The following is a 114,291-nucleotide window of genomic DNA, read 5'->3' on the forward strand; positions in this document are numbered from 1 at the left end:
CCAGCAAAGCCGACTTCCAGCACCAACTGCAAGCGCCACTTGTGGCAGTGCCTGTTCACTGATGTGCTGCGCCAGTGCCGCTTGCAGTTGGTGCTGGAAGTCGGCTTTGCTGGCTGCGGTGAAGAACGCCATCTGTGGTACTCCGCTTAAGCTTGTTATTGATGGAAAGCGTCGCGTGCAACACCCCTTTCGGGGCTTGTGTCGCCCTGTTCCTGATTCTCGGGCAGAGGAAACAGGGGGACAGGTGGGTGAAGCTGGACGGGACACTCAGGTCACATTCACCTTCCATTGAATGGGCATCTGCAAAACCGACGGTCGGGGCTGCCGACAATGGCTTTACGGGTGCTCATCCGTTGCGCAGCTTAATGGGTGCGACAATGTGTCTGCTTGCGGTGCTGCGACATATTCGGTCATTGGCACGTAAACAAAGGATTTGGCACCGGTAAACACTAGCAGTCATGGCGCAAAACGGCGGCTCGAATGCCCGTTTTTACGGTACATGCGTGCCAGAAATGACCATTGACCTGTGTCGCGTTCACGACACATCCTCTGACACTCTCACATGCAGAAATTCCCGAGGGCTGGCAGAATCGCGCCCAATTGCGACCAACACGCCCTTCAAGGCAGGAATTCCCCCATGCAAATGACCACCGCCCTACTGATCGTCAACCCGTGCGACGACGAAGAAGACAACATGGCCATGCTCTGCTGCCACAGCGACAAGGGCGAGATGTTTCTGATGAGCCGCTACCCGGACGAGGATGAGCTGGAGATCACCCTGGATGGCGAGCCTTCGACGCTGGATGGCGTGAAAGTCACCCTGTCCAAGACCCTGTTGAAAATCGAGATCGCGGCGGCGGATGCCGATGCGTTGAATGGCGATGACGTCCTGGAGATCACTTTCAATCCGGATATGGTTGATCTGGATGAGGTTGAGCAAACCCTGAAGAATATTCTGGATGGCACCGGGACCTATATCAGCCAGATTTGATATCGGCTGGACTGGCCTCATCGCTGGCAAGCCAGCTCCCACAGAGTCGATGTGTTGCATAAATCGCATTCGCACCGCTGATACCTGTGGGAGCTGGCTTGCCAGCGATGGGGCGAAATTTGATGTCGTCTGGATTGCCCCCTTCGCGAGCAGGCTCGCTCCCACATTGATGGGTGTACACCGCTCAAATGTGGGAGCGAGCCTGCTCGCGAAGAGGCCCGAAAGAACACTGCACCTTTCTCCGGCTACAAAATTCCAACAAATCCCCCGGTCATTTCCCGCACTTTGCGCAAAATGCCGTTAGTCGCCACCCCCCTCGATGGATTAAAGTAACGCCCCCAGCCCCGGCGTTATCCGAACGCCTGCGGCCACCCTTTCCAGGAACAGTCACCGATGGAACATCGTGAAGCGCTGCTGGCGCTGCGAACCTTTCTTTCAACGCAGATTCTCGGCCAGGAAAAACTCATCGAGCGTTTGCTCATCGCCCTGCTCGCCGACGGCCACATGCTGGTCGAGGGCGCTCCGGGTCTGGCCAAGACCAAAGCGATCAAAGAACTCGCCGAGGGCATCGAAGCCCAGTTCCATCGCATCCAGTTCACCCCGGACCTGCTGCCGGCCGACATCACCGGCACCGAGATCTATCGCCCGGAAACCGGCAGTTTCGTGTTCCAGCAAGGGCCGATCTTCCACAACCTGGTATTGGCAGACGAAATCAACCGTGCCCCGGCCAAGGTGCAATCGGCGCTGCTCGAAGCCATGGCCGAACGTCAGGTCAGCGTCGGGCGCAGCACCTACGAGCTGTCGCCACTGTTTCTGGTGATGGCCACGCAGAACCCGATCGAGCAGGAAGGCACCTACCCGCTGCCGGAAGCCCAGCTCGACCGTTTCCTCATGCACGTCAAGATCGGCTTCCCCGACGCCGCCGTCGAACGCCGGATCCTGCAGCAGGCCCGTGGCGAAGCGCTGAATGGCGAAACCAAACCGGAACGCCGGGTCAGCCAGCAGGCGATCTTCGCCGCGCGCAAGGAAATCCTCGGTCTGTACATGGCCGACGCCGTGGAGGAATACCTGGTGCAACTGGTCATGGCCACGCGCACCCCGGCCAAATTCGATCCGGAAATGGCCGAGTGGATCGCCTATGGCGCCAGCCCGCGCGGCTCGATCGCCCTCGACCGTTGCGCCCGCGCTCACGCGTGGCTCGCCGGGCGCGATTTCGTCAGCCCCGAAGACATTCAGGCGGTGCTGTTCGACGTGTTGCGTCACCGCATCATTCTGTCGTTTGAAGCCGAAGCCGCCGGCATCGATCAGGATCGGGTGGTGCAGCGGATTCTCGACGTCGTAGCCGTCGCTTGACCCCCATGAACGCCCCCCTGCCGTCCGAACCGGGCATCCGCATCAGCCTCACCGACCTGATCGAGATGCGTCACCGTGTGCGCGAAGTGCAGCTGTTTTCCACGCCGAGTCAGCGCAGCCCGCTGATCGGTTTGCATCACTCGAAATTCCGTGGTCGTGGCGTCGACTTCGATCAGGTGCGGGTCTATCAGGCCGGCGACGACGTGCGCACCATCGACTGGCGCGTCACCGCGCGTACCCAGGAGCCGCACACCAAGCTGTTCCATGAAGAACGCGAGCGACCGATTTTCATCATGGTCGAGCAAAGCACCCGGCTGTTCTTCGGCTCCGGGCTGATGTTCAAGTCGGTGCTCGCGGCGCAGGCAGCAGCGCTGATCGGCTGGGCGGCGCTCGGGCACAACGACCGGGTCGGCGGGCTGGTGTTCGGCGACAACGAGCATTACGAAATCAAACCGCGCCGCAGCAAGCAGAGCCTGCTGCAACTGCTCAACCGCCTGGTCAAGGTCAATCAGTCGCTGCACAGCGAACGCGAGCCGGACCGCGATGCCCTCGGCGTGGCGCTGCGCCGGGCGCGTGAAGTGTTGCGCCCGGGCAGTCTGGTGATCGTGATCTGCGACGAGCGCGCGCTGTCCGACAGCGCCGAACAGCAACTGAGCCTGCTGTCGCGGCATTGCGATCTGCTGATGCTGCCGCTGTCCGATCCATTGGATCACGCCCTGCCCGCCGCCGGGCTGTTGAGGTTCGCCGAAAGAGGCGCACAACTGGAACTCGACACGCTGAATTTCGAGCTGCGCCAGACCTATCGCGCTCAGGCCGAAGCACGCATCGCCCGCTGGGAATTGCTCGCGCAAAAACTGCGGGTGCTGCTGATGCCGCTGAGCACGCAAAGCGAGATGGTCGAGCAGATGCGTGAATTCCTCAATCCGCAGCGCCCGGGGAGCAGTCGATGAACGGCCTCGAGCAACTGCAACCGTTGATTTCCCCGCCGCCGATCGACTTCTGGCCGCCAGCGCCCGGCTGGTGGCTGCTGTTGTTATTGCTGCCGCTGCTCGGTTTCGCCGTGTGGCGTTTGCGCCGGTTCATCCCGATCAAGAAACGCCCGATCGTGCGCGCCGAACAACCACTCGATCCAGTGCGCATCGCCGCGCTGGCCGAACTGGCGCAGATGCCCAAACCCTACGACGGCGCACCGGCCGGTGCCTGGCTGCAGCAGCTCAACGGTCTGCTCAAACGCCTGTGCCGCAACCATTATCCCTACAGCCAGAGCCACACACTCAACGGGCGCAAATGGCTGGCGTTTCTCGACAACCGCTGCCCGGCCGCCGGCCTGACGCGCTGGATGGTGCTGGTCGAAGGCGCCTACAAGCCCGAATGCAAACTCGACGACAAAGCCATCGCCGGCCTGACCCAAGCCGTCGACACCTGGATTCGCAAGCATGTTTGAGTTCGCCTGGCCGTGGATTTTCGTGCTGCTGCCGCTGCCGTGGCTGATGCGTCTGGTACTGCCGGTGGCCGACAGCGGCGAGCCGGCGTTGCGCGTGAGTTTCCTCTCCGACCTAGAAGGTCTGGCGCGACGACGGGCCCGGGCCAACCTGCCGGCGTGGCGCCAGCAAGCGCCGTTCCTGTTGTTGTGGCTGTTGCTGCTGAGCGCCGCCGCTCGCCCGCAGTGGCTCGGCGAACCGTTGCCGATTGCCGCCAGCGGCCGCGATCTGCTGGTGGCGGTGGACGTGTCCGGTTCGATGGATTTCCCCGACATGCAGTGGCAGGACGAAGACGTCAGCCGCTTGTCGCTGGTCCAGCATCTGCTCGGGGATTTCCTTGAAAGTCGTGATGGCGACCGGGTCGGTCTGATCCTGTTCGGCAGTCAGGCCTATCTGCAGGCACCGCTGACGTTTGACCGCCACACCGTGCGCGTCTGGCTCGATGAGGCGCGCATCGGCATCGCCGGGAAAAACACCGCCATCGGCGATGCAATCGGTCTCGCGCTGAAACGCCTGCGCATGCGTCCGGCGCAAAGCCGAGTGCTGATTCTGGTCACCGACGGCGCCAACAACGGCGGCGAAATCGATCCGCTGACGGCGGCGAAACTGGCCGCCAGCGAAGGGGTGAAAATCTATCCGATCGGCATCGGTGCCGACCCGGAAGACAGTGGCAGCACCGGTCTGCTCGGAGTCAATCCGAGCCTGGACCTCGACGAACCGGCCCTCAAAGCCATCGCCAACGCCACCGGCGGTCAGTACTTCCGCGCCCGCGACGGCAAAGAGCTGCAAGCGATCAGGGACACCCTCGATCAACTCGAACCGGTGACCCAGCAACCGACCCAGGCGCGCCCGGCGCACGCCTTGTATCAGTGGCCACTGGCGTTGGCGCTGGTGCTGAGCCTGTTGCTGGTCGCCCGCGAATTGTGGCCGGACAATCCGTTGCAACGCCTGTTCACCAAGGAGCTGTATCTGCAAAGTCCGTTGCCTGACTGGCGCGAGCGTCTGAAACGCCTGCGTCTGCGGAGGCGCCGATGATCGCGCTCTGGCCGCACTGGTTCCGCCCCTGGTGGCTGCTGCTTCTGCCGCTGCTGGGCTGGCTGATCTGGCAACTCTGGCACCGGCAGAAACGCGCCGGACGCTGGCAGATGATTCTGCCGCCGGCGTTCCACGCGACGCTGCTCAGCGGTGGCAACGGGCGCGACAGCAAGCTGCCGTGGGTCGCCCTTGGCGTGGCGTGGCTGCTGACCATCATCGCCCTGCTCGGACCGAGCTGGGAGCGTGTCGAACAGACCAGCCAGAAACCTGCCGACCCGCTGGTTGTCGTTCTGGAGCTGACCCCGGAAATGCTCGCCACCGACTCGCCGCCAACGCGACTGGAGCAGGCCCGGCGCAAGCTGTTCGACCTGTTGCAGGCACGCAGCGATGCGCAGACCGCGATCGTCGTCTACGCCGGCAGCGCGCACACGCTGGTGCCGCTGTCGGATGACTTGGCGACCAGCCACAATCTGCTCGACGCGCTCAAGCCGTCGCTGATGCCGGAAAGCGGTCATCGCGCTGATCTCGGCGTGAGCAAAGCATTGGCCTTGCTCAAGCAAGGCGCGCTCGGTCAGGGACGGATTCTGCTGATCGGCTCCTCGCTGAGCGAGGAAGAACGCCAAGGCATTCGCCACGCCCTCGGCCGGCAATCGGCACAACTACTGATGCTCGGCATCGGCACCGCTGAAGGCGCGCCGATCGCTCAGGAAGACGGCAGTTTCCTCAAGGACGAACAAGGCGCGATCCGCGTGCCGCAACTCGACAGTCCGAGCCTTGGCGCGTTCCTCGCCAGCGTCGGCGGCGAATACCACAGCGCGCGTCTGGACGAATCCGATTTGCGCGCCCTCGGCCTGCTCGATGGCCCGCGCAGCCTGCGCAACGACGGCCAGACCGTGCGCCTCGACACCTGGGCCGATCAGGGCTACTGGCTGCTGTTGCCACTGTTGCTGCTGGCGGCCTGCGCCGGGCGACGTGGCTGGTTGTTCTGTCTGCCATTGCTGTTTTGTCTGCCCCAGCCGAGCTACGCTTTCGACTTCGAAGACCTGTGGCTGCGTCCCGACCAACAGGGCCTGCACCTGCTCAAGCAAAAGCGCCCGGCTGAGGCCGCCGAACACTTCGAAGATCACCAGTGGCAAGGGCTGGCGTTGTACGAGGCCGGCGATTACAGTGGCGCCGCTCAGCGTTTTGCCGAAGGCAGCGATGCCCGCGCCCACTACAATCGGGGCAACGCGCTGGCGAAAAGTGGCGAACTGGAAGCGGCCATCGACGCCTACGAACAAGCGTTGGAACTGCAACCGGACTTGCGCCCGGCGCTGACCAACAAGGCGCTGGTGGAAACCCTGCTCAAGCAGAAGAACACCCCGCCCCCGTCCGAGCCGCAGCCGCAACCGCAAACAGCGCAGCCGAACGTGCCCGGCGATGAACCACCGCCGGCGACCGCGCCGCCACCGGCGGTTAAAAGTGAAACCCCGAGCGAGGCGCAGCCCGGCGAGTCGGCCAACGAACCGCCAGCGACCAGGCCACCGCAGCCGGGGCCCAACGAAGTACCGGGCAACCCGCCGGAGGAAGCTGCGAATAATCAACCGCCGCTGCAGCCCGCCGAGGACAACCTCGAAGGCGAACAGCGTCAGGCACTGGAACAATGGCTGGGCAAGATTCCGGACAATCCGGGCGAATTGCTGCGACGCAAATTCTGGTACGAACAGCAGCAACATCAGGATCAGGAAAAAACTCGATGACCCGCTTCACCGCTCTCTTGCTGCCCCTGCTGCTCTGCACGGCCACCGCCCACGCGGCCGAGCTGACGGCCAGCGTGGATCGCAGTCGCCTGAACTCCGGCGAGACGGTCGAACTCACCCTCGAAACCGACGATGTCACGCAATTCGGCAAGCCCGACCTGACGCCGCTGGAGTCAGCCTTCGAGGTGCGCGGCACGCGCCAGGTCAACCAGTTGAACACCCTCAATGGCGATAACCGCGCTACCACGCGCTGGATCATCACCCTGCTGCCGAAAGAGAACGGCAGCGTGGTCATCCCGCCGCTGCAACTGGGCGACGTGCAGAGCCAGCCGATCACCGTGCAAGTGGTCGAGAGCGACACCCGCGAAGAGAAAAACAACCTGGATCCGGTGTTCATCGAGGCCAGCCTCGACCAGCCTGGCGTTTACGTGCAGGCCCAGGCGATCCTGACCCTGCGTATTTACCACTCGGTGTCGCTGTACGACGACAGCAGCCTGACCCCGCTGCAAATCGCCGACGCGCGTATCGAGCAACTGGGCGATACGCGCACCTACGAAAAAGACATCAACGGCGTGCGCCATGGCGTGATCGAGATGCGCTATGCGATCTACCCGCAGCACAGCGGCTTGCTGACCATCGCCCCGCAGACGTTCAGTGCCACGCTGGTCGACGCCAATCCGGCCCAGGACGCGACTGCGCAAGGCCCGAAACCGGGCAAGCTGCTGCGCGTCAGTTCTTCCGAGATTCCACTGACAGTCAAACCGAAACCGCTGGCCTACCCGGCCGATGTGCCGTGGCTGCCGGCGCGCAGCCTGAGCCTGAGCGAAAGCTGGAACCCGGAGCCGGATCACCTTCAGGTCGGCGATTCCCTGACGCGCAGCCTGACCCTGAAAGCCGAAGGCCTGGCCAGTTCGCAATTGCCGCCCCTGCCCGGCACCGAGGCCAATGGCCTGCGCCGCTACCCCGACCAGCCGGTGTTGAGCAACCAGAGCGGCGAGCGCGGCCTGATCGGCAGCCGCGAAGAACGCGAAGCGCTGGTGCCCAGCCGCAGCGGTGCGATCGAATTGCCAAGCGTTGAGGTGATCTGGTGGAACACCTTCGAAGATCATCTGGAACACACCAGCCTGCCGGCGCACACCCTGCAAGTGGCGAACAACCCGAGCCTGCAGGTCGACACCCCGGCCGGCAATCTGCAACCGAGTGTCGTCGATAACGATGTGCTGTGGTGGTGGAAACTCAGCACCCTGATCCTCGCCTGCACCACCCTGCTCGGCTTCGGCCTGTGGTGGCGCGCACGCTGGCAACCGGCGGTGCACCGCGCCGCGCAAACCGGGCCAAGCCCGCGCACCTTGCTGGACGACATCAAACGGGCGTGCCAGGCGAATGATCCGCAAGCGACCCGGCAGGCGCTGGATGCGTGGGCGCGGCAGCAGCCGGAGACTTTGGCGGATATGGCGGCGCGCTTCGTACCGCTTTCCGACGCCCTCGATGGCCTCAACGGCGCGCTGTACAGCGAGACCGGGCAGCACTGGCAGGGTGAGGATTTGTGGCGGGCAATCCGTACGATTCCGGCGGCTGAGCGGGTGCAGGATCCGGTGGGTGATAGCGGGTTGCCGCCGCTTTATCCGAAGTAAAAGCAAAAGATCGCAGCCTGCGGCAGCTCCTACAGGGTAGACAAACGCTCACTCTGTAGGAGCTGCCGCAGGCTGCGATCTTTTGATTTTTCAAGCCTTTGGGCAAGCCCTCCCATTTGCCAGTAAACTCCCCCCTCTTTAGCCGCCCATCATTTTCCTGCGGCCATCACCTATTTCTGTAGCGGAGTCCACCTTGCGTCTGTTCCACACCTCCGACTGGCACCTTGGGCAAAACCTGCACGGCCAGGAGCGCGATTTCGAGCATGCGTGCTTTCTCGAATGGCTGCTGCGCCAACTGCAACTGGCGCAGCCGGATGTGCTGCTGATTGCCGGTGACATCTTCGACACGGTCAATCCGCCGGTCAAAGCTCAGGAACGCCTTTACGACTTCATCGTCAGCGCCCACGAGCAGCAGCCGTTGCTGACCATCGTGATGATCGCCGGCAACCACGACTCCGGCTCGCGCATCGAACTGCCGGCGCCGCTGATGCGTCGCTTGCGCACCCATGCGCTGGGCCGGGTGCTGTGGCTGGATGACGGCCAGCTCGACGCCGAACGTCTGCTGCTGCCACTGCCGAATGCACAGGGTGAAATCGCCGCGTGGTGCCTGGCGCTGCCGTTCCTGCGTCCGGCAGAGGTGACGGGTGCGCATCTGGGCGACGACTATCTGCGCGGTATCGGTCAGGTGCATGAATGGCTGATCGAAGCGGCGAATGCCAAGCGCCAACCGGGTCAGGCGCTGGTCGCCATCAGCCACGCGCACATGGCCGGCGGTTCGGTGTCGGAAGATTCCGAGCGCAGCCTGATCATCGGTAACGCCGAAGCGCTGCCCGCCAGCCTGTTCGGGCCGAGCATCAGCTACGTCGCCCTCGGCCATTTGCACAAGCCGCAGAAGGTCAACGGTGAAGAACGCATTCGCTACAGCGGCTCGCCGATTCCGCTGTCGTTCTCGGAAATCGGTTATCAGCACCAGATTCTCGACGTCACCCTCGACGGCGAAACCCTGGTCAGCGTCGAACCGAAACTGATTCCAAGGTCGGTCAACCTGCAACGCATCGGCCCGGCGCCGCTGGCGGACATCCTCCTGCAACTGGCCGACCTGCCGAATATTGATCTGCTTGCTGAAACCCAGCGCCAGCCATGGCTGGAGGTGCGCGTGACCCTCGACGAGCCACAGCCGGATCTGCGCCATCAAGTGGAAAACGCCCTGCAAGGCAAGGCCGTGCGCCTGGTGCGGATCGCCGCCGAATACGCCGGCAATCGCGGTGCTGACGGTGCCGAAGAAGGCAGCGCATTGATCGAACTCGATCAACTCACCCCGCAGGAATTGTTCAGCCGCGCTTGGCTGGACAACTACGGCAACGAGGTCGATGAGCAGACGCTCAAGGACTTCGCCGAACTGCTGCAGGACGTACAGATGGAGGGCGAGCAGCCATGAAGATTCTCGCCATTCGCTTGAAGAACCTCGCTTCGCTGGCGGGGCCGTTCGAGATTGATTTCACCGCCGAGCCGCTGGCCAGTGCCGGCCTGTTCGCGATCACCGGGCCGACCGGCGCGGGTAAAAGTACCTTGCTCGATGCGTTGTGCCTGGCGCTGTTCGGCGCGGTGCCGCGCCTGAACAACACCGGGCGCGACGCCAAGGTGCCGGACGCTGACGGTGAAATCGCCACCGGCGACCCGCGCACGCTGCTGCGCCGCGGCACCGGTGAAGGGTATGCCGAAGTGGATTTTGTCGGCGTCGACGGCCGCCGTTATCGCGCGCGCTGGGAAGCCAACCGCGCCCGCGAAAAGGCCGGTGGCAAGTTGCAGGCCAGTCGCCAGAGCCTGCGCGACATCGATCAGGATCAACTGCTCGCCAGTCAGAAAGGCGAATACAAGACCCAACTCGAAGCCGCACTGGGCCTGAACTTCGAACAGTTCACCCGCGCCGTGCTGCTGGCCCAGAGCGAGTTCAGTGCGTTTCTCAAAGCCGACGACAACGACCGCAGCGAACTGCTGGAAAAACTCACCGACACCGCGCTCTACACCCGCCTCGGCCGCCGCGCCTTCGACAAGACCAAAGAGGCCCGCGAAGCGCACAAGCTGCTGCAGGACCAGGCCACCGGCGTCACCCCGCTGGCGCCCGAAGCCCGTGCCGAACTGGATGAGCGTTTCAACAGCGCCCAGCAGCAATTGAAGTTGCAGCAAGCGCAACTCAAGCAACTCGAACAACAGCACAGCTGGCTCAAGGATTTGCGCCAGTTGCAGGACGCGCAACAAGCCGCCGCCGAGCAACTGCAGAGTGCGCAGCAACAGTGGCAAGGACTGGCCGGCGAACGCTTGAAGCTGACGCGGCTGGAGCAACTGGCGCCGCAACGCCATCAGTTTGCGCGCAAGACCGAACTCGATGCGCAGCTGACGCCGCTGGCCGCACAGATCGCCGCGCACACTCGCCAGCATGGCGAGCTCAACGAGCGCCAGACGCAACTGGCGCAGGCGCTGGATGCGGCAAAACTCGCCCTCAGCGAAGCACAGCAGCGGCACAGCGAGAGCGCCCCGCTACTGCGTCAGGCCTTCGACGAGCAAAGCACCCTCGCCCGCCTCGCCAAGGACACCGCGCTCAGCGCCGAAGCCCGGCAAGCCGCCGAGCAGGCCTGCACGCAAGGCCAGAGCGCCATTCAAGCCTTGCAGGAAAAACAGGCTGAAGTTGCTGAACGCCTGCAGAAAATGGCCGCCGAGCTCGAACAAAGCGCTCATCTGGCACCGCTCAGCGATGCATGGAATGCCTATCGCGATCGCCTGCAACAGCTGATGCTGATTGGCAATCGCCTGAACAAGGGCCAGGCCGAACTGGCAACCCTCGAACAGAATGCCACGCACAGCGCCGAGGCGCTGGCCACGCAAAAACAGCAACTGGAAGTGCTGTTCAAAGAGGCCGGGGCCGAGCCGGATGCGGTCGCCGAGCAGATCGGCATCCTCGGCAATCTGTTGCAGGACAACCGCAAACAACTGCGCGCCCTCGAAGATTTGACGCGGCTCTGGGCCAGTCAGCAGGAACTGGAAAAACGCGGCGCCGAACTGCAACAGCGCCTGCTCGATGCACAGCAGGAGCGCGAGCACCTGACCCAGGACGGGGTGCAACGCAAAGCCGAACTGACTGTCGCCGAACAAACCCTCAACGTCACCCGCGAACTGCTCGAGCGCCAGCGTCTGGCACGCAGTGCCAGTGTCGAAGAGCTGCGCGCACAGTTGCAGGACGACCAGCCGTGCCCGGTCTGCGGCAGCAACGAGCATCCGTATCATCAGCCGGAAGCGCTGCTGCAAAGCCTCGGCCGACACGATGAATCCGAGCAGGCCAGCGCGCAGCAAGCGGTGGATCAGCTCAAGGAAAAACTCACCGACTTGCGCGCTGAAGTCGGCGGCGTGATCGCCCGGCAGAAAGAGCTGTTGCAACAGCAGGAACAATTGAGCGCCCAGCTTCAGGCCCTGGCACCGAGTCTGGAGGCACATCCGCTGGCGCCACAGTTGCTGAATCAGGACGCCGATAAACGCGACGCCTGGCTGGCCCGGCAAACTGCTCAGTTGAACCAGAGCATCACTCAGGACGAGCAACGCCAGAGCGCCCTGCTCACCCTGCAACAGGATGCGGCGCGCCTGACCCAGCAACTGCGCAACGCCGAAACCGCGCATCAGCAAGCGGCGCAGCACTTGAGCAACCAACAACGCGAACTGAGCAGCGACCGTCAGCGTCTCGACGAAGAGCTCAGTGCGTTCGCCAGCCTGCTGCCGGCCGACACCCTCGAAGCCTTGCGCATCGAGCCGGCGGCAACCTTCATGCAGCTGGATCGGCAAATCGCCGAGCGTCTGGCGCAAGTCGAGCAGCAAAAGGAAGAGTTGGCCGAACAGCAACAACGCCAGCAAACCCTGGAGAAAGAACAGGATCGCCAGCACAGCCGCGTCCAGCAGCTGCAAAGCGCCGAGCAGCAGTTCAGCACGCTGGCAGCGCAACAACAGGCCTGTCAGGCGCAACTGGCGCAACTGTTGGGCGAGCACAGCAGCGCCGAGCACTGGCAGCAGCAACTGGAGCAGGCCGTGGAGCAGGCGCGCAACGCCGAAACCAGCACCGCTTCGGAACTGCAAAACGTACGCACCCAACTTGTGCAGATCAGCGCCGAACTCAAGGCGCAGCAGGAACGCTTGCAGGCGCTGCAAAGCGAAGACGGCGAACTGACGCAGAAGATTGCCGACTGGCGCGCGCACCATCCGGAGCTGGATGACGGCGGCCTCGAAGACTTGCTGCGCGTCGATGAGGCGCAGCTCAGCGAACTGCGCCAGCGCTTGCAGCACAATGAAAAAGCCATCGAACAGGCCAAGGTGCTGCTGCAAGAACGTGACCAGCGCCTGGCCGATCATCAGGCGCAGCACAACGGCAACCTCGATGCCGAACAACTCGCCGGCGCCCTCGCCGACCTGCAACAGCAGTTCAACCTCAGCGAGCAACAGTGCGCCGAACTGCGCGCCGAACAGGCTGAAGATCAGCGCCGGCAAAACGCCAACCAAGCGCTGGCGCAGCAGATCGCCGATGCCTATGCCGAGTACCAGCGCTGGGCGCGTCTGAATGCGTTGATCGGCTCGGCCACCGGCGACACCTTCCGCAAGATCGCCCAGGCCTACAACCTCGACCTGCTGGTGCATCACGCCAACGTGCAGTTGCGCCAACTGGTCAAGCGTTATCGCCTGAAACGCGGCGGCAGCATGCTCGGCCTGCTGGTGATGGATACCGAAATGGGCGACGAATTGCGCTCGGTGCATTCGCTGTCCGGCGGTGAGACGTTCCTGGTGTCGCTGGCCCTCGCACTGGGCTTGGCGTCGATGGCGTCGAGCACGCTGAAAATCGAATCGCTGTTCATCGACGAAGGCTTCGGCAGCCTCGATCCGGAATCGCTGCAACTGGCCATGGATGCCCTCGACGGCTTGCAGGCGCAGGGGCGTAAGGTCGCGGTGATCTCGCACGTGCAGGAAATGCACGAACGGATTCCGGTGCAGATTCAGGTGCTTCGCCAAGGCAATGGCTTGAGCACGCTGGAGGTGAAATGAACACGCTGTATTCGTTCCGCCGCTGCCCTTATGCGATGCGCGCGCGGATGGCCCTGCGCTATTCGGGAGTGCCGGTGCAGATCGTCGAAGTCAGCCTCAAGGCCAAACCGGCCGAGATGCTGGCGCTCTCGCCCAAAGGCACGGTGCCGGTGCTGGATGCGCAGGGCCGGGTGATCGATGAGAGCCTGGAGATCATGCGCTGGGCGTTGGCGCAGAACGATCCGCACGATTGGCTGCTCGGCGGCGACTCACGGATTGCTGAATTGATCGAGGCCAACGATCAGGGGTTCAAGGTGCAACTGAATCGCTACAAGTACGCCGAACGCTATCCGGAGCAACCGATGGAGGTCTATCGGGCTGAGGGCGCGGTGTTTTTGCAGAGGCTGGATGAGTTGCTGACGGATCGCGATTACTTGCTGGCCGAGCACCCGTGTCTTGCAGATATCGCGTTGCTGCCGTTCGTTCGGCAGTTTGCGCATGTGGATCGGGAGTGGTTTGCGCAGACGCCTTATGTGCGGTTGCAGGCGTGGTTGCAGCGCTTCCTCGAATCGGACCTCTTCACCTCCATCATGAAGAAATAACCTTCTGTAGGAGCTGCCGCAGGCTGCGATCTTTTGATTTTGTTTTTTCAGATCAAGATCAAAAGATCGCAGCCTGCGGCAGCTCCTACAGGGAATGTGTTTCAGGCCAGCGCGTTGCACATGCCCAGTGCCATGCAATCCACTTCGAAGGGGCCGAGGAAATCGCCTTCAGCCTTGATGGGCGGATTGCCAGCCAGCAACCCCTGCGAGTTGGCACGTTCGATGTTGTGCGCAATGTTGTGGTTGGCCTCTATGGCCCGCGCCAGCGCGCCGACTGAGCCTTGGCCGAAGCCGAGTAACGCGGCGCCATTGGTCATCAATGCCAATCCGGCGATGACCCAGAGTCTGTAACCTTTCATGCGCCGCCCACTCCTGCGAGTTCAGCACGATCAACCAGCACGTCTGCGCGGTGTTCGAACTGGATGCCGGGGTGTGCGACCTGAATCGGTGCGTCGAAGCTGTGTTCAGTTTGCGCGGCGATGCTGACGAACAGCACCAGCGCCAGGTAAAGACCGATGGCCAGGTAGGCGCCGCGTTTGGCTGAGGTAAGGATTGAACTGGCCATGATGTGCTCCGTGGGCATGTTTCAGTGCCGTCAGGATCAATCAAAAAAGCCGCGCTAACCACTCAGGGTTTGCCATAGTAAACATCAGCTTGGTTGATTATTTAGCCGGTCTATCTCAGCGTTGGAAAAAACCTATCGAGCGGAGATTTTTCGATCACGCATACGTGTAGGAGCTGCCGAAGGCTGCGATCTTTTGACGTTGAAGATCAAAAGATCGCAGCCTTCGGCAGCTCCTACAGGGAGCGGTGCCAAATCGGACTTTCAGTGTTGGGCTTTGTGATCCAGCGCGGCGTAGAAGTTGGCGCTCTGTTGCAGGTATTTCTGGGTGTAGCTCTGGGTGTGGGATTTTTTGCCGCTGATTTCAGCGTTGGCACTGGCTGGCAATGCAACGGTGGCGGAGATGGCGGAAGCGGCGATAACGGAGAAGAGATTGAAGTTCATGGCGGTAACCCTCGTGTTCGGTTGGCTTGCTTGCCCGGTTGGGCCGTGGAGCAAACTTAACGCTCGAGGGTTGATCGCTTGAAATGCTTTGTAGCATTACCGGATATCAGCGCGATTAATACAAAGAGACAGGCCCCGCAAACCGGGGCCTGTGGCTTATTGTCGCACTAGAAACTTCAGGTCGCTGGGGGCGTCCATCGGCAGTTTTTGCACGGTTTTGCCAAGCAGACCGGTCTTGGCATCGCGCTCGACGACCACAATTTCGTTGCTTTTCTGGTTGGCGATCAGCAGGAATTTGCCACTTGGATCGAGGCTGAACTCACGCGGGTGATCACCTTCCACCGAACGCTTTTGCAGTTCCTTGAGCTGACCGGTTGCCGGGTCAATGCTGAACACCAGCAACTGATTGGCGGTGCCACGGTTGCTGACGTAGAGGAATTTGCCATCCGCCGAGGCATGCAGCGCCGCACCGGCCTTGTCCGAGGTCGGCTGACCGGCAGCCAGATCCACCAGTTGCGTCTGGGTCAGCACGCCGTCGTTGTAGTCGAACACCGCGACCTGCGCGCTCATTTCCATGGTCAGCCAGGCATGTTTGCCGTCAGCACTGAACAGCAGATGACGCGGGCCGCTGCCGGCCGGCAGGCTGATCGAAGCGGTTTTCGCCGGGGTCAGCGGCAGGTCCGGATTGGCCTTCGGGTCGAACTGGTAGATGAAGACCTTGTCCGCACCGAGGTCGTTAGAGAACACGTAACGGCCATCCGGCGAGGACACCGTCGAGTGCACGTGGTTCGAGGCCTGACGCTCGGGGTTGACCCGGCTCGCCGGGTGCGCACTCATCTGCACCACCGGTTTGAGCTTGCCATCGGCGCCGACCGGCAATACCGCGAGGGTGCCACCCGGATCTTCCATCACCGAATAGTTGCTGACGAACAGATGGCTGGCATCGCCGCTCAGGCTTGAGTGGGTCGGCTCGTTGCCCAGGCTCTGCACTTGATTGATCAGGGTCAGAGCGTGGGTCTTGGGGTCGATGCTGTAGCTGCTGACGCGGCCGACCGGATCTTTCTGGCCGGGGCCGTTTTCATTGACCACGAACAGATGCTTCTGGTCTTTGGACAGGGTCAGCCATGACGGGTTTTCGCTCTTCACCACTTGCAGCGGCTTGGCGGCGATCTGGCCGGTGGTGCTATCGAAATTCATTCGATAGATGCCCTGACTGGTGCCTGCGGTGTAGGAGCCGACCAGCAATTGATAGTTCTCGGCGCTGGCACTGGAAAGGCCCATCGCACCGACGCTGCCGGCCATCAGCAGCGGCCAGAATTTACGCATGTTCATCGGTTTCGTCCTCGTCGTCGCTGCCGCCGAATGCGTCGAGGCAAACCAGGCGATGCTCGCCGGAATCACCCACGATCAACCAGCTCTGCAGGTCGTTATCAAAAGTAGCCGCTGCGACCTGAGCCGGCGTGAATTCCCAATGCTTGGCCGCTCGGCCATCCATGCATTCGATGTGCAGGTTGTCGTCTTCGTCGAGGGCGAATTCGAAAGCGTGCAAGCCGTCGATTTCGACCATTGCGCAGTGTTCGAGGGCGTTGAGAAGGGTTTGGGCAGTCATGGCAAACAGTCTTTCTTAGGGGGAAAGGGCCAATGATAGCTCATGGCACCCCGATCCCCCTGTAGGAGCTGCCGAAGGCTGCGATCTTTTGATTTTGTTTTTAAGATCAAGATCAAGATCAAAAGATCGCAGCCTTCGGCAGCTCCTACAGGGTTTGTAGGTCAGAGGGCGTCGCGCGAGGGCTTGCCATCCACCAGCCGCTGAATGCGCAACGGGTTGGCATTCTTCAGTGGTTCCGGCAGCAGGCTGTCGGGGTAATTCTGGAAGCATACGGGACGCAGGAAACGATCAATCGCCAGCGTCCCCACCGAAGTGCCACGGGCATCGGACGTCGCCGGATACGGCCCGCCATGCACCATCGCATCACACACCTCGACCCCGGTCGGGTAACCATTGAGCAGGATCCGCCCGACTTTCTGCTCAAGCAACGGCGTCAGCTCCGGGAAGCGTTCGAAGTCGGCCAGCTCGCCGATAATCGTCGCCGTCAGTTGCCCATGCAGGCCCAGCAGCGCCGCACTCAGCTCGGCCTTGTCCGCGACTTCGACGATCACCGTGGTCGGGCCGAACACTTCCTCCTGCAGCACTTCATCGGAGTTGATCAACAGGCTGACATCGGCTTTGAATAACTGAGGCTGCGCCTGATTGCCCTGCTGCGGATGGCCCGCCAGATGCTCGATCCCGGAGTGCGCCAAGAGTTTCTGCAAGCCTGCGCCGTAGCTGCCGAGGGTACCGGCGTTGAGCATGGTCTGCGCCGGTTGGTCACCGATCAGCCCGGCCACTTGCTGCACAAACGCGCTGAACTGCGGCGAGCGAATACCAATGACCAAACCGGGATTGGTGCAGAACTGACCACAGCCCTGCACCACCGACGCAGTCAGGTCGCGGGCGATGGTTTCCGAACGCACGGCCAGCGCCTGCGGCAGAACGATCACCGGATTAATGCTCGACATCTCGGCGAACACCGGAATCGGCTGCGGCCGCGCCGCAGCCATGTCGCACAGTGCGCGCCCGCCCTTCAACGAACCGGTGAAGCCGACGGCCTGAATCGCCGGATGCTTGACCAGCCATTCGCCGACGCCACCGCCGTAGATCATGTTGAACACGCCTGTCGGCATCGCGGTTTTTTCCGCAGCGCGAATCAGTGCATCGGCGACCCGTTCAGCAGTTGCCATATGACCCGAGTGCGCCTTGAACACCACCGGGCAACCGGCGGCCAGCGCCGCAGCGGTATCGCCACCGGCCGTGGAAAACGCCAGCGGAAAGTTGCTCGCACCGAACACCGCCACCGGGCCGAGGCCGATGCGGTATTGCCGCAGATCCGGACGCGGCAACGGCTGGCGATCGGGCAGTGGCAGGTCGATTCGCGCGCCGTAGAAATCACCGCGCCGCAAGACCTTGGCGAACAGGCGCATCTGGCCGCTGGTACGCCCGCGCTCGCCCTGAATCCGGCCGGCGGGCAGCGCGGTTTCGCGGCAGACCACGGCCACGAAATCATCACCCAACGCATCCAGCTCATCGGCAATCGCCTCGAGAAATTGCGCGCGGCGCTCGGAACTCAGGCTGCGATAGGCCGGGTACGCGGCGGCGGCGGCTTTGGCGGCGGCATCGACTTCGGCTTCAGTCGCTTGCATGAAATCGTACGGCAGCTGTTCGCCGGTAGTTGCGTCGACGCTTTGCAGTTTGACATTGCCGGCTGCGCTGCGCTGTCCGCCAATGTAATTGTGACCGAGAATCTGAGTCATGGGAGCTCCTTAAAGGGTGCCGATGCTGTCCGGTTGAAAAGCCGCTTCCACGGGCGCGATGCCGTTGACCAGCGGTGCGCCGAATTCGGCCTGGCTGATCTCGAACCGGTCGCCCGGTTGGGTGCGGATGCCATCGGCGAACGACAGGGTCGCGGTGCCGAAAAAGTGGATGTGCACGTCGCCAGGACGCAGGAACTGGCGGTATTTGAAATGGTGGTATTCGAGGTTGGCGAGGCTGTGGCACATGTTGGCTTCGCCGCTGAGAAATTCGTTCTGCCACAGCACTTCGCCGTCGCGCAGGATGCGGCTGGTGCCGGCCAGATGCTGCGGCAATTCGCCGGTGCGCAGTTCCGGGCCGTAGCTGCAACTGCGCAGTTTCGAATGCGCCAGGTACAGGTAATTCTTGCGCTCCATGACGTGGTCGGAGAACTCGTTGCCCACCGCGAAACCGAGGCGCCAGGGTTTGCCGTCGTGGCCAATGACGTAGAGCCCGGCCATTTCCGGTTCCTCGCCGGCATCCTCGGCAAACGGCGGCAACGGGAACGCCTCGCCGGGGCGCACGACGATGCCGCCGTCGCCCTTGTAAAACCATTCCGGCTGCACGCCGGCCTGCCCCGCCGCCGGCTTGCCGCCCTCCACGCCCCATTTGAAGATGCGCATGGTGTCGGTCATTTGCGCTTCGTCGCCGGCCTGCTGGTGCATCTTGTCCCGCGCCGAGGCGCTGCCCAAGTGCGTCAGGCCGGTGCCGCTGACCAGCAGGTGCGCCGGATCGGGATGGTCCAGCGGTGGCAGGATGCGCAGGTCTTTGAGCAACTGCGCATAGTCATGACTGATGCCCAGGCCGAGGGTCTGAACTTGCTGTTCAAGGGTATTGCCGGCCTCGATCGCGGCCAGGGCCAGATCGCGTACGCTGCGGGCGTCCTGTACTTCGCGGATCAGACCGTTGTCGACCACGCCGACGCGGCGCTCGCCGTTGCTTAATTCGAATTGAACCAGATGCATATGTCCTCTCCTGTAAACCAGTCTTGAGTTCGACGCCGATCCATTGTGGGAGCGGGCTTGCTCGCGAATGCGGTGTGTCATTCAACGATGATGGTGGCTGACCCACCGCATTCGCGAGCAAGCCCGCTCCCACATGGGTTCCATGTTGTTCTGCCGATTCAGGTTCGGGTGGCGCCGCGTGCGCTGGCGGCAAACTGGTCAGCTGGCAGCACGTGTTTGCGCTCGAGCACGCGGTAGACGATTACTGTAAGAATCAAACCGAACACCATCACCCCGCTGAGGAAATACAGCCCCGAAGCCAGATTCCCGGTGTACTCCTTCAACGCGCCGATCACGAACGGCCCGATATAGCCGCCGAGGTTGCCCACCGAGTTGATCAGCGCAATCCCCGCCGCCGCACTCGCCCCAGCGAAGAACCGCCCGGGCAAGGTCCAGAACACCGCCGTGCAGGAAAACAGCGCGAACGCCACCAGGCACAGCGCTGCCAGTTGCGCCACCGGCAGTGACAGCCACGCACTCAGGAACAGACCGATCGCGCCGAGCACATAGAGCACCGCGAGGTGGCCGTAGCGATCATTCATGCGGTCAGAACTGCGCGGCACGATCAGCAGACCGACGATGCCGAAGATGTACGGCACCGCCGAGACAAAACCGGTCACCAGATCGCTGCCGCCGAACTGTTTGATCAGCGTCGGCAGCCACAGGCCGAGGCCATAAATGCTCAGGGTCACCGGCAGGTAAAACAGCGCCAGCAGCAACACGCGTTTGTCTTTGAGCGCATGCAGTGGGTTGCCGTGACGGGTCTGGCCGTATTCCTGCAAATCCTTTTTCAGTTCACCGGTCAGCCAGTCTTTCTCGGCCTGATCCATCCACTTCACGTTCTGCGGACCGTCGGGCAACCAGCGCAATACCGGCCAGGTCAGGAGGATCGCCGGGGTGCCGATGACGATAAACAGCCACTGCCAGCCGTGCAGACCGAGGATGCCGTCCATACCGAGCAAGCCGCCGGAGACCGGGCCGGTGATCATCATCGCGATCGGTTGGGAGAGGATGAACAGGCCGAGGATCTTGCCGCGATGGCGCACCGGAAACCATTGGGTGATGTAGTACAGAACACCGGGGAAGAAGCCCGCCTCCGCCGCGCCGAGCAGAAAGCGCATCACGTAGAAACTGTGCGGGCCCTGGACGAACGCCATGCCGATGGTGATCGCGCCCCAGGTGATCATGATCCGCGCAAACCAGCGCCGCGCACCGAAGCGTTCGAGCATCAGGTTGCTGGGGATTTCGAGCAGAAAGTAGCCGATGAAAAACAGCCCGGCACCGAGCCCGTAGGCTGCGTCGCCAATGCCAATGTCGGCGCCCATGTGCAGCTTGGCGAAGCCGACGGCGGAGCGATCCACGTAAGCGATCAGGTACAGCAGGATCAGGAAGGGAATCAGTTTCAGCGTGATGCGCCGGACAAGCCGCAGTTTCTGGCTCATGGGATCGGTCTCCGATTGTTGTTTTTATAGAACCTCGGGGGACGCCTCTCGCGGAAAACCGCCAGGGCCAATCCCTCCGTCGAAAACGACTATATAGTAATACTAATTACCCAACAACACTTCCAAAGCGGCGATTTTGCGCTTATGTTTAGCCATGGCTCGCAAACAATAGTCTTACAATAAGAGAACCGATCATGTCTGAGAAGAAACCCACCCTGCGCTCGGCCCAATGGTTTGGCACGGCCGACAAGAACGGCTTCATGTACCGCAGCTGGATGAAGAATCAGGGCATCGCCGACCACCAGTTTCATGGCAAGCCGATCATCGGCATCTGCAACACCTGGTCGGAACTGACCCCGTGCAACGCGCATTTCCGCCAGATTGCGGAGCACGTCAAACGCGGGGTGATCGAGGCTGGCGGCTTTCCGGTGGAATTCCCAGTGTTCTCCAATGGCGAGTCGAACCTGCGCCCGACCGCCATGCTCACCCGCAACCTGGCGAGCATGGACGTTGAAGAAGCGATTCGCGGCAACCCGATTGACGGCGTGGTGCTGCTGACCGGTTGCGACAAGACCACTCCGGCGCTGCTGATGGGTGCGGCCAGTTGCGATGTGCCGGCGATTGTTGTCACCGGCGGGCCGATGCTCAACGGCAAGCACAAGGGCAAGGACATCGGCTCCGGCACGGTGGTCTGGCAGCTCAGCGAACAGGTCAAGGCCGGCACTATCACCATTGACGACTTCCTCGCGGCCGAGGGCGGCATGTCACGCTCGGCGGGCACCTGCAACACCATGGGCACCGCGTCGACCATGGCTTGCATGGCCGAAGCACTGGGCACGTCGTTGCCGCACAACGCGGCAATTCCGGCAGTCGATGCGCGGCGTTACGTGTTAGCGCACATGTCCGGCATGCGCGCGGTGGAGATGGTGCGCGAAGACTTGCGACTGTCGAAGATTCTGACCAAGGAAGCCTTTGAAAACGCCATTCGGGTCAACGCGGCCATTGGCGGTTCGACCAACGCAGTGATTCACCTGAAAGCCATCGCCGGTCGCATCGGCGTCGAACTGGATCTGGACGACTGGACGCGCATCGGGCGCGGCATGCCGACCATCGTCGATCTGCAACCGTCCGGACGTTTCCTGATGGAAGAGTTTTACTACGCCGGGGGCTTGCCGGCGGTGCTGCGGCGTCTCGGCGAGGCCAATCTGATCCCCAATCCGAATGCCCTGACCGTGAATGGCAAGACGCTGAGCGAGAACGTCAAAGACGCGCCGATCTATGGCGAGGACGAGGTGATCCGCACCCTCGACAATCCGATCCGCGCCGACGGCGGTATCTGCGTGTTGCGCGGTAATCTGGCGCCGCTGGGTGCCGTGCTCAAACCGTCCGCCGCCACGCCGGAATTAATGCAGCATCGCGGTCGTGCGGTGGTGTTCGAGAACTTCGATATGTACAAGGCGCGGATCAACGATCCGGAACTGGATGTCGATAAAGATTCGATTCTGGTGATGAAGAATTGCGGGCCGAAGGGTTATCCGGGCATGGCCGAGGTCGGCAACATGGGTTTGCCGGCCAAACTTCTGGCGCAGGGCGTGACGGATATGGTGCGTATCTCCGACGCGCGGATGAGCGGCACCGCGTACGGCACGGTGGTGTTGCACGTCGCCCCGGAAGCGGCGGCCGGCGGCCCATTGGCGGCGGTGCAGGAAGGCGACTGGATCGAGCTGGACTGCGCCAGCGGGCGTTTGCATCTGGACATTCCGGATGCCGAACTGGCGGCGCGCATGGCCGATCTGCAGCCACCGCAGCAGCTACTGGTCGGTGGCTATCGTCAGTTGTACATCGACCATGTGCTGCAGGCGGATCAGGGCTGTGACTTTGATTTCCTGGTCGGCTGCCGAGGTGCTGAAGTCCCGCGCCACTCCCATTAACAGCAAAAGATCGTCCGCACGCGGCCCGAACCTGCGGCAGCTCCAACCTTGGAATGCATTCCCATTGTGGGAGCGGGCTTGCTCGCGAAGAGGGAGTGTCAGTGCCATATTTTTGGCTGACACTCCGCTTTCGCGAGCAAGCCCGCTCCCACATTTGGCTACTGTGTCTGCCTCAATACAGTGTCGTGCCTGCTATGATGCGCGGCATCTCCATCGCTCAGGATCGCGCCGTTCCCCATGGATTACCGCAAACCTTCCGACCGCAAAAGCATGCACTCGCGCATTGTCCAGGAACTGGGCATGCAGATCGTCTCCGGACGTTTTTTGCCCGACGACAAACTGCCCGCCGAAGCGCTGTTGTGCGAGGAATACGCGGTCAGCCGCCCGGTGTTGCGTGAAGCCACGCGAGTGCTGGTGGCCAAGGGACTGGTGTACTCCAAACCGCGTGTCGGCACGGTGGTCAAGGCCCGGCGCGAATGGCACATGCTCGATCCGGATGTGCTGCACTGGCTGATGCAAAGCAGCCCGCAGAATGAGTTCTTCAATGTGCTGACCAGCGTGCGCAGCATCATCGAACCGGCCGCTGCCGCCCTCGCCGCCCAGCACGCGACCGAGGCCGACATTGCCGCCATCGGCGAAGCCTATCAACGCATGGAAGCCGCACCGACCCCGGAAGCCTTGCTGCAACCGGACCTCGACTTTCACAGCCGCATCGCCGACGCGACCCATAACGATCTGTTGGCGAACCTGTGCAACATGCTCTCGGTGGCGATTGCCGAGGCGTTGAAGCATTCCAATCAGCGGCCGAACCTGCATGAGCTGGCGTTGCCGAGGCACAAGGCGATTCTTACGGCGATTGAGAACCGTGATGCCCTCGGCGCCCGCCATGCGACGCTGGTGCAGTTGGATGATGCGCGCAGTGCTCTAAGTGTCGTGCTTGGCACAGAACTCACCTGACACACCCAAAATCCCCTGTGGGAGCGGGCTTGCTCGCGAATGCGGAGTGTCAGCAAAGCATGTTATGACTGGCACACCGCTTTCGCGAGCAAGCCCGCTCCCACATTTTGAATGGTGTGATGTTCACTGGATAAAAAAAGCCGCAACCTTAAGGTTGCGGCTTTGTCGTTTCTGGCATCCGGATCAGTGCGCAAACAGCGAGTTGCCCTTCTGCCCCGCCATTTTCTCCGGTTTGATCAGGAATTTCGCCAGCGCCGGCAACAGCCACAGCGCACCGAACATGTTCCACAGCAGCATGAAGGTCAGCATCAGGCCCATGTCGGCCTGGAACTTGATCGCCGAGAAGATCCAGGTGCACACACCGATGGCCAGGCACAGACCAGTGAACAGCACCGCTTTACCGGTGGATTTCAGGGTTTGGTAATAGGCTTCCTGCAACGGCAGACCCGCGCGCAGGAAACTCTCCAGACGGCTGTAGATGTAGATCCCGTAGTCCACGCCAATCCCCACGCCCAGCGCCACCACCGGCAGGGTCGCGACCTTGACGCCGATACCCATGAACGCCATCAGCGCGTTGCCGAGCACCGAGGTCAGCACCAGCGGCAGGACGATGCACAGGGTCGCCGCCCATGAACGGAAGGTGATCATGCACATCACCGCGACGCAGATGTACACCAGAATCAGGATGGTCAGCTCGGCCTGTTTGATCACCTCGTTCGTGGCCGCTTCGATCCCGGCGTTACCGGCGGCGAGGATGAATTCCAGGCCGTCCTTGTTGTTGGCCTTGGCGAATTCCTGCACCGCATGCACTGCACGGTCGAGTGTTTCGGCCTTGTGGTCATTGAGGAAGATCAACACCGGCGCCAGCGAACAGCTGTTGTTGTACAAGCCATCGGCACGGGCAATCGAGTTGTTCAGCACGTCCGGGTTGCGCGACAGGGTTTCCCATTTCAGGTTGCCCTCGTTCATGCCCTTGATCATCTGCTTGGACACGGTCACCAGCGAGATCGCCGACTGCACGCCCTCGGTGTTCTGCATCTTCCACATCAGCTCGTCGATCGGCGCCATCGCTTCGTAGCGCGAGCAGCCTTCGGTGGCCGTCTTGACCATCACCACCAGCACATCGGAACTGGTGGAGTAGTTGTTGATGATGAAGTTGTTGTCCTTGTTGTAGCGCGAGTCCGGGCGCAGCTCCGGCGCACCCTGGTCGAGGTCGCCGATTTTCAGGTTCTGGCTGTACCAGAGGCCGCCACCGAAGGCGATCAGCGCCAAAGCGATGGAGATCGGTGCGACTTTCGGGCTGGCGAAGTTCGACAGGAAGCGCCAGAACGGATGTTCGCGATTCGCGTCCTTTTTGCTCTTGGCAATCGCGCGCTTGCTGATGCCGACATAGGAAATCGCCACCGGCAGCAGGATCAGGTTGGTGAACACGATCACCGCCACGCCGATGGACGCGCCGATCGCCAGCTCGCGGATCACCCCGATGTCGATGATCAGCAGGGTGATGAAGCCCACGGCGTCGGCGAGAATCGCGATCATCCCTGGCAGGAACAGTTGCCGGAAGGTGCGCCGCGCGGCGGTCAGGGCGTTGTCCGCCTCACTGGATTGAAGGGCGATCCCGTTGATTTTCTGCACGCCGTGGGAAATGCCGATGGCGAAGATCAGGAACGGCACCAGCATCGAATACGGATCCAGGCCGAAACCGAAGAAGTGCATCAGCCCGAGTTGCCAGACCACCGCCACCAGCGTGGTGCTCAATACCGCCACGGTGCTGCGCAGGCAGTTGGTGAACCACAGCAGCAGGATCAGGGTGATGACGAAAGCGATGCCGAAGAACATCACCACCATCACCAGCCCGTCGATCAGGTCACCGACCTTTTTCGCGAAGCCGACGATGTGGATCTTGACGTTGGGGTTCTGCGCTTCGAACTTGTTGCGGATCTTGTCTTCGAGTTCATGGGAGAACTGGCGATAGTCCAGCGCGAGTAGCTTGCCCTGATCCTGCGGGTCCGGGTAGGACTCCAGCAGCGGGATGTCGACGATGCTCGATTTGAAATCGTTGGCCACCAGGCGCCCGACCTGCCCCGACTTGAGGACGTTGTTGCGCAGCATGTCGAGGCTGTCCGGCGAGCCGTCGTAGCTTTGCGGAATCACTTCACCGCCGGCAAAGCCCTCTTCGGTCACTTCGGTCCAGCGTACGCTCGGACTCCACAGCGACTTGAGGCCGGAACGGTCGACGCCGGAGATGTAGAACACCTCATCGTTGATCTGCCGCAGGGTCTCCATGTACTCCTTGGAGAAGATGTCGCCGTCCTTGGCTTCCACCGAAATGCGCACGGTGTTGCCCAGGTTCGCCAGATCGTTGCGGTGCTCCATCATCTTCTCGATGAATGGATGCTTGAGCGGGATCATTTTTTCGAAACTGGTGGACGGCCGGATCAGCGTGGCCTGCCAGAACAGGAAGACACTGACCACCAGGCAGATCAGGATCACGGCCGGGCGGTTGTTGAAAATCAGACGTTCGAGGAACGTCGCTTTGTCCTGATGATGAGTGCTCAAGGAAGTCATAGCCCCGCCTTCTTATTATTGATCTCGGCGCCGTTCGGCTGCGTGGTATGCACGCCGCCCTGCCCGGTCAGAATCAGGTTGCCGTCGCCGGCCGCTGTCACCGAGGACAGCGAGATGCGGTCCGGGCGGTTGAACACGCTGAAGGTTTCGCCGTTGTCGCTGCTGCTGATCACCGAGCCGCCGTTGCCGACGATCACGATCGAGCCGTCGGCGAGCAACGTCGCGCCGGACAGACCGAACTCCAGCGCACCGCGCGCGGCCTTGAGTTCGACCTGCTGCCAGGTGCTGCCGAAGTCGCTGGAGCGATAGAGGTTGCCGCGCAGGCCATAAGCCAACAGGGTTTGCGCCTGCGCGGTGCCGATCACGCCGAACAGCGAGCCTTGATACGGGCCTTGGAGTTTTTCCCAGGTCTGGCCCCAGTCCGGGGAGCGGAACATGCTGCCTTGCTCTCCGACGACGAACAGCCCGGCGTCCTTGACCGCCGCGATGGCGTTGAGGTGGAACTGGTCCTGGTTGTCGAGGCGGTCGCTGACGTCTTGCCAGTGCTTGCCGCCGTCGGTGGTTTCCAGCAGCGCACCGTAGGCGCCGACCGCAACGCCGTGGTTGACGTCCTGGAACCAGACGTCGAGCAGCGGCGCTTCGCGCTTGAGGTCTTCGAACTGTTTGTTCCAGGTCAGGCCGCCGTCTTCGCTGGCGAGGATCTGCGCGTCGTGGCCGACCGCCCAGCCGTGTTTGTCATCGACGAAATACACCGCCGTCAGCAGTTGCCGGCTTGGCACCTTGGCCTGGGTCCAGGTCTTGCCCTGGTCGTCGGAATAGAGAATGTGCCCGCGATCACCGACCGCCACCAGACGCTGGCCGGCGTGGACGACATCGAGCATCAGGCTTTTTGCGGCTTTGGCCGATTCGGTGGAATACACCCCGTCGGCTGGCGCTTCGGCGGCCAGCACGGGTGCCGACAAGACAGCACAGCCCAGCAGGGTGAGTGCTGTGGCCAGCAACGCGGTGTTGCGAAACGCCGGCGGGCGGCAACGACTCATAGACCTTCCCCTATTTATTATTGTTAGGCCATCGGGCCTTAGGGCGCCGCAAGGGTGCTCGGGGTGACTGACAGGTCACAAGCATAGCCGTGAAACCCGCAGTCCAGAGCGCCTTGGGAAGCTGGCTCATCCTATCGGGCTTTGGAAACGTCTGACAATCGGCGCCACGTTATCTTTTGTTAACCGGATGGGCCCGACACAAACCCCTGTAGGAGCTGCGGCACGCTGCGATCTTTTGATCTGGGTCTTTAAAAACAAGATCAAAAGATCGCAGCGTGCCGCAGCTCCTACATCGATATCGCGTAATGGCAGATTGATGGGCTGGCGGATGAATACACCGCCATTCGCCGGATGGATGCGGCAAATCTTGCGTGGGGGACTTGCACGATCGGTATTATGGTATACCATCAGACGCACAGACACTCTCAATCCCCTACGGAGCAGCTCATGAGTTTCGAAATTCGCAAGATCGTCAGCTATGTCGAAGAAACCTTCATCGAAGGCGGCAAGGCGACTGACAAGCCAGTGACCATGGTCGGCCTGGCCGTGTTGATAAAGAACCCGTGGGTCGGCAACGGCTTCGTCGAGGATCTGAAACCGCAGATCCGCGCCAACTGCTCCGAGCTCGGCGCAATGATGGTCGAGCGTCTGGTGGGCATCATCGGCGGCGCCGAGAAGATCGAGGCGTACGGCAAAGCGGCAGTGGTCGGCGCCGACGGCGAGATCGAACACGCCTCGGCGGTGATCCACACCCTGCGTTTCGGCAACCACTACCGCGAAGCGGTCAAGGCCAAGAGCTATCTGAGCTTCACCAACAAGCGCGGCGGCCCCGGCACTTCGATTCAGATCCCGATGATGCACAAGGACGACGAAGGCCTGCGTTCGCACTACATCACTCTGGAAATGCAGATCGAAGACGCTCCGCGTGCCGACGAAATCGTCGTCGTGCTCGGCTGCGCCGACGGTGGTCGCCTGCACCCGCGCATCGGCAACCGCTACATCGATCTGGAAGAACTGGCCGCCGAAAAAGCCCAGTAATCACAATAAAAAGGCATTGCAGGAGCGCTCCATGATTCGGCTCACCGCTGAACTCACCCCGGCTGGCACCAGTTACCTGGCGACCGGCCAAGGCCAGCCCGTGGTCTTGATCCACGGCGTGGGCCTGAACAAAGAAATGTGGGGCGGCCAGATCGTTGGCCTGTCTGCCCAATACCGGGTGATCGCCTACGACATGCTCGGCCACGGCGCCAGTCCGCGCCCGGCCAGCGGCACCAGCCTGCTCGGTTATGCCGATCAGTTGCTCGAGCTGCTCGATCACCTGAATCTGCCCCAGGCAGCGGTGATCGGTTTCTCCATGGGCGGCCTGGTGGCGCGGGCGTTTGCCCTGCACTACCCGGAGCGCCTGAAAAGCCTGGTGGTACTGAACAGCGTGTTCAACCGCAGCGAAGAACAACGCGCCGGGGTCATCGCCCGCACCGCGCAGGCGGCCGAACACGGGCCAGATGCTAACGCCGAAGCGGCGCTGTCACGCTGGTTCAGCCGCGAGTATCAGGCGGCCAACCCGGCGCAGATCGCGGCCATCCGTCAGACCCTGGCCGGCAATGACCCGCAGGGTTACCTGACCACCTACGAATTGTTCGCCACCCAGGACATGTACCGCGCCGACGACCTCGGCAGCATTCAGGCGCCGACGCTGATCGCCACCGGCGAACTCGACCCTGGGTCCACCCCGGAAATGGCCGAGCAACTGGCCCGGCGCATTCCCGGTGCGAAGATTGCGGTGCTGCCCGAGCAACGGCATATGATGCCGGTAGAGTCGCCGCGGCTGGTCAACCAGACGCTGCTGGAATTTCTCGAATTCGCACACTCCCGACAAAATCAAATAAAGGGGATCGTTGCATGACACTCGCACGCTTCCAGATGTGCATCGGCGGAGAATGGGTCGACGCCCTCTCCGGCAAGACCTTCGAAAGCCTCAACCCGGCCAGCGCGCAAGCCTGGGCCGAACTGCCCGACGCCGATGAAGCCGATGTCGAACGCGCCGTGCAAGCCGCACAAACGGCATTCGACAGCCCGGCCTGGCGCGGCCTCACCGCCACCGCTCGCGGCAAGCTGCTGCGGCGTCTCGGTGACCTGATCGCGGAAAACAAGGAACAACTGGCCCAGCTGGAAAGCCGCGACAACGGCAAACTGATCCGCGAAACCCGTGGTCAGGTCGGCTATCTGCCGGAGTTCTTCCACTACACCGCAGGCCTGGCCGACAAGCTCGAAGGCGGCACCCTGCCGCTGGACAAGCCCGACCTGTTTGCCTACACCGTGCACGAAGCGATGGGTGTGGTCGCCGCGATCATTCCGTGGAACAGCCCGCTGTACCTGACCGCGATCAAACTGGCGCCGGCCCTCGCCGCCGGCAACACCATCGTGATCAAGCCGTCCGAGCACGCTTCGGCGACCATCCTTGAGCTGGCGCGACTGGCCCTCGAAGCCGGAATTCCGCCGGGCGTGGTCAACGTCGTCACCGGTTACGGCCCGAGCACCGGCGCCGCCCTCACCCGCCATCCGCTGATCCGCAAGATCGCCTTTACCGGCGGCGCGGCCACGGCCCGGCATGTGGTGCGCAGCAGCGCCGAGAACTTCGCCAAGCTGTCGCTGGAACTGGGCGGCAAGTCGCCAAACATCATCTTCGCCGACGCCGATCTGGACAGCGCGATCAACGGCGCGATTGCCGGGATCTATGCGGCCTCGGGCCAGAGCTGCGTGTCCGGCTCACGTTTGTTGGTGCAGGACGAAATCTACGACGAGTTCGTCAACCGACTGGTGGAACGCGCTCAGCGCATCCGCATCGGCAACCCGCAGGAAGACCACAGCGAAATGGGCCCGATGGCCACTGCGCAACAACTGGCGGTGGTCGAAGGTCTGGTGGCCGACGCCATCGCTGAAGGCGCGCGGTTGCGTACCGGTGGCAAGCGTCCGGCGGATCTGGGTGACGGCTGGTTCTACGAGCCGACGCTGTTCGAGTGCGACCGCAACTCGATGAAGATCATGCAGGAAGAAGTCTTCGGCCCTGTGGCTTCGGTGATTCGCTTCAAAGATGAAGCTGAGGCACTGGCGATCGCCAACGACTCGCAGTTCGGCCTCGCCGCCGGCATCTGGACCCGTGATCTGGGCCGCGCCCATCGCCTGGCGCGCGACGTGCGCTCGGGGATCATCTGGGTCAACACCTACCGCGCAGTGTCGGCAATGGCGCCGATCGGCGGCTTCAAGAACAGTGGCTATGGACGCGAAAGCGGCATCGACTCGGTGCTGGCCTACACCGAACTGAAAACGGTGTGGATCAATCTCTCTCAGGCTCCGATGCCTGATCCGTTTGTGATGCGCTAGGAGTCCTGCGACATGATCGAACCCGGCATTTACAAAGACGTCATGAGCTCGTTTCCGTCCGGAGTCACGGTGGTCACCACCCTCGACCCGGAGGGCGCCATCGTCGGCATCACAGCCAGCGCTTTCAGCGCGCTGTCGATTGATCCGGCGCTGGTGCTGTTCTGCCCCAACTACGCCTCCGACACCTACCCGGTGCTGCGCGACAGCAAGAAATTCGCGATCCATTTGCTGTCCGCCGACCAGACCGCCGAGGCCTACGCCTTCGCGGGTAAGGGCAAGGACAAGGCCAAAGACATCCAGTGGCATTTGAGCGAACTGGGTAACCCGATCCTCGCCAAGGCCACGGCGATCATCGAGTGCGAGTTGTGGCGTGAATACGACGGTGGTGATCACGCGATCATTGTCGGCGCGGTGAAGAACCTGATCCTGCCTGAACAGCCGGTGACGCCGATGATTTATCACAAGGGCAAGCTCGGGCCGTTGCCTACCCTGGCCTGATTAACACAACCAAATCCCAATGTGGGAGCGGGCTTGCTCGCGAATGCGGTGGATCATTCAACATTGATGTCGACTGACACGACGCATTCGCGAGCAAGCCCGCTCCCACAAGGAGAACCAGGGTGACAGGAGGAATGATGAGTAACGAAAAGTACGAAAAAGGCCTGAAGATCCGCACCCAGGTCCTGGGCGAAGCCTACGTGCAGCGCTCCATAGAGAACGCCGACGACTTCACTCGTCCGCTGCAGGAAATGGTCACCGAATATTGCTGGGGCCATGTCTGGGGGCGTGAGGGTTTGTCGCTCAAGGAGCGCAGCATGATCAACCTGGCGATGATCTCGGCGCTCAACCGCCCGCATGAACTCAAGCTGCATGTGCGCGGCGCCTTGCGTAACGGCCTGAGTCGTGAGCAAATACGCGAAATTCTGCTTCAGGTCGGTATTTATTGCGGCGTCCCGGCAGCCGTGGACAGCTTCCGGCTCGCCCGTGAGGCCTTCGCCGAAGCCGACGCCGAGGCCTCCAGTTAACCCTTCGGCTGTTTAGATGCCCGTCTGGCATGGACAGCCAACTTAAAGAGCGGACCCCATGAAACGCCAGCCACTCGACGACAGCTTCAAGGTCAATCGCAACCCCGTTACCCTGCGCGAAATCGTGCTGGATAAACTGCGTAGCGCGATCATGAATTTTCAGCTCATGCCCGGCGATCGTCTGGTCGAGCGCGATCTGTGCGATCGCCTCGGTGTCAGCCGTACATCGGTGCGCGAAGCCTTGCGTCACCTGGAGTCCGAAGGTCTGGTCGAGTTCGCCGATGCCAAAGGCCCGCGCGTTGCGATCATCACCCTCGCCGATGCGGTCGACATCTATGAGCTGCGCTGCGTGCTCGAAGGCCTGATCGTCCAGCTGTTTACCCTGCGCGCCAAGGCCAAGGACATCAAGGCCCTGGAAAAAGCCCTCGACGAGAACCGCAAGGCGCTCAAGGACGGCGAACTGCAACAGGTGATCGACTCGGTGCAGGGCTTCTACGACGTGCTGCTCGAAGGCTCGGGCAACCATGTTGCGGCCACTCAGTTGCGCCAGTTGCAGGCGCGCATCAGCTATCTGCGGGCGACCTCGGTGTCCCAGGAAAACCGTCGCGGCGCGAGTAATCAGGAAATGGAGAAAATGGTCGAGGCGATCAAGAGCGGTGATGCGTTGGCGGCGCATCAGGCCTGTGTCGATCACGTGCGCGCGGCGGCCGCCGTGGCCCTCGATTACCTCAAGCGCAAACAGGAAGAGACCGGCGCCACGCCGAACATCACCCTGCCGATCGCGCTGAAAGAACCGCGCATAGGTCAGTGACATGTTCAGCCCGAGCTTTTGCCCGAAATGCGGTGGACCTGACCTCGGTCAGCAGGTGCCGCCGGGCGATACGCACGAGCGCCTGATGTGCCGCGGCTGCGGCTACATCCACTACGTCAATCCGAAGATCATCGCCGGCTGCATCATCGAGCAGGACGGCAAGTACCTCTTGTGCCAACGGGCGATCCCGCCGCGTCCGGGCACCTGGACGCTGCCGGCCGGCTTCATGGAAAGCGGCGAAACCACCGAGCAGGCGGCGCTGCGTGAAGTCTGGGAAGAAAGCGGCGTGCGGGCGGAAATCGTCTCGCCGTATTCGATTTTCAGCGTGCCGAAGATCAGCGAGGTGTACATCATCTTCCGCGCCCTCGCGCTGGAGATCACCGGCCAGTTCGGCCCCGAGACCCTGGACTACAAGTTCTTCGCCCCCGAGGACATTCCGTGGGACAAGATCTATTACCCGGCGATCCGGCAGATTCTCGAGCGCTATATCGAGGAGCGTCAGGCCGGGGTGTATGGGATCTATATGGGCAATGATGACAGCGGGAAAATCCACTTCATCCGCTGATCACCACCTCCCACCGTGTGGGAGCGGGCTTGCTCGCGAATGCGGTCAATCATTCGACATGTCTATCGACTGACACGACGCCTTCGCGAGCAAGCCCGCTCCCACAGGGGATTTGGGGTGTTGCTTAAAGTGGAGCAATGCCCTCGACTATGACGATCTCCGCCCGCGCCCATTCCTCGCGATAACTTTTCGCCTCCTGATACGCCGCCGAGTGGTAGCACGCCAGCGCCTGCTCGTAGCTCTCGAACTCGATCACCACGCTACGCTGAGGCGTAGCCCTGCCCTCCAGCGCCTCGCTGCGTCCGCCCCGGGCCAGAAACTTTGCGCCGAACGCGGCGAAGGCCGCCGGTGCGCGCTGGGTGTATTGGCTGTAGTGCTCGGCATCGTCGATATCCACATGGGCAATCCAGTACGCCTTCATAGTGACCTCTTTGTTGATTTTGTATTATGGTATACCAATATTATTTGCAACCAACCCTGAGAGTCCAGCATGGCCTTCAACAGCATCGAAGAAATCCTCGAAGATTATCGCCTCGGCAAAATGGTTCTGCTGGTCGATGACGAAGATCGGGAAAACGAAGGCGACCTGCTGCTGGCCGCCGACTGCTGCACACCCGAGGCGATCAGCTTCATGGCCCGTGAAGCGCGCGGGTTGATTTGCCTGACGCTGACCGACGAACACTGCCAACGCCTGGGCCTTGAGCAAATGGTGCCGAGCAATGGCAGCGTGTTCAGCACCGCGTTCACCGTGTCGATTGAAGCCGCGGTCGGCGTCACAACCGGCATTTCTGCGGCTGACCGTGCGCGCACAGTCGCGGCCGCCGTAGCAAAAGACGCCCGCGCCGAAGATCTGGTTCAGCCCGGACACATCTTCCCGCTGCGCGCCAAAGAAGGTGGCGTGCTGACCCGCGCCGGCCACACCGAGGCCGGTTGCGACCTCGCCCGCCTCGCCGGTTTCACCCCGGCCTCGGTGATTGTCGAGGTGATGAACGATGACGGCACCATGGCCCGGCGTCCGGATCTGGAAGTGTTTGCGCGCAAACACGGGATCAGGATCGGCACCATCGCCGACCTGATCCACTATCGCCTGAGCACCGAGCACACCGTCGAACGCATCGGCGAGCGCGAGCTGCCGACGGTGCATGGCACGTTCCGCCTGATCACCTTTGAAGACCGCATCGAGGGCGGTGTGCACATGGCGATGGTCATGGGCGATCTGCGCCGCGAGGAGCCGACGCTGGTGCGCGTGCATGTGATCGATCCGCTGCGTGATCTGGTCGGCGCCGATTACAGCGGGCCGAGCAACTGGACGCTGTGGGCGGCGCTGCAACGGGTCGCGGCTGAAGGTCATGGCGTCGTGGTGGTGCTGGCCAACCATGAATCGTCCCAGGCATTGCTTGAGCGCGTACCGCAATTGACCCAGCCGCCGCGACAGTTCAGTCGTTCGCAATCGCGGATTTACTCCGAGGTCGGTACCGGGGCGCAGATTCTGCAGAATCTTGGGGTGGGCAAGCTGCGGCATCTGGGGCCGCCGCTCAAATATGCGGGGCTGACCGGGTATGACCTGGAGGTGGTCGAGAGCATTCCCTTCACCGAATAGCTCCCAGACACAGGTGATTTCCTGTGGCGAGGGAGCTTGCTCCCCGCTGGACTGCGCAGCAGGCCCAAGCTCTTTAGAAAAGCCAGGGTCGCTTCGCAACCCAGCGGGAGCAAGCTCCCTCGCCACGGATGTTTGTTCGCTACAGATTCTTCATGGGTCAAAAAACACATCCGCCAGATAACCGGTAAGGCAAAGTGCTTGCACAAAGTTTGGAATACCATAATATGATATTCCATAGACCGAACGACCTGAAAATCCGTCCGGCTACTGCTCCCGACAGGCGGGCAACAACGCAAGCCCGCTCAAAAACACAACAATGAGGGCGTGAAAATGGTGTTGAACAAAGCTGCAACCGCAATCCTTTTTGCGGGACTGCTGAGTGTGACCGGCCAGGCTGCAATGGCCGCCGAAAGCGTGAACTTCGTCAGCTGGGGCGGTAGCACCCAGGATGCGCAGAAACAGGCCTGGGCCGATCCGTTCAGCAAGGCCAGTGGCATCACCGTGGTGCAGGACGGCCCGACCGACTACGGCAAACTCAAAGCCATGGTCGAAAGCGGCAACGTGCAGTGGGACGTGGTCGATGTCGAAGCCGACTTCGCCCTGCGCGCCGCCGCCGAAGGCCTGCTCGAACCCCTCGATTTCAAAGTCATCCAGCGCGACAAGATCGACCCGCGTTTCGTCAGCGACTACGGTGTCGGCTCGTTCTTCTTCTCCTTCGTCCTCGGCTACAACGAAGGCAAGCTCGGCGCGGCCAAGCCGCAAGACTGGACCGCGCTGTTCGACACCAAGACCTACCCCGGCAAACGCGCCCTGTACAAATGGCCAAGCCCCGGCGTGCTCGAACTGGCGCTGCTGGCCGACGGCGTGCCGGCCGACAAGCTCTACCCGCTGGATCTGGATCGCGCCTTCAAGAAACTCGACACCATCAAGAAAGACATCGTCTGGTGGGGCGGCGGCGCGCAGTCGCAGCAACTGCTGGCCTCCGGTGAAGCAAGCATGGGCCAGTTCTGGAACGGCCGGATTCACGCCCTGCAAGAGGACGGCGCCCCCGTCGGCGTGAGCTGGAAACAGAACCTGGTCATGGCCGACATTCTGGTCATTCCAAAAGGCTCGAAAAACAAGGACGCGGCGATGAAGTTTCTGGCCAACGCCAGCAGTGCCAAAGGCCAGGCCGACTTCTCCAACCTGACCGCCTACGCCCCGGTCAACGTCGACAGTGTGGCGCGCCTGGACTCGGTGCTGGCCCCGAACCTGCCGACTGCCTACGCTAAGGATCAGATCACTCTTGATTTCGCGTACTGGGCCAAGAACGGTCAAGCCATCGCGACACGGTGGAACGAATGGCTGGTCAAATGAAAATGGCGGCCACCGCGTCCCGTCCCTCCACTGCCACCGGGAGCGCCGCGAGCGCTGCCGGTCCGGCCACAGGCAAGGCGAGTGCAATGGCGCAAGCCCCGTCCCTCAGACAACGCTGGCGCGGCGCCGGCAACCTCGTCCCGGCACTGCTGTTCCTCGGCCTGTTCTTTCTCGCGCCGTTGATTGGCCTGCTGTTGCGCGGTGTGCTGGAACCGACCCCGGGCCTTGGCAACTATGAACAACTGTTCGCCAACTCGGCGTATGCACGGGTGCTGCTCAACACCTTTTCGGTGGCCGGGCTGGTGACGATCTTCAGCCTGTTGCTGGGCTTTCCGCTGGCCTGGGCGATCACCCTGGTGCCGCGCGGCTGGGGCCGCTGGATCCTCAACATCGTGCTGCTGTCGATGTGGACCAGCCTGCTCGCCCGCACCTATTCGTGGCTGGTATTGCTGCAGGCCTCGGGGGTGATCAACAAGGCGCTGATGGCGCTGGGGATCATCGATCAGCCGCTGGAAATGGTGCACAACCTGACCGGCGTGGTGATCGGCATGAGCTACATCATGATCCCGTTCATTGTCCTGCCGTTGCAGGCAACGATGCAGGCCATCGACCCAATGATCCTGCAGGCCGGCTCGATCTGCGGCGCCAGTCCGTGGACCAACTTCTTCCGGGTGTTCCTGCCGCTGTGCCGGCCGGGCCTGGCGTCCGGCGGGTTGATGGTGTTCGTGATGTCGCTCGGTTACTACGTCACCCCGGCGCTGCTCGGCGGGGCGCAGAACATGATGCTGCCGGAGTTCATCATTCAGCAGGTGCAATCGTTCCTCAACTGGGGCCTGGCCAGTGCCGGCGCCGCGTTGCTGATCGCGATCACCCTGGTGCTGTTCTACTTCTACCTGAAGCTTCAGCCGGAATCCCCGGTTGGCGCCAGCAACGCGAGGTAAGCCGAGATGCTCCTGACTCCCAATGCCATGAGCCGGCGGATGCGTTTCGGGCTCTACGCCACCACCGGCCTGATCGGCTTGTTCCTGCTGTTGCCGATCGTGTTCATCGTCCTGCTGTCGTTCGGCTCGTCGCAGTGGCTGGTGTTCCCGCCGCCGGGCTGGACGCTGAAATGGTACGGCCAGTTCTTCTCCAACGCCGACTGGATGAACGCCGCTGCGGCCAGCCTCAAGGTCGCCGTGCTGACCACGATCTGCGCCGTGGCCCTCGGTCTGCCAACCGCGTTTGCCCTGGTACGCGGGCGTTTTCCCGGTCGGGAAATGCTCTACGGCCTGTTCACCCTGCCGATGATCGTGCCGCTGGTGATCATCGCGGTGGCGGTGTACGCGCTGTTTCTCAAGCTCGGTTACACCGGGACCATGTTTGCGTTCGTGGTCAGCCATGTGATCGTCGCGCTGCCGTTCACCATCATCTCGATCATCAACTCGCTGAAGCTGTTCGATCAGTCGATTGAAGACGCAGCGGTGATCTGCGGCGCCTCACGCCTGCAAGCGGTGTTCAAGGTGACCTTTCCGGCGATTCGTCCGGGCATGGTCGCCGGCGCCCTCTTCGCCTTTCTGGTGTCGTGGGACGAAGTGGTGCTCAGCGTGATGATGGCCAGCCCGACTCTGCAAACCCTTCCCGTGAAAATGTGGACCACTTTGCGCCAGGACCTGACCCCGGTTATCGCCGTCGCTTCGACGCTGCTGATCGGCCTGTCGGTATTGGTCATGGTGATCGCCGCCGCATTGCGCCGGCGCAACGAAATCAGCGCCTGAGCGCCCAGGAGTACGACATGAGTGCCGTGATCAAAGACGCATCCCAGCAGAACGACAAACCCCTGGTCAGCCTGCGCAATCTGAACAAGCACTACGGCGACTTTGCCGCCGTCGACAACATCTCGCTGGACATCAAGGACGGTGAGTTCCTGACCTTCCTCGGCTCCAGCGGCTCGGGCAAAAGCACCACGCTGTCGATGCTCGCCGGGTTTGAAACCCCGAGCAGCGGCGAGATCCTGGTCAACGGTCAGTCGCTGGTCAACGTGCCGCCGCACAAGCGCGACATTGGCATGGTGTTCCAGCGCTATTCGCTGTTCCCGCATCTGTCGGTGCGCGACAACATCGCCTTCCCGCTGGCGATCCGCAAACTCGCCGCCGCCGAGCGTGACAAGCGTGTCGATGCGATGTTGAAACTGGTGCAGCTCGAACAGTTCGCCCATCGCCGCCCTTCGCAACTCTCTGGCGGCCAGCAGCAACGCGTCGCCATCGCCCGGGCGCTGGTCTACGAGCCACGCATTCTGCTGATGGACGAACCGCTCGGAGCGCTGGACAAAAAACTGCGTGAAGACTTGCAGGATGAACTGCGCCAACTGCATCGGCGCCTGGGCATCACCATCGTCTACGTGACCCACGATCAGGAAGAAGCGATGCGTTTGTCGCAGCGCATTGCGATTTTCAGTCACGGCAAGATTGTTGGTCTGGGCAGCGGTTATGACCTGTATCAGAACCCGCCGAATGCATTTGTCGCGTCGTTCCTCGGCAACTCGAACTTTCTCAAGCTCAAGGCCCAAGGCAATGCGGCGGCAAGTTTCGAGGGGCAGTCGTTGTCAATTCGACTGACTGCCGGCTTGCACACCGAGCAGGATGTGCTGCTGATGGTGCGCCCGGAAAAGGCTGTGGCGTTGAGCGCTTCACAAGCGATCAGCGAACCGCTGCCGTCGGGTTGGAATGAGGTTTCAGCGAAGGTGGTGGAAGTGTTGTTTCTTGGCGAAAGCCAGACTTGCAGCGTGGTGACGTCGGGCGGGACTTCGATGACGGTGAAGGCATTGTCCGCCGCCGGCATGCCGCTCAAGGCCGGTGATCCGGTGCACGTGCGCTGGGCCACTGCAGACGCGTGCGTCTACACCGAATGGACTGAAAGCGACCTCAATAAAGCCGCCGGCTCACACTGAGAATCCGTGTAGGAGCTGCCGCAGGCTGCGATCTTTTGATTGTGCTTTTCAAGATCAAAAGATCGCAGCCTGCGGCAGCTCCTACATGACATTGCATCACTACTGTGGGAGCGGGCTTGCTCGCGAAGGCGGTGTGTCAGTCACTGTTTATGTTGAATGACACACCGCCTTCGCGAGCAAGCCCGCTCCCACAGTTTTTTTGTGGCGCTTAGCTAATCGGTGCAAACCCTTCAATCTGATCCGGCCAGGCGGTGAGGATTTCGAAACCGGTGTCGGTCACCGCGACCATATGCTCCCACTGCGCCGACAGCGAGCCGTCTTTGGTCAGCACCGTCCAGCCGTCCGGCATGTTCTTCACATGGCGCTTGCCGGCATTGAGCATCGGCTCAATGGTGAAGATCATCCCCGCCTTGAGCTTCAGGCCCTGATTGGGAAAGCCGTAATGCAGGATCTGCGGCTCATCGTGGTAGACCTTGCCGATCCCGTGGCCACAATACTCGCGGACCACGCTGAAACCTTCTTTCTCCGCCAGGCTCTGGATCGCATGGCCGATGTCGCCCAGTGTCGCGCCCGGACGCACCATGCGAATGCCCGCGCACATGGCGTCGTAGGTGGTCTTGATCAGGTGCTGCGCCTCAGGCGTCACCTCGCCGACCACGTACATGCGGCTGGTGTCGCCGAACCAGCCGTCCTTGATCACCGCGATGTCGAGGTTGACGATGTCGCCGTCCTTCAGCGGCGTGCCCGACGGGATGCCGTGGCACACCACATCGTTGACCGAGGCGCAGACGGTTTTCGGGAAGCCGTGATAACCGACGTTGGCCGGAATCGCTTTCTGCACATTGACGATGTAGTCGTTGCACAACCGATCCAGCTCATCGGTGGTCACGCCGGCCTTCACATGGGGCACCAGCATCGCCAGCACGTCGGCGGCCAGTTTGCCGGCCGCGCGGGACTGGGCGATTTCGGCGGGGGTATTGATCTTGATCTGGTTTCTCATGCGCTGACGGCTTCCTGAGTCAGTTGATGCAGATCCAGCCCGCCGTTCTGTTCGGCGCGGATCAGCAAGCGGCAAATGGCGCTGTGGTCGAGGTTGGGGTGCAGCTCGGCGAGCATGCCGATGCGCATCCAGTGCTCGGCCTGCGCGTTGATCGAGCGGCTGAGCGCATTGCTGGAGATGCGCAGGTTCTCGTGCATGTCTTCTGAAATCTTTACGATGCCCATATGTGAATCCGATACGAAGTGTATATGGATCGTATATTAGCCACCCCTCACGCCGAATTGCAAATACCCTCCGCAAACCTACCGACATAACCGTGTAGGAGCTGCCGCAGGCTGCGATCTTTTGATCTTCAAAAACAAAGTCAAAAGATCGCAGCCTGCGGCAGCTCCTACAGGGATTTGTGTTGGTTTTGGGGGATACGTGTGGAATTTCAGGCAAAAAAAAGCTGCCAAAAGAGGCAGCGAAAACTTTAAGAACACGCGATGTATTGGGGTCAGGATAGTCGCCGGATAATGACACTGTCATGACAGCCGACTATTCACTGAATCGCCCCTGCCCCGTCATCAGGATGTCATCAAGCGCGCCGCAGAATCCTCGCAAACCGTCTTGAGCCTTCGACGGATGCTTTGCAGGGATTCCCATGAAAGAAGACGCCTCGCTGTTTGCCGCCATCGACCTGGGCTCGAATGCGTTTCGCCTGATGATCGGCCAGTCGGTGCGCAGTCGAAAAGGCTTAATGATTCAGGAAGTGAAAACCCTGCGTGAACCGGTGCGGCTGGCCGAGGGCTTTGACGGCGGCGCCCTGGACGAAATGGCGCTGGATCGTGGCTGGCAGGCGCTGGCGCGGTTCGGCAAGAAACTGCGCGGGTTTGAAGCCGGCAAGGTGCGCGCTGTGGCGACCAGTGCGGTGCGCGAGGCCGATAATGCGCAGTTGTTTCTGCACAGTGCCGAACGCCATCTGGGGTTTCGCATCGACGTCATCTCCGGCCATGAAGAGGCGCGACTGGTGTATGCCGGCGTCGCCCACACCCTGCCAGGCGCTGAAGACATGCGCCTGGTGGTCGACATCGGCGGCGGTTCCACCGAGTTGATTCTCGGCCAGGGTTCGCAACCACTGCTCACCGAAAGCATCGCCATCGGCAGCGGCACACTGGGCGCACGCTATTTCCCGGACGGACGCATTGCCCCCGACGCCCTGCAAGAAGCCGAACGCGTGGCAATCCTGCAATTCGAGAAAGTCGCCCGCCGCTATCGTGCGCAAGGCTGGCAGCAGACTATTGGTTCGTCCGGTACGGCGCGGATGCTGGCGAAAGTGCTCAAGGCCAATCGCTTGAATGACTTCGGTCAGGACGGCATTACCTATGGCGGGTTGTTGCGCCTGTCGCTGTTGCTGCTGAAGGTGAAGAACGTGCAGCAGTTGAAACTCGCAGGCTTGCAGCCGCATCGTCAGAGCATTCTGCCCGGTGGACTAGTGCTGATGCTGGCGGCGTTCAAGGTGTTCGGGATTTCGCAGATGGTGCCGTCGGAACCGGGGCTGCGTCTGGGTGTGCTGCACGGTTTGATGAGCCGTCACTGACCGATCACTAATCCCATTGTGGGAGCGAGCCTGCTCGCGAAAGCGGCGTATCAGCGAAACATTACTCGACTGACACGCCGCCTTCGCGAGCAGGCTCGCTCCCACAGGGTTTTGATTTGTCTCCTCAGGCCAGTTCTTTGCGCAACTGGCGGGCTGCGGTGACCATGTGCACCAACGCCGCCTCGGTCTCCGGCCAGCCACGGGTTTTCAAGCCGCAATCGGGGTTGACCCACAACCGCTCTGCCGGAATCCGCTGCGCCGCTTTGCGCAACAGGTTGGCCATTTCCGCAGCATCGGGAACGCGAGGCGAGTGGATATCGTAGACGCCCGGGCCGATCTCATTCGGGTAATCGAAGGCCTCGAACGCCTCCAGCAGCTCCATGTCCGAACGCGAGGTTTCGATGGTGATCACGTCGGCATCCATCGCCGCGATGGACTCGATCACATCATTGAATTCGCTGTAGCACATGTGCGTGTGGATCTGGGTTTCGTCACGCACACCAGAGGCGCACAGGCGGAACGCCTCGGTCGCCCAAGCCAGATAGTGCTGCCACTGCGCTCGACGTAACGGCAGACCTTCGCGGAATGCGGCTTCGTCGATCTGCACGATCCTGATCCCGGCGGCTTCCAGATCGACCACTTCGTCACGGATCGCCAGCGCCAGCTGCCGCGCCTGCACTTCACGAGACACGTCTTCGCGGGGGAACGACCACATCAGCATGGTCACGGGGCCGGTCAGCATGCCTTTCATGACCTTGCCGGTCAGGCCCTGAGCGTAGCGGATCCACTCCACGGTCATGGCTTGCGGGCGACTCAGGTCGCCGAAGATCACCGCCGGTTTCACGCAGCGCGAACCGTAGCTCTGCACCCAGCCGAAACGGGTGAACACGTAGCCATCCAACTGCTCGGCGAAGTACTCGACCATATCGTTGCGCTCGGCTTCACCGTGCACCAGCACGTCGAGGCCCAGTTGCTCCTGGATTTGCACGGCGTGGCGGATCTCGCTGTGCATGGCTTCGGTGTATTCGGCCTTGCTCAATTTACCCTGCTTGAACGACTGACGCGCCAGCCGGATCGACGCGGTTTGCGGGAACGAACCGATAGTCGTGGTCGGGAACAGCGGCAGATCGAGGCCGGCGCGCTGTTTGGCGATGCGTTGGGTAAACGGCGACTGGCGCTGGCTGTCCTGCGCCGTAATGGCTGCGACACGGGCCTGCACCGCCGGCTTGTGGATACGTGGCGAGGCGGCGCGGCTGGCCTGTACCGAGCGGCTTTGGGTCAAGGCGCGCAATACTTTCGGCGCTTCCGGCTCGTTGACTGCCTGCGCCAGCACCGCGACTTCTTCGCACTTCTGTACGGCAAACGCCAGCCAGCTTTTCAGTTCCGCATCGAGTTTGTCTTCGCGGCCCAGATCCACCGGGCTGTGTAGCAGCGAGCACGATGGCGCGACCCACAGGCGATCACCCAGACGCTCATGCGCATGCTGCAAAGTCGCCAGCGCATGTTCCAGATCGCAGCGCCAGACGTTGCGGCCGTTGACCACACCCAGCGACAGCACTTTATAGGCCGGCAGGCGATCAAGGATGGTCGGGTACTGGTCCGGCGCACGCACCAGATCGATGTGCAAACCGTCGACCGGCAGGTTCGCCGCCAGACCGAGGTTTTCTTCCAGACCACCGAAGTAGGTGGCGAGCAGTTTCTTCAACGGATCACGCTGAATCTGGTTGTAGGCACGCTCGAAAGCGTTCTTCCATTCCTGCGGCAGATCAAGCACCAGAATCGGCTCGTCGATCTGCACCCATTCCACACCAAGGGCGGCCAGCCGCGCGAAGATCTGCCCGTACAGCGGCAGCAGGCGATCAAGCAGTTCCAGCTTGTCGAACTCGGCGCCTTTGGCCTTGCCCAGCCACAGGTACGTCAGCGGGCCGATGATCACCGGTTTGACGTGATGGCCGAGGGCGCGGGCTTCTTCGACTTCTTCGAACAACTGTTCCCAACCGAGCTGGAATTGTTGATCAACGCTGAATTCCGGGACCAGGTAGTGGTAGTTGGTGTCGAACCACTTGGTCATTTCCTGCGCGTGTGCACCGCCGCAGCAGCTGTCACTGACGCCACGGGCCATGCCGAACAAGGTCTGCAGGCTGGCCTTGCCGTCATGCGGACGGAAGCGCTCGGGGATCACCCCGAACATCAGCGAGTGGGTCAGCACCTGGTCGTACCAGGCGAAATCGCCCACCGGCAGCAACTCGATGCCAGCCTCTTTCTGCAAGTCCCAGTGGGCCTTGCGTAATTCACGACCCACTTCACGCAGGCCGGCCTCGTTCAGTTCTCCTTTCCAGAACGCCTCTTGCGCTTTTTTCAGTTCGCGATCGCGACCGATGCGCGGAAATCCGAGGGAATGGGCCAGTGCCATGACAAACAACTCCAATATCTTGTTGATGGCGGCCATTGTCGGGATCGAGCGCTAGTGAGACAAACTCATTTTAATCTTGATGATCACAAGTTTCCCTCATGATCGGATGACGGGTGTGTGTTGCATGAAAACGCGGTTTGCCCTGCAGGATATTCATCTGCAGATCAAGCTATGGTTGACGCTTACGACGCCCTTTGAATACTCAATGGCGCCTTGATGTAAACCCTCTGAAACCAAGCCTCTGCAGGCTTCGATTCTGTTCTATGGTTAGATCAAAATGGCTGTATCGGCGGCTGACTAAAGGTTGCGACAGCTCGGGTCTGAGCCTATGTTGCACGCGAGCTTTTACCCGCGAATGGAACGCGATCAACACCACTACAAGAGGTGAAGAAATGTCAAAGGATTCACGCCCTGCCGTACTTGGGCTGATCGGCAATACGCCGCTGGTACAAGTTACCCGCTTCGATACCGGCCTCTGCACACTGTTTCTCAAACTGGAATCACAAAACCCCGGCGGCTCGATCAAGGACCGCGTCGGTCTGGCGATGATCGATGCCGCTGAACGCGATGGCCGCCTGCAACCGGGTGGCACCATCGTCGAGGCCACCGCCGGCAACACCGGTCTGGGTCTGGCGCTGGTGGGCCGGGCCAAAGGCTACCGCGTGGTGCTGGTAGTCCCGGACAAAATGTCCACCGAGAAAGTCCTGCACTTGAAAGCCATGGGCGCCGAAGTGCACATCACTCGCTCGGACGTCGGCAAGGGCCACCCCGAGTATTACCAGGACGTGGCCGCACGACTGGCAAAAGACATTCCCGGCGCGTTCTTCGCCGATCAGTTCAACAACCCGGCCAACCCGCTGGCACACGAGTGCAGCACCGCGCCGGAGATCTGGGCGCAGACCGAGCATGATCTGGACGCGATCGTGGTCGGTGTCGGTTCCTCTGGCACCCTGACTGGCCTGAGTCGCTTCTTCAAACGCGTGCAACCGGATCTGGAAATGGTCCTCGCCGACCCGGTGGGTTCGGTGATGGCTCAGTACAGCCGCGACGGCACGATGCCGACCCCCGGTTCGTGGGCGGTGGAAGGCATCGGCGAGGATTTCATTCCGTCGATCACCGACCTCAGCAGCGTGCGCCACGCCTACTCGATCAGCGATGAAGAAAGCTTCGACCACGCGCGCCAGTTGCTGCGCGCCGAAGGCATTCTCGGTGGCTCGTCGACCGGTACTCTGCTCGCCGCCGCGCTGCGTTACTGCCGCGAACAGACCGAGCCGAAACGCGTGGTCAGCTTCGTCTGCGACACCGGTACGCGCTATCTGTCGAAGGTCTACAACGACCAGTGGATGACCGATCAGGGCCTGCTGCAACGCAAACGCTATGGCGACCTGCGCGATCTGATCGCCCGCCGTTTTGAAGATGGCCGTGTGATCAGCGTCGGCCCCGACGACACCCTGTTGACCGCGTTTCAGCGCATGCGCCTGGCGGACGTTTCGCAGCTGCCGGTGCTGGTTGAAGGCAAACAACTGGTCGGCGTGATCGACGAATCGGACATCCTGCTGCCCGTGCACGAAGATGCCGCACGCTTCAGCCAGTCCGTCTCCAGCGTGATGACCGACAAACTGCAAACCCTCGCCCCCGGTGCGCCCCTCTCTGAGCTGGAATCGGTGCTCAGCCGCGGCCTCGTGGCGATCATCGCCGACGCCTCGGGCTTCCACGGTCTGATCACCCGCACCGACATGCTCAACCAATTACGGAGATCCCTCGCATGAGTCAGCACGACGATAAATCCCAAGGCTTCGCGACCCGGGTGATCCACGCCGGGCAAGAGCCGGACCCGACCACCGGCGCGCTGATGCCGCCGATCTACGCCAACTCGACGTACCTGCAAGACAGCCCCGGCGTGCACAAGGGCTTTGACTACGCGCGCTCGCACAACCCGACGCGTTTTGCCCTGGAACGCTGCGTGGCGGATCTGGAAGGTGGCACCCGCGCCTTCGCTTTCGCTTCCGGGCTGGCGACGATTTCCACTGTCCTCGAACTGATCGATGCCGGATCGCACGTGATCTCCGGCAATGACCTGTACGGCGGCACGTTCCGCCTGTTCGACAAGGTCCGTCAGCGCAGTGCCGGGCACCGTTTCAGCTACGTCGATCTGACTGACCTGTCGGCGTTCGAAGCGGCGCTGCAGGACGACACCCGTCTGGTCATTGTCGAGTCCCCGACCAACCCGCTGCTGAGCCTGTCGGATCTGGCCGCGATTGCGCGCATCTGCCGCGCACGCGGGATCATCAGCGTCGCCGACAACACCTTTGCCAGCCCGTACATTCAGCGTCCGCTGGAGCTGGGTTTCGACATCGTGCTGCACTCGACCACCAAGTACCTGAACGGTCACTCCGACGTGATCGGTGGTATCGCGGTGGTTGGGCAGAACCCTGAACTGGCGGAAAAACTCGGCTTCTTGCAGAACGCGGTCGGCGCGATTTCCGGGCCGTTCGACGCATTCCTGACCCTGCGCGGAGTGAAGACTCTGGCGCTGCGCATGGAGCGTCATTGCAGCAACGCGCTGGAACTGGCCAAGTGGCTGGAGCAGCAACCGCAGGTCAAACGCGTCTACTACCCAGGCCTGCCGTCGCACCCGCAACATGAGCTGGCCAAGCGGCAGATGCATGGTTTTGGCGGGATGATCTCGGTGGATCTGAACAGTGATCTGGAGGGTGCCCGGCGCTTTCTGGAAAACGTGAAAATCTTTGCCCTGGCCGAAAGCCTCGGCGGCGTCGAAAGCCTGATCGAGCACCCGGCGATCATGACTCACGCGACCATTCCAGCTGAAACCCGCGCCAAACTGGGCATCGGCGATGGTTTGGTGCGGCTGTCGGTGGGTGTCGAAGACCTCGAAGACCTGCGCGCCGATCTGGCGCACGCACTGACGAAAATCTGATCCTGCAACAACGACAAAGCCCGCAGCAATGCGGGCTTTGGTGTTCGAGCAGGCGGCCAGTGCTGGTCTCTGGCTTACAAGGTTTATCGGGCCTCTCACAGTACAAAAGCAACCATGGAAAAAGAGTGGTGCTTTGCTGCCTCACACGGCATAAGGGCTGGATCTCAGCGCGGAGATCTTTCTAACCGTGTACCCTTCGGAACGCGCCCCACGTCCCCTTGCTATCCGCTTGCGCATCAGTCTGCGTCTTCGCCTACACCTTTGAGGCTAGCAAAAGCCATCGAATGATGGGTGAGTGTTTTTAGACTGATTTCCTTCAAGCGCCCCTGCGCAAGGAAGTTAACCGACTATCACTTCTTCCCTCGGCCAGCCATGCCCCGCATTTGACGATCTATACTTTTCAGTTCGCTATCGCGGTTTCATGCAATACGTCGACACCCGTGCGCGTTACCGTGCGCCCGTGCCAATCGCCAATCTGGTCAACCCCGGGCCAACGGAATGCTGTGTGGCTGATGGGTCGTGGAGAAAATCATGAAACACACGCTTTTGTCAGGCGCCCTCCTTGCGGTCGCGGCGACCGTGATGTTGCCAACGGCTTGGGCTGCGCAGCCGCAGGCGGTGGCTTCGGACGGTTCCAATCATGTGGGGGCTGCTGCGGTGGCGTCTGATGGTTCGGATCATGTCGGCGCTGGCGCAGTGGCCTCCGATGGTTCCGATCATGTCGGCGCTGGTGCAGTGGCTTCCGATGGCTCCGATCATGTCGGCGCTGGCGCAGTGGCTTCCGACGGCTCCGATCATGTTGGCGCTGGTGCAGTGGCTTCCGATGGTTCCGATCATGTCGGCGCTGGTGCAGTGGCTTCCGATGGTTCCGATCATGTCGGCGCTGCTGCAGTGGCTTCCGATGGTTCTGATCATGTCGGCGCGGGTGCAGTGGCTTCCGACGGCTCCGATCATGTTGGCGCTGGTGCAGTAGCCTCGGACGGATCTGATCACGTTGGCGCTGGCGCGGTAGCTTCCGATGGTTCCGACCACGTCGGCGCCAATACTCTCGCTTCCGACGGCACCGACAAGGTCGGCGCCAATCGTTATGCCTACTCGCGCGTCGGCGTCGGCTCTGATCGCGTCGCTTCGGCGCTGATGACCGGCAGCTATTCCGACCAGTTCAACACCCCTCAATAATCCACACGAGGCGACCCATTCGGGTCGCCTCATCCGGCACGGCACTAGCACATTTGTGCTAATCGACCGCCACGCCACCCGGCGTTATATTCCCTCGCACCCCCCGATGCTCCCCCTGCACTGCGCGGGACCGTTGTGCCTGGAAATCAGAACAACACCAAGGAAGAAACACCATGAAACTGCATTCCAACCTCTGCAAAGTGGCCATCGTCAGCGCTCTGCTGCTTGGCGCCAGCGGTTGCCAGACCGCCAAACCCACCGAAGCCAGCATGAAAGAACGCGCCCAGACGGTCATCGGCAAGCCGGTGTCGAAAATCGACAACATCCGCAGCGACAGCACCCTCACCTACTACACCGCGTACACCCCGGCCGGCGAATACAACTGCGAGTTGCCCAGCGGCGCGATTATCGCGGTGGCGAGCATGGGCATCATGACCCCGCCGCTGTCGTGCCTGCCCAAAGGCGCCTCGCCGATTCCGTTCCAGTAATCCCTCATCCCCGGTAAAGGACTACGTTCCATCATGAAAACCCTGATCGCAACTCTCACCCTCACCGCCCTGGCCCTGAGCGGCTGCGCCACGCCCAAACAGTGGGAAGCCACCGGTGGCAGCAAGAACGACGGCGTCGTCCAGGTCTCCTACGAATTGGGTCAGTTTGAAAGCGGCCAGAGCAACGCCGCGCAAGGCCTGACTGTCGCGATGGAGCGCTGCAAGACCTGGGGCTACAAGAACGCCGAAGTGACCGGTTCGGAGAAGAACATCTGCCGCACCATGGGCCAGTTCAACTGCCTGCAAACCACCATCACTCAGGACTACCTCTGCAAGCGTTGAAATCAGACCTGCGCGACCGGCTCGGTTTGCCGGTCGCGCAGGCTGCGCAAGGTCGCGCGCAGCTCAGCCGGGCGTACCGGTTTGGACAGGATGGCAATTTGGCGGTCGTGCAAGGCCGCCTGTATTTTCTCGATGTCATGCCCGCTGATGATCATCGCCGGCACCGCAAAACCACGCTGGCGCCGCACCTCGTCAATGCACTCGAGGCCCGTGGAATGCGGACCCAGATCGTAATCGGCGACGATGATGTCGCAATCGGTAACCAGACCCTGTCCGCTCAACTCGCCCTGCACCACGCAGCCCCAGCGTTCGAGCAGCGCCGAGGTTGCCAGCAAGACGTTGCGATCATCCTCCACCAGACACACCTTCAGCCCGGTCAACAGACCGACCTGCCGCACATCGTCACGGTTGACCGGCAACTGCGGCGCCACGGCCGATGGCAAGCCGTACAACGTGACCGCCGTGCCACGCCCGAGCTGCGAGCGCAACGCGACATCGACGCCGATCAACTGCCCCAGACGCTTGACGATCGACAGCCCGAGGCCGACGCCTTCCACGTCCTTGTCGCGCACCTGACGCACCCGATAAAACTCCTCGAACACTTTCGGCAGATGCTCCTCGGCAATGCCGTTGCCACGGTCATAAATCACGATGGCCAGCCCGGCGCCGCGTCTGCGCACGCCGATCAGCACCGGGCGTTGCGCGCCGTACTTGAAGCAGTTGGAAAGCACGTTCTGCACCAGGGTCGCGAGCAACGCCGGATCGCTCTGCACCCAGTGCTGGCAGGGACGCAGACGCAACTCCACGCCCGCCCAGCGCGCCGCCTCGGCGTTCTGGCGGATCAGGTCGGCCAGCCACTCGCCGAGATTGAACACCTGCAACCTCGGCAGGATGCGCCCGTTGTCGAGGGTGTAGAGGTCGAGAATCGAACGGAACAACTGCGAGACGTTGAGCAGCGAACGGTCGATGTTGTCGACCAGTTGCCGCTCCTGCTCGCCCAGCCGCGACTCGCGCAGGCACGCCGTGAACAGACCAATGGAGTGAATCGGCTGGCGCAGATCATGGCTGGCCTGGGCGAGAAACCGCGACTTTTCCAGATTGGCCGCGACCGCCTCTTCGGAGGCCTTGCGCGTGCGCTCCAGCAGCAAATGCGCGTAGAACGGAATCACCGTGCTGGTGAGCATCAACATCAGCACCATATACGGTTGCGCCTGCCACACCGGCGTCAACCGATAAACCGCCAGCAACGCCAGCAGCGCCAACCCGGTGGCAATCGCCAGGTAGCGCGAGCCATAGCGCATGCCATTACCGAGGTTGACCCAGATGATCACTGCGTACAGCGGCAACGCCGCTTCACCGCCGAGCACCAGGCCGAAACAGGTGCCGGTGTAATCGTGGACCATGGCGAAAATCCGCCGCGCCGGATAATGCCCCGGCCAGCGCGCAATGGCCTGGCGCAAGACAATCGACGCCAGCAGAAACAGCGAGATGTAGACCACCACCGGCAAATAGGTATCGAAGCGCTGACCCGGCAGGACACCGAGCACGCAGATATACACCATGGCAATGCTGGCGATGATGATCCGCAGATTGGCCTGATCCAGCTCGGTGTTTTTTTCGAACTTCATGGGCAACGTCCTTGTGCGACAGTCGTCAGATTCAGCAGCGGTCGGCAGGCAATCTGCGTTTGCGGTGCTAAGGTGCATGCCGTAAACCACGCTGATCCAGGGAGGGTCACGCCATGCCATGCCGCATCATCATAGCCGACGATCACCCGTTGTTTCGCGAAGCCATGCGGCGCACCGTGCAGCGCCTGCTGCCCGAGGCGACTCTCGAGGAGGCCGGCGATCTCGCCGCCGTGCTGGCCTTGCTGCCCGACGGCAGCGAGCCGGACACACTGATTCTCGACCTGCGCTTCCCCGGCCTGACCTGCATCAGTCAACTCGCCGAGCTGCGCCGAAAACTGCCGCGCACCACGCTGATTGTGGTGTCGATGGTCGACGACGAGGCGTTGATCGGCGAAGTGATGGCGGCCGGCATCGACGGTTTTATCGGCAAGAACATCGCCCCGGATGAGATCGGCCAGGCGATTCTGGCGATCCGCGAAGGCGAAGTACTGGTCAGGTTCGCCCCTTCCGGGCTGTTGCCGCTGGAGATCGGCACCGTCCTCACCCCGCGTCAGCAGGACGTGCTGCGGCTGATCGCCCAAGGCAAGACCAACAAGGAAATCGCCCGGGAACTGGATATCTCGCCGTTCACCGTGCGCATCCATGTGTCGTCGTTGTTGCGCACGCTCAATGTGCCGTCACGGGCAGCCGCGGCGGTGAAGTATTCGGGGGGCAGTGGCGCAATTTAAATGAACCCTGCGCGCTTGGGCTCACCTAACTGAAAGACCATCAGGAGGTAGCCCATGCAAATTGAACCCGTCTGGATCGTACTCGCCGTTGTACTTGTGATCATCGAATTGTGGGCGATCAACCGCGTGCGCAAGAGCGCAGGCAAAGGCAGCAACAAAGGCGTATGGATTATCGCCATCGTGTTCCTGCCGTTGTTTGGCCTGATTGCCTGGGCACTGGCCGGGCCGAAACACGTTACTCAGGATTGACACAACAAAATCCCCTGTAGGAGCTGCCGCAGGCTGCGATCTTTTGATCTTGAACGTCAAAAGATCGCAGCCTGCGGCAGCTCCTACAGGGAATGCGGTGATTATGGATCAACTTGCGCCATCAACTCCGGCACCGACTCCGGACGCTTCGCGTAACGCTGCGCCAACACCGCACAGACCATCAACTGAATCTGATGGAACAGCATCAGCGGCAGAATCAACACGCCAATGGTGCTGCCGGCAAACAACACCTGCGCCATCGGCACGCCGGTGGCCAGACTCTTCTTCGAACCGCAGAACAGAATGGTGATGCGGTCTTCCTGGCTGAAGCCGAACGCCTTGCCCAGCAAGGTCGACGCCAACAGCACCAATGCCAGCAGAATGCAGCAGACCACCACCAGCCCCAGCAGATCGACCAGCGGAATCTGATGCCAGATGCCCTCGTTGACCGCCTCGCTGAACGCACCGTACACCACCAGCAGAATCGAACCCTGATCGACAAACTTCAGCCAGTTCTTGTTGCGCCCGACCCAAGCGCCGATCCAGCGCCGAGCGATCTGCCCGGCAATGAACGGCAGCAGCAATTGCACGCTGATCTTCAGAATCGCATCGAGGGTCGAGCCGCCGTCACCGTGCACGTTCAGCAGCAGCGTGACCAGCAACGGCGTGAGGAAAATCCCGAACAGGCTCGACGCCGCCGCACTGCAGATCGCTGCCGGAATATTGCCTCGGGCCAGCGAGGTAAAGGCAATCGCCGATTGCACGGTGGCGGGCAACGCGCAGAGGTAGAGCATGCCCATGTACAGCTTGTCGCCGATCAGCGGGGACAGCAGCGGTTTCAATGCCAGGCCGAGAATCGGAAACAGCACAAAGGTCAGACCGAACACCAACAGGTGCAGGCGCCAATGGCCGGCACCGGCGATGATCGATTCACGCGAGAGTTTGGCGCCGTGGAGGAAGAACAGCAGCGCGATGGCGATGTTGGTCAGCCAGCCGAACCCCACCGCGACCTGCCCGCTGGCCGGCAGGAAACTGGCCAGCAGCACGACGCCGATCAGGGTCAGGGTGAAGTTGTCGGGCAGGAATCTTGGGCGGGTCATGGGTTTGTTCTTCCGGGGTTGCCAGTTCGTGAATGCGACTCTAACGTGAGCAGAAATTACCGACTAACGCCGAAGAGCCAGTAGATGCCGCCTAAAGGACATGAAAAAAGCTTCCGGCGCAGCATTCCCGGGCTGCCCAGCCTGCCACGTCCGCTGTATGGGCGCACCGAATCGCTGCCCAATCGTGCGCTGACACGGCGTCACAGTCATCCGTGGGTGCAATTGTCATACGCGATTCAGGGCGTGCTTGAAGTGCAGACCAGCGCCGGGCGCTTCGTCGCGCCGCCGGAGCGCGCGGTGTGGATTCCGGCGGGCGTGCCGCACCGTGTGTTCAGCTCGCCGCACACCGAAATGCGCAGTTTGTACATCGATTGCAGCGTGGCCGGCTGGGCGCTTGAGCGCTGTCATGTGTTGGGCGTCAGCGACCTGTTGCGCGAGCTGATTCGCGCATTCAGTCTGGTCCCGGTGGAATACGACGAGAACGGTGCGCATGGCCGCCTGGCCCAGGTGATCCTCGATCAACTGGCCGATGCACCGCAGATCGACCTGATGCTGCCGCTGCCGCAAGACAGCCGTCTGCGCCAGATCTATCAAAGCCTGGAGCAACATCCGGAACAGCAGACCACACTGCAGCACTGGAGCGAAAAATTCGGCGTGACCGAAAAAACCCTCAGCCGCCTGTTTTTACGCGACACCGGCCTGACCTTCCGCGCCTGGCGTCAGCGCTTGCGTCTGCTGGGCGCGCTGACCCCGCTGGAACGCGGCGAACGCGTCACCGACGTGGCTCTGGCTTGCGGTTATGACTCGACCTCGGCGTTCATCGCGGCCTTTCGGCAACAGTTCGGCGAGACACCGGGGGAATTTTTTCGCTGAGTTTTGTCGATATTTATCGAATTAGCACATGCCATTCGGCAAAGTTCAGGGTAGAGTTTCGTCCATACGCAATTCTCTGCACGTTTCGACCATAACCATAATGACCCACCCCTTTAGCGAACCTGTCGGCGGTAACAGCATGATCGAAGTCACTGAAGTCTCCATTGCTCAATTACGCGCGGCGCTCGAAGCCGGCCAGACCACCGCGGTTGAACTGGTGCAGGCCTATCTGGCCCGGATCGACGCCTACGACGGCCCGAACACCGCCACTGCACTGAACGCCGTGGTGGTGCGCAATCCCGATGCACTGGCCGAAGCCCAGGCGTCCGATGCGCGCCGGGCCCGGGGCGAAACTCTCGGCCCGCTCGACGGTATCCCTTACACCGCCAAGGACAGCTATCTGGTCAAGGGGCTGACCGCCGCTTCCGGCAGCCCGGCGTTTGCCGAGCTGGTGGCGCATCGCGACGCCTTCACCATCGAACGTCTGCGCGGCGCCGGAGCGATCTGCCTGGGCAAGACCAACATGCCGCCGATGGCCAATGGCGGCATGCAGCGCGGCGTCTATGGCCGTGCCGAGAGCCCGTACAACGCGGCCTACCTGACCGCGCCGTTTGCCTCCGGCTCGTCCAACGGTGCCGGCACCGCTACCGCCGCGAGTTTCTCGGCGTTCGGTCTGGCTGAGGAAACCTGGTCGAGTGGTCGCGGCCCGGCGTCGAACAACGGTTTGTGCGCCTACACGCCGTCACGCGGGGTGATCTCGGTGCGCGGCAACTGGCCGCTGACGCCAACCATGGACGTGGTGGTGCCGTACGCCCGAACCATGGCCGACCTGCTCGAAGTGCTCGACGTGGTGGTCGCGGAAGACCCTGACACCCGTGGCGATCTGTGGCGCCTGCAGCCGTGGGTGCCGATCCCGAGCGTCGCTTCGGTACGCCCGGCCTCCTACGCCGAGCTGGCGGTGAAGTCCGATGCACTGGCCGGCAAGCGCCTCGGCGTGCCGAAGATGTACATCAACGCCGACCCTGAAGCCGGCACCAGCGAAGCACCGGGCATCGGCGGCCCGACCGGGCAGCGCATCAACACCCGCGCTTCGGTGATCTACCTGTGGAAACAGGCCCGCGCCGCCCTGGAAGCGGCCGGTGCTGAAGTCATTGAAGTGGATTTTCCGCTGGTTTCCAACTGCGAAGGCGATCGTCCGGGCGCACCGACCGTGTTCAATCGCGGCATCGTCTCCAAGGAATTTTTGCACCACGAACTGTGGGATCTGTCGGCCTGGGCGTTCGACGATTTCCTGCGCGCCAACGGCGATCCGAAGCTCAATCGCCTGGCCGATGTCGACGGGCCGAAAATCTTCCCGCACGACCCGGGCACCCTGCCCAACCGTGAAGGCGATCTGGCCGCCGGCATGGACGAATACGTGCGCATGGCCCAACGCGGGATCACCCCGTGGGAGCAGATTCCGACCCTGCCGGACGGCCTGCGCGGTCTGGAAAAGACCCGCAAGCTCGATCTGGAAGACTGGATGGATACGCTGCAACTTGACGCGGTGTTGTTCCCGACCAACGCCGATGTCGGCCCGGCTGATGCCGATATCAATCCGGAATCGGCGGACATCGCCTGGAGCAACGGCATCTGGGTCGCCAACGGCAACCTGGCGATCCGTCACCTCGGCGTTCCGACTGTCACCGTGCCGATGGGGATCATGGCCGACATCGGCATGCCGGTCGGCCTGACCTTCGCCGGTCGCGCTTACGATGACTCGAACCTGTTGCGTCTGGCCTCGGCGTTCGAGGCGACCGGTTCGAAACGTCAGGTGCCGCCGCGTACTCCGGCGCTGACTGCCGGCAAGTAAGCGAACATGGACGGGATTGGGGCCGTACAAGCTCTCAATTCCCGTCTCAGCTGCTCCCCCTCCCTGATCGCGACACTTCGTTTTTCCCGAACTGTCTCTCAGAAATAAGCGATTTTTCTTACAACCAAATTCGCCGCTAGCATGGCCCTGCCTGACCCTAAGTCAATAAAAGCCAGGGAGCCAAGCCATGCCAACCACCAACATCAACATCGGCGAACCGTGGATGTGGGGCGCGTTCATCGTCTTCGTCCTCGCCATGCTTGCCCTGGACCTGTTCGTCTTCGGCGGACGCAAGGCACACCGCGTTTCCGTGCGGGAAGCGTCCTGTTGGGTGATCGCCTGGTGCGCACTGGCCATGGCCTTCGCCGGGTTACTCTGGTGGTATCTGAATGGCGAGTTCGGCGCTGAGATTGCCCAACGCAAGACTCTGGAATTCCTCACCGGGTATCTGATCGAGCAATCGCTGTCGATCGACAACATGTTCGTCTTCGTGATGATCTTCAGCTATTTCGCCGTGCCGCCGGAGTTGCAACGCCGGGTGCTGCTGTACGGCGTACTCGGGGCCATCGTGATGCGCGCGGCGATGATCTTTGCCGGGGTGTGGCTGGTGTCGCAGTTCGAGTGGCTGCTGTATGCCTTCGGGGTGTTCCTGATCATCACCGGGATCAAGATGCTGATGTTCGCCGAGCAACAACCTGATCTCGACAAAAACCCGCTGCTGCGCTGGGTGCGCGGGCACATGCGGATCACTCAGGGCTTTCATGGCGAGCGCTTTTTCGTGCTGCAGAATGGCATACGCTGGGCCACGCCGATGTTTCTGGTACTGGTGCTGATCGAGGCCAGCGACCTGATGTTCGCGGTCGACAGCATCCCGGCGATCTTCGCCGTCACTACCGATCCGTTCATTGTCTTCACCTCGAACATCTTCGCGATCATGGGCCTGCGGGCGCTGTACTTCCTGCTGGCAGACATGGCCGACCGCTTTCATTTGCTCAAGTACGGACTGGCGATCGTGCTGGTATTCATCGGCGGCAAGATGACGCTGATGCCATGGTTTCACATGCCAGTGGAATGGTCGCTGGCGGTGGTGGGCGGGGTGATTCTGGGGTCGATAGTGTTGAGTCTGATCGTCACCCGCAAGGAAGACCAAACTCAATCCCTATAGGAACTGCCGCAGGCTGCGATCTTTTGACATTGCTTCTGAAAAACAAGATCAAAAGATCGCAGCCTGCGGCAGCTCCTACATGTGTGTGGTTATTTGTCGGATTTGATGCTGGTCCACACCCGGGTGCGTACGCGTTCGAGTTTTGGCGGAAGTGGCTGGACGACGTAGAGGGTTTTCAGGGCTTCAGGCGTTGGCGTCAGGTTCGGGTTGTCGGTGATTTCTTTGTTGATCAGCGCCTTCGAATCCTTGTTCGCGTTCGGGTAGCCGAGGAAGTCGCTGATCGGCGCAATGACTTTCGGATCAAGCAGAGTGTTGAGGAATTCATGAGCCTCTTCGACGTTTTTCGCGCTCTTCGGAATCGCGAAGGTGTCGAACCAGATCGGCGCGCCCTCCTTCGGCAAGCGCCAGTCGACCACCACACCATTGCCCGCCTCTTTCGCCCGGTTGCCGAACTGGTAGAAGCTGCCGGAGTAACCGATGGCCACGCAGATGTCGCCATTGGCGATGTCGGTCATGTACTTGGCCGAGTTGAAGTAGGTCACGTACGGGCGAACCTTCAGCATCAGGTCCTTGGCCTTTTCATAGTCGGCGGGGTTCTGGCTGTTCGGGTCGAGGCCGAGGTAATGCAGGGCCAGCGGCAGGATTTCCGAAGGTGAATCGAGCATCGCCACGCCGCAGGATTTGAGTTTTTCCATGTTTTCCGGTTTGAACACCAGATCCCAGCTGTCGACCGGCGCGTTTTCGCCCAATGCAGCCTTGACCTTGGCCGGGTTGAAACCGATGAGCACGGTACCGACCATGTAAGGCACGCCGTATTGGTTGCCAGGGTCGTTCTTGTCCAGCAGTTTGAGCAGTTCCGGATCCTGATGGCTCCAGTTCGGCAGTTTCGACTTGTCGAGTTTCTGGAACACACCGGCCTTGATCTGGGTGTCGATGAACTGGTTCGACGGCACTACCAGGTCGTAACCGGAGTTGCCGGTCAGCAGCTTGGCCTCAAGGGATTCATTGGTGTCGAAGGTGTCCCAGGTCACTTTGATGCCGGTCTTCGCGGCGAAATCCTTGGGCACCGACGGCAGGATGTAATCCGCCCAGTTGTAGACCCGCAGCTCGCGCTGTTCGGCGTGCACCGCACTGGCCAGCAGCGTCAGCCCACACACGGTGGCACCCAGAATGCGTTTCATCGTGACCATGGTTGTTTCCCCAGAATGCGACGTGAGATCGGTGGTTTTTATGTTCTGTACACGGCAGCGGCTGCAAAGTTAGCCAAGGGCAAGGAAGGTCCAGCGTTTCGTTGTGGCTTTGATTCTTGCCGACTGCGGGGTCACGGCACAGTGGGGGATGGGCCAAAAGGGGATCGAAATGGCCAATATGAATGACCGCACGAATGCACAAGGGCTGAGTAAAAACCATTTTGTGGCGAGGGAGCTTGCTCCCGCCGGGCCGCGCAGCGGACCTCGCTCTTCGATTCAGAAAAGCAGGGGCCTGCTGCGCAGTCCAACGGGAGCAAGCTCCCTCGCCACAGTTTTATTGATGCTCGGGTCAGTCGGTATAACTCAACCGCGCCGCTCTGCTCTGCCGGATCTGACCACGTGTAGCGAGGCAGTAATACAACGGCACCGTCACCACCAGGCCGAACAGCCATGACAGGTCGGCGCCGTCGACCAGATTGGCATACGGCCCGACATACAACGAGGTATTGGCGAACGGCAGCTGCACAATGATCCCAATGAAATAGGCAATGATCGCGTGCAGATTGAAGCGCCCATAGATGCCGCCATCCGCACGGAAAATCGAGCTGATGTCATACACACCGCGCTTGATCAGGTAGAAGTCGATCAGGTTGATCGACGCCCACGGCACCAGCACCAGCAGCAACGCCAGAATCAGCCCGATGAACTGCGAAATGAAATCCGCCGAGGCACCCAGCGCCACCACGCAGCAACCCGCCAGCACCACGCTCGACAACACCACACGGACCTTGATGCTCGGCGTCCACTGACTGGCAAACGTCTGGATCGAGGTGATGATCGACAATACCGCGCCGTACAGATTCAGCGCGTTGTGGCTGATGATGTTTAGCAGAAACAACACCATCAGAATCGGCCCCAGCCACCCGGTGGACTGCTTGACTGCGGCCATCGCCTCGGTGCCTTCGGGGGTCGCCAGAACCGCCACGGCGCCGAAGCTGAACGACAGAATAGTGCCCAGCGTCGCGCCTAGATAGGTGGCCCAGAACGGTTTGGCGATACCGATATCCGCCGGCAGGTAACGCGAATAATCGGACACGTACGGCGAGAAGCTGATCTGCCAGATGATCCCCAGCGACACCGTCGCCAGCCAGCCCGACAGGTTGAAGCTGCCGCGCGTCAGGAAGTCTGCCGGCAAGTCATGGGCGAAGATGTAGATGAATCCGGCGAGCAGCGCGCTGCCCATCACCCAGGTACCGATGCGGTTCAGCGTGTGGATGAAGTTGTAGCCGATCACGCCAATCGCCGTGGCCGCCAGCGCACCGATCAAAATACTCAGCGGTGCCGGTACCGACGGTGCAATGCCGACAATAGATTTACCGGCAAGCACGATGTTGGAAATGAAAAAACCGATGTAGATCAGCGCCGCAAAGAACACGATCAACAATGCGCCGTAACGCCCGAACTGACCGCGACTCTGGACCATTTGCGGAATGCCCATGCGCGGGCCTTGCGCCGACGCCAGCGCGATCACTACCCCGCCGATCAAGTGCCCCAGCGCAATCGCCAGCAGCCCCCAGAGCAAATCGAGATGGAACACCTGAACCACCATGGCGCCGGTGACGATGGGCAGTGGCGCGATGTTGGTGCTGAACCAAAGGGTGAAAAGGTCGCGGGCCTTCCCGTGGCGTTCCGCGAGTGGGACGTAGTCGACCGTGTGATTCTCGATCAACGGATCTTGCCGGGACATCTGGGACATATGCATGAACTCGAGTTTGTCTGTTCTTATCGTTGTATGAAGCCAAACCGGGGGGACTCTGCGGCCACCCCTCAGATGCAGACCATATTATGGTATTCCAAACATTTCACAAGACTGATCCGTAGTTTACGGCGCTATCTGATCCGCCATCCTCCCTGATACTGCGGCCTGCAGGCCAGCCGAAAGCCCAATAAACGCTGAGTTTCCGACGAAAGCCCCACGTTTATCGGTTCAGCCGAAAAGCCCTTGCAAAGAAAAAATACTGGTATACCATCAGACCAACAAATACATAAAAATCGCGTCACAACACCCGAGGACCGTCCAATGATCGATGCTGCCATCTACAAACAAGTCATGGGCTCGTTTCCGTCCGGCGTCACTGTCATCACCACGCTGGACGATGACGGGCAGATCGTCGGCCTCACCGCCAGCGCCTTCAGTTCACTGTCGATGGACCCGGCCCTGGTGCTGTTCTGCCCCAACTACAGCTCCGACTCCTACCCTGTGCTGATCAAGAACAAGCGTTTCGCGATCCACGTTCTGTCCGGCGGCCAGCAGAGCGAAGCCTACGCCTTCGCCCGCAAAGGCAAGGACAAGGCGCAGGGCATCGAGTGGACGTTGAGCGAACTGGGCAACCCGATCCTGGCCAATGCGACGGCTATCATCGAATGTGAGTTGTGGCGCGAATACGAAGGCGGCGACCACGCGATCATGGTCGGCGCAGTAAAGAATCTGATCGTCCCGGAGCAGCACACCGGGCCGCTGGTTTACTGCCACGGCAAGATGGGCGCCCTGCCCGTTCTGGCCTGAACGGAATTATTGTAGGAGTGAGCCTGCTCGCGATAGCGGTCTATCAGATGTCGATGTGTTTGCTGACACACCGCTATCGCGAGCAGGCTCACTCCTACAGGTTTTGTAGCCTCAACAACAAAAGATCCGAGGAAGCGTCATGAAATTTTCCCTGTTCATCCACATGGAACGCTGGGACGAAAGCGTCAGCCACCGCCAACTGTTCGAAGACCTGACCGAACTGACCCTGATGGCCGAGGCCGGCGGTTTCAGCACCGTGTGGATCGGCGAACACCACGCGATGGAATACACCATCTCGCCAAGCCCGATGCCGCTGCTGGCCTACCTCGCTGCCAAAACCACCACCATTCATCTGGGCGCCGGCACCATCATCGCGCCATTCTGGCACCCACTGCGGGTCGCTGGTGAATGCGCGCTGCTCGACGTCATCAGCAACGGACGCATGGAAGTCGGCCTGGCCCGTGGCGCCTATCAAGTTGAGTTCGATCGCATGGCCGGCGGCATGCCCGCCTCTAGCGGCGGTCAGGCCCTGCGCGAAATGGTCCCGGTGGTCCGCGCCCTGTGGCAAGGTGACTACGCCCACGACGGCGACATCTGGAAATTCCCGACCTCCACCAGCGTGCCGAAGCCGATCCAGAAGCCCAACCCACCGATGTGGATCGCCGCCCGCGACCCGGACTCGCACAACTTCGCCGTGGCCAACGGTTGCAACGTGATGGTCACGCCGCTGATGAAAGGCGACGAGGAAGTCCTCGACCTGAAGAACAAATTCCAGACCGCCCTGGACAACAACCCCGACGTCCCGCGCCCGCAATTGATGGTGCTGCGCCACACCCACGTGCACTCGGCTGACGATCCGGACGGCTGGAAAGTTGGCGCCAAGGCGATCTCGCGTTTCTACCGCACTTTCGATGCGTGGTTCGGCAACAAGGAGGTGCCGGTCAACGGCTTCCTCGCCCCGAGCCCGGAAGAGAAGTTCGCTGGCCGCCCGGAGTTTGAGCTGGAGAGTCTGCACAAGACGGCGATGATTGGTACGCCGGAAGAGATCATTCCGCGCATCAAGTATTACCAGGAGCTGGGGGTGGATGAGTTCAGTTTCTGGTGTGACAACAGTCTGCCGCATGCGGAGAAGAAAAAGTCGTTGGAGTTGTTTATCAAACATGTGGTGCCGGCGTTTCGCTGAGCTGACTTGTAAAAAACCGGGCATCAGCCCGGTTTTTTATAGGTGTCTCCGAAACAGTTCGAATATCAGAGGAAATCTTGAAATCAACAATTCAAGACTGGTAATCCGAAAAGAAAAATAGCGCATACAAAAAGAATGCAAAAATTGCTAATGCCGCCCGCCCGGCGGGATCAGCATCCCTGCCCAATCCACCGGGTGCAATGGCAACCGTTGCCCCTCTTAAATAGTTATAAACACCTTGAGCAAACCATAACTGAACAGCAAGTATCGTAAAAAAACGCCCCCCAGCTGCCATTGAACTGAAAGTATCCATTGAGCAGTGCCGCGAGCAATAGCCCCACTCCCACCCAATCACGGTATTTGAATAGCCCGCTGATTATTGATTTATTTGTTATAGGCATCGGCAGTTCCTTTAACGGTATTATTTCAAACGTCCTGCGTACCCGAAAAAAATTGGAAACTCTACCTGCGGTCACGGGCGATAGCCCTTTAACGGGGACAGACCACATTTTCGGAGTGCGTTCTAAACGTGGTCTGTCCCCATTTACCCCCCATTTACCCAAAAGAACGCCCCGTTATAGACGGGGCGCTTTTTATTTAGCGGGCAAAAGCATCGACTGTTTTAATCTGGCTTTTGACAGTTTTATTCGCTGCCAGCCTGGTCTACGCTGGGCAATTTGAAGGAGTGGAAGTTAAAGGCTATTTTCTCGCTATCCTCATCAACCAGCTCATACCGAATCCGATCCAGCCCACCTTCAACTCTCGACACGTAAAGATCCATGAACTGCGTCAAACCACCACCAAATCCCCGTAATTGCAAACCACCTATGTTAAAAAAAGTGATCGCTATATTCTTTGCTCCTGGATGCGAAGACACCGCCAGCGTCATCAACAAGTTGTAACTGGAAAGTTCATCTTCGGAGTCCAGATGAATACTTTCCACATAAACGTATTCGCGCAAAAGCCCATTTAACGCTTCGACATTACTCAATGGTTAACCCTCGTCTCATGTCCATTGTCACCCTTACCTGGCCCGTACTGATAGGTATGAGTATGAGGATCCGTGTGAAAGGTTTTGGGATCCGAAGGGTCGTTGCGCCCATGATCAGTGTAGTCCACACGTTTGACCATCCGCCCCCATTCATCATACTCAATCTTCGAGTATTCCAGCTTCCCCGTCCTGGGGTTGTATTTCTCCTGATTGATTTCTCTTGTGCCCGGGGTGACCTGCATGGGTTCATTTTTGTGCCAGGCCTTGTCCGGCAAAGCGGGCCCTGCCTTGATTCGAGCCCAATACTCATAGGCTTTGTTGATTTCGGCAGATCCGATTACCGACTCTGCCCCAGAAGGTCGAGGCCTGCCTACACCGGTGTAATTTCCAGCAATGCCACCGGCCACACCGGCTATTGCACCGAGCACCGGCTCCCATTGTCCGACCACGTCACTCAGCTTGACTATACTTTTCAATGCGCGATCAGTGAGCAGGAACTTGTAATCACTGCAGACCTGAGTCGTGCATTCCAGCTTGTTAAGTACACTCAGACCGGCAGAAATCTGACCCATTTGATCCTTCGCATAAGCAGCGCCCCCGGTCTTTAGTGCTTGATCCAGCAGTTCGTCGCTGAGTTCGCCAAATCCTCGTTCTTTCCAGGTTTTTACCTGACAACTTTGATCGCCATCACAACTGTTCATCCCCTCGACAAAATCACGCGCATCGCTGTGATTGAGGTTGTTATTGACGGTTGCATTGGCGGTCACCGTAGAAGCAATAGAAGCATCGCCACCGGTTACTGCGGCGGTCAAGACACCAATCAGTTGGGACGCGGCGATCAGTTTAGTGACGCCAGCCTGATAGGCAGGATCGCTCTTGTCGAGGCCCTTGGGCAGCAACTTATCGCCAAGAAAATCAACCAGGGCTTCGTTGGCGCCCGCCGCAATAGCACCTGTGCGGAAGTCGCCGCCCATCGCTTCTGCCATCAAGCCACCCAGTGCGGCGTGCATCACGACTTTGCTGACTTTGCCATTATCGAAAAGCGTGATGTCTCCGATCTTGTTGGCGGTGACTGCACCACCGATCGAAATGACCGATCCCAGCGCGGAAGCAAACAGGTTGTCCTGCAAGCTGCCACCCATGATCGCCGTTTTGGCCAACGCATCGAATGTCGCTTTCATCGCCACGCTTTGCGCACTGTTCAGATCAAACTTCAGATCAGTCGCGGTGTAACCGAACTTGGAGGCGATGCCTGCAGTGACGCCGGCCAACACGTAACCCTTGAGATTTTCCGATGACAGAACATCTTTGAACGTGTCACCCAAATTGCCCTTGTTGTTGATGCCACTCACAGCAGCCTGGCCAACCGCCGCCGAGAATGCTGCCGTCGCAGCAGCCGAAGCAGCTGCTGCAACCGTGGCGATTGTTGATGCCGATGCTCCCGCAGCGACGGCCGCAGTTGTCGCGGCCTGCCCCGCCGCCGCCCCAACGGTAGCTGCGGTGCCCGTACCGGCGGTCAATACCGTCACAATAATGATCACCGCCAGCATGGCTGCCGGTCCCATGCCGGAGTTGCTGTACTTGAACGACTCGTGAGTTTCCTTCACAAGGCGCCAATCCACATCACCGCGCTTCTCGGCGTCCTTGAGCCATGCTAGTCCAGGGTCGGCCTTGACCATGGCATCGATGGTCTGGCTGATCGAACTCTTGTTTATATCCCTGAGGTCGATATTCAAGCCTTCAACCGCATTGATCACGAGATTCCCGTTTGCAACCAGTTCGGTCTGACGCAAGGTTTCGTCGGTATTGCCGCGGCCTTTCGATGAACTCCAGACTGAGCTGGATTTGCTCTTCTCGTGGCTCTCCTGATGCAGGTCTTTGACACCTTCAAACGTAACAGAACCACCACTGGAGATGGTCAGGTCATTGCCACTGTCGAGTTTGGCAGCCTGGTAGTGTTGATCACCATTGCTGACCAGCACCATGTCTCCACCTGAGGTAATCACGCTGCCTATGTTATTGACCTTGGTGACTTCATCGCGCTTTGTTTTGCTGGAACCGAAAGATCCCTTTTTCTTTTTGTCGTACAGGGAATAGTCGGAGTCCTGAGCGGCCAGTATTTCGAGATCTTCGCCTGCAACCAGGTATGCCTCGTCCTCTGCGGTTATTCGGCTGGAGACTACGGTGAGATCTTTACCCGAGCTAAGCGCCAGGCTGCCACCTGCCGTCACTCCAGACATCACCTGGCTGACGTGATCTTCCTGGGTGGTAAGTTTTTTGCTCTTGGACAAGGAATGCTGCTCATCGGCCGCTGAGCTGACGATCAGATTCTCTACAGCCGACATGGAGACATCGCGTTTCGCATCGATCTGGCTGGCGATAACACCAAGATCACGACCTGCCTGCGCGGAAAAATCGCGCCCGGCGGTGACATTGGAACCCTGTTGGGTAATGTCGCTACTGTTGTGCCGGCTATCGTGGAAAACGCTATTGGTGACCTGAACAGCGGAAATATTCAGGTCTCGCTCCGCATCCAGCTTCATATCACGGCCGCTTTGCAATACCGCGCCCACGTTGTCTATGTTCCTGCCGGCGATGACACTCAGATCATTACCAGCCTCGATACGGGCAGCATTGTCCGCAAAATCGTGATGCTGGACGCCGTTTCGGGTATTGCTGTCGAGAGAGGTGATCGTGCGTTCGTTTACAACGTCACCGTTGACCGCCCTCACGCTCACATCACGCCCGCTAATGATCCCGCCGGACTTGTTGATAATGTCATTGGTCGCTAACAGATCCAGACGATTCCCCGCCTCGATCGAACCACTGTTGACCAGATCCTTACCCGCCGTCGCCGACAGATTATTCGTCGCCTTCAACGTCCCGACGTTGTCCAGGTTTTCACCGGCAATCAGCGTCACATCGGTACCGGCAATCAGCGCCCCGGTCGGGCCCAGACGACCATTGGCCTGGGCCAGATAAACCACCGGCACCAGCACTTTTTCGCCGTTCACTTCGTGCTCTTCGAGCCAGACGATGTCGTGGGTCAGCGCAGCGACTTGCTGCGAGGTGAGGCCGACGCCTACCGACAGGTTGAGTGCGTCCTTGCTGGCGATGGCGTTGTTCATCAGGTATTTGAACATGCCCTCGTTGGAGGTCTGACCGTCGATGAAAGCCTGACCGGTGCGTGCAGTGACGGCTTGCTGGATCAGACGTTGCTCGTAGAGACCGTCACCGAGGCGCTTGGCGCTCTGGTCGGGGTCATAGCCGAGCTTTTCCAGCAGGTAGTCGGAGCTCATGAACGACTTGAGGTCGGTCAGCACCGGGTTGGTTTCGATCAGGTATTTGTGCGCGTTGGACGGCGCCTTGGTGTCCGGCAGACCGGTGACGCGGGTCACCGGGCGGGTGTCGATCGACTCCCTGGCGTCGTTGCCACGGTCTTTCATACCCGGGCCGGCGGGTTTCACCGGCACGTTGACGTCGACCGTACTGGCGACAGCCTGCACCACGCTCGGGGTGCGGTGGAACGTATCCACTGCGCGTGTGCTGTCGGAGACTGCGGGCGGCGCGTCAATAAAAAGATTACGCGGGCCGCCACTGCTGCCCGCCACGACGTGCTCTTCAGTGACGACGGTTTGCCCGCCCACGGTCCAGGTCGGCGCCGGGCCAGTCGCGGCGACTGGCGCGGTATCAGCGGCGCCCTGCCCGCTCAGGCGGAACAGACCATTCTCCCCGGTTGGCAGGGAGAAGCCTGGCAGGGACAGTGGGTTGACTTGCTGTTGAGCCAGGTCCGGTGGCAGTTGGCTGTTGATGCGGATGACGGCAGTACCGGAGTTGCCGACGAGGGTATTGCCAACTTTGTTGGTACCGCCGGTAGAACCGTAGTCGTGATGGATTACGCTGTTTTCCAACTCTTCGGCAGCCATGATCGAGACGTTGCCACCGGCCTGAATAACCGCGTTGCGGCCTGTGTTTGTACTGGCGGCACCGGTGCTGTCCACGGCGACTTCAGTGACAGACTCCGGTTTGTACTGGGTCAACTGGGCAGGCAGCTCAACCAGATTGTCCGGGTTGTACAAAGATGGCGTGTTGGACTCGAAGCCATAGTTCAAGCCAGCCAGAGGAATGCCGTAACCATTAAGCGCGCTGACGACTTTGCCGGTTTCAGTGTCTGTCAGAGACACCACCTTATAAAAGTCACCGGCATATCGGATGGTGCTCGACTTTGCCAGCGCCTTTCGGACTGCGCCTGCTGCATCGATGTAATAAACATACGGGAAGTCAGGGTTATTACGCTGGTTGTAGGGTGTCACGGTGCTTGCAAAGAATCGTCCAGTACCACCATCGGTCATATTGAGAACGTACGTGCTTGTGCGCTCGATCGTTCCGCTTTTCGCGCCAATATTTTTCAGACTGTCAGCGGTGATATTGATGTTGCCACCTGCCGCGACGGTACTTTTGCTATTGAGAAAGGTACCGCCCCGGAAGACGAAGTCCTTACCAGCGTTGAGCATGGCCGAGGCACTGCTATCAGAGTCCGTACTTTGATAAAACTCTTTAGCCATCAGTGTGAAGACGTAATTGTCGCCACGGCAGTCATTGCAGATATTGGCGATATAACCCGAGATCAATTTGCGATCGCCCGACATCACCGGACCTTCGGTACGGTTCTCGAAAACATCGGCGTTGATTTCGAACCCACCACCGCTCTCCATCGAACCGGAGATGTTGTAGACCCCCGCCGCCCGCGCGGCGCCGCCGTAACCCTTGATGGCCACATTCCCCAACCCGTAGAAATCCCCGTTCTGGTTGGTCAGATTGCCCACACTCAGCGTCATGTCGTTGCCGCTGAAAATCAGCCCGCGATCATTGAGCAATGACGGCGTGTTGATGTTCAGGTTCTGCGCCGCACCCAGAGTGCCGTAGTTGATCACGCTGCCGGCGTTGACGGTCAGGTCTTCGCCGGAAGTGATGCGCCCGGCGTTGATGAGCTGCCCGCCGACACTGATGATCGAGGTCGCACCCACAGCAAAACTGCCGCTCGCGCCAATGTTCATCTGTGCAGCGGAGAGGTAAGTGCCGCGCTGGCTCGACAACCGGCCATTACCGCTGTAGCCGCCGCTCAACTGCATATCGATCAGGCCATCACTGGCGATCAAGCCGTCGTTGGTCCAGTTGCCGCCACGCACCTGCAAAAGATCCGAGGCCAGCAACTTGCCGTTGGCGCTCTGACTGAACTGCCGAACATTGACGTTCAAGGTTCCAGCCTGGATGACGCTTGAGTTGTTCCAGGTATCAGCATTGAGTTCCAGCAGCCCACCGGTGGTGATGCTGCCGCCGGCACCGATCACATTGGCCGTGGAAATTTCGAACTTGCCGCGGCCGACGTGGTTGAGTTGCCCGCCGTTATTGAGGAAGCTGCCGACGTTGACGGTCATGTCGGTGTTGGCGGTTTCCAGCACGCCGTTGCGGTTGTCGAGTTGGCCGCCGATCTGGAAATCGGTCTTGCCCCAGTTGCCCAGCGAGCGCAGACGACCATTCTGGTTGTTGACGCTGGCCGCTTTGACGGTGAGTTGCGTGTTGCTTTCAATCACACCCGCGACGTTGCTCAGTGCGCCGCTGAGGCCGAAGTCAATGCGCTCACCGGCAATCTGCCCGGCGCCGTTGTCCAGATTGGTGCCGCTGACGCTCACCAGACCTTTGGCATAAAGCACACCGCTACGGTTATCGAATCCGGCCGTGGTGATGTTCGCGTCCGTCGCTTGCGCGGAGATGCGTCCGCCGTTGTTCTCCAGCCCGGCCAGTGCCGAGAGCTTCAGGCCCTGTGCCTGAATAATGCCGCCCTGACGGTTGTTGTTGAGGTCGTAGCCATTGCGCAGCACCCCCACCGTGCGCGCTTCGAGTGCGCCTTTGATGCTGGACAGGATGCCGCCGCGGTTATCGATGTTGGCGGCGTTGATGCTCACATCGCCGTTTTGCGCGATGACTTTGCCGCTCTGGTTGTCGAGATCGCCGCTGATATCGAGGGTCAGGCCGTTTTCACTTTGCAGCGCGCCTCTGCCGTTACTCAGGCTCGCGGCCTTCAGTTGCAGGGCGGCGTTCTGGCTGTAGATCAAGCCGTCAGCGTTGTTGCGCACTGCGCCGCTGGCAGTGATTTGCAGCAGATCATTGGCGGCGAGGGTGCCCTTGTTGCTGTTGTCCAGCGACCCGGTCGACAGCTCCAGATTTTTCTGGCTGGCGATCTGGCCGTTCTGGTTGCTCAGGTCGGTCACGCCTTTGATCAGTAACGGCCCCGCGCCGGCCAGTCGGCCGCCGTTATTGTTGAGGTCGCCGCTGAGGTTAAGGGTGATCGCAGCGTTACTGGCGATCTGGCCGCCAGTGTTGTCCAGTCGCGACACCGTGGCGTTGATCGCCTGCTGCGCATTGATCGAACCGCCGACGTTGGTCAGCGCCATGCTCAGCAGATCCAGCGCGCCATCGCTGGCAATCAAGCCGCCCTGGCTGTTATTGAGCGCGCCGTTCAGCGTGAGGCTCTGCCCTGCTCCGCTGCTGAGAATGCCTTTGCTGCTGTTATCGAGGCTGCCGGCCTTGACGGTCAGGCTGCCCTCGGCGACCAGTGCGCCGGCGCCGCTGTTGAGCAACGCGTCTTTCAGATCGACCGCGACATCGCCGAGCTTGCTGGAGAGCGTGCCGCCGTCGCGGTTGTCGAGGCTGTCGCCGCTGACGCTCAAGCCCTGCCAGCCGGACAGCAAGCCCTTCTGGTTGATCAGCGAGGTGCCGCGCAGCAACAGTTTTTCACCGCTGATCAACTTGCCGGCGCTGTTGTTCACGGCGCGGGCGATGACCTCGAAACTCAGGTTGCTGGAGATCTCTCCGCGCTGGTTGTTCAGGTCGCGCAGACGCTTGAGGGTCAGCGTGCCTTTGGCCGTGAGCAAACCGTTCTGGTTATCGAGGTCACCGTTGGCCAGGTCGAGCGTGACAGCCTGGTCGCCCAACAGGCGCCCACCGTTCTGGGTCAACGAGGCCAGCGTAAGGTCGATGTCACCGCTGGCAGAGACTTCGCCACCGTTGCTGGAATCCAGACCGGTTGCGGTCAGCGTCAGGTTGCCCTTGCTGTTGATCAAACCGTTGTCGCGGTTGTTCAGCGCCATCGCATTGAGCGTGACCGCGCTGACACCCAACAGCGTGCCGCTCTGGTTGTTCAGGTCAGCACTGGTGACATGCAGCGCCTGCGCGGCACTGATCAGACCGCCGGCATCGTTGCGCAGCAGGCCATCCACGCTGAGCTCGAGGTCGCCACGGCTGACCAGACTGCCAGCGCTGTTGTTCAGACTGCCAGCCCGCACATCAATCGATGCCGCGCCGATCAGGCCTTTGACGTTGTCCAGCGCGTTGGCGATGCGCAAGGTCAGCCCCTGATTGCTCAGCAGCTTGCCGTTGCTGTTGTCCAGGGTTTGTGCGGCGAGGGTGAACGCCTCGGTGCTGGAGATCGTGCCGCCCTGGTTGTTGACACCATTGAGTTGCTTGAGCAACAGCGTGCCGGGCGCACTGATCACGCCGTTGATGTTGTTCAACTGGCCGTGGTTCAGGTCCAGGCTCAGGCGCGTGTTGCTGAGCAGCTTGCCGCCCTGCTGATCGAAGCCTGTCACCGACGCGGTCAGTGCGCCCTGACTGCCGATGCTGCCGGCATCGCTGTTAGTGACCTGCCCGGCGACGAGGTCAAGGGTGTCGGCGCCGCTCAGCGAACCGCTGCTGTTATCGAATGCGCCGGTGGTGACGGTGACTGCACCTTTGCCGCTGAGGGTGCCCTTCTGGCGGTTATCGAGGCCGCTACTGTTGAGCACCAAGGCGCCATCGGTGACGATCCGCCCGCCCTGGTTATCGACGTTGCCAGTGCTGTCGAGGGTCAGATCCGCCGCGCTGGACAGGCTGCCACCGGCGTTGCTCAGTTGTGCACTGGTGACGGTCAGCGCGCCTTCGCTGCTGACCTTGCCGAGGTGGTTGGTGAAATCGCCGCTGAGGTTCAGCAGCATGTCCTGCTGACTCAGCAGTTCACCGCCGCTGTTGTTCAGGGCAGCGCCTTGCACAGTCAGCAGCGTGCCCGCATCGATCAGGCCCTTGTTGCGATTGAGCAGTTGATCGACCGTGAGCGTCAGCGCCTTGCTGGTAAAGAGTTTGCCGCCATCGCTGTTGTCGAGTTTTTTGCCGGTGAGCGCCAGGTCGCTGTTGGTGGTGATTTCGCCACCACGGTTGTCCAGCTCATCGACCGTCAGGGTCATGGCTTTGGTCGAACCGAGCAGGCCGCCCTGACGGTTGTCGAGGCTGTCGGCGCGCAGTTTGAGCACACCGGTGGCGATCAATTGACCGTCCTGGTTGTTCAGGCTTTTGACCTGAACGGATGCATCGGACTTGCCGGCAATACTGCCCTGCTGATTGAGCAATGCATCGGCGGTCAGCGTCAGTTCACCGTCGGCGATGAGTGTGCCGGACTGGTTGTTCAAGGTCTTGTCGGTGGTCAGCAGCAGTGGGCCACGACTACTGATCAGGCCATCCTGGTTGTCGAGGCTGCTGGAGTGGCTGTCGAGCGCAGCCGCGGAAATAATGCCTTTGAGGTTATTCAGCGCTTGAGCAATGCGCAGTGTCAGCCCTTGCTGGCTGATCAGCTTGCCGCTGCTGTTGTCCAGATCATTGGCTGCGAGCGTGAACGCTTGCTGACTGGAGATCTCGCCATTCTGGTTGTTCACGCCATTGAGGTTCTTCAGCAGCAGCGTGCCGGGCGCATTGATCAAACCGTTCTGGTTGTTCAACTGACCGTGGTTCAAGTCCAGCGACAGGCTGGCCTTGCTGAACAACTCACCGCCCTGTTGATCCAGCCCGCGCAGCGACACGTTCAGCGCCTGCTGACTGGCGATCCGCCCGCTGGCGTTATTGACCTGCGCTGCGTCGAGGTCCAGCGTCGCGCCACTGATCAGGCGCCCGCCCTGGCTGTTATCGACATCGCCGGTGGCGATACGGCTGGCGCCATTGCCCGAGACCAGACCTTTACGGCTGTTATCCAGACTGGCGCTGTTGAGGGTCAAGGTGCTCTCGGTGCTGATCGAACCGGCCTGGTTGAGCACTGCCCCGCTGCTGGTGATCCGCAGGACGCCGGCGCTGCCCAGAATCCCGGCGCTGTTATCGATACGCCCGACATTGATGGTCAGCGCACCTTCGCTGCTGAGAGTGCCTTGCGTGTTGATCAGGGCATCGTCGAGAGTAATCACCAGGCCTTTGAGGCTGTCGAAGCGCCCGCCGCTGTTATCCAGGCTGTTGCCGATCAGCGCGGTTGTGCCCTTGGCGCTGATCAGGCCTTTGCTCTGGTTGATCAGTTTCGCCACGGTCAGGCCCAGGTCGGTGCCGGCAAGCAGCTTGCCGCCATCGCTGTTGTCCAGGCGCTGGCCCTTGATGTTCAGCAGCAGGCTGCTGGAGATTTCGCCGCTGCGGTTGTCGATGTCATCAACATTCAGTGTCAGCGCTTTTGTAGTGCCGACCAGGCCGCCGTTGCGATTGTCGAGGGTTTTGCCGGTCAGGCTCAGATTACCCTGAGCGACCAATGCACCACCCTGTTGTTGCAGCAGGCCGATGGTGGCCGTGAGATCGACCTGACTGGAGATCCGCCCTGCGCCGTTCTGTACCTCGCCGGCCTTGAGGCTGAGCGGGCCAACGGCGCTGAGCAGTCCGCCGCTGTTGTCCAGACGCGTGCCGGTGAAGGCAATACCGGCCTTGCCGGTGATCTGGCCTTTGTCGCGGTTGTCGAGACGGTCGACGTTCAGCGTCACCTGCTGATCGGCCTGAATCACGCCTGCGCGGTTGTCTGCCGTATCGCTGCGCAGTGCCAGTGTGGTTTTGCCGATGACTTTGCCGTCGCGGTTGTCGAGACTGCCGGTTTGCGCATCGATGGTGCCCTTGGCCGTGATCTCGCCTTTGTTGCGGTTGTCGAGCAAGCCGCGCACCCGCAAGGTCAGGCCACCGTCACTGACCACCACACCGCCATCGCGGTTATCCAGGCTCGCCACCTGCAGATTCACTGACTGGCCGGAGCCAAGCACGCCGTCACGGTTGTCCAGCGCACCGCTGAGGTCAATGTTCAGCCCCAGATCGCCGAGGATCTGACCGCTGCGGTTATTCACCCCGGCAGCGTTGAACCGGGTGACGCCGCTGCTGGAAACCTCACCGTGGCTGTTGTCCAGTTGGCCAAGATTGCCGTTCAGGTTGCCTGCGCTGTGAATCAGTCCTTGCGTGTTGAATAGCTGATTGGCGCTGACGTTCACTGTCGCGGTACCGAGCACACGGCCGGCATTGCGGTTGTCCAGTGTGGTCGCGCTGACCGTCGTGGTTTGAGCGCTCAACGTACCGCCCTGGTTGTTCAGGGTTTGCGCAGTGGCGACCGTGAGACTGCGGCTCGCCACCAGACTCTTGCCGCTGTTGTTGAGGTTCTGCGCGCTCAGGCTCAGATCACCGTTAGCGTTGCGTCCGCCGTCGGCATTGACCCCGGCCTCGATGACACCCGCATTGGTCAATTGTCCGCCGGCGCTCAGGGCAATACTGTCGCGGGCGGCCAGGGATTGCTGGTTGGTCAGATTGCCTTGGGTTTGCACGTTCAATGCCGTGCCGGCATACACCGGCCCACGCGCATCGAGACTGGCCGCCTTGACGTTGACTGCGCCGGCCGCCGAGGTCTCGGCCAGGCTCAATTGGCCGTTTGCATCGAGTTGAATATCGCCACCGCTGGCGATCAGTTTGCCGTCGAGCTTCACCCCGACCCCGGCCTCGGTGCCGACCAGTTTGATCGCCCCGGCGTACATCCCGCCGAGGGCCGAGGAGTCGATCGCCAGTTGTGGCTTGGCGCTGCCGTCATCGGCGCGGGCCGCGGCGCTCAAGGTCTGCGCGTTGACGTCGTTGCGCCCGGCAACGATGGTCAGGTTCTGCGCTTGGAGTTGCGCGTTGATTTTCGCGCTGCGGGTGATGATTTCGAAACGATCGACGTTGCTCGCGTTGAGGCCTGCACCTTCGATGGCGACGCTACCCTGGTCGACCTGGAAACGCTCAAGTCGCCCATTGTCCAGCACCGGTTTACCAGTGGTCAGCGTAACGCGTGGCGAATTGATGAAACCGCAGCCGTTGCAGGTAATGCCATACGGGTTGGCGACAATCACCCGCGCCGACTGCCCCGCCACCTCGGTATAACCGCGCAACTGACTCGGGTTGCCACCGATGACTTCGTTGAGAATCGTCTGCGCCGAACCGCTGTATTTCAGGTTCGGGTTATCGACGATGTGCCCGCCCAACTGCGTGACAGTATTCTGCGTCGAGCCGTTGTTGAGGATCAGGCCCTGCGCGGTGACGTTGTAATCCTGAAACTGGTTATGCGACAGACCACTGCCATTGGGCGTGGCGATGTTGATGATCGGCACGCCATTGCCGGCTCGATCCAGCGAGGTGTTCGGATTGGCCACGACGATGCCGTCGGCCTGCGCCCACATTGGCTGCCAGAACATGACGTTCGCCAGCAGGAACGCCAACCCGCGCTTGGGCATGCCCCAGAAGGACTCACGGCTTTTCACGGCCGCAGAAGGCTGGCCTGCAAGGAAGGCAAACTGACGAACATCCATGTCGATGATCTCGAAGAGTTGTTATTAGATGAAGAAGTCGAGGCGGAAGTAGATCGGCGCTTCGCGCTCGGTCAGCACATCCGGGCGTTCCAGGGAGTGGGCAAAAGTCACGCTGGCAGCCACGTGTTCACCACGGGCAAACAGTTCCAGCGAGTTGCTGGACATGCGCCCGTGTTGATCGCCGTTGTAACGATCGCCGCGAATCACACCCTGGTCATAACCGAGGCTGCTGCCGTATTCGGCGAACACCGGGCGCAGCCATTCGGCCGTCACCGGGCGGCTCCAGCGCAGATCGTTGCGCCAGTAACCGCCGCTGTCGCCGGACAACGATTGATCCTTGTAGCCACGGATCGACGCAGAGCCGCCGAGACTGGTGCGCTGCGGACTGAACAGCACATCCTCGCTGCGCTGGCCGGTCATCAGGCTGCTGAAACTGAACGATTCGCCCCACAGCTTGAACGGTTGCAGGTAGCTCAGCGTCGCGGTGTATTTGCGGTAGCGTGCATCCGGTTCGCCCGGGCCCGGATCGTGGCTGCCCTGCGCGTCGAACGCGCCGATGCCTTCCTGCAGGCCGGCGTCGAAGTTGACGAAGGCGCTGCCGATGCGGCGACCGTGGTTGAAACCGAACTGCGCTTCGCTGATGCGGTTACTGCTCAGTCTGAGTTTGCTGTCTTCGATGTAGTTGTTGGTGCGCAGGTAAGACAAACCGGCGCTGAGCGAGGTCTTGCTCACCGCGTCGCGATGGATCACCCGTTCGGCGCGCAACTGATGGTTTTCGCTGTCGCCGGTCTGCTTGAAGTTGTAGCCGTTGGCAGCGATCTGCGAGCGGTAGTCACTCTGGCTGTAGGTGTAGCTGAAGTTCCACCAGCCCCACGGCAGGTTGTAATTGAGCATGGCGTTGCTCGAGGTGTGCTGGTGATCGGTCATTGCATCGTGACCGCCACGCAAGCTCAACTGATCCGCCAGGCCCAGCGGGCTGTCCCAGTCGAACGAAGTGCCCCACTGCTGCTCACCGGTGCTGCGCTGGCCATCGTTGCTGCGCGACAGCCCGGCACGCCAGGGCTTCTGCGGGTTGTTGGTGACCAGCACGTTGCTGCCACCGACGTTCTTGCCCGGCGCCAACTCCATCTTGGCCTGGTTCGACGGCAGGCGATTGAGCTGATCGACCATCTGCTCGATCTCGCGCAGATTGACCAGCTCGCCGCTCTTGCCGGGAAACGCCATCGCCAGTTCACGCTCCGAGAGCTTGCTGTTCTCGGCGCCCTTCAGGCCTTCGAGCCTGCCTTCGACCACCAGCACTTTCAGATGTCCCCCGGACAAGTCCTGCTGCGGCAGATAGGCGCGGCTGGTGACCAGGCCTTTCTCGAGGTAATGGTCGGTGATGACTTTCAGCAGCTCGTTGAGCTGCGGCACGCCGAGGCACTGGTCGATGTAGGGCTTGAGCAGACGGGTCTTGTCGCTGTCCGGGAGACTGTCCGCGCCCTTGAGTTCGATGTCTTTGATCGGGAAACAACGGGTGTCGGCGGGCGCCGTCGGCTGTACCGGCTTGGCGTCTTTGCCGGGCAATTCCTTGAGTTCTTCAAGACGCCGCTGCTGCTCTTCAAGCAGGCGATTCTGCCGCTCGCGGATCAGATCGGTCTCACCGGGAGTGGGGGCAGCCGAGGCTACCTGGAGTGGAGAAAGGCACAGCAACGCTACGCACAACCTCGCCGCAAGGGCGGGTGAGGACATGTTCGATCCCTCGACACAAAAGTGACATCAAAATAGTGGCGCGATATTAGATGGCCATCATTTTGACGTCAAACAATCGTTTCGACCGCTTGTCGGGTTTGTATCAAGGAATAAACAAAAGAAACGGGTGCCATCACAACATAAAAAAGGGGCATCCATTGTTCGGAAATGGATGCCCCCTTTTTACGCACGCTGACTCAACCGCGAATACGGTGCTCAGTGAACTCGTAGTCTTCTTGGCAATCACCCGAAGGGTCCTTCGCCACATTGACATAATGCACCGTGTCGGCATCGATCAGCGTGTAGGTGTAGATATCGGGCAGGGGCACGCCGGCGGTTCGCAACTCGTTCTTGCCATTGGCCGCCTTCCAGATGCCGTGTTCGGTCTGGATCGGCTGGGTCTGCTGGGCATCTCGGAAGAAAGTAATGTTGAAGGTGCCGTCAGGTTTAAAGTTGTTTTTCCAGGAGAGGAACTGGCATTTGCCGTTTTCCGAGCGCATACCTTTCCATGCACCGATCAGGGATGGATCGTTAACCGGTTTGTTGGCGGCACAGCCACCCAGTGTTGCAGCCAGGACCATGAGGGCCAGGCAGAGATTGCGTTTCACTTGGCATTTTCCTTTCTTCAACTGAATCCAATGCATCGCGTATGCAAGATCAACCTGTTACAGGAATGCGCTGCTGGGGTTGGGTAACGTCGTAAACGTGCTGCTCGCAGAGATCACCGGAGAACTGGAATTCCACCTGGTACACCTTGCCCTGTTGCGGAGTGAAGGCGCTTTTCAGCGGCCCACAGGTATAAATGCCGGCGCTCACCCGGCTGCTCGAATACCCCGAGACCTCAAACGGCTTGCCGGCATCGGCCTGTGCTTCCAGTTGCGGAAAGCGTTTGACCGTGGCGCTGTTGGCCACTTCGTTGAGTTTGGCGATCCAGCCGAACACCTTGGCTCGACCTGAATCCACAACGGTGCCGAGCACTTCCATGCGGCGGTCAGGATCATCGGCGCGGCGAATGGAAAACTCCACCGGATAGGTGCCGCCAGATGATTTCATGATGACTTTGGCGTGCTGGGCATCCACCTGCACCTGGTCTTGATGCAACTGGATACCGTCTTTCAGCAGGCTGGGGGAAGAGTTACGCACATTGGAATGGCAGCCTGGCAGCGCGAGCAGCAGGGTCAACGTCACAAGCACACGTTTATTCACGCGAGAATCTCTATTGAACAAGCAGGACGGGGAATGACACCAAAACAACGCCGCGATATTAGATGGCCATCATTTTGACGTCAAACCTATGTTGCGCTCGCCTGCCCGTGTTCAACTCCTGTCTTCGTACGGGCGACCGGGCAGGCGCTGCCGTGCGCGCTTTTGCGCTTCACAGGGTGATTTCCATCTAAACCAGCGTGTGATTGCACCTACAACTGTGCTCGCGCAAAGAACCTCAAGCGACATCGCAGCACCTGCATACAAGTGGCGGCGCTCGATTGCGCGGATAGTCAATCCTGCTTTCACCCCCTATTGCGCCCCCACTCAAGCAAGGAGTTTCCATGAGCACATTCACCACCGATGACGGCACACAGATCTATTTCAAGGACTGGGGCAGCGGCAAGCCCGTGTTGTTCAGCCACGGCTGGCCGCTGGATGCCGACATGTGGGAATACCAGATGGAGTACCTGAGCAGTCGCGGCTACCGCACGATTGCCTTCGACCGCCGTGGTTTCGGGCGCTCCGATCAACCATGGACCGGCTACGATTACGACACTTTCGCCGATGACATCGCGCAACTGATCAACCACCTCGACCTGCGCGACGTCACGCTGGTCGGTTTCTCCATGGGCGGCGGCGACGTCAGCCGCTACATCGCCCGCCACGGCAGCGAGCGCGTTGCCGGGCTGGTGTTGCTCGGTGCGGTGACGCCGTTGTTCGGCAAGAAGGCCGACTACCCGCAAGGCGTCGATAATTCGGTATTCGACGGGATCAAGGCCGGCCTGCTCAAGGATCGCGCGCAGTTCATCGCGGATTTCGCCGCGCCGTTCTACGGTACCAATCAGGGGCAGAAAGTCTCCGACGGCGTGCTCACGCAAACCTTGAACGTCGCCCTGCTCGCCTCGCTGAAAGGCACCGTGGATTGCGTCACCGCGTTCTCGCAAACCGACTTCCGTCCGGACATGGCAAAGATCGACGTGCCGACCCTGGTGATCCACGGCGATGGCGATCAGATCGTGCCGTTCGAAACCACCGGCAAACAAGCGGCGGCACTGATCAAGGGCGCCGAACTGAAAGTCTATGCCGGCGCACCGCACGGTTTTGCCGTGACGCACGCGCAGGCGCTGAATGAAGACCTGTTGGCCTTCCTGAACCACTGATGCGCCGCGCTGACCGGGCGCATACCCGGTCAGCGCACGTTGCGATACAACATCAAACGTGCGCTTTCGTGCAGCCCCCGAGTCAGCTCCACCAGGCGCTGGAATTCCTCGGGGTTTTGCCCGGCGACGTTATCCAGCGGCGTGCTCGACGCCAGGTCATGCAGGGTCGGCGAGCTGCCGTCATGTTGCATTTGCAGGAGGAAATCCTTGGTCACCCCGCCAATCAGCGGGAACGTGCCCTCGCGCAGCACCAGCGGCACCACACGCTCACCTTCCGGCGCCGGTTGCTGGACATCGCGGCCCATCGCGCCGTTGCTGAACGGCACGCCGGCCATCCCCGCCACCGTCGGCAGCAGATCCGTCAGCCCCACCGCTTCCTCGATAACCTTGGGCGCCAGCAGCCCCGGAGCATGAATCAGCATCGGCACATGATTGCTTTCCAGGCCCAGTTGCTCGAACGCCGGCGGCATGTGCGGGATCTGGCTGATGCGCGTGTTGTGGTCGCCGAAGAACACAAAAATCGTGTTGTCGTAATAGCCGCCGGCCTTGGCCAGTTCCATCAATTTACCGATATTGAAATCCAGCAGGCGCACCGCGTTGTACTGCTCGACGCTGCGCGAACCGGCAGCCTGCACCTGCTCCAGTGACAGGTTGCTGACCTCGAAGCCATCGTTGTCCTTGGGGATGGTGAACGGCCGATGGTTACCCGAGGTTTGCACGTAGGCGAAGAACGGTCGGTCCTTGGGCAGGTCGCGCAGGATGCGGTCGCTCTCCTTGAACAGATCCAGATCGGAGATACCCCACACGTCCACCAGCGGCGAACGCCAGTCACTTTCCTGATACAGACGCACGCCGTCGATGCTCTGCTGGATCAGCGCATTGATATTGGCCCAGCCAGCGTTGCCGCCGATCATGTAGAGCTTTTGATAATCGGTGAACGCATTGATCAGCGTGTGCTGGCGGGTGATCAGCGGATGGCGCGTTGCGGTTTCGCGGCGGGTCACGTCGGGAACGCCGGTGATGCTCGCCCACACGGTTTTCGCGGTGCCAGTGACCGGCACGTAGAAGTGCTTGAAGAACCAGCTACGCGTCGCCAGTTGATCGAGGTTTGGCGTCGGGTTCAACGGATTGCCGTAGGCGCCGACAGCGCTGGTGCCGAGCGATTCGAGCATGACGAACATCACGTTCGGCGTGCCCTGCAGCCGATACGGCTGCACGCCTTGCTGACGTTCGAACGTCAGACTTTGCGGGTCCGGTCGATCCACGCCCAGATAGCGGGCAATCAACGGATAGTGCTCGCGCACCTGCGCCTCATCGAATTGCGCCTGCCCGGTTTTCAGCGTGTCGTAGAGGAACAGCACCGGGTTCAGACCGACTGCGGCGAGCTGCGCGTTACCGGAGAAGAACGCATCGCTCCAGCGCAACGGCACCGGGTTTTCCAGGTTGAGATTGTCGAACCGACCGAGCAGCGCCAGTAGCACCACGACCACCCCCAGCCCGGTTCCGAGTACCAGCGACGGACGCCGGATAACCTTGGGTGCACGGGCCAGCGTCGCGCGTTCAAGCTGCAAAAAACCGTAGAAACACACGCTCAGTGTCGCCAACCAGCCGAGGGCGATCCACAGCACCGGATAGGTTTCCCGGACCATCTGCTGCGAGATCTGCGCGTCTTGCAGATAACGCAGCACCGTGGCGTTGATTCGCACGCCGAGATAGGCGTAATGACCGAAATCGATGATGTACAGCAGACCAATCGCACCGAGCGCCAGCAGCCAGTAAACCCGTGCGAACCAGCGCAACCACGGCAACCGCATGAGGTTCCAGCGCGGCAGCCAGGCCAGCAGCGCCAGCGGCAGGATCAGCAACACGGCGAGGCGCAAGTCGAAGCGCAAACCGATACCTAGGGTTTCGCGCAGTGCCGGGTTGTCGAAGAACTCGCTGGGCGCGATCCCGGAAAACCCCAGCACGAACACCAGCCGGAGCACGGCAAACAACAAGAACGCCAAACCTGCCGCACCCACGCCGTAGCGCAGGCGTCGCGATTGCAACCAGCCCATCATTGACCTCAGTGTCATTGGTTCAAATAGAAGATGTCGCGCCCGCCGGTGCGACTCGCCACAGACGCCAGACCTCGCGCAGGCACAGCGCCGCGCCGGCGACCAGGCAGTAACCCAGCAGCAGTGGGTCGATCAGGTAATCCCAGTAGTTTTCCGAAGCCTTGAGACGCAAGGCGAACGCCAGCGTACCCAGCGCCAGCATCGACACTGCCAGTGTGTTGCGCAGCCACAACAGCGCCAATGCCAGCAGGCCGATACAGACGATCATCGGCTGCGGGTTGAAGCCCCAGCGGTACGGATCGAAATAGGTCAGGCCCATCGTCGCCGGGTACAACAGCGCGGTCAGTGCGATGAACAGCACCAGCACTTGAACCCGCGCCGACAGCGTCTGCTTCTTGACCACGCCGAGCCGGACCAGACTGGCCCAGCCGAGCAACACCAGCGTGGTGATCGCCAGATCATCGGTAACACTGCGCAGGTAAGCCGCCAGCGGCAGATCGCTGACCGGAGCAAAGCTGACCGCCGCCAACAGCGGCAACAACCATGGGCGCCAGCGTTGCGTGCATTGCAACGAGCCGAGCAAGACAAAACCGAGCAGGATGAACGTCAAATGGGCTTGCCAGAGAATCAGCATCACAGGCGCTCCGCCAGCCACGCTTCATTGAAGCTGACATGTTTGATGAAGGTGTTATTCCACGAATACACCAGGTGATAGAGACCATCGCTGCCGCGACTGAAGTACGGGTATTCGTACTCGAAATCACAGCCCTGCGGCTTGCACACCCGGTAGTCCAGATTGCTCAGAAAGCGTTGTTCCAGCGGCAAGCGCCGGGCACCGCTGGAAGCGCGAAAGCCTTCGCCGATGATCGCTTTGTAGGCTTCGGGGGCGAACGGCTGGCCGAGCGGATCGGGCGATTGATCGAGTTCGATCACGTTGCGCCAGTGGTTCAGGCTGGCATCAGTGCCATAGAGGCTGAGCTTGAAGCGCCCGTCCTGCAGATCATTCAGCGCCACCAGCAAGCCGTTGTCGTCGGTGCCGACAGCGGCCAGCGAAGAATTGGGGTTGGCCGGTTCCAGCGGGTACGGCTCGCTCCAGGTCTGCCCGGCGTCCTCGGTGCGGCTGGCCAGCACGCGGTGATGGGTGTCGCCGGCATAGCGCAACATGGCCACGGCACGTTTTCCGTCCAGCGGCACAATGGTCGGCTGCAACGAATGCTTGCCACGGCTGATACGGAATTTGTCGATCACCGCGCCGTCGGCGCTCAGGTACAGGTACTCGGCGAATTTGCCCATGAACTCGTGATACACCGGCAGGCCGATCGAGCCGTCGGCATGGAACACCGGCGCGGCGCGCACCAGCGTGCTGATGTTGAAAAACGGTGAGGTAATCAACTGCCGTGGCGCCGACCAGTTGCGCCCGAAATCATCCGAGACCATCACGTTGATCGCACTGGTGGCCCAGCCGCCCACGGATACCGAGACATAGAACATCCACAATCGTTGATCCGGCGCGAGGGCAATCACCGGGTTGCCCAGTTTGCGGATGTAGCGCTGGGTGCCGTCGCGGGTTGATTCGCGGGTGGCCAGCACCTGCTCGGCGCCCCACTCCGCGGTGTCGGCGTCATAGCGGGCGGTACGGATCTGCACGTCGGCAGCGCCTTCGCGGGAACCGGCAAACCACACCGCCATCAGGTCACCGCCCGGCAGCGCGGTCACCGACGATGAGTGCACGAAATCATTCAATTGCGAGGAGACGAAGCGACTGTTGTACAGCGGTTCCGGTGCCTGCAGCGAGGCATCGACCGGCGGCGTCGCCACGGCAAACGGTGCCAGCACATGGGCCGGATGACTGCGCCAGGCGCCCCAGAAAATCAGGCTCACGGCCAGTCCGCCAAGGACAAATTTCAAGCGATCGGGAAGCGCACGCATAGTCGACTCACGGCAAAAACAGGATGGAGGGCAATCGGCAAACATCCCTGTCAGCGCGGCGAATCGTCCGGCAAGTGGCGCCGGCGTCCGGTGAGCATCGACAACGGCAAGTTGTCGCGAACCAGAAAACTTTCGAACAGCGCGGCGGCGATGTGCAGACACACCAGCACCAGCAAGCTGTCGACGGCGGTTTCGTGCACCTGCAACGGCCAATCGGCGCCCCACAAGGCGTCGACTTCTTCCATGGCCCAGCCGCTAATTCCGGCGATAAACATCGCCAGTAACATCAACAGCATCACCAGCGCGCCAATCGGCGAATGCCCGAGACGATGCTCGGGCCGTCCGGCAATCAGCGAGCGCGCATGGGTGATCAGCCGCGTCGGCGTCGGCCAGAAATCCGCCCAACGTGCACTGCGCGGCCCGACGAATCCCCACACCAGCCGCACCAGCAGCCAGCCCATGGCGTAATAGCCGAGCCACACATGCCAGTCATCATCGGCTTCATTGAAGAAGTAATTGGCGACGAAGACGCCCGCGATGGACAGATGAAACAGCCGCACCACGGGGTCCCAAAGGCGCAGGGACGCGCTCGGCATCAGCCCTTGATCTCGGTTTTCACCGCTTTGCCGCTGACCGGGTCGTGGTAGATCTCGACCTTGCGCTTGTCCTTGTCGAAGCCGTAGATCTCGTAGCAGTTGCCGTCGGTGACCTTGAATTTGCTGATCTCGTAGCCCTGAGCCTTGAGTTGTTCCTGAAAGGCTTTCTGGTCTTGCCATTGCGAGCGTTCGGCGGTGGTGCATTGCGGGCCGGCGACGGCCAGCGGGCTGGCAACGATGAGGGACAACAGCAGAAGTTTGCGCATGGAAACACTCTCGCTCGATGAGGAAGGCCTCACTGTGCAAAAGCAACCTTAGCCGAAGCTTAGTTGGCAACGAGTCGTTACATCTTTCCCGTCGGGTCAACTGCCACAGTCGGCTGCACAGCGGCATGATGCCGCCGGTCAACCGCCGTCTTTGCACAAGAGAATCCGTTATGCGCCTATTGCTGGTCGAAGATGATCGCGCCCTCGGTCAAGGCATTCGCGTTGCCCTCGGCAGCGAAGGCTACACCCTCGACTGGTTGCAGGATGGGGTCAGCGCCCTGCACGCCCTGCGCAGTGAGAGCTTCGACTTGCTACTGCTCGACCTCGGCCTGCCCCGGCTCGACGGCCTGGCGCTGCTGCAACGCTTGCGCGGCGAGCAACAGGATTTGCCGGTGCTGATCCTCACCGCCCGCGACGGCACGGCGGAACGCATCGCCGGGCTGGATGCCGGCGCCGACGACTACCTGATCAAACCGTTCGATGTCGATGAATTGAAAGCGCGTATTCGCGCGTTGCTGCGCCGCAGTCAGGGCCGCGCGCAACCGGTGCTCGAGCATGCAGGAGTGTGCCTGGACCCGGTCACGCAACAGGTCAGCTGGCACGGCACCGACGTGGTGGTGACGCCGATGGAATATCAATTGCTGCACCAGTTGATGGCCCGCCCCGGCAAAGTCGTCACCCGCGAACGCTTGTCGCGAGCGCTGTATGGCTGGCAGGACCGGGTCGAGAGCAACACCCTCGAAGTGCTGATCCACAACCTGCGCAAAAAACTTTCGAGCGAGTTGATCCGCACCGTGCGCGGGGTCGGCTATGTGGTGGAGCTCAAGCCATGATTTCCATACGTGCGCGGATTCTGGTGCCGGTGCTGATTCTGGTATTGATCGGCGACCTGCTGATCAGTTGGCTGGTGCTGCGCGACAGTCACCATGAAATCGAAGAAGTCTACGATGCCCAACTGGCGCAAAGCGCGCGCCTGCTGCAAGGCGTACTGGCCCAGCGCACGCCCGGCGACAACGACTGGAACCGGCTCTATCAGGCCTTCGATGAAGCCATGAGCCGGGTCGGCGACGGTGAGGCTGCGCACCCTTACGAAACCCGTCTGACCTTTCAAGTGTGGCGCAGCGACGGGCAGTTGCTGGTGCGCTCGGCCGAAGCGCCGGAGCTTGCCGCGCCGCCCACCACCCTCGGCTCCCACGATCTGATGGAGAATGGCCGCGACTGGTGCGCGTTTCTGCTCAAGGATCCGCAACAGGGGCTGCTGATCTGGGTCGGCGAGCGTGACGACATCCGCCAGGATCTGATCGAACGCATCGTCGGCCACACGTTATGGCCGAGCCTGATCGGCGTACCGCTGCTGGCCGCGTTGATCTGGCTGACCATCGGCTGGGGCCTGCAACCGTTGCGCGCCATGGCGCAGAGCATTCGCGGACGTGACACCGAAACCCTGAAGCCGCTGCACCTCAGCCCCCTGCCGCATGATCTGGAGCCGATGCAGACCGCGCTCAATCGCCTGTTACAGCAGATCGACAATCTGCTGGCGCGTGAGCGGCGCTTCATTGCCGACGCCGCCCATGAGCTGCGCACGCCGCTGGCGATCCTGCGCATCCACGCGCAAAACGCGCAACTGGCGGCGACCCCGCAACAACGCGAAGAAGCCTTGGAATATCTGGTCAGTGCGGTGGATCGGGCGACGCGCATCGCCAGTCAGTTGCTGATCATGGCGCGCATCGAACCGCAGCTGGCCAATCCTCAAACCCGCAGCGTGGAATTGACCGAACTGGTGCGCGAAGAGCTCGCCGAACTGGCACCGCTGGCCATGGAAAAAGACGTTGAACTGATCCTCGACAGCGACCACCACTGCCCGGTCGACACCGACCCGGTGGCCCTCGCCATCGCCCTGCAGAACCTGGTGACCAACGCCCTGAATTTCGCCCCGCCGGGCAGCGAGGTGCGGGTTCAGGTGCAACCGCAGGCGGGCGGCGCGGTGTACATCAGCGTCGAAGACGCCGGCCCGGGTATCAACGAGGAGGAATACGCGCGGCTGTTCGAGCGTTTCTACAGCCACGGCCACGGTAACGGCGCGGGACTGGGGCTGGCGATCGTGCAGATGATCGTCAGCAAGATCGGCAGCACGTTGCAGCTGTACAACCGGCCGCAGGGCGGGTTGTGTGCGCAGTTGCGGATCAACGAGGCACCGTGACCCGGACAGCCTTTGCGTGAAAGACATTGTAATGAGGTGATTTAGCGAAGCGTTGCGCCGCCCCCGCTGGAATGCGCAGCAGTCCAGCTCGTCAAAGAGGGGCCGCTTCGCGCCCCATCGGGGATAAATCCCCTCGCCACAGTGATCTCCCAGAACCCAATGCAAATCTGGGCAGTAAGGATCCCTGAGCCAATCGATGCTTTTGACAAAATTTTCATGTTCGCCCAAATAAGATCCGCAGCCTCGTTGGGGAGTAGCCTGTTTCCGAGTCCCTCGGAAGCGTTCGTATCAACATTCTCGGCAACCTGCCGTGGTACGAACACCTTTTGGTTGGTGAGACCGACGACACATCCATGCCTAAAGTCGGGCGTGTGGTTGTGTCGTTGACTCATAGCCCGACTGGAAGTGTGCCCCGTGAATCCTGTTTCCCTCATATTCCTCGCCCTGGCCATGTCCACGGACGCGTTCGCCGCGGCCATCGGCAAAGGCTCCAGCCTGCACAAACCACGTCTGACCGAAGCGCTGCGCACCGGCCTGATCTTCGGCGTGATCGAAGCCATCACCCCGATCATCGGCTGGCTGATCGGCCAGGCCGCCACCCGCTGGGTCGCCGAATGGGACCACTGGATCGCCTTCAGCCTGCTGCTGATCCTCGGTCTGCACATGATCTACAACGGCCTGAAACACGAAGACGAGGAAGAAGAAAAACCCGGTCAGCATTCGTTCCTGATTCTCGCGGTCACCGCGTTCGCCACCAGCATTGACGCCCTCGCAGTCGGCGTCGGTCTGGCGTTTGTCGATGTGAATATCTGGGTGGCGGCAGCGGCCATCGGCGTGGCAACCATGACCATGGTGACCATCGGCGTGATGCTTGGCCGGGTGCTCGGCGCAGTGGTCGGCAAGCGTGCGGAAATCGTCGGCGGTGTGGTGTTGATGATCGTCGGCGCGACCATTCTGTACGAGCACTTGTCTGCCTGATTCAGCCCCGGATCAGCGCCGCCAGTGTCATCGCGTTGCCCAACGCGGCGCCACTGGCGGTGTTGTCGAAGATGCACCAGGTCGCGGCAGCTTCTGCTGCCGCGACTTTCATCTTCTCTGCCAGCGCTTGCAGATAACCGTCATCGTAGGCGCTGTGGTAGATACGTGGCGAACCGTGCAATCGCCAATAACGCACCCCCAACCAGCCCTGCGCTGAGTGGTCGCTACTGATCCGCGACGGATCGACCATGACCTGAGCAATCCGATACGCGCGCAGCATCGTCGCTGCCGCTGCCCAGGATTCATGCCGAGGTTCAACCACCACGTCTCCGTCGAAGCGTTGGCGCAACGCCACGAAAAACGCCTCTGCGCTTGCCGGCGCAAAGGCCAGCGAAGGCGGCAGTTGCACCAGCAAGCATCCCAGCCGATCAGCCAGTCCCTCGCATTGCTCGAGAAATTCGTCCAACGCTTGATCACAGTTTTGCAGACGCAATTGATGGGTGATCTGCTTTGGCACCTTCACCGAAAAACGAAAATCCGGCGGCACCGAATCCGCCCAGCGCGCATAAGTCTGACGCCGATGCGGACGATAGAACGAGCTGTTGATTTCCACACAGTCGAACCGCGCCGCATATCGCTGCAGATGCGTGCCCTCGGCCGGAAACTGCGGCCAATACTCACGTCCCAGACTCCAGCCTGCGCAACCGATGAACATCAAAAAAGCACCTTCGCCGCTTCACGCATGAAAATCTCTACGGTCTTCGGGCCGATTCCGTCGAACGCCATCAGGCGCAGTTCGAATTCAGTCCGATCGGCGCTGGCCTTGACGATGTTGCCGACCTTGCCGGCATATTCATCATTAAGCCGCGCCGCCAGCGCCAGCAAACGCGTGGCCGTGGTTTCGTCGTAACGCACGTAATGCGCTTCGCCTAGCATGCCGACCAGTTGTCGATGCGTGCAGTTCGCGAGCTTGCGCGGCGTGTCGCGCTGATGCCGCTCGGCAATCACTCGATAGGCCTCGGCGGCAATGTCGGCCTGAATGCGTTTGCCCATCAGAAAACTGGCGAGCAGCCATTTGAACAACCCCTCCTCGCTTACCGGATCGAGGCTGATGTGCAGGTCGTGGGCGCTGATGGTTTTGCTCATCGGTTTATCCCTCACTGCCCTCTGTAGGAGCTGCCGCAGGCTGCGATCTTTTGATCTTGTTTTTAAAAAATCAAAGTCAAAAGATCGCAGCCTGCGGCAGCTCCTACATGAAGTTATTTTTTGCCGGGGAGGACGCTGGCCAGCACCTGCTTGGCGGCTTGCACGATCACGCCCGCTTCGTCGGGGTCGCCCTTGAGCAGGGTCGTGGCGAATTTCTTCGCCTGTTCGAGCTTGATGTGCGGCGGCAATGGCGGCACGTTGGGGTCGGTTTTGAACTCGATCAGCACCGGCACTTCCGAGGCCAGCGCTTGTTCCCAGGCGGCGGCTACGTCTTCTTCGCGGTCGACGAAAATCCCTTTCAGGCCAATGGAAATGGCGAACAAGTGATACGGCACATCGGGGATGCTTTGCGACGCTTCGAACTTCGGATCGCCCTCCATCACCCGCTGCTCCCAGGTGACCTGATTCAAGTCCTCGTTGTTGAACACCGCACAGATCCATTTCGGGCTGTCCCACTGGCGCCAGTATTTGGCGACGGTGATCAGCTCGGCCATGTTGTTCATCTGCATCGCGCCATCCCCCACCAGCGCAATCACCGCCCGCTCCGGATGGGCAAACTTGGCGGCGATCGCATACGGCACGGCAGCGCCCATCGAGGCCAGCCCGCCAGATAGCGAACACTGCATGCCACGACGAATCTTCAGGTCGCGAGCGTACCAGTTGGCGCACGAACCCGAGTCGCTGGTGATGATCGCCTGATCCGGCAGGCGCGGTGACAGCTCGTACACCACCCGCTGCGGATTGATCGGATCGGCCTTGGACATGGCGCGTTTTTCCAGGGTCTTTTCCCAGGTGCTGCGCCAGCCTTCGATTTTCTTGCGCCACTTGTGCGAGGTTTTCTGTTCAAGCAACGGCAGCAGTGCCGCGAGGGTTTCGGCGGAGTCGCCGACCAGATTGACCTCCATCGGATAACGCAGGCTGAGCATGTCCGGTTGCAGGTCGATCTGCACGCCCCGCGCCTGACCTTCCTTGGGCAGAAATTCGGCATACGGGAAACCCGAACCGATCATCAGCAAGGTGTCGCATTCGTTCATCATCTTGTAGCTCGGCTCGGTGCCGAGCAGACCGATGCTGCCAGTGACCCACGGCAAATCGTCCGGCAGTGCAGCCTTGCCGAGTAACGCCTTGGCGACCCCGGCACCGAGTTTTTCCGCGATGGCAATCACTTCATCCGTCGCCTGCAACGCGCCAGCACCCACCAGAATCGCGACTTTTTCGCCACTGTTCAAAACGTCTGCGGCGCGCTGCAGATCCGCTTCATAGGGCAGCACTTTCGGCTTGGTATAACCGACGCCAGAGTGCGCGGTGCCGTGCGCCCGCGCCGGTGGCTCGTACTCGAGATCCTGCAAATCATTGGGCAGGATGATCGCCGTCACCCGCCGCTCGCCAACCGCCGTGCGCACGGCACGGTCGAGCAAATGCCGCACTTGCGACGGCGCCGACGCCTGCTGCACAAACGCCCCGGCCACATCCTTGAACATCGAAACCAGGTCCAGCTCCTGCTGGTAATGACTGCCGAGCGCCGTCCGCGCCTGCTGGCCGACAATCGCCAGCACCGGCTGGTGATCCATGCGGGCGTCATACAACCCGGTGATCAGGTGCGAAGCGCCCGGCCCCGAAGTGGCGATGCACACGCCCAACTCGCCCGTGAACTTGGCGTGGGCCGACGCCATGAACGCGGCCATTTCTTCGTGTCGGGCCTGAACGAATTCGATCTTGCCATTGGCTCGGGCGAGCGCGCCGAACACGCCATTGATGCCGTCTCCCGGATAACCAAAAATCCGCGTGACGCCCCATTGGCTAAGCCGCTCAACCAGAAAATCTCCCACTGTCGTCGTCATCTCGTTCCTCGCCTGTCACCGATGCATGAAGCCGTCCCGGCAGATCAGCCGCCGGGCGGTACAAGGGTCTGGACAGCCGGGACGCGCGCGAAGTTTCGATTGTTTTTACTCGCCGGCATTGCCGAACCGCCCCTGTAGGAGCTGCCGCAGGCTGCGATCTTTTGATCTTCAAAAACAACATCAAAAGATCGCAGCCTTCGGCAGCTCCTACACGGGGACCATTAGCGATGCGGATGCACCGTCAGCGCCACCAGTTTGATCACGATCGGCCGCACCACGAGGATGCAAAGGAAAGCCACCGGCATTGCCAGCTTGTAGGCGTGCAACGCATTACTCAGGTAGTCGTTATCAATCCCGGAATTGGCCGCAGTGATCACCAGCGACATCAGGAACGCCATGATCGTCGCCATGTACAACGCAAACACGTAGGGCGTCGCACGCGGTGACAGCTTGCGCCGGCTGAGATACAAGGCATCGGTAGTGGTTCTTTGATTCATATGGCTTTTCCATCCATTGACAGGGAGTCGGCACCTTAGCAAAGCGCCCTGCCCTCAACTAGACGGCCCGCCACAGGTACTTTATAAAGCACAACTTACGAATCAAACCCACGCGGCGGGACACCGATGAATCTGTTGGCGGCGATTGCCAGTTTTATCAAAGTGGTCGAAGCCGGCTCCATCGTCGGTGCCGCCAAGACACTGGGCGTCAGTGCGGCGGCGGTCAGCCAGACCCTCAATCGCCTCGAAACGCACCTCGGCGTTCGCTTGTTGCAGCGCACCACCCGCCGCATGGCCCTCACCGAAAATGGTGCGCTGTATTACGAGAAGGTCAGACGCATCGCGGCCGATCTGGAGTCGGCGCAAAGTGCGATTGTCAACGATGAAAGCGAACTGCAAGGTCGCTTGAGCATCGCCTCCACCAGCGCATTCGGCCGCCACGTATTGGCGCCGTTACTCGCCAGTTTTGCCGCGCTGCATCCACGCCTGCTGGTCGAGCTGTCGACCACCAACGGCAAGATCAATCACATTAAGGACGGCATCGACCTGAGCCTGCGGATCAAGCCGCAACTGGAAGACGGCATCGTCGCGCGCAAGATCGTTTCCCTGCCGTTCATCTTCTGCGCCGCCCCCGCCTACCTCGAACGCGCCGGCGTGCCGCAATCTCCGCAAGACTTGCAACACCACGCCTGCCTGACGTTCCGCTATCCACTGGACGGGCGCTTTCTGCGCTGGGGGTTCGTCCGTGACGGCGAGCATTACGACGCCCCGATCAACGCCACCGCCATCAGCGACGACATCGACGCCCTCGCGCAAATGGCAGTCAACGGCGCCGGCGTCACGCGTCTGGCCGAATTCGTCGCCGCGCCCTATCTGGAGAACGGTCAATTGCTGCCGTTGTTCGACGACCTGCAAGGTGCGGCTCATGCTTATGTCGAACCAATGGACATTTACGCATGCGTGCAGGAACGAGCGGCGATGACGCCGAAGGTCAGAGCCTTCATGGATTTTTTGACTGAGCACTTGAAGACACGCTGGCCGACCGAAGATGCTTTGGCCCCGTCGTTTCACGCGCCCACTGAAAAGGATTTGCAGTGAACACACCACGTTATGCAAAAGGCTCAGGGCAGCCACCGGTACATCTCGCGGCGATCAACTCGTCCGACTCGACAACGGGCCATCTGGTCTTCGCCGGCGCTGCTGCCGGAGAACGCACAATGCTCTTCACCTCAAATGCCGAGCTGGTGCACTTGCTCAACGAGCTGATGCTTGCGCGTGTACCTTTCGCTGTCGGAGGCATGTGCCCCGGCCCGGCGGATGAGGTGGCATTACTGATCGCCAACGCACAGCTTGTGGGCCCGTACCTCGAACTATCCTGGACTGGCCCGCAGCAATGGGTAGTACGCCAGATGGCAAATAACCCCGGTCAATGGCAGCTGGCAGCTGACCTCAGCGAGATTGCCAACACATCATTCGATCCGGAGTCGCTGAAAAATCTTATGCTGTCTTGTCTGATGCCTGTCAGATAACCATCGGCAAATCCACCATGAGGTCCATTTCATGAGTAAAGCGCCCTACGTACCGCCCAAAGTCTGGAAACACGATGCGCCGTCCGGCGGCCAGTTCGCCAGCATCAACCGCCCGATTGCCGGGCCGACGCATGAAAAGACCCTGCCAGTGGGCAAACATCCGCTGCAGCTGTATTCACTGGCGACGCCCAATGGCGTGAAGGTGACCATCCTTCTGGAAGAACTGCTCGCACTGGGGCACACCGAGGCCGAGTACGATGCGTGGCTGATCCGCATCAACGAGGGGGATCAGTTCTCCAGCGGTTTTGTCGAGATCAATCCGAACTCGAAGATTCCGGCACTGCTCGACCGCAGCGCACAGCCGCCGATTCGGGTGTTCGAATCCGGTTCGATCCTGTTGTATCTGGCGGAAAAATTCGGCGCCTTCCTGCCGCAAGATCCCGCCGGCCGTACCGAAACCCTGAACTGGCTGTTCTGGCAGATGGGCGCCGCGCCTTATCTGGGCGGTGGCTTCGGGCACTTCTACGCGTATGCGCCGGAGAAACTCGAATACCCGATCAACCGCTTCACCATGGAAGCCAAGCGTCAGCTTGATGTGCTTGATCGGCGCCTTGGCGAAAGCCGTTATCTGGCCGGCGACAGCTACACCATCGCCGACATCGCAGTGTGGCCGTGGTATGGCCAACTGGTGCGCAACAACGTGTATTCGGCCGCCGAGTTTCTAGCGGCGCACGAATACACCCACGTGCAACGCTGGGCAGAGGAAATCGCTCAACGCCCAGCGGTGATTCGTGGCCAGCGGGTCAATCGCACCTGGGGCGACGAGGCCAGCCAGGTTGCCGAGCGGCATCAGGCCAGCGATCTGGATTGACGCCGCGCTCCCACAGAGATTCGTGCTGGACACAGGGATCCGGGATCACAGCAATCCTTGTGGGAGCGGGCTTGCTCGCGAAGGCGCTGGGTCAGCCAACACTGACATCACAGGCATACCGCTTTCGCGAGCAAGCCCGCTCCCACAGCAACATGAGGGCGCGACGCGCAAGTGCCCTGTTTCGCAAGACCCACCGGATAAACCTATCTCCACACCACCACTGTCACCGAAGGATCTGCAATGCCCCCTGGAAAACGAGAACTGGCACGGATCGAGCGACGCTTGATTGCCACACTCACCGACGCGTGTGAAACCGCAAAAGGCGAAATCAAAGGCTTCACCTGGCTCACCCACACCGCTGACCTGAACGCGCTGGCTCAAACCTTGAAAGTCATCTGGGTGTTCGACACCGAGGCCGACAAAAACCTCGCCCTGACGCAAGGCAAGGCACGCATTTTTGAACTGACAGCCACCGCGCTGAGGGAGGCCGACATCGACCTGCCCCCCTCAGAGCGCAACGTGCGTTTCGACTCCGAGGAGGCGTGCCAACGCACGCACGGCGGCAACTGGAGTGAGCGCCTGGCCCGGTATTCCTAGCCCTTGCGTTGCTGCTGATACTGCGCCACCAGCTTGTCGAGGAACTCGAACAGTTTCAGGTTCATCTCCTCATAAACATTGGTTCGTAGCATCGCCGGCTGCTGAACGAAACGCCGATCCACCGCCGCCGCCAACTCGTCGCCGGACGCGGCAATCAAGCGCTCCACGACCTCCGTCGTGAACTCCATATGACACTGGAAGCCGTAGACCAGATCGCCGTATTCGACAATCTGACGCGGGCAGCCCTCACTGACGGCGAGGACCTTCGCATCCGCCGTCAGCCCCGGCATATCGTTGTGCCAATGCCCGACTTCGAGCACATCGCCAAAGTGCGCCACTTTGGCATTGCCCTTCCCCGCCTCGGTCAACGCGATCGGAAAATTGCCGATCTCCTTTTCCGGACTGTGGCCATGCACAGCACCCAGCGCTTCGCCGAGCAATTGAGCGCCCAGGCAAACGCCGACCACTGCCTTGTTGGCGTTGATTGCTCTAAGGATCAGATCGCACTCGGCAGCCGCGTCGAAATGCGGGCATTCTTCCTTGCTCGTCGCCGGCGATTGCGGGCCGCCCAACACCACCAGCAGGTCGATGTTCTCGACGTTCGCGGGCAAGGCCTCATACGCATGAACCCGCGAATAACTGGCTTCATGGCCACGTTCGCGAACCCAGGTTTCATAGGCGCCGGGCGATTCGAATGCTTCGTGAACCACGAAATGAACGTTCATTGGAAATCCTTGGTGGGGCTGGATGAGTGATGTGCGAAAGACTATATGACACTTAGTGTCATTGGCAAATCCGTGGCTGGAACGATCACTTTCACACTCCTCTCAACCGGTGGCATTCGACTCCACAAGATGCACTTGCGCAGCACTGCGCCCCGCAAACCAGGCGAGCACAGACGCCATCACCAACACCGCAGCGCTCAGCTCGAAGGTGGCTTTATAACCGCTCAGGTCAAACGCCAGTCCACCGACGATTGCCCCTCCGGCGATTGCCAGTTGCACGATGGCCACGAGCAGCCCTCCGCCGGCTTCGGCATCCTCCGGGAGTGTCTGCGCCAGCCATGTCCACCAGCCAACGGGAGCCGCCGTAGCCACCAGACCCCATAGCCCGAGCAGCACCGCGGTCAGCAGCGGCGATGCGCCGAAGTTCACCAGCGCCAGTGCGATGACCGCCATTACCAGCGGGATAACCGTAAGCGTGCGGTACAGGCCGGTGCCGAGGAATCTTTCGATCACAAAGGTCCCGATGAAACCCGCAAGCCCCAGTCCCAGCAACATCAAGGACAGTGTTGAGACGCTGACCCCGGTGACCCCCTCCAGAAACGGCCGCAGGTAGGTGAACAGCATGAATTGCCCCATGAAAAATACGCTGACAGCGACCATCCCCAAGGCGACCGGCCATTGCTTCATCAGCCGCAGGGCATTGCCGCCACCGGCCTGACGCTCGAGCTGGAAGGACGGCAGACTGATCAGCAGCCACACGGCCGCCAGCGCGGCGACCGGAACCACGCAGAAGAATGCGCCGCGCCAACCTATCAGCGAGCCGAGGAAGCTGCCCGCCGGAGCGGCGATTACTGTCGCCAGTGCGTTCCCGCCGTTGACGATCGCCAGTGCCCGAGACACTTGGTCAGGCTGCACCAGACGCATCGCGGTCGCCGCCGACAACGACCAGAAACCGCCGATCGCGATGCCGATCAGGGCCCGCCCGAACATGAACGAGGGGTAGCCCGGCGCGAACGCGACCACCGTACCCGACACGATCATCAGCAAGGTCAGCCCCAGCAGCAACTTCTTGCGCTCGACACGCGCGGCGACCGCGGCAATCACCAGACTGGTCATCAGGGCGAATGCACCGGACACGGAGATCCCCTGCCCGGCCTGGCCTTCGCTGATGTGCAGTTCGGCGGCAATGGGCGTCAGCAGGCTGACCGGCATGAATTCTGAAGCGACCAGCGCGAAGGCGGCCAACGACATGGCCAGCACTGCGCTCCAGCCGCGCTTTTCTGTAGAAAGGGAAGTCATTGGAACTACCTGTATTGCGAGAGGCGTCCGGGCGATTGCCCGGACGCGCTGTTGTTCACGGTGCCTGGATCGCGTTTTCGAATCGCGCCAATCCTGTAATGGTTTGACACATTCTCCCGGTCGATTGACCTCTGCCCTAGTGCATTTCTCTTGAATGCTTGCCTGATCCTCTGAGGTTGCAGGGTGATGTATAGGAAACCGCTGTGCAGCGGACTAGAGTTCGATCAACAGGAGTTGCCCGACATGATCACTACCCCGCTGCGCCACGAATCACCTTTGGCGTTGAACATCGACCCGCGCGTGAGCGAACCGGATGACTTCGCCACGGCCATATCCGGGCTGTCGCTGTTTCGTCGCGACCAGCCGGTGGCGCCGGCCGTGTGCATGATCGAGCCGAGCCTGATTCTGGTGGGCCGTGGGGAAAAGCGCTTGTGGGTCGGGGGTGAGGGTTACAGCTACGACCCTTCGCGGTTTCTGGTCACCTCACTGGATCTGCCCGCCAACTCCGAAGTGCTGACTGCCAGCCCTGAGCAGCCCTGTGTCGGGCTGGTACTGAAACTGGACGTCGGCATGCTCGCCGAGGTCATCACCAAGGTGGGCTTGCCGGCCAAGCGGCATTCATCCACGGGTTCAGGCGCTGGCATTGGCGACATGACGTGCGCCCTGCAAGGTGCGCTCGAGCGCCTGTTGGCATTACTCGATGAACCCGAGGCGATCCCGGTGTTGGCGCCGCTGGTGCTGCGGGAAATCCACTATCGGCTGCTCCATACCGATCAAGGCGCGCGGCTGCGGCAGATCACTGCCGTCGATGGCCAGGGTTATCGCATCGCCAAAGCCATCGACTGGCTCAAGGTCAACTACACCACGGCGCTGCGCATCGATGAGCTGGCGGCGCGGGTGCAGATGAGCGCACCGACCTTTCACCATCACTTCCGCCAGCTCACCGGCATGAGCCCGCTGCAGTACCAGAAGTGGCTGCGATTGAACGAAGCCCGCCGGCTGATGTTGATGGAACGTCTGGACGTTTCGCGCGCGGCGTTTGCGGTCGGCTACGAAAGCCCCTCGCAGTTCAGCCGCGAATACGCACGCCTGTACGGCACCGCACCCAGTCGTGACATCGCGCTGCTGCGCGGTGAACCCTTCGCCGCAGAAGCACTGGGCAACGCGGCAAGCTGAGCAAAGAACACGCGTTACCGGTGAGGCGCCACGCCGCGTTTCACCGCCTATAAAAATGCACGTCAACCGATGATCGAGCGGGTGAACCATGGAACTACGAATCAACCAGAAAACCTATCAGGTCGATGCCGACGCCGATACGCCCCTGCTGTGGGTGATCCGCGACGATCTGGGCATGACCGGCACCAAATACGGCTGTGGACTGGCGCAGTGCGGCGCCTGCTCGGTGCTGGTGGACGGCAACGTGGTGCGCTCGTGCGTCACGCCGGTAGCCGGTGTGGTTGGCCGCGAGGTCACCACCATCGAGGCGATCGAGGCCGATGAAGTCGGCAAACGGGTGGTCTCGACCTGGGTCGATCTGCAGGTCGCCCAGTGCGGCTACTGCCAGTCCGGCCAGGTGATGGCCGCCACGGCGCTGCTCAAGCAAAACCCCAAGCCGAGTGACGCGCAGATCGAAGCGGCGATGGTCAACCTGTGCCGCTGCGGCACGTACAACGCCATTCATGCCGCTGTGCATGAGCTGGCCGGCAAGGGAGAAGCCTGATGAACGTGCGTATCGATCCTGCTCAGGAAGCATCAGCCCTGGCTCTGCACGAACCGATCAACGTGTCGCGCAGACGTTTTCTGGCCGGCACTGCCGTCGGTGCCCTGGTGCTCGGCTTCGGCCTGCCGCTGGGGACGACTCGCGTGCAAGCGGCAGTGGCGGCCGCGACTGCCGAGCGCGGTACGCAGGTGCCGGCGTTTCTGGAAATCCGCCCGGACAACCGCGTGCGCCTGCTCTGCCCGTTCATGGAAGGCGGCCAAGGTACGTTCACCGCGATGGCGCAGATCGTCGGTGAAGAGCTGGACGCCGACCCGGCAACCTTTCTGGTCGAAGCCGCGCCGCCCGGCGAAGCCTATGTGGTGATGGAAAACGGCATGCGCATCACCGGCGGCAGCATGTCGGTGCGCATGAGTTACCCGGTGATGCGCCGCCTCGGCGCCCTCGCCCGCGCCATGTTGCTGCAGGCGGGCGCGCAGCAGCTGGGCGTGCCGGTGAGCGAACTGACTACCGAACCCGGCAAAGTCGTGCACGCCAAGTCGGGGCGATCCGTGGCCTACGGCGAACTGGCCGAGCACGCCATGGATCTGCCGGTTCCCGATCCGGCCTCGGTGCAGCTGCGTGATCCGAGCCAGTTCCGCTGGATCGGCAAACCGGTGAAGCGCGTCGATGCCTACGACAAGTCCACGGGCAAGGCGCTGTACAGTATCGATCTGAAGGTCGACGACATGCTGCATGCCGCCGTTCAACATGCCCCGCGTCTGGGGATGACGGTGGGCAAGCTGCGCAACGAAGAGCAGGTCAAGGCGATGAAAGGCGTGCATTCCGTGCATCGTCTGCCGGGTGCCGTGGCGGTGGTCGCCGAGCGTTGGTGGCACGCCAAACGTGCAGTGGAAGCGATACAGGTCGACTGGCAGGAACCCACGGCCGACAGCCAGGTACGGTCGATGCCCGCCGACTTTTCCAGCGATGCCTGGCTCAAGCGCCTGGCTGAAGACAAAGGCCCGGCCAAGGATGATGAAAATGAGGGCGACGTGACTGCGGTTCTGGCCAGCGCCAAGACCCGGATCGACGCCACTTACCACAACCAGTACCTGAACCACGGCCAGTTGGAGCCGCCATCGGCGCTGGCCCGATTCAATCCCGACGGTTCGCTGGAGGTCTGGCTGCCGAATCAGGCGCCGGACATGTTCCGTGCGGACATCGCCAAACGCACCGGGCTGGATCCGTCGCGGATCACCTTGCATTCGCCATTGCTCGGGGGCTTCTTCGGTCGGCATTTCCTCTACGACGCCGCCAGCCCCTACCCGCAGGCGATCGAGTTATCGAAAGCGGTTGGCCGCCCGGTCAAACTGATCTGGAGCCGCGAGGAAGAGTTCCTGCGCGACGTGCTGCGTCCCGTAGCCGCGGTGAATTTCCGCGCCGCACTGGACAACGACGGCTGGCCGCTGGCAATCGAAGCGATCAGCGCCACCGAAGGTCCGACCGAGGCGCTGGCCGACAAGCAGGGTGAAAAACTCGACCCGACGGCGCTTGAAGGGTTGTCGGGCAAGTCCTATGCGATTCCCAACAAGCGCATCGCGCAGATCTACGCCAAAGGCCCGGCGATGCTCGGTTACTGGCGTTCGGTGGGCAACTCGCTCAACGACTTCTTCTATGAGTCGTTCCTTGACGAACTGGCCGACAAGGGCGGCAAGGACCCGTTCGAACTGCGCCTGCATCTGTTGCGCGACAACCAACGACTGACCACGCTGCTGCAAGCGGTGGGCGAGCTGTCGGGGGGCTGGAAGCGCGGGCCGTTTACCGCCGCGGACGGCAGCAAACGTGCGCGAGGCGTGGCGATGGCGTCGCCGTTCGGAACTCAGACGGCGGTGATCGCCGAGGTTTCCATTGAGAACGGTCAGGTCAAGGTGCACGACATCTGGCAGGCGATCGACCCCGGCAGCATCGTCAATCCGGCGATTGTCGAAGCGCAGGTCAATGGCGCGGTGGCGCTGGGCCTCTCGCAGACGCTGGTGGAGGAAGCCGTGTGGATTGATGGCAAACCACGCGCGCGCAACTACGACTTGTATCCGATCCTGCCGCCTGCGCGGATGGCTCGGGTCCACGTGCGTGTTGTCGAGAGCGGGGAAAAAATGGGCGGCATCGGCGAACCACCGCTGCCCGCCGTCGCGCCCGCCGTCGCCAATGCGGTGGCAACGCTGACCGGGCAACGGGTGCGCAGCCTGCCCATGAGCCGACACACCTTCAGTTGATCAGCGCCGGAGCGTCCATGAATAACCACCGATTCGCAAGAACCGCTGGCTGGCTGGCAGTGCCGTGCCTGGTCGCGGCAGGCCTGCTGGCCTGGTATGTCACCCGCGAGCCCGTCTCGCCGCTTGACCATCAACCCGTCGTCGTGGCCGATATCGACCCGGCGCTGGTGGCCCGTGGCGAATACGTCGCCCGACTCAGCGATTGCGTCGCGTGCCACAGTGTGCCGGGCGGCGCACCGTTCGCTGGCGGCCTGGAAATGGCCACACCACTGGGCGCGATCCACGCGACCAACATCACCCCGGAACCGGAAACCGGCATCGGTCGCTACAGCCTGGCGGACTTCGACCGTGCGGTGCGCCACGGCGTGGCACCGGACAGCCGCCGTCTGTACCCGGCGATGCCCTACCCGTCCTACGCCAAGCTCAGTGACGACGATGTGCGAGCGCTGTACGCGTTTTTCATGAAAGGCGTGGCACCGGTCAAGCAGGCGAATATCCCGAGTGCGATTCCTTTCCCGTTGAACCTGCGCTGGCCGATTGCGCTGTGGAACGGTGTCTTCGCCGATACCGAACCTTACGTGGCCAAACCGTCGCAGGATGCCGTGTGGAATCGCGGCGCTTATCTCGTTCAAGGCGCCGGGCACTGCGGCAGTTGCCATACGCCGCGCGGGCTGGCGTTCAACGAGAAGGCCCTGGATGAATCCGGCGCGCCGTACCTCGCCGGCGCCTTGCTCGATGGCTGGTACGCGCCGAGCCTGCGTGATGATCACAACACTGGCCTGGGTCGCTGGAGCGAACCGGAGATCGTGCAGTTCCTCAAGACCGGGCGCAACAAACATGCGGTGGTTTACGGCTCGATGACCGAGGCGTTCAACAACTCCACGCAGTTCATGAGCGATGACGATCTGACCGCGATTGCCCGTTATCTCAAGTCATTGCCGGGGGACCGTCAGCGCGACGGCCAGCCATGGCAGTACCAAACGGTTTCGGCGATGGAAAGTCTGGACGCGCCCGGTGCTCATACCTACGTCACGCGCTGCGCTTCGTGCCACGGCCTCGACGGCAAGGGCCAGTCGGAATGGATGCCGCCGCTGGCCGGCGCCACCTCGGCACTGGCCAAGGAAAGTGCTTCGGCGATCAACATCACCCTCAACGGTTCGCAGCGGGTGGTGGCCGCCGGAGTGCCGGACGCCTACCGCATGCCGGCCTTCCGCGAGCAGTTGTCGGATCAAGAGATCGCCGAAGTGCTGAGCTTCATGCGCAGCACCTGGGGCAATCAGGGTGGTGCCGTTGAAGCGCAGGCTGTCAACAAGCTGCGTGAACGTACGGGTCCGGCCAGCAGCAGCCCGATCATTCTGCAAATGCGTTAGAGGAACTTTGATGGAAAGCATCGACTTGCTGGTCCTGCGCACCGCGCGGGACTGGCTCGCCGCCGGCGAGCGAGTATTGCTCGCCACGGTGGCGCGCACATGGGGCTCTTCGCCGCGCCCGACAGGGTCGATGATGGCCTTGCGTAACGACGGTCGCGCGGTCGGCAGCGTGTCCGGCGGTTGCATCGAGGACGACCTGATCCAGCGCTACACCACCGCGCATGGTGGCAGCGGCTTCAAGGACGCTGCGCCCGAGGTGGTGCGCTATGGCGTCAGCGCCGACGAGGCACATCGTTTCGGTTTGCCCTGTGGCGGCACGCTTGAGCTGATTCTCGAGTTCAACCCGTCGTGGCAGGTGCTGGACGAACTGCTGGTGCAACTGGATGCCGGGCAACTGGTGCGCCGCTGTCTGGCATTGGATAGCGGTCAGGTTACGCTGCAAGCCACGGCCACCCCGGAGCAATTCAGTTTCGACGGCCAACAGATGCTCAATACCCTCGGGCCGGGGTATCGGCTGCTGATGATCGGTGCCGGCGCGCTGGCCGAGTACCTGGCGACCATGGCGCTGTTCAACGGCTTCAAGGTCGCGGTTTGCGATCCTCGTGCGGAATACATCGAAACCTGGGCGGTGAACGGCGTGGAGCAGATCATCGGCATGCCGGATGACGTGGTCCGCGACTTCGCGGTCGATCTGCGCACCTGCATCGTCGCCTTGAGTCATGATCCGCGACTCGACGATCTGGCACTGCTCGAAGCCCTGCACAGCCCGGCGTTTTACATCGGCGCCATCGGCTCGCGGCGCAATAGCCAATTGCGTCGCGAACGTCTGATCGAGCATTTTGGTGAGACCCAGGCATCACTCGAACGCCTGCACGGGCCAATCGGCATCTACATTGGCAGCAAGACGCCGGCGGAGATCGCCGTCAGCGTGATGGCCGAGATTCTGGCCGCGAAGAATGGCGCCAGCCTGCTAAAAGAGTTTTCAATCGCGAACTCTAAGGCGCAGGAAGCCTGACTGGCTGGAACAATAACGATCAACAGAGCCGTTCGCGGCTTGCGCGTAATCAAGGAGCACCGCACAACATGGAACACATCACTTACCGCACCGCGACGGGCGCAGACGCGTTGAGCATGTGTGAGCTGGGGCAATTGCTCAACGACGTGCACCACACTGCCCGCCCCGACATCTATGCCCCGCCCACCGCCGATTTTTCCCGCGACCTGCCCCACTGGTCAGGCCTTTTCGAAAAAACCGGTCACGTTGTGTTCATCGCCCATGTCGACGATCAACCTGCGGCGTTTATCACGGCCAGTCTGTAGGCCAGTTCAGGGCCGTTGATGCAACCGCAGAATGTCGTTCGCATCGGCTCGGTGTGTGTCGCCGAACAGTTTTCGGGACAAGGCATCGGCCGTGGGCTGATGAATCTCGTGAAAAACTGGGCGATCGAACAGGATGCCCAGGATCTGCGGTTGACCGTCTGGCCATTCAATCGCCGTGCCGCGCGGATGTATGCGGAGTTCGGTTTCGAGACTCGGGCTGTCGAAATGGGCATGCGTTTGTAGCGGTTTGCCCCTGAGGCAAGCAGGCTCAGCCCAATCGCATCGACAGCTCGATGTCATCCGCAAACGGCACCGACAGGTAACCGTTCTGTGGCGCACGCACGTGAGCCAGATATTCCGGGCAATAGTTGGTGTTATCCGCCACCACCAGCGCGCCCGGCTTCAGGTGTTTTTCCACCAGCCTCAAGACGTCGCCATACAACGCCTTGGCCCCGTCGAGCAGGAGCAAGTCGACCGACGGCGGCAGGTCGCTGGCGAGGGTGACGAGTGCATCGCCTTCGCGGATTTCCACCAGATCGCTGACGCCGCCCTCGATGAAGTGATGGCGCGCCAGGGCGATTTTCGACGGTTCGAATTCGCTGCCGATCAGTACGCCGCCACCGTTGTCGCGCAGTGCCGCCGCCAGGTGCAGAGTGGACAGGCCGAACGAGGTGCCAAACTCGACAATCGCTTTAGCCTTGGTATTGCGCGCCAGCATGTACAGCAGTTTGCCGGTGTCGCGCGAGACCGGCAGCCACAGGTCCTTGAGCATGGCGTAGAGTTTCAGGTACTCGGTCTTGCTGTGCATCAGGCGCTCGCGCTCGGTGCCGGACACCGTTTCCAGCACCGGGCTGGTGGCGGCGCTGGCTTGGCTGTAGAGGCGTTCGATGAGGCTGGCCAATGGCTCAGAAGTCAGGGTGGTCATGATTACTTTCCGTCAATGGGGGATTAAGATGCGAGTGATTCGTCGCATTTAAATGATGCGAGTGATTCACTCGATCCGCTATTCGCGTTTCCCCCGAGGCCCGAGCCGCCCATGAGCAATCGTCAGACCGCCCGTATTTCCTCGCGCAAACAGCCGCAGCAGGCACGCTCGGCTGACTTGGTCGCGGCCATTCTGCAGGCGGCTATTCAGGTTTTGACCGAGCATGGCGCGACCCGATTCACCACCGCCCGGGTCGCGGAAAAGGCTGGCGTGAGTATCGGTTCGCTGTATCAGTACTTCCCCAACAAGGCGGCGATCCTGTTTCGTTTACAGAGCGATGAGTGGTTGCACACCACGCAAATGCTGCGGCGAATTCTGGAAGATCAGCAACAGCCGCCACTGACGCGCCTGCGCACACTGGTGCAGGCGTTCATTCGTTCGGAGTGCGAGGAAGCGCAGATGCGCGGTGCGCTGAATGACGCGGCGCCGCTGTATCGCGATGCGCCCGAGGCCCACGAAGTGCATGCTTCAGGACGGCAGATCTTCGCCACGTTCATGCTGCATTTGCTGCCGGAATCCGATGAGCCAACCCGCGTCGCGGCCTGCGAGCTGATCCTGACCACACTCAGTTCGGTGGGCAAAGACTTTTCCGGTACTGCGCGCAACGATCTGGAAATCACGGCCTTCGCCGACCGGCTGGCGGACATGTTCAGCGCGTACGTGGTGACGCTGAAGCAACCTTCAATGTGAGTCAGCGACTACGCTGGGTAAACGGCGGACAGTATCCGGTCGACAAACCTGCCGGCAGGTTTCACCATGGCCCCTTCCCCTGAAATGACAGCGAGGCGTCGTAATGAGCCAATCCACCATCCGCGCGTTGATCCTTGATGACTACGCTGAAAACAGCTTTCGCGAAGCGCAGATCGAGCGCCCGGTGCCGCAGGCCAACCAGGTTTTGGTGCGCATCATCGCCAGTGGCGTAAACCCCATCGACTACAAGATCCGCACCGGCAACGCGCCGTACGCGATGCCGGAACTGCCGGCGATTCTCGGAACGGACATGGCCGGCGTGATCGAAGCGGTCGGTGCCAGCGTTACCCATCTGGCGGTGGGCGATGAAGTGTTCGGCATGGTCGGTGGCGTGCACGGCTTGCCAGGGTCGTTGGCCGAGTATCTGGCGGTGGATGCTGATCTGGTGGCACGCAAGCCGAAAAATCTCGGTTTCCGTGAGGCGGCAGCGGTGCCGCTGGTGTTCCTCACGGCGTGGGAAGGTCTGGTCGACCGGGCGCACGTCAAGGCCGGTCAGAAGGTGCTGGTGCACGGCGGCGCGGGCGGTGTCGGGCACATGGCGGTGCAAATTGCCGCAGCGCTGGGTGCCGAGGTGTTCGCCACGGTGTCGCCGGGCAAGCGCTCGATTGTCGAAGGCTACGGCGCCACGGCCATCGACTACCAGAGCGTGCCGGTCGAGCAGTACGTCAACCAGTTCACCGATGGCAAGGGTTTCGACGTGGTCTACGACACCGTCGGCGGCAAGAGTCTGGATGACTCCTTCGCGGCGATCCGCCTCTACGGTCACGTCACCAGTTGCGCGGCGTTCGGTACTCACAACCTGGCCACCGGTTCGCTGCGCAGTGCCACGCTGTCGGGGATTTTCGTGTTGCTGCCGATGCTCACCGGCGTCGGGCGCAAGCACCACGGGGAAATCCTCGGCTACGCCACGCGGTTGATCGAAGAAGGCAAGGTCAAGCCGTTGATGCATGCCGAGCGCTTCAGCCTCAGCCAGGCGCGCCAGGCACATGACGCGGTGCAACAGGGCACGGCGATTGGCAAGGTGGTGATCGACGTCGCCTGAGCCGCATAAACTCCGGCAAAAAAAAGCCCCGCAACCGAATGAGGTGCGGGGCAAAGTATTGGTTGGTTGCGGCCAACCAAAGGAGCTCGGTTAAAACGGTTTGCGCAGCCGGGTCAGATGCAATCCTCGGCGGCGCGTTCAAAACTGGACGGCAGGAAATTCGAGGCCAGCAAGTGGCGCTCGTAGATGAACACTTTGCCGCCGTCGCCGGCCTTGTAGGCTTCCAGCACGTTGTCTGCCGACACCTTGCTCGGCACCACGATCCGGTAGCTGCGCTGGGTCTGCGATACCGTCGGGTTCAGCGCACTGCCCTGCAGCTTCGGCACCACGCAATCGGCGTATTGCGCCGGGGTCTTGCTGGTGTGCAAGGTCAGCGTCGGGGCGTTCGGCGCGGAGGCGCAGCCAGCGAGCAGCAAGGAGGCAACGGCCAGGGTCGGGGCAAACAAAGCACGCATCGGGGTAATCCTGAAATAAGGTTTCGGTTCAACTGGCAACGGTTCAGCGTCACGGCGCCGCCGCTGCCCTTTATGTTTTGAGTGTTCAGCTGGAAGCCACCAGCGCCTTGAGCGAGGCATCGAACTGCTTCAAGGCATTGAGTTGCAGGTCACGTTGTTTCTCGATCTGCGCGGCAATCTCTTGCGCCGCCTTGTCATGCACCCAGACTGACGGGATCTGTTTCTCGACTGAACCTTCCGCCTTGCCGATGTACTGCAGGTCGGCGTCATAGAAACGCGCGATGAAGTGCGCTTCGAACAGGCTGTTCTGCTGGGTCAGCAAGCGGTTGAAGGTGTCGAGTTTCACCACGATGTCCGGATGCGCCAGAATCAGTGCATCGAGGTTGTCGTAAACGGTCACCGACATGAACTGACGCTGCAACGAGCTGAGCAACCAGTCGATCGCCAGTTCCGGGTCGGAGCTGCGCACAAAGGCTGCACGAATCCGCGAGTCCAGCGCATCCTTGGCACCGTGCAGCGCCATGTCGTGGTAACGCGTCAGGTACTGCAGGTTTTCCCTGGTGTTTTCGCTGTACAGCACGCCCACGGTCTGCGAATGCTGCAAAGTCGCGCTGCTGCCGGCGATCGGTTGAAGATGACACGCACAGGCGTCGTCTGCGTAAGACGGTGCCGTGGCTACCACGCCGCTCATCAGCAGAGCGATCAACGCCAGTCGGGTCAGTGTCTTCATCGCGCAATTTCCTTGAGCTGCGTGTTCAATGAAAGCGATTTTCCGCCTATTGAATGCAAAGCTGAACTTGCGTTTCGTGATGGTCACTATTACTTCTAGCGATAGTCATCAACGAAAAAGTTTGATAGCCGCTCATCCCTAATGACTAAAACAACAGTGAGGAAGCCGATTTGAGAACCTTTGACCTGATCCGCGACGCGGTTTTGCCCGACTTTCGCGAGCGAGTGGCCGAGTACCTGGTGCAGTACGAAAGCGTGTTGCTGGACAAGGACATCACCGATGCGCAGCTCAAGCGCGATACCGCCAACCAGTTGCGCGGCTATCTGCGCGGCTTGAACACCACGCGGGTGCTGGGCATGGCCTACTGGGAAGAACTGGATCGACGGGTCGTCGCCACCTGGCTCTAGCACCTTGGTAATGACCGGCTAGACTTTGCGGGCTGCCAATGTCCCCGTCAGTCGAACCGGAGGTGTCCCCCATGAGCAACAGCGAACCTGCAACTTTCAACGGCTGGGCCGCCACCGCCGCCCGCGCCCCGCTGGAACGCTACAGCTACGATCCCGGCCCTTTGGGCGAAGAGGACGTGGAAGTCGCGGTGGAATATTGCGGCGTCTGCCACTCCGATCAGTCGCTGATCGACAACGACTGGGGCATCAGCCGCTACCCGTTCGTGCCGGGCCACGAAGTGGTCGGCAAAATCGTGCGCATGGGCCCGCAGGTGCGCGGCCTCGAACTCGGCCAGCGCGTCGGCATCGGCTGGTACAAGGGCAGCTGCATGCATTGTTCGTCGTGCATCAGCGGCTCGCAGCAACTGTGCGGCACCGCCCAACCGACCATTATCGGCAGCAACGGCGGTTTTGCCGATCGCTTGCGTTCGCACTGGGCCTGGGCGATTCCGGTGCCGGCCAATCTTGATCCGGCGATGGTCGGCCCGCTGTTCTGCGCCGGTTCCACCGTGTTCAACCCATTGCTGCAGTTCGGCGTCAAACCCACCGACCGGGTCGGCGTGGTCGGCATCGGCGGCCTCGGTCATCTGGCGCTGCGGTTTCTCAATGCGTGGGGCTGCGAAGTCACCGCGTTTACCTCGTCGCTGAACAAGCAGGACGAAGCCAGACGCCTGGGCGCGCACAATGTCGTGGCCTCGACCGACAGCAACGCACTGAAAGCGATTGCCGGCACCCTGGACTTCCTGTTGATCAGCGCCAACGCCGACCTCGACTGGACGGCGATGCTCGCCACCCTGCGTGGCAACGGACGTCTGCATTTCGTCGGCATCGTGCCCAACGCGATTCCGGTGCATGTGTTCGACCTGATCCCCCAGCAGAAATCCCTGTCCGCCTCCCCGGTCGGTTCGCCCGGCACCATGGCGACCATGCTCGAATTCTGCGCCCGGCATCAGATTCTGCCGCAGGTCGAGATGTTTCCCATGAGCAAGGTCAACGAGGCCGTCGACCATCTGCGCAGCGGCAAGGCGCGCTATCGCGTGGTGCTGGACGCCAGTCAGTGACAATCCGGTGCGGCGCCTGTCAGCGCAGACGCCGCACCTCCTGCCAAAACAGCCCCGAACGCTTACAATCGCCCGTCTAACCGACTCTCAGACAGGCTCCCCAAGAAATGCCGCTCGACCCACCAACGATGCTGACCATCTCGATCGCTCTCGCAGCCGCCGCCGCGCTGTATCTGGCGGTCGAGTGGCGCAGCATTCGTGAGCCTTCGCTGCTGTTCTGGAGCGCCGGTTTCGCCACGATTACCGTCGGCTCCACCCTGGCCCTGTTGCGCAGCAACGGCTTTCTGCTGGTCGGCATCTGGTTTGCCAACGGCTTGCTGGTGACCGCGCATTTCCTGTTTCTGCTCGGTGTGGCGCGCTTCACCCAGATTCGCCTGTCCCGCGCCTGGTACCTGATCTTCGTCACCTGGCTGTTTTTGCTGTTGCTGCCGGACGGGCCGTTGTGGTCGAAAGTCATGCTCGCCGCCAACTCGCTGCTGGTCGCCGCCTCGACGCTCAAGGCCAGCCTGTTGCTGCGCCCGCATGGCAAATCGCTGAGCGTCGGCGCGGTGCAATTGCGCTACGTGCTGCTCGGTCATGGGATTTTCTATGTGGCCAAGGCCCTGACCGTGATGATCCCGGGGACGTTGATCGACCTGGCCGCATTCCGTGGCGTCATCATCCAGATTTCGCTGGTAGAGGGCGCGATGGCGATCATGCTGATCGCACTGTCGATGACCGGCACCGAACGCTACCGCCGCGAAGAGCAGATCGCCCGACTGGCCGCGCGCGATCCACTGACCGCCCTGTATAACCGACGCGCCCTCGACGTGCGCGCACCGCGTCTGCTGCGGGACGTGTCCCCGGCACATCCCGGTGCTCTGCTGCTGATCGACATCGACAACTTCAAACTGATCAACGACCAGTACGGGCACAGCGCCGGCGACCGTTTGCTGGTGGCGTTGAGCGAGATGATCCGCGCCGAAACCTCCGATGAGGCATTGGCTGCCCGTTTGGGCGGTGACGAGTTCGTGATTTTGCTCGGCAACGCGCCGAGTGAACACATCGTCACACTGGGCGACGCCCTGCGCGAGCGGTTTCAGCGCAGCGCCGCCCAGGCCTTCCCCACCGCCGAACCGGTGACGCTGAGCATCGGCGCCACCCTGTTCAACCAGCCGCCGGCCAGCCTCGCGGCACTCATCGAACAAGGCGACGCTGCGCTCTATGAATCCAAGCGCGGCGGCCGCAATCGCCTGCGCCTGACCGGGCTCACCACTTCAGGATGACCAGACCCATGACCCGTTCCGAGACTCCCCTGCAAGACCTCGCCGCCCCCGAAGGCGTCTGCTACGGCTGCGGCGGCCGCAACCCGCATGGGCTGCACGTCAAAAGCTACTGGCACGAGGACGGCGTGCACGTCATGGCCGAACACCTGCCGGAGGAAAAATACTGCGGCTGGCCGGATCTGGTCTACGGCGGGTTGCTGGCGATGCTGATCGACTGCCATTCCAACTGGACCGCCATGGCCTGCCACTACCGCCACGAACAACGTGAACCGGGCAGCCTGCCGCGCATCGACTGCGTGACCGGCAACCTCGGCATCAAATTCATCAAACCCACGCCGATGGGCATCACCCTGACCTTGCGCGCCAGGGTCGAAGGCGAAGTCGGACGCAAGACCCGGGTGATCTGCGAGGTGTACGCCGGGGATGTGCTGACGGCGGTGGGTGATTCGGTATTCGTGCGAGTCGACACCGGGCAGTTAGCGGACGCGGCGCACGGCCGCTGACACCCCGCTCCTCCTGTAGGAGCTGCCGCAGGCTGCGATCTTTTGATTTTGACCTTCAAAAGCATAATCAAAAGATCGCAGCCTTCGGCAGCTCCTACAGGAATGACACTTGAGCAAACCCGGCTAGGCATACCCACCCGGAAATCGACGAGGCTATAGCAGACCGCACTTCCAGGAGTCTTTACCCAGTGTCCGACCTGCCGACCCACCGCGCCTACACCCGACGCTTCAACGCCGTGCTCGCCTACATCGACGCGCATCTCGAAGGCGACCTGTCGGTGAGCACGTTGAGTCAGTTGGCGAATTTTTCGGTGTTTCACTTCCATCGGCAATTCAGCGCGTTCGTTGGCGTGCCGGTCTCGCGCTACGTGCAACTGATGCGCTTGCGCCGGGCTGCGCATCGGCTGGCCGCGCAGCCGGATCATTCGATACTGGAGGCCGCGTCTGGCGCCGGTTTCGAAAGTCCGGAAGCGTTCAGTCGAGCGTTTCGGCGTGACTTCGGCATGCCGCCGAGTGCCTTCAGGAAGCAACCGAACTGGCAGATCTGGAATGCGGTATTCGCCATCCCTCACTTTTCCAGGAGCGTCATCATGCAAACCAGAATCGTCGACTTCCCCACTGTACGGGTCGCTGCGCTTGAGCACTGCGGCGCGCCGGGAGCGGTGCAGCAAAGCGTGCAGAAATTCATCGCCTGGCGCATGCACAGCGGGCAGTCGCCCGTAGCGTCGAGCCGCACCTTCGGGATTCCCTACAACAATCCGGACACCACAGCAGCGGAGGACTTTCGCTTCGCCATCTGTGGCGAAATTGATGAGCCGGTGGCGCCGAATACGTTCGGCGTGCAGGAACTCGTGATTCCCGGCGGGCGTTGCGTGGTAGTGCGGCACGTGGGTTCACCGGATCACATTGGCGAAACCATCTATCCCGTCTACCGCGACTGGCTGCCGGCCAGCGGTGAGGAATTACGTGATCATCCGCTGTTTTTCCATTACCTGAGCGTCTATCCCGAGACCCCGCAGGATCAGTGGCAGACAGACGTCTACGTGCCTCTGCAATCGTAAGACTCACTTACCTGTTTTTCCGCTTGTGGTGCGCAATGCCAACCCCTTATAAGGGCGGCTCACCTTAGCGAATTGAAGGATGCACCCATGAGCAATGCCTGGAACGAAGGGTATTTTACCGACGAGGGCTACACCTACTCGTACAGCCGGGAAATCAACCCGGTGTTCCAGCGTTATTGTTTGTTGCTGCGCGGTTTTGCCACTCTGGAAGGCAGCGCCGGCTACCACTGCGAACTGGGCTTCGGCCAAGGTGTTTCGATCAACATCCATGCCGCCGCCAACCCCGGCAACTACGTCGGCACCGACTTCACACCGTCCCAGGCCGCGCATGCCATTGCACTGGCAAATGACTGGAACAGCGAGGCGCGGCTGTATGACGACAGCTTCGAGCAACTGCTGGCCCGTGATGACCTGCCGGCTTTCGACAGCATCAGCCTGCATGGCATCTGGACTTGGGTCAGCCGCGACAACCAGAAACTGATCGTCGAGTTCGCCCGCCGCCACCTCAAGCCCGGCGGCATGTTGTACGTCAGCTACAACTGCTTTCCGGGCTGGTCGCCGTCGGCGCCATTGCGCAACCTGTTCAGCCTGCACAACCGGTTTGCCAGCCAGACCTCGACCAGTCCGGCCAAACGCATCGATGCTGCGATGGAGTTTTCCGAAGCGCTGTTGGCAGCCAATCCAAAGTACGCCAAAGCGGCGCCGGCCCTGGGGGCCCAGTTGCAGAGCATCAAGGGCCAGAATCGTCAGTACGTGGCTCATGAGTACTTCAACCGCGACTGGAACTGCATGTATTTCGCCGACGTGGTCGAGGCCATGACCGCGGCCAAACTCGACTACGCCACCACGGTCGTGCCGCTGGATACCGTCGTTGCGCTCAACTTGAGTGCAGAAGGCGTGGACTTTCTGGACGGTATCGAGCATCCGATCATGCGCGAACAGGCGCGCGACTACTTCATCAATCAGAGTTTCCGCCGGGATCTGTACGTACGCGGCGCCAATCGGCTGTCTGCTGCCGAGCAGCGCGATGGCCTGCTGCGAACGCGTTTTGTCCTGCTGCAAGCAATTGAGAGCATTCCCGGCACGGTCACTGGTCCCGCCGGCGAGGCTGCGCTGCAAGCAGAGATTTACAGCCCGGTGCTCCGAGCGCTCGCCGCCAGTGCCTACGCGCCGAAAACCCTGCAGCAGTTGTCGATGGCCGTCGACTCCGTTTCCTACGACGACCTGGTGCAGGCTGTCACCGTGCTGATCGGCATGGGCGTCGCCGCCCCGTGCCAGAGCGAAGCCGCCGCAAGGCAGGTGCAGGAACGCTGCGACACTCTCAACCTGCAACTGTGCAAGCGCGCGCTGTTCAACAACAATATCCAGGTGCTGGCCAGCCCGGTCACCGGCGGTGGTGTGGCGGTCAGCCGCGTGCAGCAACTGTTCCTGATTTCGATCAAGCAGGGCATGAGCGACCCACAAGACTGGGCGCAGTTGGCGTGGGCCGTCATCGGTGACCAGGGTGAAGTGCTGCTCAACGGCGACCAGCCGCTGCTCACGGCCGAAGAAAACCTGGCCGAGATGACTGAACGGGCGCGGGCATTTGCGCAAACACCGCTGGATATTCTCATGGCGCTGAAAATTGCTTGATCCTTTCATGCGCGCCAACTGACGCGCAGGCAAACCGGACGACGGGCCGCGAACAACAGCGGCCCGTCGTCTGCGTTTCAAGGCCCTGAGCGCCGTTTTCAGTCACCACCGCCGCGTCTATCACCTCGCCCCCTGGCAAAAAAGCCAAATTGCCATGTGTTTCCATCGTTCCTTCTTGCGTCGCACTGTTCATTGCCCGTCCCTGTCTGCCTGGAGTTTCTTCGATGCCGTCGCCCAAATCCCTGCCCTCTGTCCTGCTGGGCCTGGCCCTCGCCTGCCCGGTCATGGCCGAGGAACCCAAAGGCATGGAGTTGGGACAGGTGCTGATTTCGGCTGAAGAACAAAGCGGCGCCGATGCCTCCGTGGCCGAGGCCGAAGCGCGGCTGGCGCAGGTGCCAGGCGGCAGCAACGTGGTCGACCTGCGCCAGCCGTTGCAGGGCAAGGTGGCGAGCAATCAGGATGTGCTGGCGTATCAGCCGGGGGTCTACGCGCAGTCGGCGGGCAACGAAGGGGTGAAGATTTCGATCCGTGGTTCGGGGATCAACCGGGCGCCGGGCGCCCACGCCTCGGGGTTGTACACGATGCTCGACGGCCTGCCGCTGACCGGCCCCGGCGGCACGCCCTACGAATTGCTCGAACCGCTATGGCTCGACCATGTGGAAGTGCTGCGCGGCGCCAACGGCTTTGATCGCGGCGCCCTGGCGCTGGGCGGCGCCGTCGATTACGTCAGCCACAGCGGCTACGACGCGCCGAAATTGCAGGTGCGCTATGCCACTGGCAGCCATGGTTATCAGCAGCGTCAGGTGAGCTCCGGGCAGGTGCTGGGCGACTTCGATTACTACGTGTCGCTGACCGATTCGAACGCCGACGGCTATCAGGATCACACCGCCAGCGAGAGCAAAGGCGTGATCGCCAACTTCGGCTATCGCTTCAACCCGAACCTGGAAACCCGCTTCTATATCCGCTATCGCGAGACCGACAACGACCTCGCCGGCCGAGTGACCAAGCACTCGATCGAGCACACTCCACGGGCGGCCAACCCGGCCTACGTGTCACGCGATGACAGCCGCAAGCAACCGGGCAGCACCTTCATCGGCAACAAGACCACCTACTACATCGACGACGATTCGAGCATCCAGACCGGCCTGGTCTATCACGATTACCCGATGGACCTGCGCGAAGGCCCGAACCGTCTGAAAGTGGCCTACACCGACGTCAGCGGCACGTTCGACTACAAGCGTCGCGACACTTTGTTCGGCATGGAAAGCCGCAGCACCGTGGGCCTGCGCACCACCAAACACCTGCCCAACGACGGCGCCAGCGAATTCGTGCGCATCCCCACCGGCAACACCGCCGCGTATGCGCCGGGCACCCGCATGCGCAATTTCACCTATCAGGGTTCGGACACCGTTCTGCATGCCGGCAACGACCTGGAAATCGCCGACGACCTGTGGTTGACCACCGGCCTCGCCGCCATCTACACCCGCCGTGAAAGCGCCGTCACCTACCCGCAAAGCGGCGGCAAGACCAGCATGAATGACTGGGATTACGCCCCGCGTCTGGGCCTGCGTTATCAGCTCACGCCGGATCTGCAACTGTTCGGCAACCTCAGCCGCTCAGTCGAGGCACCACACCCGTGGTCGCTGATCTACAGCTCGAACATCCGCTTCCCCGCCGACAACGGTGCGGCGACCGGCACCCAGAGCGACCCGATCAAACTGCAGAACCAGACCGCAACCACCCTCGAACTCGGCGGTCGCGGCGACAGCGCAATCGGCCAGTGGAGCCTGGCGTGGTACTACGCGCAGGTACGCCACGAATTGCTTTCGGTGCTGCCGGATGCCAATGCCGTCACCCCGTACGAACTCAACGCCAGCCCCACCGTGCACCAAGGCGTGGAAGCCAGCCTGCAAAGCACACTGTGGTCGGCCGCCGACGGGCGTAAATTGAGCCTGCGCCAGGCCTACACCTTCAGCGATTTCCACTACCGCGACGACCAGCGTTTCGGCGACAACCGCCTGCCCGGCCTGCCGATGCACTACTACCAGAGCGAACTGCGCCACGACTGGCCGCAGGGCTTCTTCGCGGCGGTCAATACGCAACTGGTGTCCAAAGTCGCCGTGGATTACGCCAACAGCTACTACGCCGATCCCTACGCGCTGTTTGGCGCCACCGTCGGCTACAACGCGCCGAAAAACGACTGGCAGACCTGGCTGGACCTGCGCAACCTGACCAACAAACACTACGCCGCGACAGTCACGCCGGGGTATGACGACAAGGGCCAGGACGCAGCGCGGTCCACGCCGGGTGAAGGGTTGGGGGTTTATGTCGGGGTGTCGTGGAGCCTGCTCTGACGGCATGACCTGACCAGCAGCAGAACAACGCAGCGGGTCAAAACGGCCCCTGCGTCATCACCCGCGTCTCGATGATGCGACGCAGCGCAACGACGCGCTTCTGATACAGATCGGTCAAACAATCGACCTTGGCGCCACAGGCCTTGCGGCTTTTCAGGAAGTCCTGCTGCTCACCGATCAGAGCATCGCGCCCGCCCATCGGCAGCAGGCGTTTATCGAGGCTGAACAGCTCGCCCATGGTGACGTCCAGGTCGTTCAGGGCGCGATTGGCGCAGACGGCTTTTTCGTCCATGGATTTGGCCTTGTCGCAGTCGAAACTGGCGGCTTGCGTCGAATTTGCAGCGATCAGCAGCGCACAGCCAAGGGCGGCAGCGGTCACCCGTGAAATTTCTCGAACTCGCGTCATGGCTTCGTATCCAACGTAGTAAGTCAATGGAGGTATGAGAAATGAAAAGCACCGATGACCGCAAGCCTGCAACCCCTCACAACGCGCCACCGCTCGACTCCTCGGGCAAACCGGTGGATGTGGTGAACCGCGATCTGCAGGACAGCGACGACGATACCCGCGCCGTGGACGAGGTGATTACCCCCACCTCCACCCGCGTCATGGAACAGGACACCGAGGAACTCAAGCGTAAGACCGATGCGA

General features: G+C 61.3%; 99 protein-coding genes, 2 pseudogenes and 1 riboswitch (1 of these 102 only partly in view). Of the genes and pseudogenes, 61 read left to right on the forward strand and 40 right to left on the reverse strand.

From position 1 onward, the window contains the following. Window positions 1–132 (reverse strand): annotated as a pseudogene (locus tag ACIOUG_RS01995) (hypothetical protein); the annotation flags it as partial. A gap of 505 nt (window positions 133–637) precedes the next feature. On the opposite strand from ACIOUG_RS01995, the gene ACIOUG_RS02000 reads away from it, so the two are divergent. The 10 genes from ACIOUG_RS02000 to ACIOUG_RS02045 all read left to right on the forward strand — a co-directional run bounded on the left by ACIOUG_RS02000 (window position 638) and on the right by ACIOUG_RS02045 (window position 13,890). Next, window positions 638–991 carry a hypothetical protein gene (locus ACIOUG_RS02000; protein ID WP_401062101.1) on the forward strand — a complete coding sequence of 118 codons (354 nt, stop codon included), beginning with the start codon at window positions 638–640 and terminating at the stop codon, window positions 989–991. A 393-nt stretch (window positions 992–1,384) separates the two neighbouring features. Continuing rightward, complete coding sequence (locus ACIOUG_RS02005; protein ID WP_003218556.1) at window positions 1,385–2,344, forward strand: MoxR family ATPase; 960 nt, start codon at window positions 1,385–1,387, stop codon at window positions 2,342–2,344. Window positions 2,345–2,349: 5 nt separating this feature from the next. Continuing rightward, the gene (locus tag ACIOUG_RS02010) at window positions 2,350–3,294 is read left to right on the forward strand and encodes a DUF58 domain-containing protein (RefSeq protein ID WP_401062103.1); all 945 of its coding nucleotides are present in this window, start codon (window positions 2,350–2,352) and stop codon (window positions 3,292–3,294) included. Beyond that, window positions 3,291–3,788, forward strand: a complete 498-nt coding sequence (locus ACIOUG_RS02015) for a DUF4381 domain-containing protein (protein ID WP_027613095.1) — start codon at window positions 3,291–3,293, stop codon at window positions 3,786–3,788. The genes ACIOUG_RS02010 and ACIOUG_RS02015 overlap by 4 nt, the downstream gene beginning before the upstream one ends. Further along, window positions 3,781–4,860: a vWA domain-containing protein gene (locus ACIOUG_RS02020; protein WP_401062104.1), complete on the forward strand. Its 1,080-nt coding sequence runs from the start codon at window positions 3,781–3,783 to the stop codon at window positions 4,858–4,860. Before ACIOUG_RS02015 ends, ACIOUG_RS02020 begins: the two co-directional genes overlap by 8 nt. Beyond that, complete coding sequence (locus ACIOUG_RS02025) at window positions 4,857–6,599, forward strand: tetratricopeptide repeat protein (protein WP_401062106.1); 1,743 nt, start codon at window positions 4,857–4,859, stop codon at window positions 6,597–6,599. Before ACIOUG_RS02020 ends, ACIOUG_RS02025 begins: the two co-directional genes overlap by 4 nt. Next, window positions 6,596–8,233 carry a BatD family protein gene (locus tag ACIOUG_RS02030; RefSeq protein ID WP_401062108.1) on the forward strand — a complete coding sequence of 546 codons (1,638 nt, stop codon included), beginning with the start codon at window positions 6,596–6,598 and terminating at the stop codon, window positions 8,231–8,233. The genes ACIOUG_RS02025 and ACIOUG_RS02030 overlap by 4 nt, the downstream gene beginning before the upstream one ends. Before the next feature lie 193 nt (window positions 8,234–8,426). Then, window positions 8,427–9,671, forward strand: coding sequence for an exonuclease SbcCD subunit D C-terminal domain-containing protein (locus tag ACIOUG_RS02035; protein WP_401062109.1), 1,245 nt, complete (start codon window positions 8,427–8,429; stop codon window positions 9,669–9,671). Continuing rightward, window positions 9,668–13,309: an AAA family ATPase gene (locus tag ACIOUG_RS02040; protein ID WP_401062111.1), complete on the forward strand. Its 3,642-nt coding sequence runs from the start codon at window positions 9,668–9,670 to the stop codon at window positions 13,307–13,309. The genes ACIOUG_RS02035 and ACIOUG_RS02040 overlap by 4 nt, the downstream gene beginning before the upstream one ends. Beyond that, entirely contained in the window at window positions 13,306–13,890 is a 585-nt protein-coding gene (locus tag ACIOUG_RS02045; protein ID WP_401062113.1) for a glutathione S-transferase, read from the forward strand. Before ACIOUG_RS02040 ends, ACIOUG_RS02045 begins: the two co-directional genes overlap by 4 nt. A 101-nt stretch (window positions 13,891–13,991) precedes the next feature. Here the strand turns inward: ACIOUG_RS02045 and ACIOUG_RS02050 are convergent, their stop codons facing one another. From ACIOUG_RS02050 to ACIOUG_RS02085, 8 genes are all read right to left on the reverse strand, one after another. Continuing rightward, complete coding sequence (locus ACIOUG_RS02050) at window positions 13,992–14,249, reverse strand: hypothetical protein (protein ID WP_401062115.1); 258 nt, start codon at window positions 14,247–14,249, stop codon at window positions 13,992–13,994. Next, window positions 14,246–14,455 carry a hypothetical protein gene (locus ACIOUG_RS02055; RefSeq protein WP_401062117.1) on the reverse strand — a complete coding sequence of 70 codons (210 nt, stop codon included), beginning with the start codon at window positions 14,453–14,455 and terminating at the stop codon, window positions 14,246–14,248. Before ACIOUG_RS02055 ends, ACIOUG_RS02050 begins: the two co-directional genes overlap by 4 nt. A 261-nt stretch (window positions 14,456–14,716) precedes the next feature. Next, window positions 14,717–14,896: a hypothetical protein gene (locus tag ACIOUG_RS02060; RefSeq protein ID WP_401062118.1), complete on the reverse strand. Its 180-nt coding sequence runs from the start codon at window positions 14,894–14,896 to the stop codon at window positions 14,717–14,719. Window positions 14,897–15,052: 156 nt separating this feature from the next. Continuing rightward, the gene (locus tag ACIOUG_RS02065; RefSeq protein WP_401062119.1) at window positions 15,053–16,228 is read right to left on the reverse strand and encodes a lactonase family protein; all 1,176 of its coding nucleotides are present in this window, start codon (window positions 16,226–16,228) and stop codon (window positions 15,053–15,055) included. Then, window positions 16,215–16,505 (reverse strand): DUF5629 family protein, encoded by a 291-nt coding sequence (locus tag ACIOUG_RS02070; RefSeq protein ID WP_401062121.1) that lies wholly within the window; start codon window positions 16,503–16,505, stop codon window positions 16,215–16,217. The genes ACIOUG_RS02065 and ACIOUG_RS02070 overlap by 14 nt, the downstream gene beginning before the upstream one ends. A gap of 161 nt (window positions 16,506–16,666) precedes the next feature. Next, on the reverse strand, window positions 16,667–18,247 hold the full coding sequence (locus tag ACIOUG_RS02075) for an aldehyde dehydrogenase (NADP(+)) (RefSeq protein ID WP_401062123.1): 1,581 nt from the start codon (window positions 18,245–18,247) through the stop codon (window positions 16,667–16,669). Window positions 18,248–18,256: 9 nt separating this feature from the next. Beyond that, a complete protein-coding gene (araD1, locus tag ACIOUG_RS02080; RefSeq protein ID WP_401062125.1) occupies window positions 18,257–19,249 on the reverse strand; it encodes an AraD1 family protein in 993 nt (330 codons plus the stop codon). Window positions 19,250–19,407: 158 nt separating this feature from the next. Beyond that, on the reverse strand, window positions 19,408–20,730 hold the full coding sequence (locus ACIOUG_RS02085) for an MFS transporter (RefSeq protein ID WP_401062127.1): 1,323 nt from the start codon (window positions 20,728–20,730) through the stop codon (window positions 19,408–19,410). Between the two features lie 194 nt (window positions 20,731–20,924). Here ACIOUG_RS02085 and ACIOUG_RS02090 point away from each other — a divergent pair, with 194 nt between their 5' ends. Next, window positions 20,925–22,661, forward strand: a complete 1,737-nt coding sequence (locus tag ACIOUG_RS02090) for an IlvD/Edd family dehydratase (RefSeq protein WP_401062129.1) — start codon at window positions 20,925–20,927, stop codon at window positions 22,659–22,661. 237 nt (window positions 22,662–22,898) lie between these two features. Then, a complete protein-coding gene (locus ACIOUG_RS02095) occupies window positions 22,899–23,618 on the forward strand; it encodes a FadR/GntR family transcriptional regulator (protein ID WP_045122493.1) in 720 nt (239 codons plus the stop codon). Between the two features lie 183 nt (window positions 23,619–23,801). Here the strand turns inward: ACIOUG_RS02095 and ACIOUG_RS02100 are convergent, their stop codons facing one another. After that, on the reverse strand, window positions 23,802–26,186 hold the full coding sequence (locus ACIOUG_RS02100) for an RND family transporter (RefSeq protein WP_401062131.1): 2,385 nt from the start codon (window positions 26,184–26,186) through the stop codon (window positions 23,802–23,804). Next, window positions 26,183–27,226, reverse strand: coding sequence for a WD40/YVTN/BNR-like repeat-containing protein (locus tag ACIOUG_RS02105; RefSeq protein WP_401062133.1), 1,044 nt, complete (start codon window positions 27,224–27,226; stop codon window positions 26,183–26,185). The genes ACIOUG_RS02100 and ACIOUG_RS02105 overlap by 4 nt, the downstream gene beginning before the upstream one ends. 447 nt (window positions 27,227–27,673) lie before the next feature. On the opposite strand from ACIOUG_RS02105, the gene ACIOUG_RS02110 reads away from it, so the two are divergent. From ACIOUG_RS02110 to ACIOUG_RS02140, 7 genes are all read left to right on the forward strand, one after another. Then, a complete protein-coding gene (locus tag ACIOUG_RS02110) occupies window positions 27,674–28,264 on the forward strand; it encodes an amino acid synthesis family protein (RefSeq protein WP_401062134.1) in 591 nt (196 codons plus the stop codon). Window positions 28,265–28,295: 31 nt separating this feature from the next. Next, entirely contained in the window at window positions 28,296–29,129 is an 834-nt protein-coding gene (locus ACIOUG_RS02115; protein ID WP_401062136.1) for an alpha/beta fold hydrolase, read from the forward strand. Further along, a complete protein-coding gene (locus ACIOUG_RS02120) occupies window positions 29,126–30,607 on the forward strand; it encodes an aldehyde dehydrogenase (RefSeq protein WP_134786603.1) in 1,482 nt (493 codons plus the stop codon). The genes ACIOUG_RS02115 and ACIOUG_RS02120 overlap by 4 nt, the downstream gene beginning before the upstream one ends. A 12-nt stretch (window positions 30,608–30,619) precedes the next feature. Beyond that, window positions 30,620–31,105, forward strand: a complete 486-nt coding sequence (locus tag ACIOUG_RS02125) for a flavin reductase family protein (RefSeq protein WP_007968633.1) — start codon at window positions 30,620–30,622, stop codon at window positions 31,103–31,105. A 137-nt stretch (window positions 31,106–31,242) separates the two neighbouring features. Continuing rightward, on the forward strand, window positions 31,243–31,632 hold the full coding sequence (locus ACIOUG_RS02130) for a carboxymuconolactone decarboxylase family protein (protein ID WP_007968634.1): 390 nt from the start codon (window positions 31,243–31,245) through the stop codon (window positions 31,630–31,632). 58 nt (window positions 31,633–31,690) lie between these two features. Continuing rightward, window positions 31,691–32,443, forward strand: coding sequence for a GntR family transcriptional regulator (locus ACIOUG_RS02135; protein ID WP_401062139.1), 753 nt, complete (start codon window positions 31,691–31,693; stop codon window positions 32,441–32,443). A 1-nt stretch (window position 32,444) separates the two neighbouring features. Next, a complete protein-coding gene (locus ACIOUG_RS02140) occupies window positions 32,445–33,008 on the forward strand; it encodes an NUDIX hydrolase (protein ID WP_003225717.1) in 564 nt (187 codons plus the stop codon). A gap of 124 nt (window positions 33,009–33,132) precedes the next feature. Here the strand turns inward: ACIOUG_RS02140 and ACIOUG_RS02145 are convergent, their stop codons facing one another. Continuing rightward, the gene (locus ACIOUG_RS02145) at window positions 33,133–33,429 is read right to left on the reverse strand and encodes a DUF1330 domain-containing protein (RefSeq protein WP_401062141.1); all 297 of its coding nucleotides are present in this window, start codon (window positions 33,427–33,429) and stop codon (window positions 33,133–33,135) included. A gap of 69 nt (window positions 33,430–33,498) precedes the next feature. On the opposite strand from ACIOUG_RS02145, the gene ribBA reads away from it, so the two are divergent. The 5 genes from ribBA to ACIOUG_RS02170 all read left to right on the forward strand — a co-directional run bounded on the left by ribBA (window position 33,499) and on the right by ACIOUG_RS02170 (window position 38,893). Continuing rightward, entirely contained in the window at window positions 33,499–34,608 is a 1,110-nt protein-coding gene (ribBA, locus tag ACIOUG_RS02150) for a bifunctional 3,4-dihydroxy-2-butanone-4-phosphate synthase/GTP cyclohydrolase II (RefSeq protein WP_401062143.1), read from the forward strand. 330 nt (window positions 34,609–34,938) lie between these two features. Further along, on the forward strand, window positions 34,939–35,964 hold the full coding sequence (locus ACIOUG_RS02155; protein WP_003225720.1) for an ABC transporter substrate-binding protein: 1,026 nt from the start codon (window positions 34,939–34,941) through the stop codon (window positions 35,962–35,964). Then, the gene (locus tag ACIOUG_RS02160) at window positions 35,961–36,905 is read left to right on the forward strand and encodes an ABC transporter permease (RefSeq protein ID WP_401062436.1); all 945 of its coding nucleotides are present in this window, start codon (window positions 35,961–35,963) and stop codon (window positions 36,903–36,905) included. The genes ACIOUG_RS02155 and ACIOUG_RS02160 overlap by 4 nt, the downstream gene beginning before the upstream one ends. A gap of 6 nt (window positions 36,906–36,911) precedes the next feature. Beyond that, window positions 36,912–37,721: an ABC transporter permease gene (locus ACIOUG_RS02165; protein WP_025111627.1), complete on the forward strand. Its 810-nt coding sequence runs from the start codon at window positions 36,912–36,914 to the stop codon at window positions 37,719–37,721. Window positions 37,722–37,738: 17 nt separating this feature from the next. Then, entirely contained in the window at window positions 37,739–38,893 is a 1,155-nt protein-coding gene (locus tag ACIOUG_RS02170) for an ABC transporter ATP-binding protein (RefSeq protein WP_401062146.1), read from the forward strand. Between the two features lie 208 nt (window positions 38,894–39,101). Here the strand turns inward: ACIOUG_RS02170 and map are convergent, their stop codons facing one another. Together map and ACIOUG_RS02180 are read right to left on the reverse strand one after the other, a co-directional pair. After that, on the reverse strand, window positions 39,102–39,893 hold the full coding sequence (gene map, locus ACIOUG_RS02175; protein WP_401062148.1) for a type I methionyl aminopeptidase: 792 nt from the start codon (window positions 39,891–39,893) through the stop codon (window positions 39,102–39,104). Beyond that, window positions 39,890–40,117, reverse strand: a complete 228-nt coding sequence (locus ACIOUG_RS02180; RefSeq protein WP_003225727.1) for a ParD-like family protein — start codon at window positions 40,115–40,117, stop codon at window positions 39,890–39,892. The genes map and ACIOUG_RS02180 overlap by 4 nt, the downstream gene beginning before the upstream one ends. A gap of 419 nt (window positions 40,118–40,536) precedes the next feature. Between ACIOUG_RS02180 and ACIOUG_RS02185 the strand changes: the two genes are divergently transcribed. Next, complete coding sequence (locus ACIOUG_RS02185; protein WP_401062149.1) at window positions 40,537–41,472, forward strand: Ppx/GppA family phosphatase; 936 nt, start codon at window positions 40,537–40,539, stop codon at window positions 41,470–41,472. Between the two features lie 124 nt (window positions 41,473–41,596). Here ACIOUG_RS02185 and metE read toward each other — a convergent pair whose 3' ends face one another. Continuing rightward, entirely contained in the window at window positions 41,597–43,885 is a 2,289-nt protein-coding gene (gene metE / locus ACIOUG_RS02190) for a 5-methyltetrahydropteroyltriglutamate--homocysteine S-methyltransferase (protein WP_401062151.1), read from the reverse strand. 392 nt (window positions 43,886–44,277) lie between these two features. Between metE and ACIOUG_RS02195 the strand changes: the two genes are divergently transcribed. From ACIOUG_RS02195 to yecR, 5 genes are all read left to right on the forward strand, one after another. Further along, window positions 44,278–45,654 (forward strand): cystathionine beta-synthase, encoded by a 1,377-nt coding sequence (locus ACIOUG_RS02195; RefSeq protein ID WP_003225732.1) that lies wholly within the window; start codon window positions 44,278–44,280, stop codon window positions 45,652–45,654. Next, window positions 45,651–46,823, forward strand: coding sequence for a cystathionine gamma-synthase (locus tag ACIOUG_RS02200; protein ID WP_401062153.1), 1,173 nt, complete (start codon window positions 45,651–45,653; stop codon window positions 46,821–46,823). The genes ACIOUG_RS02195 and ACIOUG_RS02200 overlap by 4 nt, the downstream gene beginning before the upstream one ends. 531 nt (window positions 46,824–47,354) lie before the next feature. After that, window positions 47,355–48,002 (forward strand): phage infection protein, encoded by a 648-nt coding sequence (locus tag ACIOUG_RS02205; protein WP_401062155.1) that lies wholly within the window; start codon window positions 47,355–47,357, stop codon window positions 48,000–48,002. A 173-nt stretch (window positions 48,003–48,175) separates the two neighbouring features. After that, window positions 48,176–48,490: a hypothetical protein gene (locus tag ACIOUG_RS02210; protein WP_027613061.1), complete on the forward strand. Its 315-nt coding sequence runs from the start codon at window positions 48,176–48,178 to the stop codon at window positions 48,488–48,490. Window positions 48,491–48,523: 33 nt separating this feature from the next. Beyond that, the gene (gene yecR / locus ACIOUG_RS02215; protein ID WP_401062157.1) at window positions 48,524–48,832 is read left to right on the forward strand and encodes a YecR family lipoprotein; all 309 of its coding nucleotides are present in this window, start codon (window positions 48,524–48,526) and stop codon (window positions 48,830–48,832) included. A gap of 2 nt (window positions 48,833–48,834) precedes the next feature. On the opposite strand, the gene ACIOUG_RS02220 is transcribed toward yecR, so the two are convergent. Then, complete coding sequence (locus ACIOUG_RS02220) at window positions 48,835–50,460, reverse strand: hybrid sensor histidine kinase/response regulator (RefSeq protein ID WP_401062159.1); 1,626 nt, start codon at window positions 50,458–50,460, stop codon at window positions 48,835–48,837. A 113-nt stretch (window positions 50,461–50,573) separates the two neighbouring features. Between ACIOUG_RS02220 and ACIOUG_RS02225 the strand changes: the two genes are divergently transcribed. Next, the gene (locus ACIOUG_RS02225) at window positions 50,574–51,188 is read left to right on the forward strand and encodes a LuxR C-terminal-related transcriptional regulator (protein ID WP_401062161.1); all 615 of its coding nucleotides are present in this window, start codon (window positions 50,574–50,576) and stop codon (window positions 51,186–51,188) included. 54 nt (window positions 51,189–51,242) lie between these two features. Next, window positions 51,243–51,437: a PLDc N-terminal domain-containing protein gene (locus tag ACIOUG_RS02230; protein WP_041062599.1), complete on the forward strand. Its 195-nt coding sequence runs from the start codon at window positions 51,243–51,245 to the stop codon at window positions 51,435–51,437. A gap of 101 nt (window positions 51,438–51,538) precedes the next feature. Here ACIOUG_RS02230 and ACIOUG_RS02235 read toward each other — a convergent pair whose 3' ends face one another. Beyond that, window positions 51,539–52,537 (reverse strand): bile acid:sodium symporter family protein, encoded by a 999-nt coding sequence (locus ACIOUG_RS02235; RefSeq protein ID WP_336836837.1) that lies wholly within the window; start codon window positions 52,535–52,537, stop codon window positions 51,539–51,541. Between the two features lie 84 nt (window positions 52,538–52,621). Here ACIOUG_RS02235 and ACIOUG_RS02240 point away from each other — a divergent pair, with 84 nt between their 5' ends. The 3 genes from ACIOUG_RS02240 (at window position 52,622) to ACIOUG_RS02250 (ending at window position 56,427) form a co-directional block, all read left to right on the forward strand. Then, window positions 52,622–53,410, forward strand: coding sequence for an AraC family transcriptional regulator (locus ACIOUG_RS02240; protein WP_401062163.1), 789 nt, complete (start codon window positions 52,622–52,624; stop codon window positions 53,408–53,410). Between the two features lie 139 nt (window positions 53,411–53,549). Further along, on the forward strand, window positions 53,550–55,262 hold the full coding sequence (locus tag ACIOUG_RS02245; protein WP_401062165.1) for an amidase: 1,713 nt from the start codon (window positions 53,550–53,552) through the stop codon (window positions 55,260–55,262). 187 nt (window positions 55,263–55,449) lie between these two features. Further along, the gene (locus tag ACIOUG_RS02250) at window positions 55,450–56,427 is read left to right on the forward strand and encodes a TerC family protein (RefSeq protein WP_401062167.1); all 978 of its coding nucleotides are present in this window, start codon (window positions 55,450–55,452) and stop codon (window positions 56,425–56,427) included. 89 nt (window positions 56,428–56,516) lie between these two features. On the opposite strand, the gene ACIOUG_RS02255 is transcribed toward ACIOUG_RS02250, so the two are convergent. Both ACIOUG_RS02255 and ACIOUG_RS02260 read right to left on the reverse strand, forming a co-directional pair. After that, a complete protein-coding gene (locus ACIOUG_RS02255; RefSeq protein ID WP_401062169.1) occupies window positions 56,517–57,617 on the reverse strand; it encodes a polyamine ABC transporter substrate-binding protein in 1,101 nt (366 codons plus the stop codon). Window positions 57,618–57,966: 349 nt separating this feature from the next. After that, on the reverse strand, window positions 57,967–59,373 hold the full coding sequence (locus ACIOUG_RS02260) for a purine-cytosine permease family protein (protein ID WP_401062171.1): 1,407 nt from the start codon (window positions 59,371–59,373) through the stop codon (window positions 57,967–57,969). 324 nt (window positions 59,374–59,697) lie between these two features. Between ACIOUG_RS02260 and ACIOUG_RS02265 the strand changes: the two genes are divergently transcribed. Continuing rightward, window positions 59,698–60,183 carry a flavin reductase family protein gene (locus ACIOUG_RS02265; RefSeq protein WP_003225754.1) on the forward strand — a complete coding sequence of 162 codons (486 nt, stop codon included), beginning with the start codon at window positions 59,698–59,700 and terminating at the stop codon, window positions 60,181–60,183. Window positions 60,184–60,322: 139 nt separating this feature from the next. Beyond that, the gene (locus tag ACIOUG_RS02270) at window positions 60,323–61,366 is read left to right on the forward strand and encodes an LLM class flavin-dependent oxidoreductase (RefSeq protein ID WP_401062173.1); all 1,044 of its coding nucleotides are present in this window, start codon (window positions 60,323–60,325) and stop codon (window positions 61,364–61,366) included. 91 nt (window positions 61,367–61,457) lie between these two features. Here ACIOUG_RS02270 and ACIOUG_RS02275 read toward each other — a convergent pair whose 3' ends face one another. The 6 genes from ACIOUG_RS02275 to ACIOUG_RS02300 form a co-directional block, all read right to left on the reverse strand. Then, complete coding sequence (locus ACIOUG_RS02275) at window positions 61,458–61,679, reverse strand: hypothetical protein (RefSeq protein WP_401062175.1); 222 nt, start codon at window positions 61,677–61,679, stop codon at window positions 61,458–61,460. 330 nt (window positions 61,680–62,009) lie between these two features. After that, complete coding sequence (locus ACIOUG_RS02280) at window positions 62,010–62,357, reverse strand: hypothetical protein (protein ID WP_401062177.1); 348 nt, start codon at window positions 62,355–62,357, stop codon at window positions 62,010–62,012. Continuing rightward, window positions 62,354–74,008 carry a filamentous hemagglutinin N-terminal domain-containing protein gene (locus tag ACIOUG_RS02285; RefSeq protein WP_401062179.1) on the reverse strand — a complete coding sequence of 3,885 codons (11,655 nt, stop codon included), beginning with the start codon at window positions 74,006–74,008 and terminating at the stop codon, window positions 62,354–62,356. Before ACIOUG_RS02285 ends, ACIOUG_RS02280 begins: the two co-directional genes overlap by 4 nt. A gap of 24 nt (window positions 74,009–74,032) precedes the next feature. Further along, window positions 74,033–75,739, reverse strand: coding sequence for a ShlB/FhaC/HecB family hemolysin secretion/activation protein (locus ACIOUG_RS02290; RefSeq protein WP_401062180.1), 1,707 nt, complete (start codon window positions 75,737–75,739; stop codon window positions 74,033–74,035). A 197-nt stretch (window positions 75,740–75,936) separates the two neighbouring features. Further along, complete coding sequence (locus ACIOUG_RS02295) at window positions 75,937–76,347, reverse strand: hypothetical protein (RefSeq protein ID WP_401062182.1); 411 nt, start codon at window positions 76,345–76,347, stop codon at window positions 75,937–75,939. Between the two features lie 49 nt (window positions 76,348–76,396). Next, on the reverse strand, window positions 76,397–76,945 hold the full coding sequence (locus ACIOUG_RS02300; RefSeq protein ID WP_401062183.1) for a hypothetical protein: 549 nt from the start codon (window positions 76,943–76,945) through the stop codon (window positions 76,397–76,399). A gap of 341 nt (window positions 76,946–77,286) precedes the next feature. On the opposite strand from ACIOUG_RS02300, the gene ACIOUG_RS02305 reads away from it, so the two are divergent. Further along, window positions 77,287–78,105, forward strand: a complete 819-nt coding sequence (locus ACIOUG_RS02305) for an alpha/beta fold hydrolase (protein ID WP_401062184.1) — start codon at window positions 77,287–77,289, stop codon at window positions 78,103–78,105. A gap of 29 nt (window positions 78,106–78,134) precedes the next feature. On the opposite strand, the gene ACIOUG_RS02310 is transcribed toward ACIOUG_RS02305, so the two are convergent. From ACIOUG_RS02310 to ACIOUG_RS02330, 5 genes are read right to left on the reverse strand one after another with little or no spacing between them, the layout of a single operon-like run. Next, window positions 78,135–80,162, reverse strand: a complete 2,028-nt coding sequence (locus ACIOUG_RS02310) for an LTA synthase family protein (RefSeq protein ID WP_401062186.1) — start codon at window positions 80,160–80,162, stop codon at window positions 78,135–78,137. 22 nt (window positions 80,163–80,184) lie between these two features. Further along, window positions 80,185–80,796 carry a hypothetical protein gene (locus tag ACIOUG_RS02315; protein WP_401062187.1) on the reverse strand — a complete coding sequence of 204 codons (612 nt, stop codon included), beginning with the start codon at window positions 80,794–80,796 and terminating at the stop codon, window positions 80,185–80,187. Further along, window positions 80,796–82,091 carry an exo-alpha-sialidase gene (locus tag ACIOUG_RS02320; RefSeq protein ID WP_401062189.1) on the reverse strand — a complete coding sequence of 432 codons (1,296 nt, stop codon included), beginning with the start codon at window positions 82,089–82,091 and terminating at the stop codon, window positions 80,796–80,798. The genes ACIOUG_RS02315 and ACIOUG_RS02320 overlap by 1 nt, the downstream gene beginning before the upstream one ends. Before the next feature lie 50 nt (window positions 82,092–82,141). Further along, the gene (locus ACIOUG_RS02325; protein ID WP_401062190.1) at window positions 82,142–82,687 is read right to left on the reverse strand and encodes a cytochrome b/b6 domain-containing protein; all 546 of its coding nucleotides are present in this window, start codon (window positions 82,685–82,687) and stop codon (window positions 82,142–82,144) included. Beyond that, on the reverse strand, window positions 82,687–82,953 hold the full coding sequence (locus ACIOUG_RS02330; protein WP_007960465.1) for a PepSY domain-containing protein: 267 nt from the start codon (window positions 82,951–82,953) through the stop codon (window positions 82,687–82,689). Before ACIOUG_RS02330 ends, ACIOUG_RS02325 begins: the two co-directional genes overlap by 1 nt. Before the next feature lie 170 nt (window positions 82,954–83,123). Here ACIOUG_RS02330 and ACIOUG_RS02335 point away from each other — a divergent pair, with 170 nt between their 5' ends. The 3 genes from ACIOUG_RS02335 (at window position 83,124) to mntP (ending at window position 86,131) form a co-directional block, all read left to right on the forward strand. After that, window positions 83,124–83,786, forward strand: a complete 663-nt coding sequence (locus ACIOUG_RS02335; RefSeq protein ID WP_401062193.1) for a response regulator — start codon at window positions 83,124–83,126, stop codon at window positions 83,784–83,786. After that, on the forward strand, window positions 83,783–85,153 hold the full coding sequence (locus ACIOUG_RS02340) for an ATP-binding protein (protein WP_401062195.1): 1,371 nt from the start codon (window positions 83,783–83,785) through the stop codon (window positions 85,151–85,153). The genes ACIOUG_RS02335 and ACIOUG_RS02340 overlap by 4 nt, the downstream gene beginning before the upstream one ends. A gap of 236 nt (window positions 85,154–85,389) precedes the next feature. Continuing rightward, window positions 85,390–85,562: riboswitch (yybP-ykoY riboswitch) on the forward strand. 5 nt (window positions 85,563–85,567) lie between these two features. Then, window positions 85,568–86,131 carry a manganese efflux pump MntP gene (mntP, locus tag ACIOUG_RS02345; protein WP_401062197.1) on the forward strand — a complete coding sequence of 188 codons (564 nt, stop codon included), beginning with the start codon at window positions 85,568–85,570 and terminating at the stop codon, window positions 86,129–86,131. A 1-nt stretch (window position 86,132) separates the two neighbouring features. Here the strand turns inward: mntP and ACIOUG_RS02350 are convergent, their stop codons facing one another. The 4 genes from ACIOUG_RS02350 to ACIOUG_RS02365 form a co-directional block, all read right to left on the reverse strand. Beyond that, window positions 86,133–86,846 (reverse strand): DUF72 domain-containing protein, encoded by a 714-nt coding sequence (locus ACIOUG_RS02350; RefSeq protein WP_401062199.1) that lies wholly within the window; start codon window positions 86,844–86,846, stop codon window positions 86,133–86,135. Continuing rightward, complete coding sequence (locus ACIOUG_RS02355; protein WP_401062201.1) at window positions 86,846–87,277, reverse strand: DNA methylase; 432 nt, start codon at window positions 87,275–87,277, stop codon at window positions 86,846–86,848. The genes ACIOUG_RS02350 and ACIOUG_RS02355 overlap by 1 nt, the downstream gene beginning before the upstream one ends. 113 nt (window positions 87,278–87,390) lie before the next feature. Beyond that, window positions 87,391–89,178 carry a thiamine pyrophosphate-requiring protein gene (locus ACIOUG_RS02360; protein WP_401062203.1) on the reverse strand — a complete coding sequence of 596 codons (1,788 nt, stop codon included), beginning with the start codon at window positions 89,176–89,178 and terminating at the stop codon, window positions 87,391–87,393. Between the two features lie 221 nt (window positions 89,179–89,399). Continuing rightward, window positions 89,400–89,675: a DUF2798 domain-containing protein gene (locus ACIOUG_RS02365; protein ID WP_003225824.1), complete on the reverse strand. Its 276-nt coding sequence runs from the start codon at window positions 89,673–89,675 to the stop codon at window positions 89,400–89,402. A 126-nt stretch (window positions 89,676–89,801) separates the two neighbouring features. Between ACIOUG_RS02365 and ACIOUG_RS02370 the strand changes: the two genes are divergently transcribed. The 4 genes from ACIOUG_RS02370 to ACIOUG_RS02385 all read left to right on the forward strand — a co-directional run bounded on the left by ACIOUG_RS02370 (window position 89,802) and on the right by ACIOUG_RS02385 (window position 92,672). Next, complete coding sequence (locus ACIOUG_RS02370; RefSeq protein ID WP_401062205.1) at window positions 89,802–90,773, forward strand: LysR family transcriptional regulator; 972 nt, start codon at window positions 89,802–89,804, stop codon at window positions 90,771–90,773. Further along, window positions 90,770–91,204 (forward strand): hypothetical protein, encoded by a 435-nt coding sequence (locus ACIOUG_RS02375; RefSeq protein ID WP_401062207.1) that lies wholly within the window; start codon window positions 90,770–90,772, stop codon window positions 91,202–91,204. Before ACIOUG_RS02370 ends, ACIOUG_RS02375 begins: the two co-directional genes overlap by 4 nt. A gap of 31 nt (window positions 91,205–91,235) precedes the next feature. After that, entirely contained in the window at window positions 91,236–92,075 is an 840-nt protein-coding gene (yghU, locus tag ACIOUG_RS02380) for a glutathione-dependent disulfide-bond oxidoreductase (protein WP_401062209.1), read from the forward strand. A gap of 240 nt (window positions 92,076–92,315) precedes the next feature. Then, complete coding sequence (locus tag ACIOUG_RS02385) at window positions 92,316–92,672, forward strand: hypothetical protein (RefSeq protein WP_401062211.1); 357 nt, start codon at window positions 92,316–92,318, stop codon at window positions 92,670–92,672. Here ACIOUG_RS02385 and ACIOUG_RS02390 read toward each other — a convergent pair. Together ACIOUG_RS02390 and ACIOUG_RS02395 are read right to left on the reverse strand one after the other, a co-directional pair. Beyond that, window positions 92,669–93,397: a type 1 glutamine amidotransferase gene (locus tag ACIOUG_RS02390; protein ID WP_401062213.1), complete on the reverse strand. Its 729-nt coding sequence runs from the start codon at window positions 93,395–93,397 to the stop codon at window positions 92,669–92,671. The genes ACIOUG_RS02385 and ACIOUG_RS02390 overlap by 4 nt on opposite strands. A 102-nt stretch (window positions 93,398–93,499) precedes the next feature. Then, a complete protein-coding gene (locus tag ACIOUG_RS02395) occupies window positions 93,500–94,696 on the reverse strand; it encodes an MFS transporter (protein ID WP_401062214.1) in 1,197 nt (398 codons plus the stop codon). Between the two features lie 243 nt (window positions 94,697–94,939). Here ACIOUG_RS02395 and ACIOUG_RS02400 point away from each other — a divergent pair, with 243 nt between their 5' ends. The 6 genes and pseudogenes from ACIOUG_RS02400 to ACIOUG_RS02425 all read left to right on the forward strand — a co-directional run bounded on the left by ACIOUG_RS02400 (window position 94,940) and on the right by ACIOUG_RS02425 (window position 101,601). Further along, complete coding sequence (locus tag ACIOUG_RS02400; protein ID WP_401062216.1) at window positions 94,940–95,872, forward strand: AraC family transcriptional regulator N-terminal domain-containing protein; 933 nt, start codon at window positions 94,940–94,942, stop codon at window positions 95,870–95,872. An 88-nt stretch (window positions 95,873–95,960) separates the two neighbouring features. Then, window positions 95,961–96,416: a (2Fe-2S)-binding protein gene (locus tag ACIOUG_RS02405; protein ID WP_205890821.1), complete on the forward strand. Its 456-nt coding sequence runs from the start codon at window positions 95,961–95,963 to the stop codon at window positions 96,414–96,416. Beyond that, the gene (locus tag ACIOUG_RS02410) at window positions 96,416–98,668 is read left to right on the forward strand and encodes a molybdopterin cofactor-binding domain-containing protein (protein WP_401062217.1); all 2,253 of its coding nucleotides are present in this window, start codon (window positions 96,416–96,418) and stop codon (window positions 98,666–98,668) included. Before ACIOUG_RS02405 ends, ACIOUG_RS02410 begins: the two co-directional genes overlap by 1 nt. Before the next feature lie 17 nt (window positions 98,669–98,685). Further along, a complete protein-coding gene (locus ACIOUG_RS02415) occupies window positions 98,686–100,038 on the forward strand; it encodes a c-type cytochrome (protein WP_401062219.1) in 1,353 nt (450 codons plus the stop codon). A gap of 10 nt (window positions 100,039–100,048) precedes the next feature. Beyond that, window positions 100,049–101,053 carry an XdhC family protein gene (locus ACIOUG_RS02420; RefSeq protein ID WP_401062221.1) on the forward strand — a complete coding sequence of 335 codons (1,005 nt, stop codon included), beginning with the start codon at window positions 100,049–100,051 and terminating at the stop codon, window positions 101,051–101,053. Between the two features lie 68 nt (window positions 101,054–101,121). Continuing rightward, window positions 101,122–101,601, forward strand: a pseudogene (locus ACIOUG_RS02425) (GNAT family N-acetyltransferase). 25 nt (window positions 101,602–101,626) lie between these two features. On the opposite strand, the gene ACIOUG_RS02430 reads toward ACIOUG_RS02425, so the two are convergent. Next, window positions 101,627–102,283 (reverse strand): O-methyltransferase, encoded by a 657-nt coding sequence (locus ACIOUG_RS02430; RefSeq protein WP_401062222.1) that lies wholly within the window; start codon window positions 102,281–102,283, stop codon window positions 101,627–101,629. Window positions 102,284–102,394: 111 nt separating this feature from the next. On the opposite strand from ACIOUG_RS02430, the gene ACIOUG_RS02435 reads away from it, so the two are divergent. Together ACIOUG_RS02435 and ACIOUG_RS02440 are read left to right on the forward strand one after the other, a co-directional pair. Continuing rightward, on the forward strand, window positions 102,395–103,033 hold the full coding sequence (locus tag ACIOUG_RS02435) for a TetR family transcriptional regulator (protein ID WP_401062224.1): 639 nt from the start codon (window positions 102,395–102,397) through the stop codon (window positions 103,031–103,033). 103 nt (window positions 103,034–103,136) lie between these two features. After that, window positions 103,137–104,135 (forward strand): zinc-dependent alcohol dehydrogenase family protein, encoded by a 999-nt coding sequence (locus ACIOUG_RS02440; protein ID WP_401062225.1) that lies wholly within the window; start codon window positions 103,137–103,139, stop codon window positions 104,133–104,135. 113 nt (window positions 104,136–104,248) lie between these two features. Here the strand turns inward: ACIOUG_RS02440 and ACIOUG_RS02445 are convergent, their stop codons facing one another. Continuing rightward, window positions 104,249–104,590, reverse strand: a complete 342-nt coding sequence (locus ACIOUG_RS02445) for a hypothetical protein (protein WP_401062226.1) — start codon at window positions 104,588–104,590, stop codon at window positions 104,249–104,251. An 85-nt stretch (window positions 104,591–104,675) separates the two neighbouring features. Beyond that, window positions 104,676–105,320 (reverse strand): ATPase, encoded by a 645-nt coding sequence (locus tag ACIOUG_RS02450; protein WP_401062227.1) that lies wholly within the window; start codon window positions 105,318–105,320, stop codon window positions 104,676–104,678. Between the two features lie 170 nt (window positions 105,321–105,490). Here ACIOUG_RS02450 and ACIOUG_RS02455 point away from each other — a divergent pair, with 170 nt between their 5' ends. The 7 genes from ACIOUG_RS02455 to ACIOUG_RS02485 all read left to right on the forward strand — a co-directional run bounded on the left by ACIOUG_RS02455 (window position 105,491) and on the right by ACIOUG_RS02485 (window position 113,642). Next, a complete protein-coding gene (locus tag ACIOUG_RS02455) occupies window positions 105,491–105,727 on the forward strand; it encodes a hypothetical protein (RefSeq protein ID WP_401062228.1) in 237 nt (78 codons plus the stop codon). Window positions 105,728–105,798: 71 nt separating this feature from the next. Continuing rightward, window positions 105,799–106,827: an NAD(P)-dependent alcohol dehydrogenase gene (locus ACIOUG_RS02460; RefSeq protein WP_401062229.1), complete on the forward strand. Its 1,029-nt coding sequence runs from the start codon at window positions 105,799–105,801 to the stop codon at window positions 106,825–106,827. Between the two features lie 107 nt (window positions 106,828–106,934). After that, on the forward strand, window positions 106,935–108,092 hold the full coding sequence (locus ACIOUG_RS02465; RefSeq protein WP_401062230.1) for a GGDEF domain-containing protein: 1,158 nt from the start codon (window positions 106,935–106,937) through the stop codon (window positions 108,090–108,092). A gap of 8 nt (window positions 108,093–108,100) precedes the next feature. Further along, a complete protein-coding gene (locus ACIOUG_RS02470; RefSeq protein ID WP_401062231.1) occupies window positions 108,101–108,595 on the forward strand; it encodes a PaaI family thioesterase in 495 nt (164 codons plus the stop codon). Between the two features lie 188 nt (window positions 108,596–108,783). After that, window positions 108,784–109,656, forward strand: coding sequence for a GyrI-like domain-containing protein (locus tag ACIOUG_RS02475; RefSeq protein WP_401062233.1), 873 nt, complete (start codon window positions 108,784–108,786; stop codon window positions 109,654–109,656). 87 nt (window positions 109,657–109,743) lie between these two features. Then, entirely contained in the window at window positions 109,744–111,288 is a 1,545-nt protein-coding gene (locus ACIOUG_RS02480; protein ID WP_401062234.1) for a class I SAM-dependent methyltransferase, read from the forward strand. A 224-nt stretch (window positions 111,289–111,512) separates the two neighbouring features. Next, window positions 111,513–113,642 carry a TonB-dependent receptor family protein gene (locus ACIOUG_RS02485; RefSeq protein WP_401062235.1) on the forward strand — a complete coding sequence of 710 codons (2,130 nt, stop codon included), beginning with the start codon at window positions 111,513–111,515 and terminating at the stop codon, window positions 113,640–113,642. Between the two features lie 37 nt (window positions 113,643–113,679). Here ACIOUG_RS02485 and ACIOUG_RS02490 read toward each other — a convergent pair whose 3' ends face one another. Next, window positions 113,680–114,048 (reverse strand): lysozyme inhibitor LprI family protein, encoded by a 369-nt coding sequence (locus tag ACIOUG_RS02490; RefSeq protein ID WP_401062236.1) that lies wholly within the window; start codon window positions 114,046–114,048, stop codon window positions 113,680–113,682. Between the two features lie 41 nt (window positions 114,049–114,089). On the opposite strand from ACIOUG_RS02490, the gene ACIOUG_RS02495 reads away from it, so the two are divergent. Continuing rightward, a protein-coding gene (locus tag ACIOUG_RS02495) for a hypothetical protein (protein ID WP_401062238.1) crosses the window boundary here: on the forward strand, window positions 114,090–114,291 show its 5' portion. It continues 29 nt past the right edge of the window; the window shows 202 of its 231 coding nt (coding positions 1–202); it begins with the start codon at window positions 114,090–114,092; its stop codon lies beyond the right edge, outside the window.

The organism is Pseudomonas sp. NPDC087803 (genome assembly GCF_044742995.1).
In the GTDB taxonomy this organism is placed as follows: Bacteria; Pseudomonadota; Gammaproteobacteria; order Pseudomonadales; family Pseudomonadaceae; genus Aquipseudomonas.

Excerpts from the sequence above, each read along its gene's own strand:
- ACIOUG_RS02000 (WP_401062101.1), top strand. The coding sequence starts at position 638 with ATGCAAATGACCACCGCCCTACTGATCGTCAACCCGTGCGACGACGAA.
- ACIOUG_RS02005 (WP_003218556.1), top strand. The coding sequence starts at position 1,385 with ATGGAACATCGTGAAGCGCTGCTGGCGCTGCGAACCTTTCTTTCAACG.
- ACIOUG_RS02010 (WP_401062103.1), top strand. The coding sequence starts at position 2,350 with ATGAACGCCCCCCTGCCGTCCGAACCGGGCATCCGCATCAGCCTCACC.
- ACIOUG_RS02015 (WP_027613095.1), top strand. The coding sequence starts at position 3,291 with ATGAACGGCCTCGAGCAACTGCAACCGTTGATTTCCCCGCCGCCGATC.
- ACIOUG_RS02020 (WP_401062104.1), top strand. The coding sequence starts at position 3,781 with ATGTTTGAGTTCGCCTGGCCGTGGATTTTCGTGCTGCTGCCGCTGCCG.
- ACIOUG_RS02025 (WP_401062106.1), top strand. The coding sequence starts at position 4,857 with ATGATCGCGCTCTGGCCGCACTGGTTCCGCCCCTGGTGGCTGCTGCTT.
- ACIOUG_RS02030 (WP_401062108.1), top strand. The coding sequence starts at position 6,596 with ATGACCCGCTTCACCGCTCTCTTGCTGCCCCTGCTGCTCTGCACGGCC.
- ACIOUG_RS02040 (WP_401062111.1), top strand. The coding sequence starts at position 9,668 with ATGAAGATTCTCGCCATTCGCTTGAAGAACCTCGCTTCGCTGGCGGGG.
- ACIOUG_RS02045 (WP_401062113.1), top strand. The coding sequence starts at position 13,306 with ATGAACACGCTGTATTCGTTCCGCCGCTGCCCTTATGCGATGCGCGCG.
- ACIOUG_RS02050 (WP_401062115.1), bottom strand. The coding sequence starts at position 14,249 with ATGAAAGGTTACAGACTCTGGGTCATCGCCGGATTGGCATTGATGACC.
- ACIOUG_RS02055 (WP_401062117.1), bottom strand. The coding sequence starts at position 14,455 with ATGGCCAGTTCAATCCTTACCTCAGCCAAACGCGGCGCCTACCTGGCC.
- ACIOUG_RS02060 (WP_401062118.1), bottom strand. The coding sequence starts at position 14,896 with ATGAACTTCAATCTCTTCTCCGTTATCGCCGCTTCCGCCATCTCCGCC.
- ACIOUG_RS02065 (WP_401062119.1), bottom strand. The coding sequence starts at position 16,228 with ATGAACATGCGTAAATTCTGGCCGCTGCTGATGGCCGGCAGCGTCGGT.
- ACIOUG_RS02070 (WP_401062121.1), bottom strand. The coding sequence starts at position 16,505 with ATGACTGCCCAAACCCTTCTCAACGCCCTCGAACACTGCGCAATGGTC.
- ACIOUG_RS02075 (WP_401062123.1), bottom strand. The coding sequence starts at position 18,247 with ATGACTCAGATTCTCGGTCACAATTACATTGGCGGACAGCGCAGCGCA.
- araD1 (WP_401062125.1), bottom strand. The coding sequence starts at position 19,249 with ATGCATCTGGTTCAATTCGAATTAAGCAACGGCGAGCGCCGCGTCGGC.
- ACIOUG_RS02085 (WP_401062127.1), bottom strand. The coding sequence starts at position 20,730 with ATGAGCCAGAAACTGCGGCTTGTCCGGCGCATCACGCTGAAACTGATT.
- ACIOUG_RS02090 (WP_401062129.1), top strand. The coding sequence starts at position 20,925 with ATGTCTGAGAAGAAACCCACCCTGCGCTCGGCCCAATGGTTTGGCACG.
- ACIOUG_RS02095 (WP_045122493.1), top strand. The coding sequence starts at position 22,899 with ATGGATTACCGCAAACCTTCCGACCGCAAAAGCATGCACTCGCGCATT.
- ACIOUG_RS02100 (WP_401062131.1), bottom strand. The coding sequence starts at position 26,186 with ATGACTTCCTTGAGCACTCATCATCAGGACAAAGCGACGTTCCTCGAA.
- ACIOUG_RS02105 (WP_401062133.1), bottom strand. The coding sequence starts at position 27,226 with ATGAGTCGTTGCCGCCCGCCGGCGTTTCGCAACACCGCGTTGCTGGCC.
- ACIOUG_RS02110 (WP_401062134.1), top strand. The coding sequence starts at position 27,674 with ATGAGTTTCGAAATTCGCAAGATCGTCAGCTATGTCGAAGAAACCTTC.
- ACIOUG_RS02115 (WP_401062136.1), top strand. The coding sequence starts at position 28,296 with ATGATTCGGCTCACCGCTGAACTCACCCCGGCTGGCACCAGTTACCTG.
- ACIOUG_RS02120 (WP_134786603.1), top strand. The coding sequence starts at position 29,126 with ATGACACTCGCACGCTTCCAGATGTGCATCGGCGGAGAATGGGTCGAC.
- ACIOUG_RS02125 (WP_007968633.1), top strand. The coding sequence starts at position 30,620 with ATGATCGAACCCGGCATTTACAAAGACGTCATGAGCTCGTTTCCGTCC.
- ACIOUG_RS02130 (WP_007968634.1), top strand. The coding sequence starts at position 31,243 with ATGAGTAACGAAAAGTACGAAAAAGGCCTGAAGATCCGCACCCAGGTC.
- ACIOUG_RS02135 (WP_401062139.1), top strand. The coding sequence starts at position 31,691 with ATGAAACGCCAGCCACTCGACGACAGCTTCAAGGTCAATCGCAACCCC.
- ACIOUG_RS02140 (WP_003225717.1), top strand. The coding sequence starts at position 32,445 with ATGTTCAGCCCGAGCTTTTGCCCGAAATGCGGTGGACCTGACCTCGGT.
- ACIOUG_RS02145 (WP_401062141.1), bottom strand. The coding sequence starts at position 33,429 with ATGAAGGCGTACTGGATTGCCCATGTGGATATCGACGATGCCGAGCAC.
- ribBA (WP_401062143.1), top strand. The coding sequence starts at position 33,499 with ATGGCCTTCAACAGCATCGAAGAAATCCTCGAAGATTATCGCCTCGGC.
- ACIOUG_RS02155 (WP_003225720.1), top strand. The coding sequence starts at position 34,939 with ATGGTGTTGAACAAAGCTGCAACCGCAATCCTTTTTGCGGGACTGCTG.
- ACIOUG_RS02160 (WP_401062436.1), top strand. The coding sequence starts at position 35,961 with ATGAAAATGGCGGCCACCGCGTCCCGTCCCTCCACTGCCACCGGGAGC.
- ACIOUG_RS02165 (WP_025111627.1), top strand. The coding sequence starts at position 36,912 with ATGCTCCTGACTCCCAATGCCATGAGCCGGCGGATGCGTTTCGGGCTC.
- ACIOUG_RS02170 (WP_401062146.1), top strand. The coding sequence starts at position 37,739 with ATGAGTGCCGTGATCAAAGACGCATCCCAGCAGAACGACAAACCCCTG.
- map (WP_401062148.1), bottom strand. The coding sequence starts at position 39,893 with ATGAGAAACCAGATCAAGATCAATACCCCCGCCGAAATCGCCCAGTCC.
- ACIOUG_RS02180 (WP_003225727.1), bottom strand. The coding sequence starts at position 40,117 with ATGGGCATCGTAAAGATTTCAGAAGACATGCACGAGAACCTGCGCATC.
- ACIOUG_RS02185 (WP_401062149.1), top strand. The coding sequence starts at position 40,537 with ATGAAAGAAGACGCCTCGCTGTTTGCCGCCATCGACCTGGGCTCGAAT.
- metE (WP_401062151.1), bottom strand. The coding sequence starts at position 43,885 with ATGGCACTGGCCCATTCCCTCGGATTTCCGCGCATCGGTCGCGATCGC.
- ACIOUG_RS02195 (WP_003225732.1), top strand. The coding sequence starts at position 44,278 with ATGTCAAAGGATTCACGCCCTGCCGTACTTGGGCTGATCGGCAATACG.
- ACIOUG_RS02200 (WP_401062153.1), top strand. The coding sequence starts at position 45,651 with ATGAGTCAGCACGACGATAAATCCCAAGGCTTCGCGACCCGGGTGATC.
- ACIOUG_RS02205 (WP_401062155.1), top strand. The coding sequence starts at position 47,355 with ATGAAACACACGCTTTTGTCAGGCGCCCTCCTTGCGGTCGCGGCGACC.
- ACIOUG_RS02210 (WP_027613061.1), top strand. The coding sequence starts at position 48,176 with ATGAAACTGCATTCCAACCTCTGCAAAGTGGCCATCGTCAGCGCTCTG.
- yecR (WP_401062157.1), top strand. The coding sequence starts at position 48,524 with ATGAAAACCCTGATCGCAACTCTCACCCTCACCGCCCTGGCCCTGAGC.
- ACIOUG_RS02220 (WP_401062159.1), bottom strand. The coding sequence starts at position 50,460 with ATGAAGTTCGAAAAAAACACCGAGCTGGATCAGGCCAATCTGCGGATC.
- ACIOUG_RS02225 (WP_401062161.1), top strand. The coding sequence starts at position 50,574 with ATGCCATGCCGCATCATCATAGCCGACGATCACCCGTTGTTTCGCGAA.
- ACIOUG_RS02230 (WP_041062599.1), top strand. The coding sequence starts at position 51,243 with ATGCAAATTGAACCCGTCTGGATCGTACTCGCCGTTGTACTTGTGATC.
- ACIOUG_RS02235 (WP_336836837.1), bottom strand. The coding sequence starts at position 52,537 with ATGACCCGCCCAAGATTCCTGCCCGACAACTTCACCCTGACCCTGATC.
- ACIOUG_RS02240 (WP_401062163.1), top strand. The coding sequence starts at position 52,622 with ATGCCGCCTAAAGGACATGAAAAAAGCTTCCGGCGCAGCATTCCCGGG.
- ACIOUG_RS02245 (WP_401062165.1), top strand. The coding sequence starts at position 53,550 with ATGATCGAAGTCACTGAAGTCTCCATTGCTCAATTACGCGCGGCGCTC.
- ACIOUG_RS02250 (WP_401062167.1), top strand. The coding sequence starts at position 55,450 with ATGCCAACCACCAACATCAACATCGGCGAACCGTGGATGTGGGGCGCG.
- ACIOUG_RS02255 (WP_401062169.1), bottom strand. The coding sequence starts at position 57,617 with ATGGTCACGATGAAACGCATTCTGGGTGCCACCGTGTGTGGGCTGACG.
- ACIOUG_RS02260 (WP_401062171.1), bottom strand. The coding sequence starts at position 59,373 with ATGTCCCAGATGTCCCGGCAAGATCCGTTGATCGAGAATCACACGGTC.
- ACIOUG_RS02265 (WP_003225754.1), top strand. The coding sequence starts at position 59,698 with ATGATCGATGCTGCCATCTACAAACAAGTCATGGGCTCGTTTCCGTCC.
- ACIOUG_RS02270 (WP_401062173.1), top strand. The coding sequence starts at position 60,323 with ATGAAATTTTCCCTGTTCATCCACATGGAACGCTGGGACGAAAGCGTC.
- ACIOUG_RS02275 (WP_401062175.1), bottom strand. The coding sequence starts at position 61,679 with ATGGATACTTTCAGTTCAATGGCAGCTGGGGGGCGTTTTTTTACGATA.
- ACIOUG_RS02285 (WP_401062179.1), bottom strand. The coding sequence starts at position 74,008 with ATGGATGTTCGTCAGTTTGCCTTCCTTGCAGGCCAGCCTTCTGCGGCC.
- ACIOUG_RS02290 (WP_401062180.1), bottom strand. The coding sequence starts at position 75,739 with ATGTCCTCACCCGCCCTTGCGGCGAGGTTGTGCGTAGCGTTGCTGTGC.
- ACIOUG_RS02305 (WP_401062184.1), top strand. The coding sequence starts at position 77,287 with ATGAGCACATTCACCACCGATGACGGCACACAGATCTATTTCAAGGAC.
- ACIOUG_RS02310 (WP_401062186.1), bottom strand. The coding sequence starts at position 80,162 with ATGGGCTGGTTGCAATCGCGACGCCTGCGCTACGGCGTGGGTGCGGCA.
- ACIOUG_RS02315 (WP_401062187.1), bottom strand. The coding sequence starts at position 80,796 with ATGCTGATTCTCTGGCAAGCCCATTTGACGTTCATCCTGCTCGGTTTT.
- ACIOUG_RS02320 (WP_401062189.1), bottom strand. The coding sequence starts at position 82,091 with ATGCGTGCGCTTCCCGATCGCTTGAAATTTGTCCTTGGCGGACTGGCC.
- ACIOUG_RS02325 (WP_401062190.1), bottom strand. The coding sequence starts at position 82,687 with ATGCCGAGCGCGTCCCTGCGCCTTTGGGACCCCGTGGTGCGGCTGTTT.
- ACIOUG_RS02330 (WP_007960465.1), bottom strand. The coding sequence starts at position 82,953 with ATGCGCAAACTTCTGCTGTTGTCCCTCATCGTTGCCAGCCCGCTGGCC.
- ACIOUG_RS02335 (WP_401062193.1), top strand. The coding sequence starts at position 83,124 with ATGCGCCTATTGCTGGTCGAAGATGATCGCGCCCTCGGTCAAGGCATT.
- ACIOUG_RS02340 (WP_401062195.1), top strand. The coding sequence starts at position 83,783 with ATGATTTCCATACGTGCGCGGATTCTGGTGCCGGTGCTGATTCTGGTA.
- ACIOUG_RS02350 (WP_401062199.1), bottom strand. The coding sequence starts at position 86,846 with ATGTTCATCGGTTGCGCAGGCTGGAGTCTGGGACGTGAGTATTGGCCG.
- ACIOUG_RS02355 (WP_401062201.1), bottom strand. The coding sequence starts at position 87,277 with ATGAGCAAAACCATCAGCGCCCACGACCTGCACATCAGCCTCGATCCG.
- ACIOUG_RS02360 (WP_401062203.1), bottom strand. The coding sequence starts at position 89,178 with ATGACGACGACAGTGGGAGATTTTCTGGTTGAGCGGCTTAGCCAATGG.
- ACIOUG_RS02365 (WP_003225824.1), bottom strand. The coding sequence starts at position 89,675 with ATGAATCAAAGAACCACTACCGATGCCTTGTATCTCAGCCGGCGCAAG.
- ACIOUG_RS02370 (WP_401062205.1), top strand. The coding sequence starts at position 89,802 with ATGAATCTGTTGGCGGCGATTGCCAGTTTTATCAAAGTGGTCGAAGCC.
- yghU (WP_401062209.1), top strand. The coding sequence starts at position 91,236 with ATGAGTAAAGCGCCCTACGTACCGCCCAAAGTCTGGAAACACGATGCG.
- ACIOUG_RS02385 (WP_401062211.1), top strand. The coding sequence starts at position 92,316 with ATGCCCCCTGGAAAACGAGAACTGGCACGGATCGAGCGACGCTTGATT.
- ACIOUG_RS02390 (WP_401062213.1), bottom strand. The coding sequence starts at position 93,397 with ATGAACGTTCATTTCGTGGTTCACGAAGCATTCGAATCGCCCGGCGCC.
- ACIOUG_RS02395 (WP_401062214.1), bottom strand. The coding sequence starts at position 94,696 with ATGACTTCCCTTTCTACAGAAAAGCGCGGCTGGAGCGCAGTGCTGGCC.
- ACIOUG_RS02400 (WP_401062216.1), top strand. The coding sequence starts at position 94,940 with ATGATCACTACCCCGCTGCGCCACGAATCACCTTTGGCGTTGAACATC.
- ACIOUG_RS02405 (WP_205890821.1), top strand. The coding sequence starts at position 95,961 with ATGGAACTACGAATCAACCAGAAAACCTATCAGGTCGATGCCGACGCC.
- ACIOUG_RS02410 (WP_401062217.1), top strand. The coding sequence starts at position 96,416 with ATGAACGTGCGTATCGATCCTGCTCAGGAAGCATCAGCCCTGGCTCTG.
- ACIOUG_RS02415 (WP_401062219.1), top strand. The coding sequence starts at position 98,686 with ATGAATAACCACCGATTCGCAAGAACCGCTGGCTGGCTGGCAGTGCCG.
- ACIOUG_RS02420 (WP_401062221.1), top strand. The coding sequence starts at position 100,049 with ATGGAAAGCATCGACTTGCTGGTCCTGCGCACCGCGCGGGACTGGCTC.
- ACIOUG_RS02430 (WP_401062222.1), bottom strand. The coding sequence starts at position 102,283 with ATGACCACCCTGACTTCTGAGCCATTGGCCAGCCTCATCGAACGCCTC.
- ACIOUG_RS02435 (WP_401062224.1), top strand. The coding sequence starts at position 102,395 with ATGAGCAATCGTCAGACCGCCCGTATTTCCTCGCGCAAACAGCCGCAG.
- ACIOUG_RS02440 (WP_401062225.1), top strand. The coding sequence starts at position 103,137 with ATGAGCCAATCCACCATCCGCGCGTTGATCCTTGATGACTACGCTGAA.
- ACIOUG_RS02445 (WP_401062226.1), bottom strand. The coding sequence starts at position 104,590 with ATGCGTGCTTTGTTTGCCCCGACCCTGGCCGTTGCCTCCTTGCTGCTC.
- ACIOUG_RS02450 (WP_401062227.1), bottom strand. The coding sequence starts at position 105,320 with ATGAAGACACTGACCCGACTGGCGTTGATCGCTCTGCTGATGAGCGGC.
- ACIOUG_RS02460 (WP_401062229.1), top strand. The coding sequence starts at position 105,799 with ATGAGCAACAGCGAACCTGCAACTTTCAACGGCTGGGCCGCCACCGCC.
- ACIOUG_RS02465 (WP_401062230.1), top strand. The coding sequence starts at position 106,935 with ATGCCGCTCGACCCACCAACGATGCTGACCATCTCGATCGCTCTCGCA.
- ACIOUG_RS02470 (WP_401062231.1), top strand. The coding sequence starts at position 108,101 with ATGACCCGTTCCGAGACTCCCCTGCAAGACCTCGCCGCCCCCGAAGGC.
- ACIOUG_RS02480 (WP_401062234.1), top strand. The coding sequence starts at position 109,744 with ATGAGCAATGCCTGGAACGAAGGGTATTTTACCGACGAGGGCTACACC.
- ACIOUG_RS02485 (WP_401062235.1), top strand. The coding sequence starts at position 111,513 with ATGCCGTCGCCCAAATCCCTGCCCTCTGTCCTGCTGGGCCTGGCCCTC.
- ACIOUG_RS02490 (WP_401062236.1), bottom strand. The coding sequence starts at position 114,048 with ATGACGCGAGTTCGAGAAATTTCACGGGTGACCGCTGCCGCCCTTGGC.